The organism is Flavobacterium sp. (genome assembly GCF_043722275.1).
Lineage (GTDB): Bacteria > Bacteroidota > Bacteroidia > Flavobacteriales > Flavobacteriaceae > Flavobacterium.
In genome coordinates this window covers 1-115,343 of the sequence record NZ_JAYSPC010000153.1, presented here as the reverse complement: position 1 = coordinate 115,343, position 115,343 = coordinate 1, and the positions used below count along the sequence as shown (strand labels likewise).

Here is a 115,343-nt window from a genome sequence, read left to right as displayed (position 1 = left end):
AGAGTTACAATTTGTCTGATTACGCATTTACATCCTGATCATATTGATAAAGCCGGCGAAGTTTTTTTAAGACGCAAAAGCATTCCTGTAGTTTGCAGTATAAAAGATGAAAAAGTATTATCAAAAAGAGGTTTAAATATAAGTCAAAGTTTAAATTACTGGGAGCCGCAAGAATTTTTAGGTGGCAAAATAATTGGAATTCCTGCTATTCATGGTTATGGTTTTATTGCCAAATTAATGGGAAATGTGATGGGTTTTCATATTGAATTACCCAATCAAAAATCTGTTTATATAAGTTCTGACACAATTTTTACAGAACATGTACAAAAAGTTTTAATTGAATTTAAACCTGACATTGCAACCGTAGCGTGCGGAACAGCGAGATTAGATATTGGTCAGCCTTTATTAATGAGAATGAATGATATTTTGAAATTTACGGCTTTGGCTCCAGGCAGAGTTTTCGCCAATCATTTAGAAGCTTTAAATCATTGCCCAACTACAAGAGCCGACTTAAGATCAGCACTTTCTGAAAATAATCTTTTGGATAAAGTTGATATTCCAAGTGATGGAACTAATGTGGAATATTGATTTAAGCCTTACTCTAAAATATAAATCTATGTAGAGTTACTTGTGCAGATTCCTCGTTCCTCGGAATGACATACTATATTTTTCAGATTTTAAAATTATGCGCAAAGATTGTCATTCCTGAGGAACGAGGAATCTCCGCAATACTATTCAAATCCGTATTTCAAAAATTCTAAATCAGGATTAATTGTTTTTATGAGGACTATTTTTTTATTTCTATCCCAACCTTTAATTTCCTTTTCACGAGCAATTGCTTCCTGAATCCAAGTAAACTTTTCGTAATATAATAAAAATTGAACATTATATTTTGATGCAAACGTCTTATTTTTTAATATAATATTTTCCGTATGTTGATTTAATCTTTGCATCAAATTATTAGTAACTCCTGTATAAAGAACAGTCTTAGTTTTATTCGTTAAAATATAAATGTAATACGTATGATAACCTTCTTGAAATTGCATAATTAATTAAAATCCTTATTTAAAACAAATATAAGAAAATTCTTTAATTAATTACAAAACCAATAATCCAAATTCGCGTAAAGTATTGATTGGTTTAGAGTACCAAAACAATTCAAAATCATCTAAACCCGTTTCAAAATCGGCTTTTACTTCCTGGAATGTATAGTTTTTGGCATTTGAAATCGTGATTTTGGTTAAAATATCCACCAGCCATTCGCCTTCATTTTTATTGGTCTGAATATTGAAACTTTCTTTTTTATCATGAAAAGTAAAAGTCATCATTTCCCATGAATTTCCTTTTTTAGATTTTGTAAAATGTTCCACAAAAGGCCTTCCTCCTAACCAAACGACTTTTGCATTTGGTTTTGTGTTGAAATCATTTCCTTCTTCAAGAGCATTAAAAATAAAGTCCGGATCAATTTTTGTTTTCGGAATTTTAAAATCGAACCAATCTTGCAATTCATAATCAAAGCAGATTCCGTGCATGAAATTAAAAAGCGATTTTTTTAATCCAAAGCTAAATTTATTGTGATTAATTCCTGTAGAATCCGTATAATCGATATCATTATTGGCAAAAGTTCCAATTGCTTCAGTTTTTTTTGTTACACCAAATTTTTCCGGATATAATCCAACCGGACTATGAGCAGTCATTGCAAATTGATGCCAAAATCCCGATTGTAAAATTCCTGCTTCAAATAACTGACGTACCATTTCAAGACTATCGATCGTTTCCTGAATGGTTTGTGTTGGATATCCGTACATTAAATACGCATGAACCATGATTCCGGCTTCGGTAAAATTTCGGGTCACTTTTGCAACTTGTTCGACTGTTACACCTTTGTCAATTAATTTCAATAATCGATCAGAAGCTACTTCTAAACCACCGGAAACGGCAATACAACCTGAAGCTTTTAACAAAAGACATAAATCTTTAGAAAAACTTTTCTCAAATCGAATGTTTGTCCACCACGTTACGGCTAATTTTCGGCGTAAAATTTCTAAAGCCAAAGCACGCATCAAAGCTGGCGGCGCTGCTTCATCAACAAAGTGAAAACCATTTTGTCCGGTTTGCAGCATCATATCCTCCATTCGATCACAAAGCAAATTTGCCGCAACAGGTTCATAAACCTTTATATAATCTAAAGAAATATCACAAAAAGTACATTTTCCCCAATAACAACCGTGCGCCATTGTGAGTTTATTCCAGCGTCCGTCGCTCCACATTCTGTGCATTGGATTCACAATTTCGATTACCGAAATATATTTATCCAAAGACAAATCAGAATAATCCGGCGTTCCTACGTAAGCTTGTTTGTAATCGTGTTTTAATGAATTATTTTTGTAAACGACTTTTCCGTCTTCTAAAAGAAAAGTTCGTTTGTATTGCTTCTCTTCCCCCGACTCCGTTCGGGATGACAAATTTTCAACAAGTTCCTCTATTGGAACTTCACCATCATCTAAAGTAATAAAATCGAAAAACTCAAAAACACGCGCATCAGAAAGTGAACGCAATTCAGTATTTGGAAAACCACCGCCCATTGAAATTTTGATTTCGGGATGATTCTGCTTGATCCATTGTGCGCATCGAAAAGCGCTATATAAATTCCCCGGAAAGGGAACTGAAATTAAAAAGAAAGTTGGTTGTACGGCTTCAATTTTAGTTTTTAAAATCGAAATTAGAATCGCGTCTATATAAGTCGGTTTTTGTTGTAAAGCGTCGTGCAACTCATCAAAAGAATTAGCGCTCCGACCTAAACGTTCGGCATATCGGCTAAAGCCAAAATTTTCATCGACACATTCTACGATATAATCGGATATATCTTCAAGATATAAAGTAGCTAAATGTTTTGCTTTATCCTGAGTTCCCATGGTTCCAAAAGCCCAATCGAGTTCTTCTAATTGTGCAAAACGAGAAGCTTCCGGCAGAAAATCTTCCTGACAAATTTGTAACGCTAATGTTGGATTTTTTCCCTGCAAAAACTGAATTACCGCGTCAATAGTTTTGATATATTCATCCTGTAAAGCAAAAATACGTTTGGAATTATCTGAAACTTCATCCCTCGACTCCGCTCGGGAAGACACATTTTCAAAAAGTTTTTCAGAATAAAGGAACAAATCTTTTAACCCTTTTTTCGAAAACAACTCCAAAATCACATCAATACCCAAATCAGCCTGAACCGATTCGATATTTTTGGTGTTCAGAAAACCTTTTATATACGCCGTTGCTGGATAAGGAGTATTCAGTTGGGTAAAAGGTGGCGTAACGACAAAAAGTTTGGTTTTCAAAAGAATTATTTTTTTTGCAAAAATACGGGATATTTAGTGACTTTTTATGAAAAGATTCTGGTTACTTTTAAATAAAAAAAACCTTTTGAAAACACGTTCAAAAGGTTTTTTTTATGATAAAAGAATATCGATTAAAACTGATGCACCTTTTTAGAAATCACTAAAAATGAAATTAAAGAAATCAAAGCTGCTGTAGTCAAATAAAAGCCTACATAATTCAAACCGTAAGTGCTTGCCAGCCAAATTGCAATCATTGGAGCAAATGCGGCGCCCAAAATACCTGCCAGATTAAAAGTCAATGAAGCACCGGAATAACGCACTGTGGTAGGAAATAATTCTGATAAAAAAGTTCCTAAGGGTCCATAAGTGAATCCCATTAATGACATTCCGATACAAACAAAAGCCGTTACCATAACCGGATTTCCTGAATTTAGAAAGTACGAAAAGAAAAATCCGAAGACAGCAATAGCGGCACTTGTGATAATTAATATTTTACGGCGACCAATTTTATCCGCGACCACAGCTGAAACAGGAATAAAGATTGCAAAAAACAATACCGAAAACAATTGAATCAATAAAGCATCTCTTTTGGTAAAACCTAAATCTGAAGTTGCCCAACTCAAGGTGAAAACGGTCATTAAATAGAAAACTAAAAAGGTTGTAATGGCAGAAAAAGTTCCAAAAATCAATTGGTTTTTATATGATTTGATCAAAGTAAAGAACGGAACTTTAACTTCTTGTTGCTCTAATTTGGAATTTTCAAAAGCTGGCGTTTCGCTAATTTTCAATCGAATATAAAATCCAACAATTACTAAAAGAGAACTTGCAATAAACGGAATTCTCCAACCATAATCCATAAAAGCCTCACTGCTCATAGAATCGGTTAAAATTAAAAAAGTTCCACCGGAAAGTAATAATCCTATTGGCGCTCCTAATTGCGGAAACATTCCGTACCACGCACGTTTATGCGAAGGTGCATTTTCGATCGCTAATAAAACAGCGCCGCCCCATTCGCCTCCTAAACCAACTCCCTGACCAAATCTGCATAACATTAATAAAATTGGCGCAGCAATCCCGATACTTGCGTAACCTGGTAAAAAACCAATTGCAATTGTCGATAATCCCATTGTTAATAATGCGACTACTAAAGTGACTTTGCGACCTATTTTATCACCATAATGCCCAAAAACTGCTGAACCCAGAGGTCTGGATAGAAAAGCTATCGAAAAAGTCGCCAAAGATTCAAGAGTAGAATTTGTACTGCTTGTTCCAGGAAAAAACAATTGTGGAAAAACCAATACGGCTGCATTGGCATAAATATAAAAATCAAAAAATTCGATTGTAGTACCAATCAAGGAACCAAAGAGAACATGTCGCAAGGAGTTCTCCTTATTAGGATTATTTTTCATATAAATAGATATACTTTTTTTCTTGTAAAAATATAATTTCATTATTAATAATTCACGTTTACAATCATAAGTTTCAGAACAACTTTACTTTTTAACAAATTACACGAACTTTCAATTTTAAAAAACAACAAAAATTAAATTTTTAAAAACCTGATTACAAGATTTTTAATATTAAAAACAAAAATCAAATCATAACCAATCGTTAAAACCGTTTTTAACTGCATATTTTCATTAAATTTACAGCTGTCAAAAATAAATTTAAAATTATGCCAACCGACTGTATCAGCTATCAAACTTCAGGATATTTTTCTAAGTTAATGCAAGATTATTTAGATCAAAAATCAGAATTAAAACCGCTGTACAATCATTTTCCAACTTTGGAAAACTTTGAGAAACAAATCATTGAAAAGCAGGCAAACTTTGATAATGCAAACCGAGTTCCTTTAGTTGAAACCTTAAAAAAGCAATATCATCATATTGAAATTTCAGATGCTACAAAGCAAAACATCGAGCTTTTAGCACTTTCAAACACCTTTACCATTACAACCGGACATCAGTTAAATTTGTTTAGCGGTCCTTTATATTTTTTATATAAAATCATTTCGGCGATTAATCTGACGAAAGAATTAAAGCTAAAATATCCCGCGAATAATTTTGTTCCAATTTACTGGATGGCAACTGAAGATCATGATTTTGAAGAGATTAATTATTTTAATTTCAAAGGAAAAAAATTCAGATGGAATAAAGAAAGTACCGGACCTGTTGGAAGACTTTCAACGGAAGGATTAGCCGAATTTCTTGAAATATATTCATTAGAATTAGGATCTAGTACAAATGCAAATGTCGTTAAAAAACTATTTGACGATGCTTATCTAAAACATGAAAACTTAGCCGATGCGACTCGTTTTTTAGCCAATAGTTTATTTGCTCAATATGGTTTGGTAATTTTAGATGCCGATGATGCAAATTTAAAACGTGCATTTATTCCTTATATCAAGGAAGAATTAGTAGAACAAACTTCATTCAAAGCAGTTCAGGAAACTATAGAACAACTCAAAGATTATTCGGTTCAGGTAAATCCTCGAGAAATCAATTTATTTTATATTGAAGATGATTTACGCGAGCGCATTATTTTTGAAAATGATAAATATGGTGTTAACAACACCAAAATTGTATTTTCTAAAGAAGAAATTCTAAACTTATTAGAACGTAATCCGGAGAAATTCAGTCCAAACGTGATTATGCGTCCGTTATATCAGGAAATTATTTTACCAAATTTATGTTATATTGGCGGAGGCGGAGAAATTGCTTATTGGCTGGAATTAAAATCATTTTTTGAAGCTGTAAATATTACGTTTCCGATGCTTTTGGTTCGTAATTCGGCACTTTTAGCAACTGAAAAACAAGGTCAAAAAGCCGATAAACTAAATTTAAGCTGGGCTGATTTATTTACAAAACCAGCTGATTTAGTAAACGCAATAACACATAAATTATCTGCTTTTCCGATTGATTTTACACCTCAAAAAGAAATATTAGAACAACAATTTGAATATCTTTACGAATTAGCACAGCAAACTGATAAATCATTTACGGGAGCTGTAAAGGCGCAGGAAGTCAAACAAAAGAAAGGTTTAGATAATCTGGAAAAAAGGTTGCTGAAAGCACAGAAACGAAAATTAGACTCTGAATTACAAAGAGTTTCAGATTTACAATTTGAGTTGTTCCCAAATCAAAGTTTACAGGAACGCCAAACTAATTTTTCAGAATTTTATCTGGAAAAAGGCGAACAGTTGATTCCGCTTTTAATTCAAAAATTAAAACCATTAGAAAATAATTTTAACATCATAACAATATAAAAGTTTGCCACGAATTGCACGAATTACCTGAATCTGATTCTCATAAATAAAAATTAGCAGAAATTCGTGCAATTCGTGGCAAAATAACAATCCGTTTTAACGGTAAAATAAAGTAATAATCCTCAGAAACAAATAACCACTCCTTCTGAAATTATTGCCTCTCTAAACCAAATAGTAACTTTTAAAACAAAAATTAACCTATTTACCAAAATTATGACCAGAGAGCGCTTGATTTCGTTGGATGTCTTTAGAGGACTCACTATTTTATTGATGACTATTGTAAACAATCCCGGCGATTGGGGAAATGTTTATCCGCCTTTATTACATGCCGAATGGCATGGATGTACACTAACCGATTTAGTTTTTCCGTTTTTTGTCTTCATTATGGGAGTTGCTGTTCCTTTAGCAATGCCGGATAAAATCTACGACAAAAACACTTTTAATAAAATTTTGGTTCGATCTTTACGAATGTTGTGTTTGGGAATATTCTTTAATTATTTCAGTAAAATACAATTATTTGGACTTGACGGAATTCCGCTTCTTATTGGCAGATTAATTATTACCATTGCCGTTGGTTATGCTTTAATGGGCAGTTTTAGTTCAAAAGTTAAAAATATACTGGCATTTTCAATTTTGATAATCTATTTGTTTTTAGCTTACAGCGGTATTGAAGCTTATCATGACGTACGTTTGCCGGGAGTTTTACAACGAATTGCAATTGTATATTTTGTAGTTTCACTATTATATTTAAAAACTTCTCAAAAAACACAAATTATAACTGGTATAGTTTTACTATTAGGTTATTGGGCAATCATGACTTTGATTCCAGTTCCCGGAATTGGAGAAGCAAATCTTGAAAAAGGAACAAATTTAGCAGCTTGGGTTGACAGTGTTTTTCTTAAAGGACATATGTATCGTGGTACGGTTACGTGGGATCCGGAAGGAATTTTAAGCACTTTCCCGTCAATTGTAAACGGAATTATTGGTCTATTAATTGGACAAATATTGCAACGCGAAATTCCCAAAACGCAAAAAGCAACTAAAATTGCTATTGCTGGCATAGCATTAATAATTGCTGGTTTAGTTTGGAATATTATTTTCCCAATCAACAAATCAATCTGGACAAGCAGTTATGTTTTATACACAACAGGATTAGCCGCAACATTTTTGGCACTATTGTATTATATAATTGACATCGCCGATTATAAAAAAGGATTCAAACCATTTTTAATTTGGGGCGTAAACCCAATGATTGTATTTTTTACTTCGCAGATTATTCCGCAGGCTTTAGTCATGATACAATTTAAAAATCCTCATAATCCTGAAGAACAAATTAACCTTTTAACTTATTTGTATAGTTTTGGAATCGCGGCATTTTTCAGTAATCCCATGACAGCTTCTTTAGCCGGAGCATTGGTTTATGTTGCAATCTGGACATTTATTTTATGGATATTCTACAAAAATAAATTGATTTTCAAAGTTTAGAAATTTTTATCATAGAAGTTATATAAGATATTATAAGTAGAGATGCACAGCAGTGCATCTCTTTTCTTTTTGTAGTAAATAATAATGTTAAATAGCTTTACTAAAAATGAATTTATATAACTTATATGGTGAAATGTTTTTCTTTGCTAAAACATTGCTACAAGTCATTTTAATTACGAATTAATTAAAATCAATTCATAAAAAATGTATACTTTTGCACAAAATTAAAAATAAGCAATAAAATGGCAACAAATAGAACGTTTACAATGATTAAGCCAGATGCAGTTCAAAACGGACACATCGGAAATATCTTAGCAATGATTACTAATGGAGGATTCAAAATCGTTTCATTAAAATTAACTCAATTAACTGTAGCTGATGCAAAAGCATTTTACGCAGTTCACGCAGAAAGACCTTTCTACGGAGAATTAGTTGAATTCATGTCTCGCGGACCAATTGTTGCTGCAATTTTAGAAAAAGACAACGCAGTAGAAGATTTCAGAACTTTAATTGGAGCTACAAATCCAGCTGACGCTGCTGAAGGAACTATTCGTAAAGCATACGCAACTTCTATTGGAGAAAATGCAGTTCACGGTTCTGATAGCGACGAAAATGCTGCTATCGAAGGTGCATTCCATTTTGCTGGAAGAGAGCAATTTTAATAATTTTAGATTTTAGAGTTCAGATTTTAGATTACTGAATTTTTTAAGATTTATTATAAAAAAAATACCGTTTCAAAATTTGAAACGGTATTTTTTTATGCATTTTTTTTAAATCTAAAATCTGAACTCTAAAATCTAAAATTTAGCGCAGCACAACATCAGTAACTACTTCACGTCTTAATTCCTCATTAATCATTTTCACGATTTTAGACTTTCCGTGGCTTAATTCTTCTCTTAAAACTGCCGATGTCAATTCTACATACAACGTACTTCCTTTTAATACAACATTTTTAGTATACGTATTCACACCATTTCCCATCAATTGTCTCCACGCGTCTTTTACATCAATCTGATCCATTCCGGCGCCCAATTTATTCACCTGGATAATCTGTTGCAAAACAGCCCCAATCGTACTTTGATTATTTAGTCTTTTTGCCATCTTGTAATAAATTTATCGGTCCTGCTTTTTTATAATGATATTCTTTTTTCTCCTGATTTTTCACCACCAGCTTTTCATCCGAAATTGAAATCAATTCCTCACTCCATTTGGCATAATCCGTTTTATAATCCAGAAAAACCTGATCGTCTTTAAATCGAACCGAAACATTTTCAAAAGAATCACTTGTCAAAAAAGTTCCATCAAATTGAGGCATAACTTTTTTTCTGATTCCTTTATTATTTTTAATTTCAAAATAATCAAAACTTTCATTCATTCCGTAATCTTTGTCTTCACCTTTATCAAAAACAACTTTTTCAATCTCCCAATAACCGTTTAATTTGGCAATATCTGCCGGTTTAATTTCCTGTTTACAACTCACAAATAAGAGCGATAAAACCAAAATTATAAAAGTATTTTTCATAAGTATATTTATTAAAATTCAATAATTGTGCCACTGAGCATCCTGAAGACTCAGGAGCAGAATTAGGAGCTGTTTCCTGCTGTCCGCTATATCTTTTTCTTGCTAAAAAAGCAATAAAAAGGATGCCGCTCCCATCAGGGCTAGGACTCACGCTTTCAAAAGAAATTTTATATTACAAAGTTAACCTTATATACTTCAAAAGAAATTTTTATCTCTTCTATTTATTTTTATAAGAATCAGAACTATATATTCTGCTTTGAAAATTAACCTTACGTAAAACCTTATTCTTGTAGAATTATGTCTTATAAGGACTATATATATCTTTTATATAAAAGACTTTTACGCGAAAATCCCTTTTTAACATTTCTATTTTTTCAATCTCAATAATCATTTCTAAAATAAGAAAAACAAAAAAAAATGAAAAAAAATTTCCTGTCATTAATGATATTGATTTTAACTTCATGCACCACCAAAAGCACGAAAGATATTTTAAAAAATACTCACAAGAAAGAAAATAGCATTATTGAAGAAAGCACCAAACAAAAAGATGAAAAGGAAATAAAAGATTCTATCAAGGACAATTTTCTCGAAACACGCAAAATTAAAAATTCTCCAGTCAAAATTATATTTTCTAACCTATACAAAAACGAATATTCTGAGCATAAGGATATCAAACTCATTTACAAAAATTTAACCAAAAAAGATATCAAAGCAATTAAATTTGAATGGTATTGCGAAAATGTATTTGAAGAACCTGCAAGTGGTCAATATTTTTTTGTAAAAGGTATAGCAAATGGACACACGGATATTTTATTAAAATCCGGAAAAGTAGATTCTAAAATCTGGGAAGATTTCTCAACAGACGCATATAAAATTATAGCTGCAAGAGCATATCTGGTAGTTTTTACTGACGGAACAAAATGGCTGCTTTAATACAAAAATTATTTTCCAACTATCCTTGTTTGTGATTGCTTTAACCAAGAAAGCTAAACAAATCTACTCATAAATGAATCAGGGATAAGCTTTAATTCTCCACAGGATTCAATTAGATTATATTCAATTAAGATAAAATTAATGTAAATTTTAAAAACAAAATCACGAGACAACTTACATTATCGTTTCGTACGCAATCTTTTTAGGATTCCCATAAAAAAGCAAGCCAATCCCAGAACTAATAAAACGAAGTAAAAAGGCATACTTTGATCTTTTATCACATTTGCCAATACAAAACAAATAACGCTTCCGAAATAAAAAGTAAGAGGCGTTATATTTTTTAAAGAAGAAAAATCCATTAGAAATTATCTTAGAATATTATTTAAAAAAACTGTCTACAAATTCATATTTATTAAAGACTTGCAAATCTTCAATTCCTTCACCAACTCCAATATATTTTACAGGAATTTGAAATTGATCAGAAATACCTATTACAACACCGCCTTTTGCAGTACCGTCTAATTTGGTTACAGCAAGTGAAGTAACTTCAGTTGCAGCAGTAAATTGTTTGGCTTGTTCAAAAGCATTTTGTCCGGTAGAACCATCTAAAACCAAAAGTACATCGTGAGGCGCATCAGTAACAACTTTTTGCATTACACGTTTTACCTTAGTAAGCTCATTCATTAAATTGACTTTGTTGTGCAAACGTCCGGCAGTATCAATAATAACAATATCAGCATTTTGAGCTACAGCTGATTGTAGTGTGTCAAAAGCAACAGAAGCCGGATCACTTCCCATATTTTGTCTTACAATTGGAACTCCCACTCTATCTGCCCAAACTTGCAATTGATCTATAGCAGCAGCACGAAATGTATCTGCAGCACCTAAAACAACATTATAACCCGCTTTTTTAAACTGATAAGCCAGTTTACCTATTGTAGTAGTCTTACCAACTCCGTTAACACCAACAACCATTAAAACATATGGTTTTTTATCTTTTGGGATATCGAATTCGGTTGCTTCTCCAGTATTTGTTTCAGATAATAAGGCGCCAATTTCTTCACGTAAGATTTGGTTCAATTCTTCTGTACCTAAATATTTATCTTCGGCAACTCGTTTCTCGATTCTTGTGATGATTTTCAACGTTGTATTTACACCAACATCTGAAGCAACAAGAATTTCTTCAAGATCATCTAAAACGTCATCATCGACTTTAGATTTTCCAGCAACGGCTTTGCTTAATTTTGAGAAAAAAGTGGTTTTTGATTTTTCAAGACCTTTGTCTAAATTCTCTTTTTTATCAGTAGAGAATAATTTTTTAAAAAAACTCATTTTTTACAGGTTGTTAGTTTTTAGATTATACGATTCTTTGACAATCTAAATAATCCTAATATTTAAAGAAGACCAACTGTTTTTAATCCAGCCCCGATAGAATCGACATCCTTTACTTGCCTTCTTTAGGCAAGTAAAGATATAGAGGATAGCGGGAATTATTGCTTAAAAAAAAGCTAATTGTTTTGCTTCTATAAAATTTTAGACAAATATAAAAAATAAAAAAGCTACTTCCGAATGAAAGTAGCTTTTCTATATGATGTGTTTGTTATTATTTCTTTTTCAAGAAAGTATCAACTTCTTCAGGAGCCATAATAGATTCTACGAATGTATATGCACCAGTTTTAGGAGATTTCACCATTTTGATGGCTTTTGATAATCTCTTAGAAGATGTTTGTAACGATGCTACGGTTTTCTTTGCCATGATTTAAATGTTATTGAAATCCAATAATTCTTCAAATGTTATTAATATTACTTTCGTAAAATTACATTTGAGATTATATTAAATCTCTAAATTATTACTTAATTTCTTTATGAACAGTTACACGTTTCAAGATTGGATTAAATTTTTTAATCTCTAATCTGTCCGGAGTATTTTTTTTGTTCTTAGTTGTTATGTATCTTGAAGTACCTGGAACACCAGAAGTCTTGTGTTCAGTACATTCTAAAATTACCTGGATTCTATTACCTTTCTTTGCCATCTTGCTATATATTTATTTAGGAAAAGATTATTTGATAAATCCTTCTGACTGTGCTTTTTTCAAAACAGCAGTGATTCCATTTTTATTAATTGTTTTTATCGTAGATGCTGCTACTCTAAGAGTAATCCATCTATCTTCTTCTGGAAGATAAAAACGCTTTTTAACTAAGTTTACAGAAAATTTTCTCTTAGTTTTGTTCATAGCGTGAGAAACGTTATTTCCTACCATCGCTCTTTTACCTGTAAGGTCACAAACTCTTGACATTATACTTATCTTTTATCGTTATTCAAAATCAGGGTGCAAAGAAAAGAAAAATAAACGATTGAAACAAAAAATTATAGCACATTTTTTAAAATTTCTTTCTGTAATATTTCTAAACTCTTAATTGTGGCTCTATCTATCACTTTCTCACGTGGTTGGCCAAAATTAAATTCTTCAACAATTATTCCGGCTGGAGTAGCTAAAGCGATAAAAACAGCTCCAATTTCAGCATCTGAGTCACCTTTTGTTGGTCCGGCGTTCCCGGTTGTTGCAATTGCATAGTCTGTTTTGAGTATCTCTTTCACGTTCAAAGCCATAGCCGAAGCAACCTCTGCGCTAACTACCGAAAATTGATCAACTAAATCCTGTGAGATACCGAGAACATTAACCTTCGCCTCTGTTGCATACGAAACTATACTGCCTTTGAAGTAATTAGAAGCTCCGGGAACAGCAGATAAAATTGAAGCAATTTTTCCTCCTGTAAAACTTTCAGCAGTTGAAATGGTTCGATTTTGTTTGGTTAATATTTTACCAACTACGGATTCTATTGTTTCATTTTCCTCATAACCCACTATAATATCATGAATTATAGCATCTAATGATTTTACGTTTTCTTCGATTGCTGCTTCTAAAAGCTCTTTATTTGTTCCTCTGGCAGACAAACGCAAGCGAACTCTTCCGGGATTTGGCAAGTAAGCTAACTTGATAAATTCAGGCAAATTATTCTCCCAATCCTCGATACGTTCTGCCACTAGGCTCTCGCCCTGACCATAGGTTAAAATGGTTTTATGAATGATATACGGGCGTTTATATTCACGAACTATTTTAGGAATTATCTCTTCTTCGACTAAATATTTCATTTCGTACGGAACTCCCGGAAGCGAAATAAATACTGTATCTTCTTTCTTCATCCACATTCCCGGCGCTGTTCCCACTTTATTGTGTAAAACGGTGCATTTTGACGGAACTAAGGCTTGATCTTTATTTAATTGTGATATTGGTCGTTTGTAAAAACCTTCAATCAGTTCTGTTACGTGAGCTAAAACTTCAGGATTGACAATTAGTTCATCATCAAAATAATCGCAGAATGTTTTTTTTGTAATATCGTCTTTTGTCGGGCCTAAACCGCCGGTTATCACAACAACATCGACTTTGTTTTGCAAAAGAGCAAATGTGTCTAAAATATGTTGTTTGTTATCGCTTATCGAAATCATCTCATGAACTTCGACCCCAATTCGGTCGAGGGATTTTGCAATAAAACCTGAGTTTGTATCTACAATCTGACCTATTAAAATTTCGTCTCCAATAGTAATGATAGTTGCTTTCATAGCTGTGGAATATTTTTACTTACTTATTTAAGTTATTATTATAAAGTAGGTTGTTGTCGCAATGAGTTTGCGTGAGGGGTAGAAACGGCATCCTTTTGTGACAAACGAAAAGTGCTCGCTGAACGAATTTTTTATGGAACAAAAGATATAGTGAATAACCCGACTCCATTTTTGCCCTCACTTTTAAAGGGCAAGAATGGAGTCACGCCCATATCTTACAAATCAAAGTCTTTTTTGATTTCTTTTATCGCCTCTTTCACTTGTATCTTAATACTTTTGAAGGTTTCGACAATTTCTTTTTTCTTGCCTTCGGCCTTTGTCCAGGCTTCGACTTGCAGAATCTCTTCAAATGCCACATTTAAACCCATTAAATCTAATGTTGGTTTTATTTTGTGTGCATAAGAATAAGCATATTTATGATCTTTTTTCTTAATTCCTTCTTTGATTTGTTTCAAATCTTCAGGAACTTCGGTAACAAATAATTGAAGAATTTCGTTTACAAATTCCGGATCATTGTCTGAAAGTGCATATACTTTCGAAAGGTTGTATTTTAAAGCCATTATTTTACTTGTATTCTGAATAATTTTTTATCTTCTAAAAAGCCTTCTAAAACGTCATTTGGTTTAACTGCAGCAACACCTTCCGGAGTTCCTGTAAAAATAATATCTCCAATTTTTAAGGTAAAAAATTGTGATACATACGAAACAAGTTCATCAATTTTCCAAAGCATAAAGCTTGTATTCCCTTTTTGAACAGTTTCTGAATTATTTGTCAGCTCAAATGTAAGATTTTCCATCGAAATAAAATCGTTTTTTGGTAAAAACTCTCCAATAACAGCAGAACCATCAAACGCTTTTGCTTTTTCCCAAGGTAATCCTTTTGCCTTTAATTTATCTTGTAAATCTCTGGCAGTAAAATCAATACCTACACTTATCTCGTCGTAATATTTATGTGCAAACTTAGGCTCAATGTACTTTCCTACTTTGCTAATTTTAACAATTATCTCTATTTCGTGATGAATTTCTTCAGAAAATTCAGGAATTACAAACGGATGCTGCTTCAATAAAACTGCCGAATCCGGTTTCATAAAAACGACTGGTTCTGTTGGACGTTCGTTTTTTAATTCTTCAATATGATTGGTATAATTTCTACCGATACAAATAATCTTCATATTTTTATGAGTTGCTAAGCTACTAAGTTGCTGAGACTCTGAAAAACAATGCAAAAAAACTTCGCATTCTCAGAAACTTAGCAACTTAGAACCTTACTTAGTATTTAACTTTCTTAATTTAATTGCCGTTAAAACCTTTTTGGTATATAATGGAAAGTCAGCATTTTGAATCCAGCTGAAATATCCGGGTTCTGTTTCCAGGATTTTATCGACTTTAGCACCTTTATGTTTTCCGAAGGTAAAAATCTCTTCATTGTCTTTATCAAAAGCGATCATTCCGGCAAAATCAGCAATTTTTTTACGGGTTGTAAATTCAGATAATGACTTCATATCATTTTCTAAATCCGGATAACGATCTAATTGCGCTTTTAAAATTTCATAGGTCGCCATTGTATCTGCTTCTGCAGAATGGGCGTTTTCAAGATTTTTTCCGCAATAGAATTTTAATGCAGCACTTAAAGTACGCTCTTCCATTTTATGAAAAATAGTCTGCACATCTACCGAAACTTTATTTTTCATATCAAAATCAACTCCGGCACGAAGTAATTCTTCTGCCAATAACGGAATATCAAAACGATCTGAATTAAAACCTCCCAAATCACTGTCCTTAATCATATTATGAATTTGTGGCGCCAGTTCATTAAAAGTTGGTTCGTTTGCTACTTTTTCATCTGTAATTCCATGAACGGCGGTTGTTTGCGCCGGAATTGGAATCGTAGGATTCACTAACCATGTTTTACTTTCTTTATTTCCGTTTGGAAAAACTTTGAATATCGAAATTTCTACAATTCGATCTTTACCGATATCAATTCCGGTTGTTTCAAGATCAAAAAAGCAAATTGGTTTGTTGAGTTTGAGTTCCATTTTTTAATTTTATAAGATTACAAATGTAATTTTTAAAGCCGAATTTCCTCTTTTATTATTGATTTTTTTAAACAAAAATCACTTCAATTTTATGTTTTCAACTTTAAAATTCATTCGTGAAGAAAGTTCATTTTTGTTTTTCTAACCTTTTCTTACAAACAAAAAACCCGGAAAATCATTAAAATTTTCCGGGTTTTATATATGCTAATCAAGATTTTAGAAATCTCTGTTGATATCAAAAGCTTCTAAATATTCTGCTACTCTTTTTACGAAACTTCCACCTAAAGCTCCATCAACAACTCTATGATCGTAAGAATGCGACAGGAACATTTTTTGACGAATTCCGATAAAATCACCTTCCGGAGTTTCAATAACCGCAGGAACTTTACGAATCGCTCCAAGAGCCAGAATTCCTACTTGTGGCTGATTGATAATTGGCGTCCCGAAAACACTTCCAAAAGTACCCACATTCGTAACCGTATAAGTTCCGCCTTGAGTATCATCCGGTTTAAGTTTTCCTGCTTTAGCGCGATTTCCTAAGTCGTTAACCGCTTTTGCCATTCCCACTAAATTTAACTGATCTGCATTTTTAATTACAGGAACAATTAAATTTCCGTTTGGTAAAGCCGCAGCCATTCCTAAATTTATATTTTTCTTTTTGATGATATAATCCCCATCAATTGATATGTTCATTCCCGGGAAATCTTTTAGCGCTTTTGCAACTGCTTCCATCATAATTGGTGTAAAAGTCAACTTTTCACCTTCTCTTTTCTCGAAAGCAGTTTTAACTTTTTCTCTCCATTTTACAATATTCGTTACATCAACTTCAATAAACGATTGTACGTGTGCCGAAGTTTGTACCGAAGCCACCATATAACCTGAAATCAGTTTTCGCATTCTGTCCATTTCGATGATTTCGTCACCTCCATTTACAGAAACAGGAACTGCTTGCTGGCTTTTTTGAACCGGAGCAACCTGAGCAACTGGCTCTGCTGCTTTTGGAGTTTCAACAACAGCTTTTGGAGTTGCAACGCCTGATTTACGGGTTTCAATATGTTTTAAAATATCTTCTTTTGTTACGCGGCCATCTTTTCCTGAACCTGCAATACTTTCTAATTCGGCTACAGAAATACCTTCTTCTTTCGCAATATTTTTTACTAATGGAGAAAAGAATTTATCAGATCCTGAAAAATCCTGTGGAGATGAAACGGAATCTTTTGCAGTTTCAATAGTTTGTTCGATAGCAGCAACCTCAGCAGGAGCAGCAACTTCTTCAACTACTTTTGCTGTTGGTGCATCACCTTCAGTTTCAATAATTGCAATTGTTTGTCCTACCTGAACTAAATCATCTTTACCAAATAACTGTTCAACTAAAATCCCTGAAACTTCGCTTGGCACTTCACTATCAACCTTATCAGTTGCAATTTCAAGTACAGCTTCATCAGCTTCAATTTTGTCTCCTACTTCTTTCAACCAGTTGGTAATAGTTGCTTCAGCGACACTTTCTCCCATTTTAGGAAGCTTTAATTCAAATCTTGCCATATTGTTAATCTAAAGGATGATTTTGATTTTCTGATTGCGAAATTACTGAATATTTTGAATATAAATTACACTTAATATAATTTTTTACTCAATTTTTACAACTTGCCCTCTGTCATTACGGGAATTGCTTCCAATAATAAAATCTGTGTTTTTGGGGAAAATCTTAAAAGTAACGTCCTTATCTTTAAGAGTTTTTATGATTTTGATACATTTTTTGAATGAAACATACTGATTATCCAAAATAATCTCAACCCTTTTACCCTTAAAAACCAGCGACGAATTTACCATTTTTTCTTTTTTTAAATTCATAAAGCGGACTTTATTTTTTAAAATAGAAGGCAATTTTTCAGACAAAATTTTATTTGAAGAATAAAAAACAACAGTTTCCGGGAACGGTTTTGCTTTCGTTTTTCCCTGAAACATTTTTGCAAACGAGAAAAACCAAATTCCGATTTGGATAAAAAATTCAAAAAACCATGATTTCTTAAAATGTTTCCGATAAAAAAAGGTCATCGCTTCCTGAAAACGTTTCATGTATTTTTCATCTTTTACCGTACTTTCTCCTTTATAATGTAAGACGGTTGTTTCATGAAAGTAATAATTCGATTTATTTTTTTGTAAAACGCGGTACGACAAATCGATATCATCGGCATACATAAAACACTTTTCATCAAAACCTTCTAATTCTACATACAAATCACGTTGCATCAACATAAAAGCGCCTACTAAAATATCGACTTTTCCGGTTTCATCTTTTGCTAAATGCTGGGCATAATATTGATTGAAAAGTTTCCATTTTGGAAAAACTTTATACAATCCAAAAATCTTTGTAAATGCAATCCACGGCGTTGGGATTCCGCGTTTGCTTTCCGGCAGAAATTCTCCTGTTCCATCAATTAATTGACAGCCTACAATTCCTAAATTGATTTGCCTTTCGGCGAAAGCCAAAACTTTAATAAATGTATCTTCAGCAACAACTGTATCGGGATTTAAAATGCAAATGTATTTTCCGGAAGCTTGCTCCACTCCTATATTATTCCCTTTTGGAAAACCAAAATTAGTAGCATTCTGAATTAATTTTACTGTTGGAAATTTATTTTGCATCATCAAACAACTCTCATCTGATGAATTATTATCGATAACAATAATTTCAGCGTCAAGTTCTGAAATCGCTTCCTGAACACTTAACACACATTGTTCCAGAAAGTAACGTACATTATAATTAAGAATGATTACCGATAATTGCATGAAAAATATTGGAATTGATTTTTTCGAAAGTTAGAAATTTTCAGCCAAACCAAGTCGTAAAGACCAATCGTTTTTACTGACTCCAAAATCAAGTATCAAATTGCTATTATTTTGCTTGTTCCATTTTATACGCAAACCGGTTCCTACGGCAGGATTCCATTTTTTAAAATCATAAGTATCGAGTTTAGAAGCTGACGAAATATTGGTAAAAAAAACAGCGCCAATAAAACCGTTTTTAGTAATATCAGTCCTGTATTCTGTCTCAAAATAAATCAAAGCATTACTTCGAAATCTATTTCTGGTAAAACCGCGGCCTGTTTTTCCGTCACGATCCCAACCAATACTTGGCAAATCGAGATAATGTGGTTTTCCGCCAAAAGTGGACCAATAAAAAGCGCGATACGCTAAAACCTGATGTTTGTATTTATTAAACGAATGGTATTTTCGGGCATCAAAATAGAAAGATTTCCATTTTTGATCTTCTACTCCACTTGTATTAATTCGGTAATCAGCTTCGATATATAAACCTTGTTCCGGATTGACATTGTTTTTTCTGGAATCGTATAATCCCTGAATTGCGACTCCAAAAGAATTTTCATCTGAAAAATCGCCATTCATATATTTCACATAATCGGTTTCATCATCGATATCTGATTTTTCTGAAATATTTTGGTAATTATCTAATAACAATCCTAAACCTAAACGAAAATTTCCAATTACTTTGCGGGTTACAAATTGATAAAAACGCCATTGCTGATAATCCAGCGTTGACATTTTTTTATCTGTATTATTTCCGCCTAAACCATAAGTATCCTGCGGATAAATCATAAAACGATAATCGCCAATAAAATTCCAAGTGTTGTCTTTTGTATAAATATAAGTTTGAATGGGAAAAACATATTGATTTGTAAAACTGAAATAAGGCGAAAATATAACTTGGGACATTCGGGTAGTATTGCGATCTCCGAGATAAAATGTAGTCAAAAACGAAACCACTAATCCTGCGTTTTTATTGGCATCTACAGGAACCGGAAGCAGCGAAAAGGCAATTTTTTTATCAGGATTTACTCGGAGTGAATCGTTTTTATGAAAGAGTTTATACAAAACATCTAAAATATCTTTTTTGTTATTTGTAACTGAATCATTTTGTGAATAACAAAACGGGATCAGAAAGAAGAAAAATAAAACAATTAGAGATTTTACACTTTTCATTTCGTAAGATTTTAAAGGACAAGTTCTTACAAATTTAAAACTTTATAAGTACAAACAAGAAATAGTTTAAAATTATTTGAGAGATTTAAATTTTAAAAAATCAGGAAACGATAACTCAATACAAATAAATATTTTATATATAATTTATTACTTTTAAAACTTAGCTTTGCATTCTAAATTATAAGAATTAGTTATCTGTTATTAAACCCTAATTATGAAAGAAAATTCTATTTACATATTTATTATTGCTTTAATTAGTTTTTCTGTGAATGCACAAACTTTAAATCCTACATATGCCATATCTGCTCCAACTCTAGCAGATAGTTTTAAAGGTGGATATACATTCTCATATGCTACTGCAGGAACTCCTTGGAATGGTTCACTTATAAGTTATGGAGGTTTTACAAATCAATATGATTGCCAAATCAGTTCCCAATATTCACCCGGAAATCATATAAGTTTTAGAACTAAAAACGGAGATAGCGACTTATGGAATCCATGGTATGAACTATGGCATTCCGGAAACCTTAATAATGTAAATAGTGATTTTCTTGCTAAAACAATAAAAAGCTCCGCATTAAATGTCTTTGGTAATAATCCTGATGCAACAAACATTATTTTATCTGCAGATTATGCTGATAGTTTCCGATGGAGAATAAAAACAAAAGATAGGGGAAATGCAATTGATCTTGATTTTACTTCCTCTGATAGCAATGATACACAAGAAGATGTTTTGAAATTATCCAGATCCAATTCTGGAAGACCACAATTTCAACTCTACAATAATGCAATTGTTGCAAATAATGGAAATGTAGGTATTGGCACAGCGAATCCAACCTCAAAACTTACCGTTGCGGGAGATATAAATGCACGCGAAGTAAGAGTTACTGTAAATGCTGGAGCTGACTTTGTTTTTGAAAACAATTATGAACTTCCTCCTTTACAAGCATTAGATGAATATATAAAAGCCAATAAGCATTTACCAGAAGTACCTTCTGCCAAAACAATGCAGCAAGACGGTATAAATCTTTCCGAAATGAATATTAAACTATTACAAAAAATTGAGGAATTAAGTCTTTACGCAATAGAACAAGACAAAAAAAACAATCTCCTTCAATTAAAAATTAAAAATTTAGAAAATGAAAACGGTAAATTTAAATCTTTATCAGATAGATTAGAAAAGCTTGAAAATAAGTAAAATTAAAATTTCACCAAACAAACATCTTATTTTATATACACTTGACTTCTTACAAATGCAATTGAATTTTATATTTATTGCATAATTTCATTACAAACAACATTATGGTTGAAAAAACCAGCGCCCAGATAATTCCCGGAACGCCTACACGAAAATATCCAGGAATAATATGAATATTAAGAGCTTTACAGAAATAATAAATTACGCCGGGCAAAATATAAATCAATAACGGATTTGCTGCGGCGGGCATAAAGAAATTACTCCATTTTGTAATTTTTTTAATTTCCATTAACCAATACAAAAAGTAGAATAAAACGGTACAAATTGCTGCCGAAAACATTGTCCATGATGGTGTTGCTTTTATTTTTGAGATTCCGTAATAAGGTCTTAATAAATATCCTGTTATAAAAAATAAAATGACAAAACCTATTACTGCCCAATTGATTTTAGCTGCTACTTTCCGGTCAAAAAACAATAACGAAATTACCACTCCGGCAGCAACTAATGCCGCATGGGTTAAATGTCCGGCAATAAAGTTAAACCATACTAAATGTTGTAATGGCACGCCTTGGGTTAGATTTACTGAATTTGCTACAACACAAATTACCAAAAAAGCTATCATAGCCCATAATCGTCCTGAAACGATCCAATAATAAACTACTGTAAATAGATACGCCCAACCAATTAAACCCAGAATTCCCCACCATTTTGGCGTCATTCCAATTTCACCGGTTTCCTCCTGAACGTATAGAAAATAAAGAACGACGAGAACTAACATTCCGCCATATTGAAGGGTATATTTTAACCAAACAGGAAATTCTTTGACATACTTATTCCAAATAGGAATTGGCATTAAATAAGCTAAAAGTCCCCAAAATACCGGTGTGATTATCATTTTTGTGGCGTCATAACCATATTCGGCATTGACCATAAAAACACCAATGATAATTAACGCAAAAGCTCTTTTTAAAGTATGCGTCCAAATTGTTTTAGTGCTATCTCCTTTGAGTAATCGTGCATTAAACGCAAACGGAATTGACATACCTACAATAAATAAAAAAGCAGGAAAAACAACATCTACAAAAGTCATCGCATCAGCGTCAGCCGGCATATGTCGCATCCATTGTGGAACGTTTTTTATACTTGCCAGCTCATTTACAAAAATCATAATAAAAATAGTAATTCCGCGTAAAGCATCAATCGAAATAATCCTTTGATTGTATAAATTTTTTTTAATTTTCATAAATAATTATGTTTTTAGCAATTTCAAATATAATATAATTATAAAATGCGCAGTTACTATGGTTACGTTAAAATTTAATAATAACAAATCCTTTCTATTTCTATACTTTTGCAACATGCTATCCTTCTTAAAATCCAAGCCGAAATTAAAAGATCTTTTATCTGATAATTATATTGATATCCATTCGCATTTATTACCCGGAATCGATGATGGCGCAAAAACTATTAGTGACACAATAAAACTGGCAAAAGCATTTGAGGAAATGGGAATTTCTCATGCTATTACAACGCCGCATATTAGTCATTATGTCTGGAAAAACTCTCCGGAAATCATAACTGCCAAACATCAGGAAACTACAATTTTATTAGAAAAGGATAATATCAAAATTCCTTTGAATGCTGCCGCAGAATATTTTATGGACGATTGGTTTGAAAGTCATCTTCAAACTGAAAAACTTCTTACGTTAAAGGACAATTATGTTTTGGTAGAAATGTCATATCAAAATGCTCCCATACAGTTGTATAAAATCATATTTGAGTTACAAGTTGCGGGATATATTCCGGTTTTGGCACATCCGGAACGGTATTTATATTACAGGAAAGACTTTAATGAATATGAAAAACTAAAAAAAGCCGGATGTTTTTTTCAGCTGAATTTATTATCCACGGTTGGTTATTATGGAGAAAGAATAACTAAAACTGCCGAAGAACTTCTAAAAAAAGGAATGTATGATTTTACAGGAAGTGACGTTCATCATATGAAACATATCGCCTCTTTTAGAGAAAAAATTAAAATTAATAGTATTTCAAATTTAAAAGAAGTGATTCAGAATAATCAGTTTTTTAAATTCTGATTAGATCATTAATAAGCATTCTCTTCGCCTTTGAATATGTTAATGATTGTTTTTACAATGATTTTCATATCCAGCAAAAAACTCCAGTTTTCGATATACCAAATATCATATTCTACTCTGTTTTCCATATCGCTTAATATTTTTGTTTCACCACGAAAACCGTTAACCTGCGCCCAACCAGTGATTCCGGGTTTGGCATATTGACGCACTACATAATTATTAATCAAATCACTGTATTCTTTTACAACATTCATCATGTGTGGCCTTGGTCCAACAACTGACATGTCTCCCCAGAAAACATTAAAGAATTGTGGCAACTCATCAATACTTGTTTTGCGAATAAAAGCGCCAAATTTAGTAACACGGCTATCGCCTCTTTCAGTTATTTTATTATGAGCAAAATCGTTTAGGTACATACTTCTAAATTTTAAACATTTAAAAGAACGTTTATCACGGCCTTCTCGTATTTGTTTAAAAAAAACAGGACCTGGCGATTCGATTTTAATAATCAACATAATTATAGGAAACAACCACGGAAAAACGAATAGAATCACTAAACTTGAAAAACAAATATCAAATGCTTTTTTCAATAATCTGTTTACAGGAAATTCCAAAGGTTCTGTACGAAACATTAATACAGCAGTATTTTCGTAAAAAGTAACCTCGACTTTACTGGCTTTTGTATACAATTGAAAATCCGGAATAAATTTGATTCGCACCATATTTTGCTCACAAATTCTTGTTAGTTCATTGATTATTTCAATATTATCAATGTGTAATGCAACATACATTTCATCGACTTTTTTATCATTGACAAATTGCCTGATTGCATCAAATCCTCCTAAAACTAATTTAGGATCAACAATTTTATTTTCGATGGATTCATCAAAAAAACCTAAAAACCGATAACCGTAAGTTAAATCTTTTGCTAAAATTTTGCGGATTTTTTCTCCTGATTCATTGGCGCCAACTACAATAAAAGTTTTAAAATTATATCCTTTTGCCCGAATATATTTTAAAAGTTTCATGGATAAATAGCGGGAAATCATTAATAATCCGAAGAAAATAAAATAGAAAGAAAGCAACCTGAGTCTCGAAATATCATTGTAATTTAAATAAACTACAAAAACAGAGATTAGTGCGGCATGAATGACCAGTTTTTTTATCGTTCTTACTAATATAGATTCAATTGGTTCAACTCGTATGCTTCTATTAGAGTCATTTTGAAGTAATAAGGCTATCCAGATTAAAATCGCGAGTAACGAAACTGTTTTTTCTTCTTTGGATAAAAGCATGTCTAAACTGCCAAATCTAGCTAATGCCGAAAGAATCGTAGCTAAATTTAACAATACCACATCTACGCCAACAAATAAAAGTTTAAAATAGCGTGAAAATCGGTAATGGGACAGTTTTTGTAAAATTTTCATATTTGGTGTTTACGCTTTATCAAAAGAACAAAAATCATGTCATAAAAGCATTGCAAAATACTACTTTAATTATATTTTCGATAGTAATTAAATCTATTCTTTTAAAACTTTACTTTTATGACATGCAAATTTAATATTGCAGATCATGATAAAAACTATTTTATTCTTTTGCCTGATTATATCCTCTGCTTACTCGCAAATTCTGGGATGTACAGATCCACTTTCGATAAATTATAATTCTAAAGCAACCATAAATGACGGAAGCTGTCTTTATAAAAATGTAAAATTAAAACCTGAATATTCAAATCAATTAAGTGATTCTATCAAAGAAACTTCGGGATTAATTGCTTTTGATAATTTATTATGGACACATAATGACGATCATGACAAAACGATTTACGGATTAGATTCTTTAGGAAATATTCGAAAAAAAATCATTTTGGAGAAAGTGACAAACCATGACTGGGAAGAAATTTCACAAGACAGCACTCATTTATATATAGGAGATTTTGGAAATAATTTCTCCGTAAACAGAACTGATTTAAATATTCTGAAAATAGAAAAAAAATCTTTTTTAGAAGGAAATCCCATTATTGAAACAATTTCATTTCGTTACGCTGATCAAACTAATTTTTCATCACAAAAAGGTAATACTACAAATTTTGATTGTGAAGCTTTTGTAGTTTCAAAAGACAGTATTTATTTGTTTACCAAACAATGGAGTTCTTATAAAACTATGATTTACGCTTTGCCTAAAACATCCGGCAATCACGTTGCACAGCTAAAACATACGCTGGACACAAAAGGATTGGTAACTGGCGCGACGTATTTAGAGTCAAAAAAATTAATTACGCTTTGTGGATATTCTAAAATGGGAAAACCGTTTTTATATCTTTTATACGATTTTAATGACAATGATTTTCTATCGGGAAACAAACGAAGAATCACTATTAAATTTCCTGTTATTCAAATTGAAGGCATTGCGACAAAAGATGGTTTGCATTATTATGTCACAAATGAAGCATTGGTTCGAAAACCTATTATCAATGTCCCGCAACAAATTCATCGGTTTGATTTAAGTCGTATTTTGAATTCCTATCTCCATAAATAATTCGCAAATGGCAATATAATAGTTTACTTTTGCAAAAAGTTATGTTTTGTAAATCATTCATAACTTATAATTTATAACTCATAATTTACAAAGTGAATTACTTATCTGTAGAAAATTTATCGAAGTCGTTTGGCGAAAAAACGCTGTTTGACAATATCTCGTTTGGAATAAACAAAGATCAAAAAATTGCTTTCATTGCCAAAAATGGTTCGGGAAAAACAACCATTATGAGCATTATTAATGGTTTAGAAGAACCGGATACTGGTCAGGTAGTTTTAAGAAAAGGGATTAAAATGGCTTTTCTTTCTCAGAGCAATAATTTGCAGGAAGAGTTAACGATCGAAGAAAGTATTTTCGCATCTGATAATGAGACTTTAAAAGTTATTGAGAAATACGAAAAAGCGCTTGAAAACCCAGACGATGAAGAGGCTTATCAAAAAGCTTTTGACGGAATGGACCAACATAATGCATGGGATTTTGAAACGCAATACAAGCAAATTCTTTTCAAATTAAAACTGGAAGATTTTAAACTTAAAGTAAAAAACCTTTCGGGAGGACAAAAAAAACGTCTTTCATTGGCGATTATTCTAATCAATCGTCCTGATTTATTGATTCTGGATGAGCCAACCAATCACCTGGATCTTGAAATGATCGAATGGCTGGAAAGTTATTTTGCCAAAGAAAATATTACGTTGTTTATGGTTACGCACGACCGTTTCTTTTTAGAGCGCGTTTGTAACGAAATCATTGAACTTGACAACGGAAAATTATACCAATACAAAGGAAATTATTCTTATTATTTAGAGAAAAAAGAAGAAAGACTTACCTCTGAAAATGCCAGCGTTGATAAAGCAAAAAATCTTTTCACCAAAGAATTAGAATGGATGCGCCGTCAGCCAAAAGCGAGAACGACAAAATCGAAATCGCGTCAGGATGATTTTTATGTAATTAAGGAAAAAGCACAAAGCCGCCGTCGTGAAAACAAAGTTGAACTTGAAATTAATATGGAACGTATGGGAAGCAAGATTATCGAGCTTAACAAAATTTCTAAAAAATTCAAGGATCATGTTATTCTGGACAATTTTAGTTTTGATTTTCAACGTGGAGAACGCATAGGAATCATTGGCAAAAACGGAACCGGGAAATCTACTTTTTTAAATCTTTTAACGGGAACACTTCCTTTAGATAGTGGTCGCGTAGTAAAAGGTGAAACGATAAAAATTGGTTATTACACGCAAACCGGAATCAATCCGAAACCAAATCAGCGTGTAATTGATATTATTAAAGAATACGGAGAATTTATTCCGCTTGCAAAAGGCAGAATGATTTCGGCTTCGCAATTATTGGAGCGTTTTCTTTTTGATGCGAAAAAACAATACGATTTCGTAGAAAAATTAAGTGGTGGAGAATTGAAACGTTTGTATTTATGTACAGTTTTGATTCAGAATCCCAACTTTTTAATTCTGGATGAACCTACGAACGATTTAGATATCGTTACGCTAAATGTTCTTGAAAGTTTCCTCTTAGATTATCCTGGTTGTTTACTTGTTGTATCGCACGACCGTTATTTTATGGATAAAATTGTCGATCACTTATTTGTTTTTAGAGGAAACGGTGAAATCGAAAATTTCCCAGGGAATTATTCTGATTTCAGGGCTTATGAAGACAGTTCTGAGGTTGCTCAAAAAGAAGAAAACAAAGCGGAAAAGAAAGATTGGAAACAAAATAATCCAACAGGAAATTTAACTTTCAACGAGCAAAAAGAATATCAAAAACTGGAAAGAGAAATTAAAGATTTAGAAATAGATAAAACTAAAATCGAACAATTATTCTCTGAAGGAAAAGTTGCAGATGCAGATATTGAGAAAAAAGCAAACGAATTACAAAACATCATCAATAAAATAGATCAGAAAGAAGAACGCTGGTTTGAGCTTTCGGCTAAGATTGAAGGGTAATTTTTTTAGTTTCAGTCTCAGTTTTTTGATTAAACATTCAGTTTGTCATTTCGCCGAAGGAGAAATCACACACGTTACGGCGAGCTGGATGTAAAATACTGGATGTGATTTCTCCTTCGTCGAAATGACAAAACAATAAAACCTCCTAAAATTAATTATATTAGCCTTCGCAAAAAACATATTATATGAAATACCTACTATCTGCATTATTCGCGATGACATTATTCATTTCTTGTTCATCTAATGACAAAGAACCTCAGAAAACAGATTATACTGTTGAAAACGAAAAAGAAATCACAGATTATATTGCTAAAAATAAACTAACTGCCGTAAAAAGCGATACTGGTTTATATTATGTAATCAATGAACCGGGAACCGGAAAACAACCAACAGCAACATCAAATGTAACTGTAGCCTACAAAGGATATTATTCTAACGGAAATGTATTTGACCAAAGTAAGGCTGAAGGAATTTCTTTTGGGTTGAATCAGGTAATTAAAGGCTGGACGGAAGGTATTCCTCATTTTAAAGAAGGCGGAAGCGGAATTTTATTAGTGCCTTCTCATTTGGGTTACGGAAGTTTTGACTACAATGGAATCGCCGGAGGTTCTGTGCTTATTTTTGACGTTAAATTAATTACGGTCAACTAAATAATTACAAAACCATTCATCTTAATAAAAAACCACAACAGAATTAAATTTTGTTGTGGTTTTTTCATTTAAAACTAAAAACAGCATTCAATTTTAAGAATAACAAAAATTCCACATGTAATAATTTGAAAAAATTATGTAAATGATACTTCATTTGTTTTCCGAGATTTGTGTAAGTGAAAATGAATTCACAATTAACACATATATAAAATGGAAAATCTAAATAACCCGGACGGAACTAAACGTCAAATACTTACAGGAATGTTCACAGATCGTGAAAGCACAGAAAGAGCGTATAACACTTTACATGACAGAGGATATACAAAGGATGAAATAAACCTTATCATGTCTGATGAAACAAGAAAAAAACACTATTCAGATAAACACGATCATTCTGAATTAGGAACAAAGGCAGCTGAAACTGCTGGAACAGGATCTGCAATTGGCGGAACAATTGGAGCTATTGTAGGAGTTGTTGCTGCATTGGGAACAAGCCTTGTTATTCCGGGATTAGGATTAATTATCGCTGGTCCGTTAGCAGCAGGTTTAGCAGGTGCAGGTGCAGGTGGAATCACGGGAGGTTTAATTGGTGCTTTAGTAGGATCAGGAATCCCTGAAGAAAGAGCAAAAGTTTATGAATCAGGAATTAAAGACGGGCACGTTGTATTAGGAGTTCACACTCGTAATGACGAAGATGCTGAATATTTTGAAAAAGAATGGAAATCAAATAAAGGAGAAAACATTTACCGTTAATTTCCTTCATTTTTCAAAAGAAAACCACAACAAAATTTATTCTGTTGTGGTTTTTTATTTTTATTAGAATAGAATTTCAGACTGAAAACTGAGATCGAGACTGAAAACTAAAAACCTACCACGGAATCGGATTATAATCTTTCAGGAATTTACCGCACCAGTGTTTTCCTGTATTGATTCCGTCAAATAAAGGATCCATGACACGAGCTGCGCCATCAACAATATCTAATGGCGGTTGAAAATCTTCCAGTTCTTTTTTTTTCTTCGCTAATTCGGCAGGATCTTCGTCAGTTACCCAACCCGTATCAACAGCATTCATAAAAATGCCGTGTTTTGCTAAAGTTCCGGATGAAGTATGCGTTAACATATTCAAGGCAGCTTTTGCCATATTGGTATGCGGATGACGATCTTCTTTAAAAAAGCGATGAAATTTCCCTTCCATTGCCGAAACATTTATAATGTGCTTTTGCCCCGTATTATCTTTTTTCATTACTTCCGAAAGTCGGTTACATAATACAAAAGGCGCAACAGAATTGACCAGCTGTACTTCGATCATTTCTGTAGTTTCGATTTGACCTAAGCGTAAACGCCAACTATTTGTTTTGCGTAAATCAACTTGTTGTAAATCGGCATCAAGTTCTCCTTCCGGAAAAACTTCATTTGCCACTAATGCATTATCAAAAGAATAAGGAATTTGAGATAATTTGGCAGAAGCCCTCAAACCAATTCCAGGTTCAGGTCCGTGCCAGGTTACCGGCATATTCTCGTTTGAAGAAGCTCCGCTTGTCAGCATCTTCAATTCATCCAGACAATTAAGATGATCTAATAATAATTCCTGAGCTTGTTTAGGCAACGCGCTTATTGGCAATTCTTCATTCTCCATTAAATGGGAATAAAAACCAGCCGGACGCCTTACAGTTTGAGCCGCATTATTAATCAGAATATCTAAACGTTCGTATTTTTGTTCAATAAAATTACAGAAAATTTCTACACTCGGAATATGTCTTAAATCTAAACCGTGAATTTTTAAGCGATGTCCCCATTCCATAAAATCATCTTCCTTAGCAAACCGCAAAGCCGAATCTACCGGAAAACGAGTTGTAGCAATTACAGTTGCTCCGCCACGCAAAAGCATCAATGTAATATGATAACCAATTTTTAAACGAGAACCTGTAATAATGGCAACTTGTCCTTTTACATCAGCAGTCTGGAAACGTTTTGCATAATTAAAATCACCACAATCTGTACACATCGTGTCATAAAAGTGGTGCATTTTAGTAAATTCGGTTTTACATACGTAACAATTTCTTGGCGTTTCAAGTTCTAATTGCTCTTTGTGCGCAAGATCATTAAAAGCTAATAATTTTGGCGCAACAAATATACTTGCCTCACGCGCATAACGAATTCCGGTTTCTTTACGAGCGGTTTTGTCTTTCTTTTCTTTTTTACGTTTCGCAGCTTGCAAACCATCTTTAACCCTTCTTGAAAACTCACCTTTATCTGGTCTGGAAAACATTCCTGCTTCCTTGATTAGAGCAATTCGTTGTTCTTTCGGGATATCAAATATCTGATCTGTATTCGTATTCAACTGTGCTAAAATAGCAATGCATCGATTAATTTCCTCAGAAGATATTGTACTTCTATCTTCTATTTCTTCCTTCAACATCATAAAAAACGTATTACTATTAGCTTAAATTTAAAGTCCACAAATATAGTCTTTTAAAAGTCTAAAGTCGTAAAGTCAAAAGCCATAAAGTAATACGAATGTCCTTAAAACTTTCGACTTTTGACTTTACGACTTTGTACTTTCTCCTTTTTTGTATCTTCGCGCTTATATGTAACTTTTACTATGCTATTTCAAATAAAATCTTATTTAAAATTTCTTTGGAAATCGAAAAACGAACATGGCGTTCACTCTCCTTTCGTTTTTAATTTATTGACAAAATCTTTTTACGATAAAAAACCAAAACCGGAATATTTGATTCTACAGAATTACAGAAAATCTCTTTTAGAAAATAAAAATTTTATTGATGTAACCGATTTTGGCGCAGGATCAAAAGTTTTTAAATCGAATAAAAGACAAATTTCTAAAATAGCCAAAACTGCAGGGATTTCGCCAAAGCGTGCCGAATTGCTTTTTAGGGTTACTAATTATTTTCAGCCAAAAAACATTCTTGAAATTGGAACTTCATTGGGTTTGGCTACTTCTGCTTTAGCATTAGGTAATCCGAAAGCAAAAATAATTACATTAGAAGGTTGTCCTGAAACTGGAAATCAATGTCAATTGCAATTACAAAAATTCAATTTCAATAATGTAGATTCGGTAATAACTGAATTTGAAAACTTTTTAATTTCGACAAATCTCCAATCAACAGATTACGACCTTATTTATTTCGACGGTAATCATTCTAAAAAAGCAACTTTAGCTTATTTTGATCTCTTGTTAACCACAATTACAAATGATTCAGTCTGGATTTTTGACGATATTCATTGGTCACCGGAAATGGAAGAAGCTTGGGAAATCATTAAAAACCATTCAAAAGTGACCGTAACGATTGACACTTTTCAATGGGGATTTGTGTTTTTCAGGTACGAGCAGGAAAAAGAACATTTTGTGATTAGGGCATAAAAAAAGACAATCATCGCTGATTGTCTTTTTTAATACTAATTCAATTTTACCAATTATTTTTTGGCTTCTTTATTTTCTTCAGATTTAGCTCCAATTCTGTTAACAGTATACATTGGTGCGAATTTTAATTTTAAACCTGCAATTTTTCTATTATCTTCAGATGTAAGTCCTTCTTTTTCAACTGTATTTTTACGGCTGTCAAGTGCTTCATACATCAATTTCACTTCATCCCAATCTTCACGAGAATATTTATCTTTATTATCCTCTACGGTATGAACAAATTGTTGGTATACACTATGAATATTTTTAGCATTTACCCAGTCAAAATTCATATCATCGCCAATTTTTCCTTCACCAAATAAGGCGTTTCTTAATTGTTGTTTTGGGCTTGGAGCTGGAGGGGCAAAAACGGTGGTCATTTCATTTTTAAATTCTTCATACTTCACTTTGCTCGCATTGATTTTTTCTGTTGCAGCTGAGTTATCTTTAATATCTGCAAGCGCAGTTTGAGCTTCTGCGGCTCTTCTATCATACTCAGCGTCAACATTTTTCCAATCGGCTTTCAAATCGTCAGCTTTCACATTTTTTACTGAATCGACGTAGGCTACATAAGAGTCGATTGTTTTTTGAGCTTTTTCTTGTTTTTTATCTTTACAAGAAGTTAAACTTAGTGCAATTAATGCAATTCCCGATAATAATTGTATGTTCTTCATAATTTTGCTTATTTAATATTACATAACAAATATAGTTAAAAAATTTAATAATATTAAATTATTATCAAAAATTTAATATTAAATGTAAAAATAATTTAATAAAAAATGCAAAATATGATAATTATGTAAAAACAATTTAAAATCATATAACAACTTTTTCATTTCCTATAATATCTTTTTTTAGAGGATTTAAAAAGTTGCTGTAAACACTAGGATCTGTAACAAAAATCAATTTTGAGCTACTTATCGTTTATTGAAAAGTGTTTTGTACTTTTAAATCCAAAATTGTAAATCAAAATGGCAAATCCATTAATTAAAATAACCAACATCAAAAGAGATTTTGTACTGGGTAACGAAATTGTCTATGTTTTAAAAGGTATAGATTTAGAAATCAACAAAGGCGAATACGTGGCTTTAATGGGACCGTCAGGATCTGGAAAATCAACTTTAATGAACTTATTAGGTTGCCTGGATACACCAACTTCCGGGCATTATGTATTGAACGGAAAAGATGTGAGCCAAATGAAAGATGATGAATTGGCGGGAATTCGGAACAAAGAAATTGGATTTGTATTTCAGACTTTTAATCTTTTACCCAGAACAACCGCTTTAGACAATGTCGCTTTACCTATGATTTATGCCGGATATTCAAAATCTGAACGTAATGAACGTGCGATTGAGGTATTAAAACAAGTTAATCTTGCTGACAGAATGGATCACCAACCGAATCAGCTTTCCGGAGGACAACGTCAGCGTGTTGCAATTGCCCGCGCCTTAGTCAATAAACCTTCGATTATATTAGCCGATGAACCAACGGGAAACTTAGACAGTAAAACTTCTGTAGAGATTATGAAGCTTTTTGGTGATATACACGAACAAGGAAATACTGTTATTTTAGTAACACACGAAGAAGATATCGCAGCTTATGCACATCGCGTAATTCGTTTGCGGGATGGTTTGATTGAAAGTGACACAACGAAATAGTTCAATCGTTTATTTGGTTAATCGTTTATTTATTAAACTGAAAAAAACAAAAAACTTAGTCACTTAGCACCTCAGAACCTTAGTACCTTAAAAAAATGAAAGTATACACAAAAACAGGCGATAAAGGAACAACGGCTCTTTTTGGAGGCACGCGCGTTCCTAAAGATCACATACGAATTGACAGTTATGGAACTGTTGACGAATTGAACTCCTATATAGGACTCATTCGTGATCAGGAAATGGATTCACATTATAAAACGATTTTAATCGAAATTCAGGACCGTTTATTTACCGTAGGCGCAATTTTAGCAACTCCCGCAGAAAAAGAAGTCTTGAAAAACGGTGAACTCAGATTAAAAAATCTTGGGATCATAGATACTGATATCGAATTATTAGAAAACGAAATTGACAAAATGGAAGAAAGCCTTCCGCAAATGACTCATTTTGTTTTGCCTGGAGGACATCCAACTGTGTCACATTGTCATATTGCCCGTTGCATTTGTCGTCGCGCAGAGCGGCTGGCAGTACATTTAAGTCACAATGAACATGTTCCGGAAATCGCAATCATGTACTTAAACCGACTTTCTGACTACCTTTTTGTCTTGGCACGGAAGTTGTCGTCAGACTTAAAAGCGGAGGAAGTGAAATGGATTCCCAGAAAATAAATTTTCTGCTAATTCCAATTTTTTGAAATCCCAAATTCCAAAGAAAAAAATAAAATTCTTTGAATTTTAAAACAATTACAAGCTTTCAAGGTATTGAAATTTGGAATTATTTTTTTTGGATTAACACACTCTAATAATAGAGATTTCAGCTTCTTTTTTGGAATTTGGAGTTTAAATATTGGAATTTAACAAGAGACGTTCTTAAATTTTATTAAAATAAATCAAATTTTACTTGTCTTTTTCAGTAAAAAATTTATTTTTGCACAAACTAAACAGATAACAGATGTATTGGACATTAGAATTAGCATCTTATTTAAGTGATGCGCCATGGCCTGCTAACAAAGATGAACTTATAGACTACGCCATTAGAGCTGGTGCTCCATTAGAAGTAGTAGAAAACCTTCAGTCAATTGAAGACGAAGGAGAGATATATGAATCAATGGAAGAAATTTGGCCTGATTATCCAACAGACGAAGATTATCTTTGGAACGAGGATGAATATTAAAAAATAAACCAAAGAAAAAAGTCTCATCACAGAGGCTTTTTTTTTGGTTCAAATACACATTTACATAAAAAATAGAAATACCATAAATCATGAGTTTCATAAACAGTATTATAAAAGTCTTTGTAGGTGATAAGTCACAGAAAGATGTCAAAGCTTTACAGCCCTATTTAACTAAAATTAAAACATTCGAAACCAGCTTAATGAGTTTGTCTCACGACGAATTGAGAGCCAGAACCGCATATTTTAAAGAAAAAATAAAAGAAGCCAGAGCGGATAAAGATGCTAAAATTGCTGCGCTTAAAGCGGAAGTAGAAAACATTGAAGACATCGACAAAAGAGAAGATCTTTATGATGCTATAGATTCTCTTGAAAAAGAGGCTTATGAAATTTCAGAAAACACTTTATTAGAAATTCTTCCTGAAGCTTTTTCTGTTGTTAAAGAAACTGCTCGTCGTTTTAAAGACAATTCTTTTATTGAAGTTACTGCAACTCCAAAAGACAGAGAATTTTCAGCTTCAAAAACGTATATCACTATTGACGGTGATAAAGCAGTTTGGGCAAACAAATGGAATGCTGCCGGTAAAGAAATTACGTGGGACATGATTCATTATGATGTTCAGTTAATTGGTGGTATGGTTTTGCACGAAGGTAAAGTTGCCGAAATGCAAACAGGTGAAGGTAAAACTTTGGTTGCAACACTTCCACTTTACTTAAACGCCTTGACAGGAAACGGAGTTCACTTAGTAACTGTGAATGATTATCTTGCAAAACGTGATAGTACATGGAAAGCACCATTATTCGAATTTCATGGTTTAACTGTTGATTGTATTGATAATCACCAGCCAAGCACAGAGCAAAGAAAAAAAGCATACGACGCTGATATCACTTACGGAACCAATAATGAATTTGGTTTTGACTATTTGAGAGATAACATGGCACATTCTCCAGGAGATTTAGTGCAAAGAAAACACAATTATGCAATCGTCGATGAGGTCGATTCAGTATTAATTGATGATGCAAGAACACCACTTATTATTTCAGGACCAGTTCCGCAAGGAGATCGTCATGAATTTAATGAGTTGAAACCAAAAATCGAAAACTTAGTAGCACAACAACGTCAGTTAGCAAATGGATTTTTATCAGAAGCTAAAAGATTAATCAAAGAAGGAAACACTAAAGAAGGTGGTTTCTTATTATTGAGAGCTTACAGAAGTTTACCTAGAAATAAAGCATTAATTAAATTTTTGAGTGAAGAAGGAATCAAACAATTGCTTCAAAAAACTGAAAATCAATACATGCAGGATAACAATCGCGAAATGCATAAAGTTGATGAAGCTTTGTATTTTGTAATTGAAGAAAAAAATAATCAGGTTGAATTAACTGATAATGGTATTCAATACCTTTCAGGAGATACAGATCCGGACTTTTTTGTACTTCCGGATATTGGAACTGAAATTGCTGCTATCGAAAAACAAAAACTGGATAAAGATGGTGAAGCAGAAGCTAAAGAAAAATTATTTCAGGATTTTGGAGTAAAAAGCGAGCGTATTCACACCCTTACTCAGCTTTTAAAAGCGTATGCTCTTTTTGAAAAAGACGTAGAATACGTGATCATGGACAACAAAATTATGATTGTCGATGAACAAACAGGTCGTATCATGGATGGCCGTCGTTATTCTGACGGATTACACCAGGCGATTGAAGCTAAGGAAAATGTAAAAATCGAAGCTGCTACACAAACTTTTGCAACGGTTACATTACAGAATTATTTCAGAATGTACAGCAAATTAGGTGGTATGACAGGAACAGCAGTTACAGAAGCTGGAGAGTTATGGCAGATCTATAAATTAGACGTAGTTGAAATCCCAACAAACCGTGCTATGTTGAGACAAGACAAAGAAGATTATATCTACAAAACTACACGTGAGAAATTCAACGCTGTAATTGAAGATGTGACTGAATTATCAAATGCAGGAAGACCAGTTTTAATTGGAACAACTTCTGTAGAGATTTCAGAATTATTAAGCCGAATGTTGAAAATGAGAGGCGTTACACATAACGTTTTGAATGCTAAAATGCACAAACAAGAAGCTCAGATTGTAGAAGAAGCAGGTAAAGCCGGAGTTGTAACTATTGCAACAAACATGGCTGGTCGTGGTACGGATATTAAATTATCTCCAGAAGTAAAAGCCGCAGGAGGTTTAGCAATTGTGGGTACAGAACGTCATGATTCACGTCGTGTTGACAGACAGTTACGTGGTCGTGCAGGACGTCAGGGAGATCCGGGAAGTTCTCAGTTTTATGTTTCTCTTGAAGATAACCTAATGCGTTTATTTGGTTCTGAAAGAGTGGCTAAAGTAATGGACAGAATGGGACTTCAGGAAGGTGAAGTTATCCAGCATTCAATGATGACTAAATCTATCGAGCGTGCTCAGAAAAAAGTAGAAGAAAACAACTTTGGTGTTCGTAAACGTTTATTAGAATATGATGACGTTATGAACTCTCAACGTGAAGTAGTTTACAAACGTCGTCGTCATGCATTATTTGGTGAGCGTTTGAAACTGGATATCGCGAATATGTTATATGACACTTGCGAATTAATTGTAAGTCAAACTAAACCGGTTAACGATTTCAAGAATTTCGAATTTGATTTGATTCGTTACTTCTCAATCACTTCTCCAATTTCTGAGGCTGATTTTTCAAAATTATCTGATATTGAAATTACAGGAAGAATTTACAAAGAAACTTTAGCTTTCTATACAGAAAAAACGGAAAGAAGCGCAAGAGAAGCTTTCCCAATCATACAAGGAGTTTACGAAGAACCAAACAATCATTTTGAACGCATTGTAGTTCCATTTACAGATGGAATCAAAACGTTGAATGTTGTTACAGATTTGAAAAAAGCGTATGAGAGCGAAGGTGCTCAATTAATTGCTGATTTTGAAAAAAACATCACATTGTCTATTGTTGATGAAGCCTGGAAAAAACATTTACGTAAAATGGACGAATTGAAACAATCAGTTCAATTAGCCGTTCACGAACAAAAAGATCCATTGCTTATTTACAAATTAGAAGCTTTTAATTTGTTTAGAGGAATGTTAGATAATGTTAATAAAGAAGTTATTTCATTCTTATTCAAAGGTGATTTACCAGCTCAAAACGTTCCTGAAATTCACGAAGCAAAAGAAGTTCGTCAAAAAGAAAACTTCAAATTAAGCAAAGACGAAATCGTAAACAGCGAAGACATCAACCGCGAAGCCGGAGAAACACAACAACGTCAGGTTACAGAAACCATTGTGAGAGATAATCCGAAAATCAATCGTAATGATACCGTAACAGTTCAGGAAGTTGCAACCGGTAAAACAGAAACAATGAAATTCAAAAAAGCAGAAACTCTTTTAGCTTCAGGAGCTTGGGTTATTATTAAAGAATAATTAGATCAAGAATTAGACCCGACAGGTTTTTAAAACCTGTCGGGTTTCTTATCAAAAATCCCAAATTACAAATTGTAGTTTGGGATTTTTTTATGTTAAATGACAAAAATCATAATATTTAAAAATAATAAAATGTATTTTTGCTATTGAAATAACGAAATTTACTTTTGAAGAAGTTTTTTATCATATTACTTTCCTGTATGCTATTAGTGCCATCATTTGGCAACTTCTTTGTTTACACTTCATTCAAATTAAATCAGGACGAAATTTCAAAAACCATTTGTGTACAACGCAAAATGCTTTACAATACTTGTAACGGTCGATGTGAACTTCAAAAAAGTTTAAAAAAATATGCCGATAACGAAAAGAAAATGCAAAACAACCTGAAAGAAAAATCAGAAGTTGTTTACATTCAAAATACAATCACACCAACATTCAAATTAGTAGCTTCAATAACTTCTAAAGCAAAACTTTTTGCCACTTTAGACGACAAACCAATTTCGGTTTCGATTGCGACATTCCGTCCTCCATCCTATTTTATATAATTTTTTAAATCGCATTTCAATTTCTTATTGAAATGAATATTTCATTGTTACTAAACAATGAAATCGTGTTTACGCACATCCAAAATTTAAAATTTCAATTATATAAAATTCATAAAAATGAAAAATACTTTATACAAAGCATTTGCTATTGCAGCAATTTCTATAGCAATAAGTTCATGTTCAAACGACGATAATAAAAATGATGTCTCAGGATCAGGAAGTTTAGTTCTGGAATATGACAACGGTTTTGGCGCAAACGATTTGATTTTAAACACACAGGGAAACACAACTTCTAACAACGAAGTATTAAAAATAAGCCTCGTAAAATATATCATCAGCAATGTAGTTTTAACAAAAGCTGACGGAACAATTTTTACCTACCCAAAAAGCAAAAGCTACTTTATTGCAGACGAAAGTTCAGCAGACGGACACGAATTTAAACTTACAGATATTCCTGCCGGAGATTACGTAAAAGTAAAATACGGAATTGGAGTTGATGAAGAACAATGGAAATTAGGCGCTGCCGGACAAGGTGATTTCCTGGCAAAAGCTAATGATGCAGGAATGTTGTGGACTTGGGCAGCTGGCTACAAATTCTTTGCTTTAGAAGGTACTTTTACATCGCCAACCGTTACTAATCCAACTCCTTTTATGATTCATACCGGTAAAACCGGAACCGATTATAATTATACTGAAGTGACGCTTGATTTACCCACAAAAGCATTGGTTCGTACTACAATTACGCCAACAATTCATTTCAAGATCGATTTATCTAAAGTCATTGATGGAACCAATAAAATCAAACTTTCAGACAATAACGCTGGCGGAATGGGCGCTATGATTATGGGCGGCGCGAACTTACCGCTTATTACTCAAAACATTTCAACAATGTTCAAAGTAGACCACGTACATAACGACTAATTTTATTTTCAGGAGCATAAAGTTTCGGTTTTACAAGAACCAAAGTCCCGCTATCCGCTATATCTTATGTGGCTCCCGAAGCCTCGGGACCGCCACAAAAGGATATCGCTTCTATCGGGGCTATGAAAGAAACTTTTGTACTTCTAAAAACCCAAAGAGCATCACAACAAGAAAATTTTAATCTCATGCAATTTGTGCAAATTCGTGCAATTCGTGGCAAAAAAAATACATTGTCTTGCTTTTTTAATTTAAAAAAATCATGCTGAAAATAAAATATTTTCTATGGCTGATGATTCCGTTGTTATGGAGTTGTTCTGATCAGGACGATGAATATGTAAACATTCCTTTAGAATTTACAGTTCCGGCAAACTTTCCTGATTTAGCATACAATATTGCACAGAATCCGCCAACCGAAAAAGGTTTTGAATTGGGCAAAAAACTTTTCTACGACGGGCGTTTAGCGTCAGACGGAATAGTTTCCTGTGGCTTTTGTCACATTCAAGCCAACGCGTTTACACATCACGGACATACTGTAAGTCATGGCGTAGACAATGCGCAAGGAACAAGAAACACTCCATCGATACAGAATCTGGCGTATCAAACTACATTTATGTACGACGGCGCCGCAGATCATTTAGATTTGCAGCCTATAATTCCGTTGACGAATGTTGTAGAAATGAACGGCAATTTGAATAACATCTTAAAAATGATGAAAGCCGATAAGGATTATCAAAAACTATTTGGACAAGCTTTTGATGACGGCGCAATTACAAGCGAAAATATGCTGAGAGCACTTTCGCAATTTATGGTTATGGTTACTTCGTCTAACTCCAGATTTGACAAATACAGACGTAACGAAACTGGCGGAACTTTGACAAGTGATGAATTGGCAGGTTACGATTTATTCAAATCAAAATGCGCTTCTTGTCATGCAACAGATTTACAAACTGATAATTCCTTTCGCAACAATGGTCTGGCCGTAAACCCAATGGTTAATGATGTTGGACGTTACAGACTAACAGAACTTGCTGCCGATTATTACAAATTTAAAGTGCCAAGTTTAAGAAATGTAGAGGTTTCCGGACCTTATATGCACGACGGAAGATTTGGAAGTTTAGAAGGAGTTCTCGATCATTATGCAAGCGGAATCGAAAACTCGGCAACTCTTGATCCTATCTTAAAACAAAATGGAAAATTAGGAATTGTACTTTCTGAAACGGATAAAAAACAAATCATAGCTTTCCTGAAAACGTTGACAGATAATCAATATTTAACTGATAAACGTTTCTCAGAATTTTGACAGGATAATTTAAAAAAAGGTTACAGGCTTCAATAAAGTGGGTTTAAGCCTTGACAAAGTATATTAGCAAAGTTTGTCATTTCGAGGAACGAGAAATCTTCGTGAGAAGCTCGACAAAGATTGACAATTTTAGAAACGGAGTTACTTGCGAAGATTTCTCGTTCCTCGAAATGACAAGATTGTGTTATCAAGAGTAGCAAAAAATAAAATTATAATAAAAACTGGAGTCCTAGCCCCGATTGAAGTGGAAAGCCTTTTTGAAAAAAGACCTTATTTTTCCTGAGTTTATAGAGCGACCGGAGGAAGCTTTGTAAACTTATAGAAAAATGGGATTTTGAAAAAAGTTTGAAACGGAAAGCGAGATCAGCTCCTAAAAAAAATGAAAATGAAAAAAATAATAGTAATGTTTGCTCTTTTGGTTGGTTCATCAGCCTTTAGTTTTACAGTAAAAGATAGTATTTCTGCCTTTACTTTTCAGCGTTTGGCAATGATGGAAGATTTTGACTGCGATGCTTGCGGATGTTCGGCAAGTGGCGGAAGTATGGGTTTTGGTTCTATGCTGAATAATAATTTTGTTGGCTTGAGGTATCTTAAACAAAGCTACACGAGCCGCGACGGAATCTTTGCCAATTCGCCGTGGATTGACGAAAATTTTAATACTATTCAGGCTTGGGCGCGAATTCCGGTTACGGAGAAAATTCAGATTTCGGCATTGGTTCCGTATCATTTTAACGAAAGAAAATTAACTGCCGGAACCGAAGACATTTCTGGTTTGGGAGATATTACCGTGATGGCTTTGTACACGGTTTTTGAAACAAAAAAAGACAGCACATTTTTAACGCATAAAATAAATCTTGGCGGAGGAGTTAAGATTCCAACAGGAAAATTTACTGAAGCCAATAATTTAGGAAGTGTAAACCAGAGTTTTCAATTAGGAACCGGAAGTTGGGATTTTCCCGTGATTTCTGAATATGTGATCAAACATAAAAATCTGGGTTTAAACACGACTCTAAATTATATTTTTAAAACTGAAAACAGTAAAAATTACCAATACGGAGATCAGTTTAATTATTCAGGAACCTTCTTTTATTTGTTTGATTTAAAATCAGTTCAAATAGTTCCGCAAGCTGGTTTGGCGGGTGAAGTTTATCAAACTAACAAACAATATAATCTGGATTTACCCAATACGGCAGGAGATATTTTGTTTAGCAAATTTGGTATTGAAGCCGGAAAAGACAAGTTTTCGGTTGGGTTAAACGTGATGTTGCCTATCAATCAAAATTTATCAAGCGGCAATATGGAATCTAATTACAGATGGAGCGTGAACCTGAATTATACTTTATAATAAATTATCAGTATTCTAACAATCACGTTGAATAATGTCATCCCTAATTGCAAAAGTGATTAGGGATTTTTTATATTTGACGGATATTAATACGCGAAATATAAATTGAAAAATAACCTTTGGCTTTCCTTACGATTACTTTGGATAATTTGTTTTAGTTACTTTTTCATATTAATGATTAAAATAACCTGGCAATATATTCCGTTCAGGAATGATGTGGCTTTTCTTCAAATAAAACAAACTGAGGTTAATCAGATTCCGTTTTACTATCCTATTTTTTATACGCATGTTTATACGGCAATATTTGTTTTACTTGCCGGATTTTTTCAATTAAGCCCTTCTTTCCTAAAGAAATTTCCTGTCGCACATAGAAATATTGGTAAATTTTATGTTTTTGTAGTTCTCTTTTTAAGCGCGCCTTCGGGTTTGTTTATTGGGCTTTTTGCTAATGGCGGATTGTATGCTAAAATGTCATTTGTTACTTTATCAATTCTATGGTTTTATTTTACGCTCAAAGGTTTTACATCCATAAAAAATAAAAATATTGCCCAACATAAGGCGTTTATGTTACGAAGTTTTGCTTTAACTTTTTCTGCAATTACCTTACGCTTTTGGAAGGTAATTCTTGTATATTTGTTTCATCCTGCGCCAATGGATTTGTATCAAATCATCGCTTGGTTGGGTTGGATTCCTAATTTATTAATCATTGAATATTACCTTTATAACCAATTAAAAAAATGAAGAAACTTTTTTGTTTGTCACTCCTTGTTATCCTTATTTCCTGTAAAAAAGATAAAATCGCAACAGATAAAGCCGAACCACAAGAAAAAGAAATTTTAACTGAACTTTACGGTTCCTGGGTGGGAGATTTTATTGTAAAAGAGCGTGATACGACCAAGGATTTGGGCGAAATGTACAGCAATAAAATTAATATCGTGATTAAAAAAATAACCGAAAACAAAGTTATTGGTCAAAGTATTGTTGCTGGAAACAACCGACCTCTTGAAGGAAAAATGACTAAAACCGGAAATACAATTCACTTTATACTTAACGAACCGGGTGATGATAAAAATGATGGCGTTTTTGATTTTGAGATCAAGGACAATAAAGTAATGACAGGAATTTGGATTGCCAATAATCATAAAAAAGAAGTCACTGAAAGAAGTTTTGAACTTACTAAAAAAGATTTTAAATACGATCCTACTGTAATGCTTTCTGAAGATCAAAACTTTATTGATTATGAAAATCCGAAAGAACAAAAAGTTAAAATTGAAGACGAGGACAATGAGGATAATGGAGAAGAATATAGCGAAACCACTTATAGGGTAGCTTCTGAACTTGTATATACTATAAATTCGTCTACTCAAAAATTGAAAGAATCAGATATAAAAAATCTGAAGAAAATTGATTTAGAAATTCTTAGAAATACAATCTTCGCGAGACACGGACTCACTTTTAAAACAAAAACAGTTCGTCAATTTTTTAATGGAGCTGAATGGTATATCCCAATTTCAAGTAATGTAAATAGTGAATTAACATCTACAGAAAAACAAAACATAGCGATATTGAAACGTTTTGAAAAATATGCTGAGGATAATTATGATTCTTTTGGAAGATAGATTTATAAATCTTATTCTTTTTAGTGACTTGATCCTGCAAGGTTTCCAAAACCTTGTAGGTTTAAATTATAAGTATGATCCAGAATACCTACAAGGTTTTGGAAACCTTGCAGGAATAGTTATTTAGGATTTTCTTCGTAGTATCTTGCTTCGATTCGGTTGATGTCTTTAATCGAATTCTTAGCCCAATCTAAACGTTTTTCCAGAATTTCTTCATCGGATAAGTGCCAGTTGATATCAGAATTTTGTAATCTATTTGTTAAGTTTTGAATTATGATTGCGGCAGAAACTGAGATATTTAAACTCTCTGTAAAACCAACCATTGGAATTTTAAGAAAACCATCCGCTTTTTCGAGAATTTCTTCTGGTAATCCGTCTCTTTCTGTGCCAAAAAATAATGCGCTTGGTTTTGTAATATCGAAATCTTCCAGTAAACAATCATTTTCGTGAGGCGTTGTCGCAATAATTTGATAACCCTGATCTTTTAAAGTAGAAATACAATTAGTAACGGAATCAAACTGATTGATATCTACCCATTTTTGAGCGCCCATTGCAATTTCTTTATCGATTTTTTTTCCGTAACGCTGTTCGATGACATTGAGTTCCTGAATTCCAAAAACCTCGCAACTACGCATTACAGCACTTGTATTATGCATTTGAAAAACATCTTCAACAACAATTGTAAAATGTTTCGTTCGGTTTCCCAATACTTTTAAAAATTTCTCTTTACGGTTATCTGTCAATATATTTTCAAGGAAAGCGAGGTAATCTAAATCAATCATTTTGTATGTATTTGTCGCAAAAATACATTTTAAATAAAATAGAAAGAAACATTAGCCAGCATTTTCAATATTCTAAAATTCGATAAGCGCATTGTTTAATTTTTCATGCAGCGCATTAACTTGTTCAAAATCTATTTGTAGAGATTCCTCTTTAAAAAAATCACCTTTAAAAACGGCGTTTCCATCTTTAGAATGTTTATTCAGACGCTCATACATTTTTTCCAATTCATCATTATGATAATCAACATTAATAAAGGATATGAATTTTTCAATCACATTTTTCATTCCATCATTATAATTGAGTTTTGTCACATTTTGATCGCTTTCATAAAAATCCAGAAAACCCTGAAAATATTTTTCTAAAACCAAAGCTCTGTATTGCTGAAAACTAATTTCGTCAATTTCCTGAGCCGAAATTCCAAAAATATCAGACGGCAAAACATTAGGAACCATGTGCATTCCTGCCATTTTTTGATGTGATTTTAAAACCTCAATTGGGTTTCTGTAAAGTAATGCAAAAGGAATTTCTGGGAAAATTGATCTCAAATAATCGGCCTTAAAAATGTGCCACGCATCAAGTTTTATAATCAGATTCTTTTGTTCAGGAAATCTTTTTTGTCCCATTAATGCAATAACAGCTTTTAAAAGTTCTGCCTTTTTTTCTGAATTAAATTTATCACTTCTTAAAATTTCATCGATAATTGGCGCTTCGGATATCATGATATTTTCTGAAGAAGTTGCTAACGATTGACTTAACATTGTAGAACCACATCGCGAAACATGAAATACTAATGATTTTAATTCTGTCGAAATTAATTCCTGAGACCAATCTATCAAATTTTCAACCGTACTAACTATTTTAAAGGATTGCGAATTATAAGCATGGCTTTTACATTTTGAAATTGTTTCATCAAAAAATGGTTCAGCATATTTTATATCTGCCAAATAAATCCATTCAAAATAAATGTCGTTATCTTTTTCAATTAACTTATAAGGAATCCAATTTGAAAGTGGATGATTTATATTTTCCATTTAATATGTTATTTTGCAAGTAAATCTGCTATAACTTTAGCATTAATCTCTGATGGATTTCTGGAAAGCTCAGCAATAATTTGTTGTTTGACTTCATCTGAATATTGTTCTTTTTTTGAAGAATAATGGATATCAAAACCCATTTCTGCAAATAATTTATCAGACCAATCGTTTCTAATACAATCAATTGTAAGATGAATTCGCGGTTCTGAACTTTTATTTTCAACGCTGTGAACAAGCTGAAAATTAGCATACCAACATTCGCCCGTTTTCATAGGAACACGTTTTTTATCGACATAAAAAAATACTTCATCGTTCGTAATAATAGGAATATGAATCCTGAAAAAACCATCTTCGTATGATGTATCATTATCAACATGTTCTTTTATTTCGCTTTCTGGTCCTAATCGAAGCAATCGTACTGCTTCTTTTTCACATTCAAACCAATCCATAATTTCTCGAAAATATTGGCAACGATCAAGCAGGTTTGTATTTTTATATTCCCTATTTGCAAAAGATGTAATATCGTTTATAAGGCCGGATTGTGATCTTAAGGAAACACTTGTCCAATCTCCTTCATAACGACCTGTATTAAAATGTGGTGTCCATAAATCATTTTCGCATATTGCGAGTTCTTTTTGTAATTTATCTATGGAAAAAGAAATTGGAAGCTTGCTTGAAGATGGATTCATGCTTTTAAAAAAATTAAGTTATTTAAAATCAGATAAATTATTAATGATGAAATTATAGAGTTTATTAGTCGAAAAAATCTCCGTTTCCAGATCCGTTTTTAGAATTAAATCTGCTTTTTCAGGAATTTCAAAAACATCGCTTATTCCAGTAAAGTTATTTATTTTATTAATGTCATTATCCGGAAGCATTGCTTTTTTATATAATCCTTTTGGATCTCTTTTAATTAGATTATTGATAGAACAATCCAAAAATACGGTTCTGACGAATTCATGTTTTCGCAATTCATTTCGCAAACTTTCATAAGGATTTATAACCGACATTAAAACAATCTTTGTATCTGCTTCAATAAAATTTCGCCCCACATTAAAAAGTCTCCTGACATTTTCGCATCTGTCTTCTTTAGAAAATCCTAAATCTTTGCAAATCGTTTTGCGGTAAACATCGCCATCAACTATTTCGGCCGTATGTCCGTTTTCAATTAACAAATGGCGAACATTTTGGGCTAATGTCGTTTTACCGGAACCGGATAAACCTGTAAATTGTACTAAAATCATTGGAATTTCTTTTGTTTTAAATCTCCTTAAAAATAAATAATTTGTAAGAATGAAACAATAAGTATAAATACGCTTTTATTGTTTTCTAAAAACTCAAAAGAAACACAAGTAAATCACTATTTTTATCTTTTAATTAAAGAACCATGAAAAAGAAATTAGTTGTTTTAACCGGAGCCGGAATTAGTGCCGAAAGTGGTATTAAAACTTTTCGCGACAGCGATGGTTTATGGGAAGGTCACGACGTAATGGACGTTGCAACTCCTGAAGGATGGCGAAAAAATCAGGAATTGGTTTTAGACTTTTACAACAAAAGACGACAACAACTTAAAGAGGTAAAACCTAATTTAGGTCACTATATTTTAGCCGACTTAGAAAAGGATTTTGATGTTTATATTATTACGCAAAACGTAGATGATTTACACGAACGTGCCGGAAGCACAAAGGTTTTGCATTTGCACGGCGAATTACTAAAAGTGAGAAGTACCAGAAACCGTGATTTAATCCTGAATTGGCAAGATGATTTATTTACTGGCGATCTGGACGAAAACGGACACCAATTACGTCCTCATATTGTTTGGTTTGGCGAGGATGTTCCGGCTCTCGAAGAAGCGATTGCAATTACTGAAACTGCTGATTATTTTGCGGTAATTGGGACTTCATTGCAAGTTTATCCAGCGGCCGGATTAATTTCTTATACATATAGTATTACGCCGGTTTTTTATATTGATCCAAAGCCAATTGCAATACCAAATATTCAGAATAAAGTTGAAGTTATCGCAAAAATTGCTTCTGAAGGTGTGGCTGAATTGAGAGAAAGGTTAAAATCAATTTAAAACACTAATCTTACGAATTAACACGAATCAATATTGGCTTAAAAATAAAATTACTGCCTGTTTTTTTAATATTTAGTTCCAAAAAATTAAAAGAAACAACCTTCGTGAAAATTTGTGAAATTTGTGTTTATATTTTTTCTTTTTCATCTGACTATTGACTACTTGATAACTTTTAATCCGCAAATTCTGTTTATATTTGTGCCTTTCGAAAAAACAACATAACAATGACTACTTTAAACGAATTGAATGCTATATCACCAATCGACGGACGATATAGAAGTAAGACCCTTTCATTAGCTCCATTTTTCTCTGAAGAAGCTTTAATTAAATACCGTGTATTAGTTGAAATTGAATACTTTATTGCTTTGTGCGAAGTTCCTTTGCCACAACTTGCAGGCGTAAATTCAAGCTTATTTGACAGTTTACGCGATATTTATAAAAATTTCTCTACTGAAGATGCTCTTTGGATAAAAGAAACTGAAAAAGTAACCAATCACGATGTAAAAGCGGTTGAATATTTTATCAAAGATGCTTTTGAAAAACTAGGTTTATCTCAATACAAAGAGTTCATTCACTTTGGTTTAACTTCTCAGGATATTAATAATACTGCGATTCCACTTTCTACAAAAGATGCGTTTGAACAAGTTTATTTACCATCGCTAATTGGTTTAATTTCTAAATTAAAAGAATTAAGCACAGAATGGAAAGACATCCCAATGTTGGCCCGTACGCACGGGCAACCGGCTTCTCCTACTCGTTTGGGTAAAGAAATCCTTGTTTTTGTAGAACGTCTTGAAGAGCAAATGCGTTTGCTATTTAATATTCCCTTTGCCGCTAAATTTGGTGGTGCAACAGGAAATTATAATGCACATCACGTAGCATATCCACAAATTGACTGGAAAAAATTTGGTAATAAATTTGTTGAAACTGATCTTGGTTTACACCATTCTTTTCCAACAACTCAAATAGAACATTATGATCATTTTGCTGCATTTTTTGATGCTTTAAAAAGAATCAACACGATCGTTATCGATTTAGATCGTGATATCTGGACATATGTTTCGATGGATTATTTTAAACAAAGAATCAAAGAGGGAGAAATTGGATCATCGGCAATGCCACATAAAGTGAATCCTATTGATTTTGAAAATTCAGAAGGAAATTTAGGAATCGCAAATGCTATTTTTGAACATTTGGCTGCTAAATTACCTGTTTCAAGATTACAGCGTGATTTAACAGATAGTACTGTTTTACGTAATATTGGTGTGCCAATTGGTCATACAATTATTGCTTTTGAAGCTTCTCTAAAAGGTTTGAACAAATTACTTTTAAACGAACCTAAGTTTGCTGAAGATTTAGAGAAAAACTGGGCTGTTGTGGCCGAAGCGATTCAGACTATTTTACGTCGTGAAGCATATCCAAATCCTTATGAAGCTTTGAAAGGTTTGACGAGAACTAACGAAGCTATTGACAAAAAAGCAATTCATAATTTTATTGCAACGCTAGAAGTTTCTGATGCTGTTAGAGCAGAATTAATGGCTATAACACCTAGTAATTACGTAGGAATCTAAAGAAAACTCAAAATATTTTCTCAAAAAAAGCTATCTTTATCGATAGCTTTTTTTATTTACAAATCTTGTCAGGACTTTAGCCCAGAGTGAAATGAAAAGCCTTTTGCGAAAAAAACCATATTTTTTTGCCGGGACAGAGCGACCGGAGGAAGCTCCTGAAACGGGATTAAAAAATAGGTGTTTTGAGTAAAAGCTTGAAATGGAAAGCTGGATTAGCTCCTGAACAAAAAATACCACTTTATGATTGCCTTAAGCGCCGCTGCAGAAACTACACACCATTTACAACCTCTTATTAGCGACTTGGGATTAATCCTGATGACCGCCGGAATTGCTGTTTTGATATTTAAAAAAATGAAACAGCCTCTTGTTTTAGGCTATTTAATCGCCGGATTTTTAGCCGGAAACCATTTTGACTTTTTTCCATCGATTACAGATATGAAAAGTGTTGAAGTCTGGGCTGAAATTGGGGTGATCTTTTTGCTATTTAGTTTGGGACTTGAATTTAGTTTTAAGAAATTGATGAAAGTTGGAGGAACATCTTCCATCACCGCCATAACGCAAATTTTATTCATGACGATCATTGGTTATTGTGTGGGACAATGGATGGGCTGGGGGAAAATGGATAGTATTTTTCTTGGTGCGACACTTTCGATTTCGTCTACAACTATAATTATTCGGGCGTTTGATGAACTGGGAGTTAAGGGAAAAAAGTTCGCCGGAATTGTTTTTGGCGCCTTAATTGTTGAAGATATTATGGCGATTTTAATGTTGGTCTTATTGTCGACAATTGCGGTTAGCGATCAGGTTTCAGGCGGTGAATTATTACAATCGGTTTTAAAATTAGTGTTCTTTTTAATTATATGGTTCTTAGGCGGAATTTTCATTATTCCAACAGTTTTAAAGAAAGCCAAACATCTTTTAACGGATGAAATGCTGCTGATTATTTCATTAGCGCTTTGTTTAATGATGGTTATGTTTGCGGCAAATGTTGGCTTCTCGCCTGCTCTTGGTGCTTTTATAATGGGATCTATAATTGCAGAAACTACTCAGGCGGAAAAAATCGAGCATTTGATTCAGCCTGTAAAAGATTTATTTGGTGCGGTTTTCTTTGTATCAGTGGGAATGTTAATCAATCCCGAAACTTTGGTTACCTATATGTTGCCGGTTGCGCTTATCACGTTATTGACCATTTTCGGGAAAGCATTTAGTTCGTCTATTGGAGCTTTATTATCGGGACAACCGCTTAAACAATCCGTTCAGACTGGTATGAGTTTGGCGCAAATTGGTGAGTTTTCGTTTATTATTGCCACTTTAGGTATGTCGCTTAAAGTAACCAGTGATTTTTTATATCCAATAATTGTTGCAGTTTCTGCCATTACAACATTTACAACTCCGTTTTTAATTAAATATTCAGATCCTTTTTCCGGATATTTAGAGCGAAAATTGCCAAAAAAATGGGTTAAAAATATTAACCGTTACAGCGTAAATGCGCAAGCGATAAAATCTGTAAGTACGTGGCAAATTGTACTTCGCGCATCGGTTACACAAATTATATTGCATACTATAATTATTACCGCGATTATTTTATTGTCTTCAAAATTTGTTGCGCCGTTAGTGGCTGATACACGTTTTGGGAATACGCTTGCGGCATTAATTACTCTGGTTGTAATTGCTCCGTTTTTATGGGCGCTTTCGTTGCGACGTGTAAAAGTGAGTGAAGTCGAAACCTTATGGGAAGAACGAAAATATCGTGGCGCACTTTTGATGTTGATTTTGATCAGAATGAGTCTTGGTTTGTTTTTCGTTGGATTTTTACTGAATATTTTCTTCTCGCCTTTAGTCGCTTTTGTGGCGTTGATTATTGCTATTGGTGCTTATCAACTATTTCCTAAAAAACTGAACGATCAATATCATAAAATAGAAAATCACTTTTTGAAGAATCTTAACGATCGTGAAAACAAAAAAATTGATAGAAGATATGCCAATTTAATGCCGTGGGACGGTCACATGTCTATTTTTGATATTGGTAAAGAATCTAATCTTGCGGGTAAAACTTTAGAAGAATTGCGTATCAGAGAGAATATGGGAATCAATATTGCTTTTATCAGACGTGGTGAAATCACAATCCCAATTCCAACTAAAAATGAGCGTTTGTTTCCCGGCGATGAAATTTGCGTAATTGGTACCGATGAACAAATTACTCAGTTTACGACTTATTTACAAAATGAAGTTGAAGCGGCTAAAAACGTTCAGGAATCAGATGTTGTGCTTCGTCAAATGGAAATTTTCAATGAGGATTTTATCCAAAAAAGTATTGGTCAATTTAGAGGAAAAACTGGCGGACTTGTCGTGGGAATTGAAAGAAACGGTAACCGAATTTTGAATCCGGAATCGCAAATAATCTTAGAAAAAAATGATATTATCTGGGTCGTTGGTGATAAAAAACGAATGAACGAGTTAATGAAAAAGAGTGTTCCTGTAGAGTTATAGATAAGCTACTAAGGTGCTGAGTTTCTAAGGCACTAAGTTTTTTTTCATATAAAAACTGTTAAATCTTAGAAACTCAGCGCCTCAGCAACTTAGAAACTTTTATTTATTAGGCTGCGGTGTCATTCGCAAATAAGGTTTTATTGGAGTATGCCCTTTTGGGAATTTCGCCGGAATATCACTGTCTAAAACGGCTGGTGTAATTACTACATCTTCGCCATCTTTCCAGTTTGCAGGAGTTGCTACGCTGTAATTCGCCGTTAATTGCAAACTATCAATAACACGAAGTAATTCTTCAAAATTTCTTCCTGTTGAAGCCGGATATGTCAAAGTCAATTTTATCTTTTTATCAGGTCCAATTACAAAAACCGAACGCACTGTAAATTTCTCGCTTGCATTAGGATGCAGCATATCGTACAAAGTCGCTATTATTTTATCTTCATCAGCAATTATAGGAAAATTAACTGTTGTATTTTGAGTTTCGTTAATGTCTTTAATCCACAATTTATGAGATTCCAGACCATCAACACTTAAGGCTATAACTTTTGTATTTCTCTTTTTAAATTCAGGAACATAATTGGCAACTGTTCCTAATTCAGTAGTACAAACCGGGGTAAAATCTGCGGGATGCGAAAATAAAACTCCCCAGGAATCTCCTAACCATTCATGAAAATTAATTGGCCCTTCGGTTGTTTCTGCATGAAAATCTGGAGCAATATCTCCTAATCTTAATGTTGGCATAATTTATATTTTTTTAGTTCATCTAAAATTAGTCAAAAAAAGCACAAGGAAAACAACGAATTTTTAAAAATAAGTTAAAGTTCTACATTTTCTATCTAGTTAGTGTTTTTAACTAAATAAAACTGACTATAAAATACCAAATCGCAAGGGTTATAAAGGAAATCGGGATTCCGAAACCAATCATCATACTGCTTAATTTTGGCTTTAAGCCATAAGTCGAAGCTAAAATTGCGCCGGTAATCATGGGCGCCATTGCCATTTCCATAATGGTAATTTTAATAGCCTCAGAATGTTGGTTGAAAACAAAAACATACAAAACAAAAATTATAGAAGGAGTTACAATAAGCCTGAAGAAAAGTCCAAGTCTAAGAAATTGCCAATGCTGGCTTTTTCGGTCAAAAGTAAGTTGCAATCCTACTGAAAGTAATGCTAATGGCGTAACTAAACTTCCGATTTTCAATAAAATAGCCTGAAGATTTAAATCTAAATCATATTGAAAAATATTCATTGAACACGCTACAACAAAAGTTATAAATGGTGGAAAGAAGATTATCTTTTTGAAAATACTAAAACCGTCAGCATTTCCTTTTGAATAAAAAGCGGCAACAAAAACGCCCAAAGTCGAAACTACGACAAATGTTCCGGGCTGATCCACAAGAATTGCAGTTTCTAAACCTTTTTTACCAAATAAAGCTTCAATTATAGGATATCCAAGAAAGGAAGAATTACTTAATCCGGCAGTGAGAATTAAACAGCCAATAAGTTTATTTGACCAACCCAATCTTTTTCCTAAAAAATGAAAAAACATAAATGCCAGTAAAAAACTGATCCATCCTGATAATATCGGGAACAATAATTCATTACTCCATTTTATTTTTGGAAGGTGATAAAGCGTTATTGCCGGAAGACATATATATATTACAATTTTATTTAAAATCTTATAAATATGTGTTGGGAATTGCCTTATATGCTGCAAAACCAAACCCAGGGCAAGAAAGAAAAATATGAGTATAAAATTGTTCATGTCTTTAAAAAAATCAAAAATAGGGATTTATAAATTGCATCTTAAAATTATTTTTTCGTTAAAAACATTTTTAATTCAATAAAACTACTTACATTTGTAATATATTTTATTACAGTATGATTTCAGGTAAATTTGCCATAACGATTCACATTCTTACTTTGCTTACTAAATATCCTAATGATTATTTATCATCAGAATATATAGCGGGCAGTATTAATTTGAATGCTGTTTTAGTGAGGAAAGAAATTGCGAATTTAAAAGCGCATCATATTGTAGAAAGTAAAGAAGGTAAAAATGGCGGAACAAAACTGTCTGTTGATCCTTCGAATATTTCATTGAAAGAAATATTTGAAATGACTTTTGAATCGATTAATTTAGGTTACGCTAAAAATCAGCCTAACCCCGATTGTCCGGTTGGAAAAAAAATCAATCAGAATTTGAGCGTTTTATATGCTGATATGAATCAAAAAGTTAGTTTACAATTAGAAGGGATTTCATTAGAAGATTTTTCGAATCAATTCTAAAACTATTTTTTTACACAAAACTGTAACATTTTTTATTACTAATTAAATTTATATATTATGAAAATTGCAATTATTGGAGCAACAGGATTTGTTGGCTCAGCCATTTTAAATGAATTAGCAAACAGAAATCACGATATTACTGCTATTGCAAGAACTCCAAAAGACACAACAAATGCTACTTGGAAAAGTGCTGATATTTTTAATATTGATGCTTTAACCGAAGTTTTAAAAGGAAACGATGTTGTTATCAACGCTTATAACCCAGGATGGACGAACCCAAATATTTATGATGATTTTATTGCGGGGTCAAAAGCGATTCAGGAAGCGGTAAAAAAATCTGGCATAAAACGTTTTATCACGATTGGCGGCGGCGGAAGTTTATTTGTTGCTCCTGATTTACAAGCGGTTGATACTCCTGATTTCCCAAAAGAATATTATCCGGGCGCAACCGCTGCTAGAGATTATTTAAATATTATTAAGGAAGAAAAAGATTTAGACTGGGCATTTTTTAGCCCTGCTTTTGAAATGCACGCTGGTATTACAACTGGAAGAACCGGAAAATACCGCTTAGGTTTAGAAAATCCTGTTTTTAATGACGAACAAAGAAGCATTTTATCTGTTGAAGATTTAGCGGTTGTTATTGCCGATGAAACCGAAAATCCAAAACATCATCAGGTTCGATTTACTGCAGGATATTAATTTTTTATAGCCACGAATTACACTAATTTTTACTATTTTTTTTTTAGAATAAAAAGCACATATTGTATGCATCCTGACGAAGGAAGGATCTCCGCGAGAAACTCCACAATCAGAATCTACAATCTTTGTCGAGCTACTTACGGAGATCCTTCCTCCGTCAGGATGACAAAAATGGGGTAATAATTCGTGAATTCGTAGCGAATAAACCCAAGCGGTTTCAAAGAAATCCTTTTTTGAAACTGTTTTTGTTTTCTGTACTTTTACAGTACCAAAAAATATACTTTGTCAAGTCCAAAAAAACAATCAGGAAGTTTACAAGAAAAAGCGGGAATTTCACCTCCAGAAATTACCAATGTTGCTGCTATTCGTCAAATTAAGAAAAACAGAAAACAACAACCTTCTTCTACTGAATTGATTGATGGAATTTTAAACGGAAACAGAACGGCGCTGAGTCGTGCAATTACTTTGGTTGAAAGTACAAATACTGAACATACTGCAAAGGCAAACGAAGTTATTAACGGATGTTTACCTCACGCCAATAAATCTATCAGAATAGGAATTACAGGAGTTCCCGGAGTTGGAAAAAGTACTTTCATCGAAGCTTTTGGAAGTTTCCTGACGCAATTAGGCAAAAAAGTCGCTGTTTTAGCTGTTGATCCAAGCAGTTCACTTTCTCACGGAAGTATTTTAGGGGATAAAACCCGTATGGAAGAATTGGTAAAAGATGAAAATGCTTTTATACGTCCAAGTGCTTCGGGAGATACTTTGGGCGGTGTTGCCCGTAAAACACGCGAATCGATTATTTTATGTGAAGCGGCCGGTTTTGATACTATAATTATAGAAACTGTTGGCGTTGGACAAAGCGAAACTGCGGTTCACAGTATGGTTGACTTTTTTTTATTACTAAAAATTTCCGGTGCGGGCGATGAACTTCAAGGTATTAAACGCGGAATTATGGAAATGGCCGACGCTATTGTCATCAACAAAGCGGATGGCGATAATATTAAAAAAGCAAATCTGGCGAAACTGGAATTCAACAGAGCTTTGCATTTATTTCCCCCAAAAAAATCAAATTGGCAGCCAAAAGTAACCACTTGCAGCGCAATAACAGGTGAAGGAATTTTAGAAATCTGGACTACTATTTTAAGTTATTTCGAACAAACAAATAAATCTGGCTTCTTTCCCGAAAAACGAAAAGAACAGAATCAGTTCTGGATGATGGAAACTATAAATGAACAATTGAAGCTGAACTTTTATAATCAACCCGAAATTATTTCGCAATTAGAACAAAACAAAAAAGCAGTGCAAAATGATGAAATTTCACCTTTTGCAGCTGCTCAAAAGTTATTAAAATTGTATTTTAATAAAGGTACAGAGGCTCAAAGTTACAAAGGGACAAAGTAAAAACCTTAGAACCTTTGCAACTTTGAACCTCTGAACCTATTTTTTCCTCAACTTATACTTATTCTCCTTATATAAATTTCCTGCTGTAATTACATGTGCCAAAGCATCTTTTGCTAATTCTTCATTTAATTTTACGGGAATTAAAGTCGTGTCGTTTTTGATTTCGAATTGTAAAGGTTTCAAATTTGGCTGCATAATAACAACCTGATTTTCGACTCTAAAAGCGTTGATATCATTAAATTGCATGATTGATCTTCCTTTTACGTTTGGATCTAATTTGTTTAGATTTCTTCCTACCATTGGTGTTTCAAACGACTGACCTAAATAACTCAATAATGTTGGCGGAATATCAATTTGACTCGCTAATTTACTGTAAACAGCTCCTTTTTGAACTCCTGGTCCCATAATTAATGCGGGAATATGAAATTTATTTATTGGCACTAAATTCTTTCCGTACGTTCTTGTGTTATGATCTGCGATTACGATGAAAACAGTGTTTTTAAAATAAGGCTCTTTTTTAGCCATTTCGAAGAATTTTCCAATAGAAAAATCAGCATATTTCATGGCATTATTTACCGTTGCAGGTTTTTCATCATAAGGTTTAATTCGTCCTGCAGGATATTCAAAAGGCTCATGATTAGAAGTCGAAAACATTAAAGAAAAGAAAGGTTTATTTCCTTTAGCTTTAAAATAATTGTTGGCTTTTGTTACTAAATCTTCATCAGAATAACCCCAGGTTCCTTTGAAAGCATATTTATTTCCGTCAGATTCAAAATCTTCCTGATCTATAATATCTTCAAAACCATTTCCGTTGAAAAACGAAGCCATATTATCAAAATTTGCCATTCCGCCATAAATGAAACTGGTGTCGTATCCTTTTTGTTTTAAAGCTTCTGCCAATGTAAAAAATCCTTGTTGTGAGTTCCCTAATTTCACTACACTTTCTGATGGTGAAGGCAAAAATCCGGTTACAACAGCTTCAATTCCGCGAACGCTTCTTGTTCCTGTGCAATATAAATTGGTAAACAACAATCCTTCTTTTGATAATTTGTCAAATTCGGGAGTTAATGGTTTTCCTCCTAAAATTCCAACATATTCTGCTCCTAAACTTTCTTGCAGAAAAATCACTAAATTATAAGGTTTCTTCAGGATTGTATCTGGTTTTTGAACATGCAAAAACGGAATTTCAGCATTTGTAAAATCACTTGGTCCGGCAATCATGTATTTTTTTACACGAGCGATTGCTTCAGCTTCATCCATTTTACCGTACATCTTTGTATTTCCTTCATTTTTAATCGAATAAGCGGCATAAGCTACTGTATACAAAGAGTTCAATCCTAAAGTATTCGTTAACTGATCTGTGGAAAAAACTGCATTACTTGGATTTATCGGACGTTTTGAAACCAAACTTGAACGTGCTCCAAAAAACAATAAAAATGCAACTAATGGAAAAAGCATTAATTTGAATTTATATTCAGTACTTGTTGTATGAAAATATTTTTTCCCTTTTTTGAGCGCCAAATAAATTGCAACTCCCAGAATTATAAAAGTTACAATGATAGATGTCAGATAACTTTTTAGAAGCATTCCAATTACTTCTTTTGGATAAATCAAATAATCTAAGAAAATTTTATTGGGACGTGTGTCGTATTGTTTTACGAAATCCGGTGATGCTAATTCTACAAAAAGAATCAGAAACAGAAATAAAAAGCTGTAAATTACCAAAAAATTATTGGTGAATTTCAGTGCTTTATTTGGTAGAAACGTAATTAAAACTGCCGGCAGAAAAGACAAATAACATAATAATATTAAATCCATTCGAAGTCCGATTGGAAAAATATACCAGAAATTTGGTGTTTCTACTACTCGGTCTTTAAATATAAAAAATAAAAAGATTCGGCTTAAAGTAGTAATTAGCAATCCGATTGCTATGAAATTAAAAATGGGTTTTAAAAAACTTAATTTTTTCATCAGAAAGATTTAAATATTTTTTGTTGAGTTATGCTGAAGATCTACTCTTCGTAACGTTTTATTTCTCTATCATAAAACTCATTCGCCTGAACAATCAAACCTTCCATTTCAGCATTTAATTCTGCTTCGTCAAGATCTTCTGCTTCTTCCATAAACTCAACCTCATCATCTTTTAAGTTGATTATAAATCTAGGATAATCAAGGTGAATGATGAAAATATCATCTGCAAAATCAGTATTATCTCCGAGTAAAAATTTAGGTAATTCCATTTTTTTATTAATTTTTATTGTTATGGTTTGCCACAGATTTCACAGATTAAAAGATTTAAAAAAACAATCTGTGTGAATTTGCGAAATCTGCGGCTTCTGTTTATTTTGTACGTTTCAAATTTAACTATTTGAAAATGAATTTTGGATTAATTTTTTGGTTATGTAATGAAAGCGAATGTATAGAAATATTGCCGCTGCGGTTAATCCTGCCAAAAGTCCGATCCAAACTCCTTGCGCTTTTAGATCTGTATATTCGGCTAAATAATACGAAATAGGAAAACCGATGATCCAATATGCCACAAATGTAATGTACATGGGGATTTTCACATCTTGCAATCCGCGTAAAGCGCCAAGAACTACAACCTGAATTCCATCAGAAATTTGAAAAACTGCGGCTATTAAAAGTAATTTTGATGCAATACTTATTACTTCGGCATTATCAAGAACTTGTCCTCCGTTTTCCATATTCAAAAAGATATGAGGCAGGAAATTATGGAAAGCAATAAACAGAATTGCAAAAACAGTTTCTAATATAATGGCTAATAAAAAGATAGAACGAGCAACAACAATTAATTTTTTATAATCATTTAATCCTCTTTGATTGCTTACTCTAATCATCGAAGTAACGCTTAATCCCATTGCAAACATAAAAGTTAACGACGCCAGGCTTAAGGCAATTTGATTTGCTGCCTGACTGGTTTTGCCAATGTTACCACAAAGCCAGATGGAGGCTGTAAACAGTACAATTTCAAAAAGCATTTGCATTGCTGATGGAAATCCTATGCTTATTATTTTATTTATGGTTTCTTTTTTAATTTCATCAAAGCTGAAGTTCTTGAAAAAACGTTTCAGATCATTTCTTCTTGATAACATAATATGCATGAACATCACGAGGAATATTCTCGAAATTACGGTTCCTAAAGCTGCACCAACAATTCCCATTTTTGGAAATATCCAGATGCCATAAATTAATACGTAATTCATTCCTACATGCAGCACATTTGCCATTATCATGGCGTACATTGAATATTTTGTCAATGACAATCCATCAGCAAATTGTTTATAACCCTGATAAATAATTAGAGGAATCAACGAGAAAGCAACCCAGTCAAGATATGGTTTTGCAAGTGCAATTACATCGGCAGGCTGTTGAAGTAATTCCATTATTGGCTTTGCCAAAACAATTACACCAAAAAGCACTAATCCTAAAATGGTACATAAAAACAAACCGTGATGAAATGCAGATCGAATTTTATCGTCATTTTTTTCCGCATCGCCTTCGGCAACGATTGGTGTAATGGCGGTAGAAAAGCCAATTCCTAATGACATTGCGATAAAAATCATGCTATTTCCTAACGAAACCGCAGCAAGCTCTGTACTTCCTAATTTCCCTACCATTATATTATCGACTATACCTATTAATGTATGCCCGACCATTCCTAATATAATAGGATATGCTAATCTTAAATTATATGAAAACTCTTTTGTGTACTGCTTTAAATTCACTGCGATTCTTTTTAGTCGGCAAAGATAATCAGAACCTTTGGATTCTTTGATATTATTAAAAACATAAGCAAACATTAAGTCTATTTTGAACTAACCCTAATATTATATAACAATTTTTAGAAATTATATAACGACCTGCTTCGACCTTGAAACTATTTTTACAGTATTAAAAATCGTAAAAAAATTGTCATGAGAAAATTAAAAATGTTATGCCTATCTGCCGTTGCCTTATTATTTGCCAATACTACTTTCGCTCAGGACAGTGAAGTTAAAAATTATGATCAGGGCTTTAGATTAGGATTTGGTTTAAATGGAGGAATTCCAACAGATAATGCTTACGACTGGTCTTTAGGAGGCGATGTTCGTTTGCAATATGATTTAACAAAGAGAACATCATTAACTCTTACAACAGGTTTTACCAATTTATTTATGGGTAAAGATGAAAATGGAGTTGATGCAAAAGATCTTGGATTTATTCCGGCAAAAGCTGGTTTTAAAGCCTTTGTCTGGGAAGATCAATTTTATGTTTTAGGTGAAGTTGGTGCGGGATTTGCCGTTACAAATGGTTATAATCAAACCACTTTTTTATGGGCGCCAGGAATTGGGTACGCTAACAAATACATTGATATTAGTGTCCGTTATGAGGACTACAACAAATTCAAAACTAATCAGGTGGCTTTACGTTTAGCCTATGGTTTTGACTTATAAAAGTACAGGTTTATTTTATTTTTTTGTTTTTGGTATAAGCCCGAGAGATCGCATAGTCTCTCGGGTTTAGTTGTTTTATAAGCTTTTTCATTCTCTTATTTATCAATTCTCAAATTCCAAATTTTGAAGTTCATTACAAAAACAAAGTCATTTAGCTGAACTTGTTTTGAGCGTATCTAGACAGGCATCAATTATCTTTTTCTGCGAATCTACATACTCCTTTTCATAAATAAGATTAATACTATCCGTCTCTTTTTCTTGTTTAAAAAACTTTATGGAAGTAGTTCTAGTGGTGTAATTCCACATAAGATTCATGTCATTCAAGTAATGATAACGAACATAAATAATTCCGTTTTCTTCAATATAAGGCTGGCGTGAACGAGTTAGAACCCACCTTATATTTTTGAAATAATTTGGAGAAACTTCATTCGGTTCTGCAAATTTGTAAAGATCATTGTCAAAAAATATTAATTGGCGAGTATAGTTTTCTTCTGCCAAAATTACGGGACGAAGTTCAACATATCTGTTTTGCCAATAAAAATAAGAGGCTAACAAAACAATTAGAATTACTAATACTACGTATCCCTTTTTTTTATTTTTTGCTTTGAGAATCTTCATACTGCTTTAGTTTCTTAATAATACTATCTAATTCTTTTTGTTGTTTGATATCTCCATTAAGACTATCCATTTCTCTTTTTAGTTTAAACCAAGTAGGGTCAGTGGTTCTAGTTGTGTAATTCCAAAGAAGTTCCATGTCATGCATATATTTGTATTTAATGTAAATATCTCCATTTCTCATAATATATTCTTGACCGGAACGGTTCAAAACGTACTTTATGTTTTTATAATAAAATTTAGGAACTTCATTTGTTTCAGCAAATTTAAATAGTTGATTATGAAAAGTTTCAGAGAAAAATATAGGTCTCTCTAAAATTTCATTGGGAACGACAGGAAAGAGTTTCACATATCTGTTTTGCCAATAATAGTAGGTTGAAAATAAAAGAACTACAATTACTATTATGTATACATATTTTTTCATTTTTCTATTTTAAATGCATTACTAACAAGTATCTAATTCTCTTTATTTTCGCAATCTCCTATGAAATTTAATAGAGTCTGCCTTTATAGTTTTTAAAATAGATTCTATTATTCTTTTTTGAGAATCTGTACGTTTTTCGATTCTAATAAGATATAAACTATCACTTTCTCTTTCTTGTTCAAAATACTTCGTAGAGGTAGCTCTAGTAGTGTAATTCCAAACCATATTCATGTCATTCAGAAATTTATTTCGAACATAAATAATCCCATTTTCTTCGATATAATCCACTCTAGAATCATTCAAAACCCTTTTTATGTTCTTATAGTAACTTGGAGAAACCTCATTTGGTTTGGCAAATTTGTACAGATCATTGTCAAAAAATGTTATTCGACGGGTATATTCTGTTTCCGCTAAAATTACTGGCTGAAGTTCGACGTATCTATTTTCCCAATAATAGTAAACAGAAAGCAAAAGAACTAGAGCGGTTAAGGTTATGTATATATATTTTTTCATTATTCTATTTAATGCCTTAATAAACACTATTTAATTCTTTTTCAATTTTCCATTTTTGTTAAATATATCTTCTTCCTTCTTCTGCTTGATCCAAGTTAGATCATTAGTTTTAGTGGTATAGTTCCAAATCATTTCCAAATCATTCATATATTTATATTTAATGTAAATCACTCCACCTTTTACAATATAATCTTCTGTCTGATGGTCTAAAACGAATCTAATATTCTTATAAAAATTCGGTGGAGTCTCATCTCGTTCAGCGATTCTGTAGAAGTCATTTTGAAAAATTACTATTTTGCGATTAAACACTTTAACTCTGTGTACATCATCATTCAAGATTACAGGACGAAGTTCTACATATCTATTTTCCCAATAATAGTAAGCAGAAAATAAAACAATTAGAATTGCGAATGCTACGTATATCTTTTTTTTCATTTATTTTATTTTAAATTAATACTCAAGCTACCTAAAAATCCCGATTCAAAGGTTTTATTAAAACTTTGTTGCCATTGGCTTTTCATTTCATATGGTTGTGATCCACAATACTTTTCTACTAACAAAGCATCTGAATCTCCATAATTTCCGAAACCATAAATATAGGCAGACGCTCCTTTGTGCCAATCGTATCGATCCGACCAAAAATGTTTTATTATACCAGTTACTATAAACTTGTTGTTCTTTTTAGTAATCTTAAAATAACAATGTGAACTTAAAGTACTATCTCCACTCGCATAATATAATTCCCCAAAAACACCAGCTTTCACTTGATGCTCAAAATGATCATCATATTTTGCAATATCGCCTTCTTTTTTTAAAGTTTTTCCATATTTTTCAAGCTCTTCACCAAAACGTTCGATATTCAAATCTTCGGCCGCAATAACTTCCCTTTGTTTTCTCAACCAGTTAAAATCAATATTTTTTGTAAAACCCGTACCATCTAACCACCATTGTAAATTATCAGCTGCCATGTTATAATTTCTTTCTCTTGATTTTGCAATCATTTTAATATAATTTGCTTTTAGCATCAATGCTTTTTCCCTTTCATTCAATTGCAAATATATACTTCTTGCGTCTAAACTTCCGGCTTCTCCCCAAAAAGGATCTCCGAATAGTTTAGTATATGCTGAGGACTTTGAAACCTTATTTTCTCCAAATCCAAACTTATCTGTATTCATAATTTAATTATTGTAGCTTTTTTACTATTTTTAATCAAACATAAGAATAATTTTATAATATATTATTTTTAAATAATTTATTTTTAAGAAATTTCCTCAAATTAGAATCTTTCAAAAACAACAAACCCGACAGATTTTAAAAACCTGTCGGGTTTGACTACATTTATCTTAATTATTTAAATGAAGAAATATCTTATTTACATTTAATTTTTTTGCAAAGCTTTTTTATAAACTTCAAAATTGTCCCTGATCTTATCATCCAGTTCAGGTTCTTTAATATCAGTATGTTTTTGCATTTCTTCCCAAATAATCTTCGCCACAATATAGCGTGCCATTTCCTTATCATCAGCTGGAACAATGTACCACGGCGCATATCCAGTCGACGTTTTATTTATAGCTTCCTCATAATATTTTTGATAATCATCCCAATATTCGCGTTCCTTTAAATCTCCGGGCGAAAATTTCCAATTGTGTTTTCCTTCCTCCAAACGACGCAATAATCGCTGGCGTTGCTCCTCTTTACTCAAATGCAAAAAGAACTTCATTACAATCGTTCCGTTTTCAGCAATATGCTTTTCAAAATTATTGATTTGCTCAATTCTTTTTTTCCAGAATTTTGGCGTAATATCCTTAACCGAATTAATCCCCGGCAAATTCTCAGCCAAAATAAATTCAGGATGAACCCTCGTAATTAAAACATTCTCGTAATGCGTACGATTAAAGATCGCAAACTTCCCTTTTTCCGGCAACGCAATATAATGTCTCCACAAATAATCATGTTCGAGTTCAGTCGAATTTGGAGTTTTAAAACTATGCACCACAACTCCGCGCGCATTAAACTCCTTAAAAACTTCCCTGATCAAACTATCTTTTCCCGACGTATCCATTCCCTGAAGACAAATTAAAACCGCATATTTATTGTGCGAATACATGACATCCTGCAAATCGCTTAATTTTTTTTGAACTTTATCCAGTTTTTCTTCCTTTTCATCATCATCCGCTTTTATCTTTAGCAAAGTCGGAATCTTTGATAATTTTATTTTATCTGTAACTTTAAAATTATTTGGATCTATAGATTTCATAAATATCATTTTTTTGTCTTATAAATATACTATTTTTACGAAGCATATTCCTGCTATTCATTGCAATACTTTTTCGATAAATTGTTTTTTCCAAACCGTAACAAGAGTTTATCCCGAAGCGTCGGGAGTCGCTTTGTTCTGTCAGGAAAAAAATCAATTTCTTCTCAATGTATTTTCTCCCGAAGTTTCGGGACTATCAGGGCTAGGCATTTATTTTCAAATATACATTCATGGAAAAATTCACATTAGAAATATTATTTCAAATCATCGGAATCGGTTCGGCATCAGGATTATTTTTAAACAACGATTCACTTTACATCATTGGCGATAACAGCGGATTTTTATACGAATATAATATTCAGAATAAACAATTAGATCATCATCCGTTAATTGACAATCCGTCGCAAAACATTCCTAAAAACATCAAACCAGATTTTGAATCCTTAACACATCATAATGATACTTTATATGTCTTTGGTTCCGGTTCTACCGAAAACCGAAATAAAATGATTGCCTTTGATCTTAAAAACAAAACCATTCTTCAAAAAAATAATCTGGTTGATTTATATGCCGTAATGCAAAGTTTCGGATCTATAAAACCAGAAGATTTTAATCTCGAAGGTGCAATTTTTGATGGCGAAAACTGGTATTTATTCAATCGCGGAAACGGAATCTCCAACAAAAACACCATTTTTACAATTCACGCAAAAAACTTGGGAGAAGAATTTGCTTTGGTTGCAACCAATTACAAACTTCCAAAAATAAAAGGCGTTCGCTCCAGTTTTACCGATGCAATTTTGGTTGAAGATAAAATCTATTTTCTCTCCACCGCCGAAGATACCAAATCAACCTACGACGACGGCGAAATCCTGGGAAGTTTCATTGGCCGAATCGATCTTAAAACCATGAAAATAGATTTTACTCAAAAAATCACCTCAACAAATAAATTTGAAGGTTTGACTTTCTCTAAAAAATCAAATGACAAAATTGAATTTTTGCTGTGTGAAGATAATGACACAGAATTGTTAGAAACAAAGATTTTTAAATTGACATTGCCTGTTAAGTAAATTTCTATGAAAAAAATAATTCTTTCACTTACAGTAGTTTCTTTTCTTTTAATTGGTGGTTATTTATTTAATGATTTTAAAATAAATAAAGCAGAAAAAGAAAACTTAAAATTTTCGTATCCAAAAGACTTAGATCCAAAATCATTTATTAACCTTTTTATAAAAAAATACAACAGAGATTCCAAACTAAATTTTGTAACAATGAGTGGAGATTTTCCTGAAAATTGGGTAAAGCCAAATGATATACAATATTTAATCAGAATTATGAGATCTAAACAAAAATGTTGCGGATATATGAATACATTTTCCTCGTTTATTTCAAGTGAAAATGGTGAAGTTGGAGGTTATGCAATAATTTTTCTAAATTCTTATATTTCTAAAACAAAAATTAATATGGGATTGAATTGTAATCCTAAAACAGATAAAGAATCTGTTAGAAAAATAGAAAGTTGGTATCAAAAACAAAAATAATCGCATTCATGTCTTTCGGAGGAATCTTGTAAGTTGCTCGCCAATTTCAGAAGCACTTTGTGTTAGATTCGTGTGGAGATTCCTCCTCCGTCGGAATGACAAGATTGTGGAAATGCCAGTGCTATTATGCTTTGATGAAATAACAAAAATGGGGAAAATTCCTCGAGTGGTTCTGTAGAGGCGCACAGCAGTGCGTCTCCCGCAAAGAATATGCGTTTGCTTTATAATTTAGAATGCCAAAATTGGTTCATCTAACTGCGAATGATGGATTAAAATCCATCCCTACAATATGATCCATTCCTTCGAAACTCTTTTATAAATTCCCTAGGAATGATTTATGTTGTAGTAAGGCATTTTAATTCTTGAAAGGAATAGAAAAAATTGGCTAATATCTTGCAGAAGACGAACTGCTGTGTGCCTCTACGATAAAACATTTGTAACTCTGAACCTATAAATACGCACAACTATACGCCAACAATAAAACCTCTGAACCTTTGCCCCTTTGCAACTTTGAACCTTTAAAAAAAACTTTTTTTAATCTCATCCCAACCTTTTTATCTTTTTCTCCCTCTTTAGTATAAAGACAACAATTGTGATAAACGAAACTCTAATTTCTAACTGCAAAAAAATGAACCGCGATGCTCAGCGTCAGGTTTATGAGCATATGGCTCCAAAATTGTATCGCCTTTGCAAACGATACCTCAAAAAGGAAGAAGAAATTGAAGAAGCTATGGCTGACGCTTTCTACACCATATTCACAAAACTGGAACAACTGAAAGAAGTTCTGGCTTTTGAGGCTTGGGCGAGAAAAATAACCGTCAATCATTGTTTGGCAACCATCAAGAAAAACACCAATTTCAATATGTATCTTGATGATGTCAAATTGCTTTCGCAACCTTTTACTGATGAGATCAATTCATTAGAAGAAGAGGATTTACTTAATTTACTAAATCATATTCCTGACGGCTGTAAAACTGTTTTTAACCTTTTTGTTATTGAAGGTTTTGCACACAAAGAGATTGCCGCAATGCTTAACATTTCTGAAGGCACATCAAAATCACAATTGAACGCCGCAAAAACCAAGCTAAAGGAATTAGTAAATAAATTGTATTACCAAAAAGCTAAATAGTCATGGACAATCAAGATAAAATATTCGATAAATTTAAAGAAGCCGCACAAAACTCCGAGTCAAAGGATTTTCCGGGAATGGAAAAAGTCTGGTCTCGGGTGGAAGATAAACTGGACAAAAAAGAAGATAAAAAAGCCATTTCGTTATGGAAAAAAATTGCCATTGCAGCTTCTTTTTTATTATTTATTTCGATAGCATCTCAATTCTTCAAAACAGATAAAACACTATTTCAGAATCAAAAAGTCGTTGTAAAAGGAAACACAGAAAAACCCGTTTTACAAAAAAAAGATGGTCTTGTTTTTTCAGATTCTCCTTTAGTTCCAAAATCTGAAGCTATTAAAATTCTGAAAAATCCAATTATTCAACAAAATGAAGTCGCAGTAAACGAATCACCAGTTTATGTTGCTGAAACTGATGGAACTGGTACAGCAGATGCAATGATTATCAAAGAACCTGCGGCTTCTGTAGCATCTACTTATTCTGAAGAAAATGAAAATAGTTATTCCAAAGATAAAGCGGCTGAAAATATAGACTATTCTAAAACAATAGAAAGAGAATCAGCTAAAGTTGCCTTTGCTGACAGACAATCGCAAGCACCTAAAAAAAGCGCACCGCTTTTAGTTATTAACGGAAGTCCAATATCTCATAAAAACGATGAGAAAAGAGATAAAATGATGCAAAATGAACTTCATAATTTACAACCTGAAAATTTAGATTCCTTGGTTATTTTAGATCAGCCTTTATATATTATTGACGGAATATATTATTCTGAAAATGATTTGTTTGGTATGAATCCCACAAGTCCTTACGCGCCTTTAAATAAACAGGAAATTAAAACTATTACGGTACTTCAAGATCTGGAAGCGACCTCAAAATATGGTGAAAAAGGAAAAAAAGGTGTTGTAATTATTACTACTAAAACAGGAAAACCAACTGCTAAAAACTAGATTAAAATCTAAAATTTAATTTCAAGAATCTTTGTCAAAATTTAAAACTTTGACAAAGATAATCTCTAACATTTATTTAAAATTTACTATCATGAAAAACGTAAAACTTATTTCATTAGCCCTTTCTATGCTTATATGTTTCGTAGTATCAGCACAGGAAAAAACAATTACAGGAACGGTTACAGATGATTCCGATATTCCCCTTCCCGGCGTTCAAATAATAATCAAAGGCACTAAAAAGTATGCCCAAACTAACTTTGATGGAAACTACTCTATTCAGGCGCAAAAGGGAGATGCTCTTATTTTTAGCTTCATCGGAATGAAAACCGAAAGTGTTGTGGTTAAAAACTCGAATGTCATCAATCTAAAAATGAAAAGCGAAGGCAACACTTTGCAGGAAGTTGTTATGGTTGGCTACGGAACTAGTTCTGAGTATGAAGACAACAATTATGGTTATAGTGCGTCAAAAAGAAAAGAGCGTAAATCTGCCGGAAAAATGATTCAGGGCAAAGTTGCAGGAGTCGCTATTTCTCCAGGTTATGTTCAGCCTTCTGTAAGTACAGTTGCAAGCTCCGTTATCTCAATTTCATCTAAAAATGAACCTTTGTATATCCTTGACGGAATTCCGGTAAAATCAGAACAATTTGCCAAAATTAACCCGAATGATGTTCAGGATGTAAAAGTGTTGAAAGATAAAGACGCTACTTCTGTATACGGAAATAAAGCTTCAAATGGCGTTGTTGTTATTGACACAAAAAACGGAATCTACAAAAACCTTACAGAGAAGGAACTTGACGCCAAATTGAAAATTACAAATCCTTCTCCGACTATTACATCGGATCAGGAAGATTATGATGCCTTTGTAGAAAATGCATTCGAAAGTCCAAGAACAGCGCCACTTTCTACTTTTTCTATTGATGTCGATAATGCTTCATATACAAATGTAAGACGTTTTATTAATAACGGACAAACGGTTCCTAAAGATGCTGTTCGCGTTGAAGAAATGGTGAATTTCTTTAAATACAATTATCCACAGCCAAAAGATCAAAACCCTTTCTCGATTAATACTGAATTAAGTGATTCGCCGTGGAATGCTAAAAACAAAGTGCTTAAAATTGGGCTTCAAGGAAAAAACATTCCAACAGAAAGTTTGCCAGCTTCAAATCTCGTGTTTTTAATTGATGTGTCGGGTTCAATGAGCGATATCAATAAATTACCATTACTAAAACAATCATTAAAAATATTGGTAAATGAATTGAGAGAAAAGGATAAAGTTGCAATTGTTGTTTATGCCGGAGCAGCAGGATTAGTTTTAGCACCAACTTCCGGAAACGAAAAGCGAACTATTAATGATGCGCTTGAAAAATTGAATGCCGGAGGGAGTACAGCCGGAGGAGCTGGAATTGAACTGGCGTATAAAATTGCAACGGAAAATTTTATCAAAAACGGAAACAACAGAGTTATTCTGGCAACCGATGGAGATTTTAATGTAGGCAGCACTTCTAATACTGATATGGAAAAGCTAATTGAAGAAAAAAGAAAAACCGGAGTTTTCCTGACTTGTCTTGGTTACGGAATGGGAAATTATAAAGACAGTAAAATGGAAACATTAGCGGATAAAGGAAACGGAAATTATGCCTATATCGATAATATTCAGGAAGCAAATCGGTTTTTAGGAAAAGAATTCAAAGGTTCAATGTTTGCAATTGCAAAAGATGTAAAAATTCAAATCGAATTTAATCCAAAACAAATTCAGGCGTATCGATTAATAGGATATGAAAATAGAAAATTGCGTCCCGAAGATTTTAAAAATGATGCGATCGATGCCGGCGAATTAGGAAGTAATCACACCGTTACGGCTTTGTATGAAATTATTCCTGCAGGAGTTTCAAGCGATTATTTGAACACACAACCTGATGATTTAAAATACACAAAAGTAAAAGAAACTGACAATAATTATAAAGATGAACTTGCCACAATAAAATTTCGTTATAAAAAACCTGACGGAGATAAAAGTATCGAAATTGTACAAGTGATCGAAAACAAGGCTGTTGCTTTAGAAAAAGCTTCTGATGATTTTAAATTTAGCACTGCTGTTGCGTGGTTTGGATTGAAATTAAGAGATTCAAAACTGATTTCGAATAAATCTTCTGATGACATTTTGAAATTAGCAAAACAAGGAATTTCAAATGATAATGAAGGTTATAAATCCGAATTTATTCGCCTGACTGAATCGGCAAAATTCAATTAAAAAATTAAAGTTAATTCTAAAAATCTTTGTCAAAGTTTTAAAACTTTGACAAAGATAAATTTCCATTATTATTTAAAACGATGAAAAATATTAAACTTATTTCATTAGCATTTTCTGTCCTTACATGTTTCATATCTCGAGCACAGCAAAAAGAAATTTCAAATGTAAAGCCTGTAAATGAAGTTAGTCGGATAACAATATGTGCACCATCAAAAATATCACTTCTAAATGCACCTTTGATAATTCTTGATGGATACATAATAAATTCCGAACAATTTTCTAAAATAAACCCGAATAATATTAAAGAGATTAAGGTTTTAAAAGAAACTGAAGCGATTTCGCAATACGGAAATAAAGGAATAAACGGTGCTATAATTATTACTTCAAAAGAAAAAGACTAAAATTTAATAATACAGATTTCATTCCTATTTAATATTGATTTATTAACAGAATTATTTTTACATTTGATCTTCTTTAAAGAAAATTCAAACTACAATCTTTAAAAATCATTTACAAATCAATTCAAATAAAATTTAATGAACCCTATCCTAAATCAAAATCTATTTCTTGTTAAAGAGCATATCGGAATGTTTAAAGCCGCTAATAACTATGATATTTATAATCCTGAAAGCAATGAAATTATCATGAATTGCAGAGAAAATAATCTGGGATTTTTCACTAAAATGCTGCGCTTTACAGATTATAAAAGAATGACTCCTTTTGATATTGAAATTACGACGGCTTCAGGTGAAAAAATAATTTCTGTAAAACGCGGAATCGCATGGTTTCGTTCAACTGTTACCGTTTTTGATGAAAAAGATCGTTTACTGGGAACATTTAAACAGAAATTATTTTCGATTGGAGGAAAATTCGAAATTTTGGATAAAAACGAAAAATCTGCTGCAACTCTTCAGGGAAAATGGACAGGTTGGGATTTTAAATTCAGTCATGAAAACAAACAATTAGCGCAGGTAAGCAAAAAATGGGCGGGAATGGGTAAAGAACTTTTTACAAGTGCCGATAATTATGTGTTACAAATTGAAGAAACTGTTGCGCCGGATAGTCCGTTAAGACAATTAATTCTTGCGGCTGTAATGTGTATTGACATGGTTTTGAAAGAATAATAAAGTTGTTAAAATTAGATTAAGAAATTATCTAAAAGCATCATTTTGGGGCGCAAAAACTGTATTTTTGTGTAACTAAAATGATGCTTTTGCATTTCTAAAAAATAAATCATGACAGACTTAAAAAATAAAAATGCGCTGATTACAGGCGCAGGAAAAGGAATTGGAAAAGCAATTGCAATTGCACTTGCAAAAGAAGGTGTAAATGTAATTTTAGTTTCAAGAACTCAGGCTGATGTTGATCAATTAGCAACTGAAACTACTGCTTTAGGCGTAAAATCTTTGGCTCTGTCTGCTGATGTTTCAGATATTAATTCTATAAATAGTGCTGTTGAAAAGGCTTTTGCCGAATTTAAAACAATAGACATTTTAATCAATAATGCCGGCATTGCTGCTTTTGGTAATTTCATGGCGCTTGAACCGGATGCCTGGGAAAAAATTATTCAGGTAAATTTAATGGGAACGTATTATACAACCCGCGCTATTTTACCAAATATGATCGAAAGACAAACGGGCGATATTATCAATATTTCATCGACTGCGGGATTAAACGGAAATGCCTTGACAAGTGCATACAGTGCATCTAAATTTGCCGTTTTAGGATTAACCGATTCTTTAATGCAGGAAGTCCGCAAACATAATATTCGGGTTACAGCTTTAACGCCAAGTACTGTTGCAACTGATTTGGCTTTAGATTTAAAGTTAACGGATGGAAATCCGGATAAAGTAATGCAATCTGAAGATGTAGCCGAATTAATCATTGCGCAATTGAAATTAAGCCGTAGAGTTTTTATCAAAAACAGCAGTATCTGGTCAACGAATCCTTAAAAAAAATAATTTTCAATCTTTTTAAATTACAAATTCCAACCGCTGATCGAATTGGAATTTGGAATTTAAAAAGATTGGAATTTTAAAAAGAAATATGATGGAACAATATTTAAGACAATTAATTGCAATAGAATTTACAGATAAAAAAGAAATTTTTACCGGATTTCTTATTGATTATTCTGATGATTGGATTTTACTGAGAAACAATCCTGAGGATTTTATATTAGACGGTTTTGTAATTCTGAAAAACAAGAATATCGAAGCGGTTCACAGAGATCAGGATTTAGAGTTTACCGAAAAAGTAATTCGCCTGAAAGGTCTAAAAACTAATGCCGAAGATATTATCCCAATTCGGGATTTAAGCTCAATCCTGAATTATGTAAATAACAAATACGGAATTTTTCAGATTTCGAAAAAATCGGCTAAATCAGCTTATTTAGGAAAACTGATAGAATTAAATGACGAAGAATTAACGATTGACTTCTTAGATATAAAAGGTCAGTTTGGTGGTGATTTGAGCTTTAATCCACAAAAAATAAGAGTTATCGAATTTGATACGGATTATATTAATTCCTTGAAATTGGTGATTCCAGAAGGTCAGAAATAGGATTTATTCTAAAAAATAAAAACGCATAGCTTTCACGAGAAAGAACTATGCGTTTTTTTTGTCATCCTGATGAAGGAAGGATCTCCGCAAGAAACTCCATACAGAAAATCGTCAATCTTTGTAGAGTTACTTACGGAGATTCCTCGTTCCTCCTTTAGATTGTGGTCACTTTGTGAAATTCCAAACTTTGTAGAGTTACTTGCGGAGATTCCTCGTTCCTCGGAATGACAAATCATACGAAAATAGCGTTATGAAAATGATTGTCCTAGCCCCGATAGAAGTGGAAATCCTTTTGTGGCGGGGTTCGCCACAAAAGATTGAAACGGATAGCGGGATTAGCTCCTGAAAAATGATTTGGTTTTATCATAGAAATCGGAATGACAAACCATGTCATAAATTGCCTAAATTTAAGATGCTAAACTTCTGCTAATTTGTTTATAAACTCTAAACGAACACTTCCGTCTTCGTCGATTTTAGTCAAATTAATTTCTTGTAATGTATTAACCAATTCAGGATTCCATGGAGTTTTTACTTTTACGTAATTTTCGGTAAAACCGTGAATATATCCTTCTTTATTTTCACTTTCGAACAAAACCGTTCTGTTAGATCCTATTTGGGTTTCGTAAAAAGCACGACGTTTTTTAACTGATAATCCGCGTAACATTTTACTTCGTTTCGCTCTTACGTTTGCAGGAACAATTCCAGGCATATTTGCAGCTTCGGTATTGTCTCTTTCAGAATACGTAAAAACGTGTAAGTATGAAATATCCATTTCATTCAGGAAATGGTACGTTTCTAAAAAGTGCTCATCAGTTTCTCCGGGAAAACCAACAATAACATCAACACCTATACAAGCATGGGGCATTACTTCGCGAATTTTATTTACTCGTTCTGTATAAACTTCACGTAAATAACGGCGTTTCATTAATTTTAAAATATCATTACTTCCGGATTGTAACGGAATATGAAAATGCGGTACAAAAGTTCTGCTTTTTGAAACAAATTCAATTGTTTCATTTTTCAATAAATTAGGTTCGATTGATGAAATTCTCAATCGCTCGATTCCTTCAACTTCATCTAATGCCTTAACTAAATCAAGAAAAGTATGTTCGTGTTTTTTATTTCCGAATTCTCCTTTTCCGTAATCTCCAATATTTACTCCGGTTAAAACAATCTCCTTAATATTTTGAGCTGAAATTTCTTTGGCATTTTGCAGGACATTTTCTAAAGCATCACTTCTTGAAATTCCTCTTGCAAGCGGAATCGTACAATAGGTACATTTATAATCGCAACCGTCCTGAACTTTCAGGAATGCGCGGGTACGATCGCCAATAGAATAACTTCCAACATAAAAATCTGCTTCAGAAATTTCGCATGAGTGAACTTCACCCATATCATTTTTGCTTAAGTCATTAATATAATCAGTGATTTTAAACTTTTCAGTAGCGCCAAGAACCAAATCAACACCGTCAACGGCTGCTAATTCTTCTGGTTTTAATTGAGCATAACAACCCACAGCGGCAACAAATGCCTTGTTATTAAGTTTCATTGCCTTTTTTACAACCTGCTTAAATTGTTTATCGGCATTTTCTGTAACAGAACAGGTATTGATGACATAAATGTCGGCTATTTCCTCAAAATCAACACGATCAAAACCTTCATCATTAAAGTTTCTGGCGATTGTAGAAGTTTCTGAAAAATTCAGTTTGCAGCCAAGCGTATAAAAAGCAACTTTTTTTCTATTTTCCATGGGAATAAACTACGTTTTAAGTAGTAAGATATTATATTTACATCTCTTTTGAAGAGTTTGCAAATTTACGTACAATATTCTTTAAAATAAAATCAATAATACACTATATATCAATATTTTGCGACAAACATATATTTCAAAGCATCTTAAAAAACTATAAATTATACTAATTTGCCATGAATAAATTTCGTCTATAAATAAGGCGATAAACATTTCAATAAGAATAAAATGACAAAATCATCGATTAAATGCAAATAATATCGATTAAATACATTTTTTTAAATGTTTAGATTCAAATTTTCTTACATTTAACTTTGATTAAATTGTTTTTTAGAGGTAATTTCACTTCATCAAAAAGCTGATAAAAAAATTATATTATTTAAATAATAATTCACCCATAACAATTTTGATTTTCCCTCGTTATGTTGTTGTTTTGTTATAATAAAAATGGGAAGGCCGAAAACCAGAAAGAGTAGGCAAAAATTATAAATTAAATTCCATATGAAAGCATTTTTACCCACAATCTGCTTGATGTTCTTAACCATTTTTAGCTCGCAAGCACAAACTGCTGCTCCAGCTGCTAATCCATTTCCATCTATTAGTACATTGACAACTTGGGCGAGCTTAAACTCTCAATCTCAATTTGATATTGCAATTCGTGCGGTTGGATTTAAATTTGAAGTAAAAGAACCTAGTGAAGGCTCAACAGCTTATACTTATATTCGTAAAGTAACAGTAAATGAAGTAAATTATACTGATAGAATTGTTTACAGAATTACTAATAATAACTCGGCAAGTATTATTTCTTTAGTGACGGCTTCTACTGACTTAGTAAGTTTGTACACGCCACAATTGTCTACTTTCAAAAACAACAATTGTAAAACAGAAATGTCTAAAGATAAAAGCACTACTTGTACTTGTTACGAAAGCGCTAATTTTGCTATCGATCTTTGCGACGAACGTGTAAAACTGACAATGGGTGACGGAAATAAATATTTTGTTTCTGTAGCTAAAAAATAATTTCTAATAATTACTATTAGAAAACTACGAGCTGTTTTCCAAATCTTTATAGATCTTAAACAATAAGATTACAAAGATTTGGAACGCATTTCTTAGGATTTATAAGTTTGGATTTTTCAATTCGTACCAAACTTCCAATTCTCCTTCATATTGAAAAGAATTTACATAATGTAAACCAAGCTTTTCTAAAATTTTTCTTGAGTTTTCATTACCTGCATCGGCGTAAGCATAAAGCGCTTCTACCTTCATTACATTAAATGCATAATCTATAAAAGCTTTTCCGGCTTCAGTAGCATATCCTTTTCCCCAATGTTTTTCGATGAAACGATATCCTAATTCGTAAAAGTCTTTATGTTTATTGATTTCATTTTTAATAAGCTTAATTCCGGACCAGCCTAAAAACTCATTTGTTTCTTTTAGAATCACAGCCCAGCGGCCAATTCCTAAATTTTTATATTGTTTCTGGATATTTTTTATTTGATCGAGACTTTCCTCAATATCTTTAACAGGTTTATTTCCAAGAAAAAGATGCACTTTTGGATTCGAATCCAATTCAAACATTCCGTCAACATCTGAAATAAGTAATTCTCTCAAAAGCAAGCGTTCCGTTTCTATCGGTTCTTTCATCTCAATTAATTTAATTTAAAATATAACGCTGTACAACCTCAGCAACTCCATCATTATTGTTTGATGCCACAATTATATTAGCGCGATCACGTAATTCAGGCGTAACATTGTCAACCCAAACTCCAAGTCCTGCATATTCAATCATTGTTAAATCATTTCCTGCGTTTCCTACGGCAATAATTTCACTTTGATGAATATTTAATTTTGATGCCAAAAATTTTATACTTGCGGCTTTATCAATTCCGTTTTGAGCAGCTTCCAGAAAAAAAGGTTTAGACATTGCAATACTCAAATGAGGCATTGCCAGTTTTAAATCTTTTTCTACCTCTTTTAAATAAGAAGGTTCTGCTAATAAAATACATTTCACCGCCGGTTTAGTAACAGCCGCTTTAAAATCAGGCACTTTATTATGTGGCAATCCGGTAATTTCTTTTTCGATCTCAATATATTCTGAATCTGTTTCGCTTACTATTTCGCCTTCAATATAAGTGATAATATGCGTTTTCATTTTTACACTATAATCGTATAAATCATGAATTTGTTCTGGCGTTAAACATTGTTCAAATAATATAAGTTCATCTTTTACAGTACTAATTACAGCGCCATTAAATGAAATAATATAAGAATCATTCAAATCAAGTTCTAAATCTTTAGCATAGGCGGTCATTGCCGATGTTGGCCTGCCAGAAGCCAAAACTACGTACACGCCTTTTGCCTGCGCTTCAAGCAATACTTTTTTATTTAATTCCGAAATTTTATGATCGTCTGTCAACAAAGTATCATCCATGTCGAGCACCAGCATTTTATATTGCATGTTTTTTTAGTTTTCAGTTTTTCGCCGCAGTTTTCCAGTCTCAGTCTCAGTTTTCAGTCTCAATAAGCACTGAAAACTGAGACTGGGACAGATACTTTTTTATCTAAATACTCATTCTGAATTCTTCGATAACCGGATTTGCTTTTGCAAAATCTGTTTCCTGAATAAATACTTCAACAGCTAAATCAGAACCTCCGTAACCGCCTAAACGAGCCGATTGAATATTGTCTTTTTTTGACGTTTCTACTCCTGCTTCTTCTAATCTTTCTTGTAAAGCGATTGCTAAAATTTCACTTCCTGAAAACACCTTCATTAATCCCATAACATTTTATTTTTTGTAATTATTTGTATTCTTTATTCTTTATTGTAGTATTATTTTTAACTGTTTCTGAAAATCATTATTTTCATTCATTCCAGTATGTTCCTGATCTCTTAATGGATAAAAATGCCCGTTATTTTTCAAAAGTTTACTTAATCGAACTGAATTTTCATAAGGAATTAATTGATCGTGCATTCCATGAAAAATATAAATTGGCACTTTTATTTTAGGCAAATATTCGTAAGTTTCTAAAGTAAACTTTTTTAGAAAATCCGGAAAAAACGGCACTTTACTACTTGATAATTCTGTAAAACTATAATAAGGCGATTGCAAAATCAATGCTTTAGGATTATTCTCAGAAGCTAAAATTGTCGCAAGCCCTGAGCCAATTGAATAACCGGTAATAATAATTTTATTTTCAGGATATCGCTTCGTTAATGTTTTATAAACTACCGAAACATCTTTGTTTAACTGTTCTTCATTCTCAATTTCACCTTCGCTTTTACCAAAACTTCTGTAATCTAAAATAAAAATATCATAATCCAGATTCGTATATATTTTAGCAATACTTCCCCAGGTTTCTAATGTTCCTGCATTTCCATGAAGATAAAAAACAAGCCCTTTAGAATGCTCCGCTTTAAACAATAAACCATTTAATTGTACTCCGTCAAAAGATTTAATATTGAGTTCTTCAAATTTATGCTGATAATCAAATTGATGGTCTTTTGAAAGTTTAGCGCTCTGAAAAACCATTCCAACCTGATTGAAATAAACATAGAAAACAATAATTACATAAATAACAACAAAAAATGCCAAAAGCACAATTGTCAAAAACTTAATTGTTTTCAACATCTCCATAAATTAAAATATTTTTTCAGTTTTCAGTTGCAGTTTCAGTCTCAGTTAATACTGAAAACCGGGACTTTATTTACTCTTCCTCTTGAATATCACTTTCTTCTTCATCAAGCTCTTCTTCACCTTCTTCATCCATATCAAATAAATAAGGTTCCAGCATCATTTTATCTGCCAAAATCTCGATACGTTCTGTCAGGTTTTCCGCAAAAATAATACGTTGCGTTTTTGTGATACTGTTCGAAATACGCATAATTTTAGTTTCATGGCGCAATTTCAACATTGGATCTGCATCATCGATAATGAACATTTTCAAGCGGTTTACATTATAACCCGCAGTTGTAAACATATCGCTTAATTTATTTGGCGTTCCAATTAAAACATCAATTCCTGTTGAAATATAATTTTTATCATATTCCATGTCGCCTTTGTCGTGCACGCCGTAAACTTCAAGATTCGAATGTTTTCCGTATTTCTCAAAAAGCACTTCCATCTCTAAAACTTTGGCTTTGTCCTCAACAAAAATCAAAGCGCGCGGAGATTCTTCTGTTTGACCTGTCAATTGCTGAATTACATTCAATACAATCGTTGTTGTTTTTCCGCTTCCTGCCGGAGAAAGAATGATACAATCTGCTCCACTTTTTATTGTCGAAAAGGTTTCCTGCTGCAAAACATTTGCTTCTGTTAAACCGTTTTCAATTAGTGCGTTTTGTAATTTTTCGTTTATTTTTTTTAGTTTCATGTTTATTATGCTTTAAGCTTTAGGCAATACGCCATAAGCAAAAAATTATTTGTAATTTTTTTTAGCCTAAAGCTTAAAGCTTATAGCCTATTGCGCGAAGCATTTACTTGCTTGCAAACATTTTTACGTCATTTTCAGAAATTTCCGTTCCTCCTAAAATGATTAATCTTTCGACAACATTTCTAAGTTCACGAATATTGCCTGTCCAATCATATTCTTGTAATAATTGTACGGCTTGTGCCGAAAATACTTTTACAACATTCCCTTGCTCTGAGGCAATTTTCTCTGCAAAATATCTTACTAGAGCCGGAATATCATCACGTCTTTCGTTCAATGGCGGAACTTTTATCAGGATCACTGCCAAACGATGGTATAAATCCTCACGGAAACGACCTTCGGCAATTTCGACTTTTAAATCTTTATTGGTGGCAGCCACAACACGCACATCGACTTTAATATCTTTTTCAGCACCCACTCTGGTAATCATACTTTCTTGTAAAGCACGTAAAACTTTGGCTTGCGCCGAAAGACTCATATCACCAATTTCATCTAAGAAAATAGTTCCTTTATCAGCCGCTTCAAACTTTCCTGCACGATCTTTCACCGCCGATGTAAAAGCTCCTTTTACATGACCAAACAATTCGCTTTCAATCAATTCACTTGGAATCGCAGCGCAGTTTACTTCAATCATTGGAAAATTAGCACGTTCGCTTTTTTCATGTAATTGATGAGCCACTAATTCTTTTCCTGTTCCGTTAGGTCCTGTAATTAAAACTCTGGCTTCGGTTTGCGCTACTTTATCAATCATCATTTTAATATGATTGATGGCTTCGCTCTCTCCTACCATTTCGTAGTTTTTACTGACTTTTTTCTTTAGGATTTTATTCTCAACTACAAGTTGCTTTTTATCTAAAGCATTACGAACAGTATTCAATAAACGATTTAAATCAGGCGGTTTTGAGATATAATCAAAAGCTCCTAAACGCATGGTATGAATTGCGGTTTCCATATCGCCATGACCGGAAATCATCACCATCGGAATTTCAGGTTTGATTTTTTTTGCTTCTTCCAAAACCTCAACACCGTCCATTTTTGGCATTTTGATATCACACAAAACCAAATCGTAATCGTTATTTTTTATCTTCTCAAGACCAGCAACGCCATCTTCTGCTTCATCTACCTGATACGTATCATTTTCTTCTGATAAAATTTTTACCAAAACTCTCCTGATCGATGCTTCGTCTTCTATAATTAGTATTTTACTCATTCTTTTTCTAGGTTCAAAGTTGCAAAGGTGCAAAGGAACAAAGTTTAAAATCTTTGTCACTTTGTTCCTTTGAACCTTTTATTATTATAATATTTTTAATACTCTTTGTGTAATTCCTTAAAATTCTATGTACGACATATAATTCCAATATTCAAAAACCTTTGCAACTTTGTATCTCTGAACCTTTGCAACTAAAAAACTAATATTTAAGCCATCTATACAATTCTTTCCACGTTGGTTTTTTGCCGTACATTAAAATACCAATGCGGTAAATTTTGGCTGCGAACCAGACAACAAGGAAAAAGGTTGCAAACAATAATGATACCGAAATTGCGATTTGCCACCACGGCACTCCAAACGGAAGTCGCATTAACATTACTATTGGCGAGGTTAGCGGAATCATTGAAAATACAACTGCAATTGTTCCGTGGGGATCGTTTACAACTGTGAAAAATCCGATGTAAACACTTAAAATAAGCGGCATAATAATAGGCAAAAGAAATTGTTGAGAATCGGTTTGATTGTCAACTGCGGCTCCAATTGCGGCATAAAATGAACTGTATAAAAAGTAGCCTCCAATGAAATAAACCACAAAACCAAATAAGATACTTGCGATTGGCAAATTCCATAATTCGCTAATATACATTTGTGCCGTTCCTGACATTTCATGTTGTGCAGATTGCATTAATTCCGGTGAAATTCTCGCTGTTGGTCCTACATTTACTCCAAAAAATGTCGAAGCGGCAAACATTAATCCTAAACCAATTATTGCCCAGATCATAAATTGTAATAATCCTGCTAATGATGTTCCTACGATTTTACCAATCATTAACTGAAATGGTTTTACCGATGAAATAATGATTTCTATAATTCTATTTGTTTTTTCTTCGATGACACTTCGCATTACCATGTTTCCATAAATGATAATAAACATCATGATTAAATATCCAAAAGCTCCGCCAATTCCTATTTTAATTTCATTTAATCCTTTTAAACTTTCTTCGCCGGAAGCTTTTACTAAATGAATATTAACTGCTGATTGCGCTTTTTGAATTGCCAAAGTATCCAGTTTTGCCGACTCAAGATTTATCTTTGTAATCTTTTCGGCTATGACATCCTGCGTTTTTTCGATAAAAGAAATACTTGGACTATTGTTTGAAATAAATTCGATTTTACTTTCTAAATCTCTTAAATTATTTGTCTTTGGAATAATAATTAAACCGTCAAAACTTTCATTCGTAATGCTATCCTTTAATGCCTGTGTATCAATTTTAGATAAATTCAGGTATTTAAATGCTGCGTCTTTTTTATTCTGCCTGACAAAATCGTTTGCAAACAAACCTGTTTCATCATGAATGGCGATTTTTTTGGTTTCTGCTTTCATCGAACTCAAATAACCAATAAATCCAGCAATTGCAACGAACAATAACGGACTTAAAAAAGTCATGACAACAAAAGATTTATTGCGGACTTTTGCAATAAATTCTCTTTTTATAATTAATGATACAATGCCCATAAATATTTTAATTTTCAAATTCCAAATTCCAATTCTGACGTATTTCAAAATTGGAATTTGGGATTTATTTTTTGAATTTTATATTTTATCAGTTACTGTTTGAATAAAAATATCGTTTACACTCGGGATTTTTTCTACAAAATGTGTTACTTGTCCGCGTTGTGTCAGGATATTCAATAACTCATTTGGCGTTGAATTCCCAATCTGAATATCTAGTTTTAAATCATCGTTTAATGATTTGAAATTTGCCGGCGCCACAGTAAATTTTTGTGTAATGTCATACATTAGACCTTCGACATTGCTCGTCAAAATGCCAACTTCAAAACTATTGGTTCTAAACTGACGTTTTACATCGCTTAGTTTTCCTTCTATTAATTTATTCGATTTATGAATTAAAGCAATATGATCGCAAAGTTCTTCAACACTTTCCATTCTGTGTGTCGAAAATATAATTGTTGCGCCTTGTTCTTTTAATGCCAGAATTTCATCTTTGATCACATTAGCATTTACAGGATCAAATCCGGAAAACGGCTCATCAAAAATCAGCAATTTTGGTTTATGCAATACACAAACCACAAACTGAATTTTTTGCGCCATTCCTTTTGAAAGTTCCTGTATTTTCTTGTTCCACCAACCCTGAATTCCCAAACGGTCAAACCAGTATTCCAGTTGCACTTTTGCTTCGGCTTTAGAAAGTCCTTTCATTTGCGCCAGGTACAAACATTGCTCACCTACTTTCATTGATGTATACAAACCTCTTTCCTCAGGAAGATAACCAATTGTCTGCACATGTTTTTGCTGCAATTTTTCTCCGTCCAGAATTATTTCGCCGCTATCAGGCAAAGTAATTTGATTTATAATACGAATAAGGGAAGTTTTTCCAGCTCCATTAGGACCTAATAATCCGTAAATACTACCTTTTGGCACATTTAATGAAACTTCGTTAAGCGCTACATAATCACCGTATTTTTTTACGACTTTATGTACTTCGAGTAAGTTGCTCATGCTATATTTAAGATTTTCTGCGTCAGTTTGATCATTATGACCAACAGCCTGTAAAAGTAAATAATTCAGAGCGAATCTTTGTATAATTACGCAAAAAACCCATTCTAAATTTACATTAGAATGGGTTTTTATATTTATTAAACATTTTAGAAAAAAGTTTACCTTATGAAAACATATCTTTTACTTTCTCAAAAAATGATTTTTCTGATTTTTCAGGATTTGGAACAAAATGTTCGTCGGCTAAAGCATTTTCAAAAAATTGTTTTTGCTCTTTATTCAACGTTTTAGGTGTCCAGACATTTACATGAACCAGTAAATCTCCGCTTCCGTAACCGTTTATACTTGGAATACCTTTTCCTTTTAATCTTAGGATTTTTCCGGATTGAATACCTTCTTCTAATTTAATTCGAACTTTTCCGTTGATTGCTTCGATATCTTTAGAAACTCCTAAAACTGCTTCAGGAAAACTAATGTATAAATCAAAATGAATATTTTCACCTTCACGTTTCAGGAATTCGTGCTCTAACTCTTCGATAGCAACAATTAAATCACCAGGAACGCTATTTCCGGGAGCATCATTTCCTTTATTAGAAACTTTTAATTGCATGCCATCAGTAACTCCAGCAGGAATTTTGATTGAAACAGTTTCATCTTCAACAACCATTCCCTGAGCATCTGCTTCAGAAGGTCTTTTATCTAAAATCTGACCTGAACCACCACAAGTTGGGCAAGTTGATGCAGATTGCATTCTTCCTAAAATTGTATTTGTTACACGCATTACTTGTCCCTGACCGTTACAAGTCGAACATGTTTTGTATGTTACTCCTTTAGCCTGAACTTTACGTTTTACTTTTACTTTTTTCTCAACACCATTTGCAACTTCTTCTAAAGTCAATTTTACTTTAATTCGAAGATTACTTCCTTTAGAACGACGAGGACCTCCGCCACCGCCTCCACCGAAGCCGCCAAATCCACCACCAAAAATATCACCAAACTGGCTGAAAATGTCATCCATATTCATTCCACCGTGGCCACCGCCGCCAAAACCTCCGGAACCATCAAAAGCCTGGTGTCCGTATTGATCGTATTTAGCTTTTTTGTTAGGATCGCTTAGAACTTCATAAGCTTCTGCCGCTAATTTAAAGTTTTCTTCTGCCTCTTTGTCTCCCGGGTTTTTATCCGGATGATATTTTAAAGCGCTTTTTCTGTAAGCTTTTTTAATTTCGGCAGCATCAGCACCTTTTGAAATGCCTAATATTTCGTAAAAATCTTTTTTCATAATTTAGATTAAATTCCAAATCTTAAATTCTAAATTCCAACTATTAAAATTGACTTTCAGAATCTTATTTGCATTTTAGTTTCCGATTACCACTTTAGGAAAACGAATAATTTTGTCTCCCAATTTGTATCCTTTTTCGATAACATCAACAATTTTCCCTTTTAATTTCTCAGACGGAGCTGGAATTTGGGTAATTGCCTCAGCAAAATCAGCATTAAAAGCATCACCTGCCCTTACTTCAACTTGCTCTAAACCTTTAGAAACCAAAGTACTTTTGAATTTTTCGTGAATTAACTCCACTCCTTTTTTCAAATTTTCATCTTCAGATTTGTTGATTTCTACAGTTGCTCTGTCAAAATCATCTAAAACCGGAAGCATTGCTAACAAAACTTCTTGATTTGCTGTTTTAAACAAATCCATACGTTCTTTTGAAGTTCTTTTTTTATAATTTTCAAATTCAGCAAATAATCTCAAGAATTTATCTTTTTCTTTTGCCAAGTCTTGAGCTAATTGCTCTTCAACACTTAATTCTTCAACAATTAATTGCTCGCCATTGGCATTATTTTCTAACGTTGCATCATCTAATTCTTGATCGAACTCTGTATTTTCCGTAGTCATATTACTTTTATTTTTAAAAATATTTTTAAACTTCATTTTGTATTCTTTCTGTTGGATTGCAAAAGTACTGCCAAATCTTTTAAAATGTCAAATTGTCACTTTATTAAAACTGAGCTATTTAAAAAGAAATATTAGAGCTAAGAAATTTAGTATAATTTTAAGACTATTACGTTTTAGTTTATACTATATTTGGGATTCCAAATTGGAAATTAAAGATTACCTATCAAAATTGAATTTAAGGGTTGGCCTCGGCTTCATAAATAATTATTAATTCAAGTTTACCTTATATTAAAAAAAGCTTCGCCTATTACAGACGAAGCTTTTTTTTATGCTTTTTATCTTTAGCGAGATCAATACTAAAAACCTAATAGAACGAAAAAATTTACAGCAAACAACGCAAAGTTTTTTTACGCTTAAGCTTTATAAAAGACAAAGCTCGCAAAGCTTTGTGTACTTAGATTGTATAAACACAACTTAAATCTTAGTGAACTCTGCAATAAAATTTAGCTTTCTCTGCGGTAAAAAACAATTAGGGAGCTAAAATTTGTAATATTCTCCACACCATTTAGCGTTGAACCGCAAAAAAAAATTCGCAAAGCTTTTTATTGATTTAGCTTTGCGAACTTTATATTTTATTAATATATTCTTAGATAAAAATCTTTGCGTTCTTTGCGGTAAAAAACAATTAGATATATTTTTTTTATTGCACGGGCGGAGGGATTCGAACCCCCATCAACGGTTTTGGAGACCGCTATTCTACCCTTGAACTACGCCCGTAATAAGTCGCAAATTAAAAGTATTTTTTCTTTTCCTGCAATTAATTTCACGCAGATTTAAAAAGATTTTAGCAGATAAATGCTAATGATTCATTAACACAATCACCACCAAAGCTTTGTGAATTATGTATTCTTAATCAAATTAAAAACTTTGCAATTTTTTTGTGCTCTTTCTGGTTATTTTGGCCACGAATTAAAAAATTAAAATTCGTGAATTCGTGGCAAAAAACTTTGTAGATTTTTGGTTAAACTCTTACGCCAATAAAGCAGCTTTCAATCCTTCAAAATCAACAGAAACCTGTTCTCCTGAAACTAAATTTTTAAGAGAATATGAATTATTTTCAATTTCCTGATCGCCTGCAATTACAGCAAACGGAATCAAGCGCTTATCAGCATATTGAAACTGTTTCCCCACTTTTACATTATCAGGATACAATTCTACTTTGATATTTTCTTGTCGTAATTTCTGAATCGCTTGCGAAGCGTATAAAGCCTCAGCATCTCCGTAATTGATAAACAATGCTTTTGAAGTTGCTACTACGGTCTCAGGAAACAATTGCAACTCTTCAAGAACTAAATAAATTCGGTCTAAACCAAAAGAAATTCCAACGCCGCTCATATTTTTCAAGCCAAAAATACCTGTCAAATCATCGTATCTTCCACCTCCGCCAATAGAACCCATTGAAACGGTTTTTGGTGCGGCTACTTCAAAAATAGCTCCGGTATAATAATTTAATCCACGTGCAAGAGTTACATCAAGATCTAAAGTTGCTGTTGACAAACCTAAAGTTGCCACATTGTCACAAATAAATTTCAATTCCTCAACACCTTTCATTCCTTCTTCCGATTCTGCTAACAGACTTGAAAGTTGATTTATTTTATCTGAAAAAGTTCCTGTAAAACTAAAAAGTGGCTGAACTTTAACCAAAGCTTCTTCGGCAATACCTTTTTCGATCATTTCTTTTTTAACGCCATCTTCACCAATTTTATCGAGTTTATCAAGAGCAACGGTAAAATCAATCAACTTATCTGATGCGCCAATTACTTCGGCAATTCCGGATAAAATTTTTCTATTATTGATTTTGATCGTAACACCTTCTAAACCTAAAGACGTAAAAACCGTATCATATAATTGAACCAATTCTACTTCCTGCCATAATGATTTTGAACCTACAACATCCGCATCACATTGATAGAATTCTCTGTAACGTCCTCTTTGTGGGCGATCAGCTCTCCAAACCGGTTGGATTTGGTATCTTTTAAAAGGAAATTCAATTTCGTTTTGGTGTTGCACAACATATCTCGCAAACGGAACGGTTAAATCATAACGTAATGCTTTTTCAGAAATTTTTCCCGTAAATTTATTCAGCTCAATTCTTTGATCCAGATTAATTGTTTCAGCTGAATTTACTTGTAAAGATTCTATAGATTCCGGTAATTCGATTTTATTTTTATTAAAGAAAAAGTTTCCTGAATTCAATATTTTAAAAATCAGGCGATCACCTTCTTCTCCATATTTCCCCATTAGAGTATCTGAATTTTCAAACGAAGGTGTTTCGATCGGCTGAAAACCAAATTTCTCAAAATTATTTTTTATGTTCTGAATAATATATTGACGTTTTGACACCTCTGCAGGCGAAAAATCTCTTGTTCCTTGTGGTATGCTTGGTTTTGAAGCCATCTTTTTTATTTTAGATTTCTGATTTTAGATTGTAGATTTTTGGGAATCTTAAATTAAAATTTTTCTTGGATTATTTTATTTTTAGATTTCTCTATTTCTAATGGACTGCAAATATCTTATTTTTTAAAATAAATAATGCCTGTTCGAAAACAAACTTGTAACAAAAAACGTATTTTCGTGACAAATTGGTCATGATGCTAAAATTATTTAAAGAAAATATCCGAATTGCTTTTGGTTCTATCAAAACACAATTGTTGCGTACCATTCTTACCGTATTAATTATTGCGATTGGGATTACTGCTTTGGTGGGAATTTTGACCGTTGTAACAGCACTTGAAAATACTATTTCGACCAATTTTGCTTCTATGGGAGCAAATACTTTCAACATCAATCAGTACGAAAACAGCCTTAAAAACCGCGGAAGCAACGAACGTGAAATCGTAAATCCTATTATTTCATATCCGGAAGCTGTAGCTTTTAAAAACAAATATAAATATCCTTTTACCGAAACTTCTTTATCATTTACAGCCACTAAAACGGCAGAGGTTAAATATTTAGATAAAAAAACAGATCCTGAAATTAAAATTCTTGGTGTCGACGAACATTTTATTGCCAACTCTGGTTTAGAAATTAGTTTAGGCCGTAGTTTTAATCAATTTGATATTGACAATAACACTTATTCCTGCATTGTAGGATCTGATTTTGAGAAAGGATTATTAAAAGATTTGAACCCAATTGATAAAATAATTTCCATTCGCGGTGCTCGTTTTAAAGTCATTGGTGTTTTAAAAGAAAAAGGATCAACATTTGGAAACAGTCAGGATTTACGTGTTTTAATTCCAATTCAGGTCGCGCGTTCCTTATTTACTGCGCCTAATATCAATTATACAATGAGCGTAATGGTTTCTAAAAAAGAACTTTTAGACCAGGCTATTGACAACGCAACAAGTACAATGCGAAGAGTTCGAAAGTTAAGTCCAACCCGTGACAATAATTTCGGAATTGGGCGTAGCGATGATTTAATAAATCGTATTTTGGGAATCACAAAATATTTGGGCTGGGCATCATGGATCATCAGTATTATCACCATTTTAGGATCTTCAATTGCATTAATGAATATCATGATTGTTTCGGTTACAGAACGTACACGCGAAATAGGCGTTAGAAAAGCTTTGGGAGCAAAAAGAATAACGATTGCCGTTCAGTTTTTTATCGAAACTTTATTGATTGGACAAATTGGAGGTTTGATTGGTATTGTAATCGGAATCCTTTTAGGTTTTGCCATTGCAACCGCAATGAGTTTTGTATTTGTAGTGCCTTGGGTTGCGATTTTTGCCGCTTTTGCGACCAGTTTTACTGTTGCAATTGTTTCGGGATTATATCCTGCGATCAAAGCATCAAAACTCGATCCTATTGAGGCTTTGCGTTATGAGTAATTTTCAGTTTTCAGTGGCAGTTTTCAGTGAACTGAGATCAAATTATGTAGAAATATTTGAAGCAGTAATTTATCGTTTCATAACACCTTTTGTCCCGCTATACGTTACAATCTTTTATGGCTCCCGAAGCCTCGGGACCCGCATAAAAGGATTTTCACTTCTATCGGGGCTAGATTAGAAATTTTATTTTTTCAATAACTTCTCTTTAAAAAATTATGCAGTTTTAGAAACCTTGCATGAAATCATTCTGTCATTATCATAAATATCTCTTCGTAATTCTATATTTTTGAAATCCATTTTTTCAAGTAAATCTCTGGTTTCGTCGCCTAAATACTGATTGATTTCAAAATACAATTGTCCGTTATCCAAAAGATTATTTTGTGCCAGATTGGCTATTTTTCTGTAGAAAATCAATGCGTCATTATCTTCGACAAAAAGTGCCAAATGTGGTTCATAATCCAGAACATTCTTTTTAATTTCCTCTTTTTCTAAATTACGAACATAAGGCGGATTTGAAACAATAATATCAAAATTACATTTCAAAGCTTCTGTCTCTAAAATATTCTGAAGCATAAAAGTTACGCCGGTTTTATTGTTGATCGCGTTTCTTTTTGCGGTTTCTATCGCTTTTTTCGAAACATCAATTCCGTAAACTTCAGCATTGGGGATATTTTTTGCCAAAGAAATTGCAATACAACCGCTTCCTGTACCAATATCAAGGATTTTTATTTTTTTAGAAGTATCAATTTTTGAGTTTTCATTGATAATCCATTCGACCAATTCTTCTGTTTCAGGTCTCGGAATCAAGACATTTTCATTGACTTCAAAATCTAATCCATAAAAATGAGTTTTCCCCAGCAAATACTGGATTGGTACTTCTTTTTTTAATTGAGTTAAAAATGAATCCCAAACCACAAAATCGCTTTCTGAAAACGTCAATTCATGATTTAGAGCTAAATCAATTTGTCGTAATTTATGTTTGTCTTCTAATATTAAATAGAAAAAACTCTCCGCTTCATACGCATCGTAAAAAGGGGATAATTCTTTTATAAATTGAGTACGATATTGTTTGATTCTCATTTTGAGTTTATTTTAAACGCCGCAGCTTTTTGTCAATTATTATCATCTTATTTAAACTATTAACTTTATTATATTTCCTAGCAATCAAACTGAACTGATATTTCGGCAGCTTTTTTCATCACATCATCATTTTTAGCTTTTGATGAAAGAAATAAAATTACCCGCTCTTCTTCATAATCTCTACTTGCGCTAAAAATCAAATCCAGTTTTCCGTCTCCGTCAATATCTCCTGCAAAAAGTAATTCTACAAAGGTATCATTAAACGATTCTTCGGCTAAAAGCAATTTTTCAACACCATTTCCTATAGTTAAATAGAGTTTATAATTTGCTACATTCTTAAAAGCTTTGTCACCATCATTGTCTGAATCTGTTTTATCCTCAGACAAAACTTTTCCTTCCGCTCTAAGAACGTAATTAATACCATTAAATGTATAAGTTACTTTTTCTTTTGGCCAAACTTTATGTTTATTGATTTTTAAAGACTTTATTTTTCCAAGTTTTAAACCTGGATTATCCATAAAAACAATCGTTTTATTTTTCGGAATAATTGACATTAAAGAATCTCCTGAACATTGGTCAAATCCTTTTTCTATTTTAAAATCGGCTTTAGCCAAATAATATTCACCATTATCTTCATATAAATCAATCCACTTATCTGTTAAGGATGAAGCCGGATTTACGTCGTAGGTTCGATAACTGCGGGGTAACAAAATGTCAAAATTATTTTTATTTTTTTCATCTGCTGTAGTTTCCTCCTTTTGAACAGAATCCTTAACAACAGTATTATTGGCGACCTTAACTTTTTTGTCTTCCTTTTTTTCTTTAGAATTATTACAAGAAAACAAAACCGAGACTAAAACAATTCCAAACACAATTTTTTTCATATGATTATAAAACTTTTAACATCCACACTGGGCAAGAACTATGCCCAGTATTTCCTAATGGTGCATGTAAATATTCAAAACCTGATTTTTTATATAATTTTTGAGCGGCATGCATAAATGGCATTGTTTCGATATAACATTTTTCAAAACCAAAAATCCTTCCCTGCTCTAAGCATTTTTCCATCATTTTTGCTCCAATTCCTAAACCACGGGTTTCCGGTAAAAAATACATTTTTTGCAATTCACAAATTTTAGAATCGCCATTTTCTAATGGCGCAACTCCTGAACAACCAACTATTTTACCTTCGTTTTCAACGACAAAGTAAGCTGATTTCGGTTTGTTATATTCTTCAAACATTAAATCTAAATACGGATCTGCATATGCTGTTCCTACTTTGGGTATTTCCATTTCGTCAAAAACCGATCGTATTAATTGAGCAACAGCCTGATTGTCTTCTTTTTTAATTGTTCTGATAATCCAATTTTCCATAATTTTTTATTCGTATAACTTCTTACAAAAGTAAAAAATACTTTTTGATAGTTTCTTAACTTATGCCTAAACTCAAAAATAACTACTTTTGCAGTGTGAATATACATGAAAAATACATAAAACGCTGCATTGAACTGGCACAAAATGGCTTCGGAACAACATATCCTAATCCGATGGTGGGAAGTGTAATTGTTTACGAAAACCAAATTATTGGAGAAGGCTGGCATAAAAAAGCCGGACAACCACACGCCGAAGTCAACGCAATACAATCTGTAAAAGATAAATCGCTGCTAAAAAAAGCTACTATATATGTGAGTTTAGAGCCTTGCAGCCATTTTGGAAAAACACCTCCTTGTTGTGATTTAATAATAGAACACAAAATCCCGAATGTGGTTGTAGGAACTGTAGATCCTAATGAAAAAGTGGCCGGAAATGGCATAAAAAAACTAATTGCCGCAGGCGCAAATGTAACGGTTGGTGTTTTAGAAAAAGATTGCAACGAACTCAATAAACGCTTTTTTACTTTTCATCAGGAAAAAAGACCGTATATAATATTGAAATGGGCAGAAAGTCAGGATGGTTTTTTATCACCTGAAAAAGAGATTAATAAGAATCGAAAACCTGTTTGGATTACCAATCAATATTCAAGACAATTGGTGCATAAATGGCGCAGTGAAGAACAGGCAATATTAGTAGGAACTCAAACTGTTATTGATGATAACCCGAAATTAAATACCAGAGACTGGTCAGGAAACAATCCGGTGAGAGTGGTTTTAGATCAAAATAATCGCATTTTAAAAGAGAGTTTTATTTTTGATGATACTGTTAAAACAATTGTTTTTACCAAATCTGAAATTAGCCTTCCAACAGAAAACACTAACTTTGAAGTAATTGATTTTAATCAAAATATAATTCCGCAGATTTTAGCTGTTTTACATCAAAATCAAATTCAGTCTATTATTATCGAAGGCGGATTGCAAACGCTACAATCTTTTATAGATGAAAATATTTGGGATGAAGCCAGAATTTTTATCGGAAAAACTACTTTCGGAAAAGGAACAAAAGCGCCCGTTATTCAAAAGAAAAATTTGACCAAAACTTACATTCAAAGCGATGAATTAATAAACATTAGAAATCATGATTGATACTATAATTTTTGACTTTGGAGATATTTTTATCAATTTAGACAAACAAGCGACTATTTCAGGATTGCAGAATTTAGGCATGACGGAATGGAGCGCCGAGTTAGATCGTTTGAATCTTTTGTTTGAAACGGGAGATATTTCGCATGATGATTTTTTGGCAGGTTTTCAAAAAGAACTTCCTAATGCATCTATTGAAGAAATCCTAAAAGCCTGGAATGCTGTTTTGGCTGATTTCCCTTTATATAGATTAGAGTTTTTACAGTTGCTTTCTCAAAAATACCGATTATTTTTATTGAGCAATACTGATTCGATTCATATTGCAACTTTTGAACACGCAAGTGGAATTTCATTTTACAGTGATTTTTATCAATGTTTTGAAAAGGTTTATTTTTCGTTTGAAATTGGAATGCGAAAACCAAATCCTGAAGTTTTTCAATACTTAATCAATAAACACGAACTATCACCAAAACGTACTTTGTTTATAGATGATAAAAAAGAAAATACAGATTCTGCCGCAGCTTTAGGCTTTCATGTCTGGAATCTACAAGTTGGACAGGAAGATGTTGTTGATTTATTCGATAAAAAAATAATTTAACTGCCAAAAGTTTTCTGCCACAGATTAAAAGATTAAAAATATTTTTTCACGCAGATTCTGCAGATTTAAGCAGAATTAATTATAATCTGCGAAGATCATCTCAAATCTTTTTAAATCTGCGTGAAAAACTTAGTCACACTTAAAAAACAAATGCAAAAGAGAAATCCTTTTAATCTTCTTAATCTGTGGTTAAAAAAATATTAATCATAATTTAAAAATTCATTTTGGAATATAACGATACGTACCAAACCATAGCTTTTGAATCTGAAGAAATACTTTTTAAGGAAAAAGGCAGCAAATTCTTTGGTTACGCTTTTCCCATAGAACACGAAGATGAAGTCAAACCCATCATCGAAAATTTAAAAAAACAACATCCTCACGCCGTTCATTACTGTTATGCGTATCAATTAGGCACAGCCCCAAAAATTTCTTATCGTACAAATGACGACGGCGAACCAAGTAATACTGCCGGAGCACCAATTTATGGTCAAATACAATCTTTTAGCGTAACGAACGTTTTGGTTGTTGTGGTCAGGATTTTTGGCGGAGTAAAACTTGGAGTTGGCGGATTAATTGCTGCTTATAAAACAACGGCGCAAATGACGCTTGAAGTTGCTGATATTATCGAAAAAACTATTGATGTTCATTTTTTAATTTCTTTTGATTATAAAAACATGAATAAAGTTATGCGGGTTATCAAGGAAAAAAAGCTGGAAATCATCTCTCAGGAAATGGAAATTGATGAAGATTCAGGTTTACCAATTGGAAAAATCAAGACAAAAACACGCAAAAAAAATGCCGAATCAGTATTCGACATTTTTGATTTAATGTTTGAAATCGATATTAAAATTATCTAAATTGATATAAAAACCAATCTCATTTTAACAATTATACAAGTGTTTTAAACAATTCTAAAATATAATCCGGAGGAGCAGTTGGGCGACCTGTTTTTAACGAAATAAATACTAAAATAAATGCCGCAGTTGTTAATAACTCATTCGCTTCGTTATAGATTGCGCAATCAAATTCAATCTTGACAGACGACTGACTTTTGAAAGCCGTATGAATGGTAAGAAGTTCATCATAACGTGCTGATTTTTTATAATTTATTTGCATGGAAACAATTGGCAATCCAATTCCGCTTTCTTCCATGCTTTTATAGGAAATCCCTTTATCTCTAAGCCATTCCACGCGGCCTATCTCAAAATAAGGAACATAATTTCCGTGATAAACAACTCCCATTTGGTCGGTTTCAGAGTAACGAACACGCACTTGCGTTTGATGATTTTTCATTCTTTATATATTAAAAATATTTAACTTCAAAAAGTCTACTTACAACATTTTTTTATAAAATTAGACCCCAAATTATTTTTTTTTACAGAAATTTGTTCACATATTTGTTATCCCGAAATACGGAATAAAATTGCTCCTTTTTTATTAGGAGAATCTTTATCAATAATAAAAAATTTATCTGAATTTATGACTAAAACTGCTCAATCGGTATGGGAAAACTGTTTGTCCTTTATAAAAGACAATATTCAAGATCAAGCATATAAAACTTGGTTCGAACCAATCAAATCAGTTGAGCTAACCGACAACGCGTTATATATTCAAGTACCAAGTAAATTTTTCTACGAGTGGCTAGAAGAACACTATGTTAAATTATTGAAAGTTGCGCTTACCAAAGAACTGGGAAAAAACGCAAAGTTACTCTATAAAATTAAAATGGAGAACACTTATGGCAATAAACAACCGTTTACTGAACAGTTGCCAAGTGCTAACAGAGTGCCAATGAAACCGCAAGAGGTTGATGCTCCGTTTAAAAACTTAAATCCTGAACTAAAAAATCCGTTTGTAATTCCAGGAATTAGAAATCTTAAGATTGAATCGCAATTAAATGCCAATTACAGTTTTGATAATTTCCTTGAAGGTGATTCAAACCGTTTGGCTCGTTCTGCAGGTATGGCTGTTGCCAATAAGCCCGGAGGAACATCATTTAATCCGTTATTGATTTTTGGTGGAGTTGGTTTAGGAAAAACACACTTAGCGCATGCTATTGGTGTTGAAGTAAAAGATAAATATCCTGAAAAAACGGTTTTATATATTTCTGCCGAAATTTTCACACAACAATATATTGATTCGGTTAAAAAGAATAATCGTAATGATTTCATTCACTTTTACCAATTAATCGACGTTTTGATTATTGATGATGTTCAGTTTTTATCAGGAAAATCAGGAACTCAGGACGTATTTTTCCATATTTTCAATTATTTGCATCAAAACGGAAAACAGGTAATTTTGACTTCGGACAAAGCTCCTGTTGACATGCAGGATATTGAGCAACGTTTATTATCTCGTTTTAAATGGGGATTATCTGCTGAATTGCATCAGCCGGATTACGAAACCCGTATTTCGATCCTGAAAAATATTTTGTATCGTGATGGTGTTGAAATACCTGAAGATATTATTGAATATGTTGCACGTAATATTAAAAGTAATGTTCGTGAACTTGAAGGCGCTATTATTTCGTTAATCGCACAATCTTCTTTCAATAAAAAAGAAGTTACTCTTGAGTTGGCTAAAAGCGTTGTAGAGAAATTTGTTAAAAACGTAAAGAGAGAAATCTCTATTGATTATATTCAAAAAATTGTGTCTGATTATTTCCAGTTGGATATTGAAACACTTCAATCAAAAACCAGAAAAAGACACGTGGTTCAGGCGAGACAATTAGCAATGTTTTTCGCAAAGAAATTTACAAAAGCTTCTTTGGCAAACATTGGTTCACAAATTGGAGATCGCGATCACGCTACCGTTTTACATGCTTGTAAAACCGTTGACAATTTAGTTTCTACAGACAAACAATTCAAGAAATTTGTCGAAGACATCAACAAAAAATTAACGCTATAAACGCGAATCATGCCAGTAAAAATTTTAATGGTTTGCCTGGGTAATATTTGCAGATCACCTTTAGCAGAAGGAATTTTGGCATCAAAATTACCTGAAAACTTTATAGTTGATTCTGCAGGAACAGGATCATGGCATGTAGGCAATTCACCTGATAAACGCTCAATTGCTGTTGCAACAAAAAATGGCGTAAACATTCAGAATCAAAAAGGAAGACAATTTAAAACTTCAGATTTTGATGAATTCGATTATATATATGTAATGGATAGTTCAAATTACAGTGATATAATTGATCTTGCAAAAACTCCGGAACATAAAAATAAAGTTCAGCTTATCCTGAACGAACTTTTTCCGGATGAAAATGTAGATGTTCCTGATCCTTACTATGGTGTTGCTAACGGATTTGATAATGTTTATCAAATGCTGAATGAAGCAACAGACATAATCGCAAAAAAACTTATCGAAAAACATTCTTAGTTTTTTCTTCAAATAATATAAAACCACGCACATGAAACTTCTAGGAAAATTATATTTAATTCCAACTACAATGGGCGAAAGTGATCCGATGGATGTTTTGCCTCAAACAGTAAAAAGAAGTATAGATTTTATAGATCATTATATTGTAGAAAACGAAAAAACTGCAAGAAAATCAATAAAAGCAGTTTCTCCTGAAAAAAAACAATCAGATCTTATTTTGTTTACGCTTAATAAGCGCACGGAACCAAGCGAACATTTAGATTTCATCAAACCTTTATTAGAAGGGAAAAATGTTGGTTTAATGAGCGAAGCCGGTTGTCCGGGCGTTGCTGATCCTGGCGCTGTAATTGTAAAATTAGCGCATGAAAAAGGGATTCAGGTTGTGCCTTTAGTGGGACCATCTTCTATATTATTAGCAATGATGGCTTCCGGAATGAACGGTCAAAGCTTTACTTTCAACGGTTATTTACCTATTGATAAAGATGAGAAAAAATCTGCGTTGAAATATTTTGAGAAATTATCTCAGGATAAAAATCAGTCGCAGCTTTTTATAGAAACTCCTTATCGAAACAATAAATTAGTCGAGGATATTCTGCAAATTTTAAATCCTTCGACTCATCTTTGTATCGCTACAGATATTACTTTACCAACAGAATTTATTAAAACAATGCGTGTTGCAGATTGGAAAAAATTAAAAGTTGATTTACATAATCGACCTACGATTTTTATTATTCATAAAATATAATCGTAAAAATTATCTTATATTGTACTCACAAGTTTCCCTAACTAAACTTTATAATGAGTAAACTTCCTAATGTAACCACAAGTATTTTTACGGTAATGTCAAAAATGGCAACTGAATATAATGCCATTAATCTTTCGCAGGGATTTCCTAATTTTCCTGTTGATGAAAGATTAACAGATATTCTGGCACGATTATCCAAAGAAAACGTACATCAATATACACCAATGGCAGGTTTTCCGCCCTTGATGAATCAGATTGCAAAATTAGTTCTAGACTCCTACAATAGAACCATTATTCCTGAAACAGAAATTCTGGTTACTGCCGGAGCCACTCAGGGAATTTTTACTTCAATTTTAGCTTTGGTAAAAACGGGTGACGAAGTGATTATTTTAGATCCGAGTTATGATTCTTATGAATCTCCGGTTCTTCTGTGCAATGCAAAACCTGTTCGCGTTGCTTTAAACGATGATTATACTCCTAATTGCGAAACAATAGAAAAAGCGTGTTCGTCAAAAACCAAGATGATTATCATCAATAATCCGCATAATCCAACAGGAAAAATTTTAACAGAAACAGATTTTCTTGAGTTGGAAAAATTACTTTCTAAATTTCCTGACATTCTAGTTTTATCTGATGAAGTTTACGAATACATCACTTTTGAAAAAAAACATATTTCGGCACATACTAAAGATTTTCTCTTGAACCGTTGCATAATGGTTTCTTCTTTCGGAAAATCATTTCATATTACAGGCTGGAAAATTGGTTATACAATTGCTCCGGAATACTTAATGAAAGAAATTAAAAAAGTACATCAGTTTTTAGTTTTTAGCGTCAACAGCATTTCTCAGGCTGCAATTAGTCAATATTTAAATGTTGTAGATGTGAATCTATTGGGAAAATTCTATCAGGAAAAACGTGATTATTTTCAGAAATTACTTCAAAATAGCCGTTTTGAATTAAAACCATGCGAAGGAACTTATTTTCAGGTGGCTTCTTATGCTAACATTTCAGACGACGATGATGTAACTTTTTGCAAAAAGCTAATTACAGATCATGGCGTTGCCGCAATTCCCATTTCTACATTTTATTCAGATCATAAAGATCAAAAGCTTATACGTTTTTGCTTTGCCAAAGATAATTTCACTTTAGAATCAGCAGCAAAAAAATTATGTGATATATAAATTTTATCAAAAAATTATAACATTATTATGCGTGCATCCTATTTATTTAATTAATATTGTAATAAAAAGAAAAAAATATGAGCTATACAGATAAAATGTTAAGAGATGACGCTTTAAAAGGAAAAGTCATTGTAGTTACGGGTGGCGGAAGCGGTTTAGGAAAAGCGATGACTAAATATTTCTTAGAATTAGGAGCTGAAGTAGCAATTACTTCAAGAGATTTAGATAAACTAAAAGCTACTGCAACTGAACTTGAAACTGAAACCGGTGGAAAATGTTTGCCACTTCAATGTGATGTCCGTCATTATGAAGAAGTAGAAAATATGCTTCAGGAAGTCTTAAAAGCTTTCGGAAAAGTTGACGTTCTTTTGAACAACGCTGCCGGAAATTTCATTTCTCCAACCGAACGTTTATCTGCAAATGCATTTGATACTGTTATAGATATCGTACTTAAAGGTTCAAAAAACTGTACGCTCGCCTTTGGAAAACACTGGATTGATACAAAACAAAAATCTTCTACGATTTTAAATATTGTTACAACGTATGCCTGGACAGGATCTGCTTATGTTGTGCCAAGTGCTACGGCAAAAGCCGGAGTTCTTGCCATGACCCGCAGTTTAGCTGTAGAATGGGCAAAATACGGAATTCGTTCTAACGCAATTGCTCCGGGACCATTCCCAACAAAAGGTGCATGGGACAGATTATTGCCTGGAGATCTTGCCGAAAAGTTTGATATGGCTAAAAAAGTGCCTTTGAAACGTGTTGGTGATCATCAGGAATTAGCCAATTTAGCTGCTTATTTAGTTTCTGATTTTTCAGCATATATAAACGGTGATGTAATTACAATCGATGGTGGCGAATGGCTAAAAGGTGCTGGACAATTCAATTTATTAGAAGCAATTCCGGAGGAACTTTGGGATCAGCTTGAAATGATGATAAAAGCAAAAAAGAATAAATAATTTTACGTGCTTACTAAATTCAGAATAATTTTTATAAACTATACTGATTGCACAAATCCCGAAGGTTCTACTTTCGGGATTTTTTTTGTGTATTTCACCATATTAATAGTAATGTTTTAACCATATAAGTAATATAAGTTCAGTTAAGTGCCATTTTGTTTAAATATCTCATTGCTTAGATTTACTTATATCACTTATATGGTTTAAATACATAATATACATATACAATCCAGTTAAATTATTATTTTTGCCAAACAAATATCAAACAAAAAAATATGCTCATTATTGGAATTGCAGGAGGAACAGGAAGTGGAAAAACAACAGTAGTACATCAAATCATGAACGAGTTGCCAGACACTGAAGTTGGCGTAATCTCTCAGGATTCATACTATAAAGAAACCCATAATTTGTCATTCGACGAAAGAGCATTAATCAATTTTGATCACCCACGCGCGATCGATTTTGAGTTATTGGTAAAACATTTAAAAGCTTTAAAAGAAGGCGAAACCATCGATCAGCCAGTATATTCTTTCATACAGCACAACAGAACTGACGATACAGTATCAACGCATCCCAGAAAAGTTATGATTGTTGAAGGGATTTTAATCCTGACAAATCCGGAATTACGTGATCTTTTTGATGTTAAAGTGTATGTTCACGCAGATTCTGATGAAAGATTAATTCGCCGTTTAAAAAGAGATATTTCAGAACGCGGACGTGATATCGACGAGGTTTTAACACGTTACCAAAACACTTTAAAGCCTATGCACGAGCAATTTATCGAACCATCAAAAGCTTTTGCAGACATTATTATTCCCAATGATAAATACAATACTGTAGCCATTGATGTAGTCCGGGCTGTAATTAATCAACGAATTTCATAATTTTTATTGTAAATTTATTCCATAGAAATTAGGAGCTATCCCGATAGCTATCGGGACCCGCTCTCGCCTTTATCTTTTTATGGCAGAAAAAGCCTTAAAAAGGATATCGGCTCGATCGGGCTAAAAAATCCACTCGAAATTATAAGACGTAATCGTTTAAATAAAAATGAAAATGAAAAATCCATATAAAGGCAAACGCTGGTTTAAATTACTGAGCAACAAATATGTTTGGGTTTTACTGTTTTTTATTGTTTGGATGTTCTTTTTAGACAATTACTCTTATTTTGATCATCGATTTTTAGACCACCAGATCAACGAATTACAAGACAATAAAAAATATTATCAGGTTGAAATAAAAAAAGATCATGAACAAATCAAGCAACTTAAAAATCCTGAACAAATAGAAAAATATGCTCGCGAAAAGTATTTCATGAAAAAAGACAGCGAAGATATTTACATCATTCAATTTGAAGGAGATACTATTCAAGATAATAAAGAATAACCAGAAAAACATTCAATGGCAACTACCCTATTCGACAATTTTAATCCGATTTCATCCAAACAATGGAAACAAAAAATTCAGTTTGAATTAGACGGAGCTGAATATAATGAAACCGTAATCTGGAATTCACCCGAAGATATTCAGGTAAAACCATTTTATCATATTGATGAATTTTCTAAAGCAATTCCGGTAAAAACTGAGGCATCAAATTTTAAAATTTGTCAAAACATCTTTGTATATGATATCGAAAAATCTGTTCAAAGAGCCATCAATACTATTGAAAGAGGAGCTGAAAGTTTACGGTTTACTATCGAAAACGAAAAAATTGATATTCAAAAATTACTAGAGCCTCTTCCTTTAGAAAATAGAAGTGTTTACTTTAATTTGTCGTTTATTTCAATCGATTTCGTAAAATTATTAGACACCATTTCGATTCAGAAAAAAGCCTTTTTTTATTGTAATATCGACCCGATTGGTCATTTTGCAAGAGAAGGAAACTGGTTTACAACATCGGACAAAAATAACTTTGAAACGATTGAAAAAATTGCAAAAGCCACAACAAATCTTTCTTTAATAAGTATTGATTTAGGTTTGTATCAAAATGCTGGAGCAAATATCACCCAACAAATTGCATATAGTCTGGCACATGCAAACGAATATTTAAATCGTTTACCTATTATTACAAAGCCAATTGTTTTTCAAATATCGGTAGGAACAAATTATTTTTTTGAAATTGCAAAACTTCGTGCTTTACGAATGCTTTTCAGATTAATTGCCGATGAATATAATCCTGATTTAGAATGTCATTTTTTGGTAACACCAACCAAACGAAATAAAACTATTTACGATTATAATGTCAACATGCTTCGAACTACAACCGAATGTATGTCGGCAATTTTAGGCGGGGCTGATGCTGTTGCAAATTTACCATACGATTCTTTGTACCATAAAGACAATGAATTTGGTGACCGAATTGCAAGAAACCAATTATTGGTTTTAAAATATGAAAGTTATTTTGACAAAGTCAATAATCCGGCTGATGGAAGTTATTATATAGAAAGCCTAACGACACAATTAGCAGAGAAAAGTTTGACTTTATTTAAGGATATCGAAGCTAATGGCGGTTTCCTTAAACTTTTAAACGACGGAACTATCAAAAAGAAGATCCAGGAAAGTGCAGCAAAAGAGCAGGAATTATTCGATTCTAAAAAAGAAGTTTTACTGGGAACGAATAAATATCCAAATAAAGATGACAAGATGAAACATGATTTAGAACTGTTTCCTTTTGTGAAAATAAAACCAAGAAAAACTTTAATTACTCCAATTATAGAAAAAAGACTGGCAGAGAAATTAGAACAGGAAAGATTGGAACTTGAATAATCTTTTTTCTAAGTAATTAATAAACCTACTCAAAAGAGTATTTCCATGATAAGAAAAGACCTTAAACATATTAATTTAAATAGTCAAAAGCCAAAAGTTGAAAGTCAGAAATCAGAAAATTTGATTGGTAACTTTTACACCGCCGAAGGAATTGAACTTAAGAAAAACTATTCTGAAAAAGATATTGAGGATTTAGAATTTCTTGAATTCGGAGCTGGCTTTGCACCTAATCTTCGCGGACCATATGCAACAATGTATGTGCGAAGACCGTGGACGATTAGACAATATGCCGGATTTTCTACCGCAGAAGAAAGTAATGCTTTCTATAGAAGAAATCTAGCAGCCGGACAAAAAGGACTGTCCATTGCATTTGATTTACCAACACATCGCGGTTACGATTCAGATCATGAGAGAGTTGTTGGCGATGTAGGGAAAGCTGGAGTTGCTATAGATTCTGTTGAAGACATGAAAGTTTTGTTCGATCAGATTCCGTTAGACGAAATGTCGGTTTCAATGACAATGAACGGTGCCGTTTTACCTATTATGGCATTTTACATTGTTGCAGCTGAAGAACAAGGTGTTGCAATTGAAAAACTATCCGGAACGATCCAGAATGATATCCTGAAAGAGTTTATGGTTCGTAACACTTATATATATCCGCCAACACCTTCTATGAAGATTATAGCAGATATTTTTGAATTTACGAGCAAGAAAATGCCCAAATTTAATTCTATTTCTATTTCAGGTTATCATATGCAGGAAGCCGGCGCTACTGCCGATATTGAATTAGCTTATACTCTTGCCGATGGTTTAGAATATATTAGAACCGGACTTTCTACGGGAATGACAATAGATGAGTTTGCTCCTCGCCTGTCTTTCTTTTGGGCAATTGGAATGAATCATTTTATGGAAATCGCTAAAATGCGTGCCGGAAGAATGCTTTGGGCAAAGTTAGTTCAGCAATTTAATCCTAAAAGTGATAAATCTCTGGCTTTGAGAACGCATTGCCAAACAAGCGGATGGAGTTTAACGGAACAAGATCCTTTTAATAATGTTGCCAGAACTTGTATTGAAGCAACTGCAGCAGCTTTTGGAGGAACTCAGTCACTTCATACCAATGCTCTTGATGAAGCTATTGCGTTACCTACAGACTTTTCGGCACGAATTGCACGTAATACACAGATTTTTTTACAGGAAGAAACTAAAATTACCAAAACAGTTGATCCTTGGGGAGGAAGTTATTATGTTGAAAACCTGACGAATGAGATTTTAAAAAACACCTGGAAATTAATTGAAGAAGTTGAAGAATTAGGAGGAATGACAAAAGCTATTGAAGCTGGAATTCCTAAACTAAGAATTGAAGAAGCTGCTGCCAGAAAGCAAGCCAGAATAGATAGTAGTCAGGATATTATTGTGGGGGTCAATCAATATAGATTAGAAAAAGAAGATCCGCTGCATATTTTAGATGTAGACAATCAAATGGTTCGTAAACAGCAAGTAGAGCAACTTGCAACAATAAAAGCAAATAGAGATACTGAAAAAGTAAATCAATCACTGGAAAAATTAATACTTTGTGCAAAAACCGGACAAGGAAACTTATTAGAAATTGCGATTGAAACAGCTCGAAACAGAGCAACTTTAGGAGAAATAAGCGATGCTCTTGAAAGTATTTTTGGAAGATATAAAGCACAAATTAAATCCTTTAGCGGTGTGTATAGTGCAGCAATAAAAAATGACGAGAATTTTGAGAAGGCGAAACAGTTAGCTGATACCTTTGCAAAACAAGAAGGAAGACGCCCAAGAATTATGATTGCCAAAATGGGACAAGACGGACATGATCGTGGCGCAAAAGTTGTAGCAACGGGTTATGCAGATGTGGGATTTGATGTAGACATAGGTCCGCTTTTTCAAACTCCTGCAGAAGCAGCGAAACAAGCCGTTGAAAATGACGTTCATATTTTAGGTGTTTCATCATTGGCCGCAGGACATAAAACATTGGTGCCGCAAGTTATAGAAGAACTTAAAAAACACGGACGTGAGGATATTATGGTAATTGTTGGCGGAGTAATTCCGGCGCAAGATTATCAATTTTTATTTGATGCCGGTGCAGTTGCGGTTTTTGGACCCGGAACTAAAATCAGCGAAGCTGCTATAAAAATACTAGAAATTTTAATTGACTAAAAAGCATAAAAAATCCCGAATAATTCGGGATTTTTCATTTTAATTAAATGTTTAATCGTTTATTGTTGCATTGCTATCTGCTTCAATAAAGGAAAGATCATAACCTCCAAACGCTCGCATATAACTTTTTAATGAAGTTCCGTAGGCATCTCTAAAATGTCTGTTTCCCTTGTTTTTGAAAAAGTTTTTTACTGAACCAGCGCCTCCAAGGTGTGCAGCAGCTAAAATTCCAGATTCGGTAATTTCAACGCCACTAATAATTTTCCCTTCGTACTTTTCGATTTCGTTACGTAAAATCCATTTGTTTTTGGACAATAGCGCAATAAATGCTTTTTCTTGTAATGCAGGATCTTTTAAAAATGCTTTGTCATTTTGAACACCAATAGCTCTTAAAGCTTTAGAACCAAACTGGTATTTGCCCATGTAACCAAGTGAATTTACTAAGCGGTATTTTCCTTGAGATTCTTTAAAAGCAACTGCTTCTTTGAACCCAATAAGCCGCTTTCCTGTAAACGGAACATTTAGCTTTTTTAGAATTGGATAATCATCCTCTTCCTGCGATGGAAATATGTATTCAGATCCATCTGTTTTTTCTATTAAAAACCAAGGTTTGGTTTCTAGATTAAAGGGTTTGAAACCCAAACTTAAAAATGTAATAATAACGATTAAACTCGCATAAAAATACCATTTCTTTATCATAAATTGTTTTTCTTCAAAACGCTGTCACCCTCTTGAAATTTCTACGGTGCAAAGATAAGAAATACAAAATAATACTGTAAATCAACATGTTAACTGTTTTTAAAAATTAGATTACTTCTTTTAATCCCTTTATTGGCGGAGTTTTCGAGCGAAAATGGATTTTTTGATTCTAGTCTTAAAAAGAGAAAAAAACAATTAAAAAAATGTCGTTTTTATGCTTTTTTTATCAAATATGTTAAAATTGAAAGGTTATGCCTACAATAAAATATGGTATTTTTTCAATTTTTAAACTTAATTTTCAAAAAATAGAATCTAATTTTGATTCAAAAAAAGTACAATTTTTAAGAATTTTGAACTTTGTATTTTAAACAAAAACTAAATTTAGAAGAAATATAAATATCCATTTTGATTGAAATTCAGAAAATGTATTTATTAAATATCAAGTTCATAATTTCATCGATTTCTTTAAAAATATTTAAGGTTTAAATATTATGTGCCTAATTGCAAAAATTGACGTTTTAAAATAAAAAAACCGAAGTCAGAAACTTCGGTTTTAAAATATGTTATTATATGCTATATTTTTTCTGAATCAAAAAATACAAATCATTTAATTTATATATACGATTTAAATTATCTTGTCACTCCCTGACTTGCAATCCAGTCTGAATATTTTTTTGCATTTATTTGATGCTGCTCATAAGTCGAAGCAAATTCATGATATCCAAAACGTTCTACACTAGCACAGAAATAGACATAATCGTTCTTCTCAGGATCTAAAACTGCATCTAAAGCTGTAATATCGGGCATGGCAATTGGTCCGGGAGGAAGTCCAATATTCACATAAGTGTTATATGGAGACTTCATTACCAAATCATTATAAAAAACTCTTTTTATTACCTGATCAAAATTATTGGCTTTTAATTTTAAGGCATAAATAACTGTTGGATCTGCTTGTAATGGCATTTCTAAACGTAAACGGTTCAAATAAACACCTGCAATACGTGGTCTTTCATCTTTTTTAACGGATTCTTTATGAACTATAGAGGCTAATATTGTAGCCTGAACCGGAGTTAGTCCTTGTTTTTTTGCTTTTTCAATTCTTTCAGCTGTCCAGAAATTGTGATATTCTTTAATCATTTTATCACGGAATTTTTCAGCTGAAGTATTCCAATAGATTTCATATGTGTTTGGGATAAACATCGCAAAAACATTATCTTCATTAAAACCATTTTCTTTTAAAAATGCAGGATCTTTAATCGCTTTCATTAATGACAAACTATCTGCTTCAATCTCAGCTCCTACTCTTCCTGCGAAGTTTTCTAAACGTTCCTGATTATTAAAAGCCAATTTTACAGGAACATTAGAACGCATTGCACGAACCAAATCGATATTATTCATATCTTTTTTTAGTAAAAAACGCCCTGATTTTACATTTTCAGGATAGCTTCTTTTATTGGCAACCATTTCAAAATTGTCAAAATTCTTAATATAAGGTTCTAATATTTTTTTTACGTCGGCGTAGTTTGCTCCTGTTGGAACATGGACATAAAGTTCTTTTTCTTCGAATTTAGTATTTGCACTGAAAATTTTATTAATTAAAATAAATCCATAAATCATTAAAACTGAAATTACGGCAACAGCTGCTATCGTGATGATTTTTTTTATGCTCAAAATATAAAATTTTAAATTTGTTTGTTAATTAATTGAAAAATTGCTTCGTCTTGATAGTGGTTATTCAGCAAAATCCAATCTTTTTTGATTCCTATTTTCTCAAAGCCAAATTTAGTAAAAAGAGCTATACTTGCTACATTTCCTACAGCAATATTTGCATATAATTGGTGTAAATTTAAATTATGAAAAGAATACTTAATTAAAAGTTCTAATGCTTCAGATCCAATGTTTTGCTTTTTGTTCTCATCCTTTTGAATCACAATCCCTACTCCTGCTCTGTTATTTTTAGGATCAAATTCAAATAAATCAATCAATCCAATGGCTGGAAAATCCTGATCCTGACAAATTGCTAATCGCAATTGTTTCGCTTCATAAATATCCTGTTGTGCATTTTCAAGATATTGACGCACTAAAAAGCGACTATAAGGTGTTTGTGTATTACTTACTTCCCAAATGCTTTCATCGTTTTCCATTGCATAAACAAACTCTAAATCATTAGGTTCTAATGCACGCAAATAAATATTTTTGCCTTTGAGTGTTATCATTTTATTGTAGATTGATGATTTTAGATTTGGAAATTCATTTTTGGAATTTAAATCTCTATTGTTCCTTTGAATACAAATTTTGCAGGACCTGTCAGGAATACATTTGTAAAATGATCTTTTAATTTATCAAAAGAAACGACAAGTTTTCCTCCTTCAACATTCAAATTAATCGAAGTTTTATCTGTTTGACCAATCGCATTCATAGCAATTGCAACGGCAGTTGCACCGGTTCCACAAGCCAGGGTTTCATCTTCAACTCCTCTTTCATAAGTACGAAGTGAAAAAGTACTTTCATCAACTTTTTTTACAAAATTGATATTACTTCCTTTTTCTCCATATAATTCACCATACCGAATTGCTGCTCCGTTATCTTTTACATTATAATGTTCTAAGTCATCAACAATTTGAACATGATGCGGAGAACCTGTATTTAAAAAAGTATATGAATCGTTTTTTTGTATTTCATCTACGTCAATCATCTGCAATGAAATAATGGCATCTTCTCCCACCGAAGCATGGTGCAAACCATCTGTTGCAATAAAGGTAGTTTTGTTGTCAATAACCCCTAATTGATTCGCAAAAGCTACTAAACAACGACCGCCATTTCCGCACATCGAACTTTGATTTCCATCTGAATTATAATACACCATTCTAAAATCAGTTTCGGCATCATTTTCCAGTAAAATAAGTCCGTCAGCGCCTATTCCGAAACGTCTGTCGCATAAACGTTCAATTAGTTTAATGTCTTCTTTTGGAAAGAATTCTGAACGATTATCTATCATTACAAAATCGTTCCCGGTACCTTGATATTTATAAAATTCTATTTGCATTTTTTTCTTGTTAATAACACAAAAGTACAAACAAATAATTAATGAAATGTTAATCAATGTTAAAGAGAGTTAAAGCGTTTTGTTGAACAAATTTTTGAATTATTTTTACTTTAAAATAACCTAAAACATAAATTGTAATATGAAAAGATTTTCAGCCTTATTTTTAGTTTCACTTCTTAGTGGCGCTATTACCCTTGGTGCTTACAAGTTATTATTTGAAAGCAACAATTCTTTTTTTGGAAGGGGAAATTCTGTTGTTACGCTTGCCCCCGATTCATTTGGTCGAAATGTAGCTTTATCTGCCGAAACTGTCGATTTTACGGCTGCCGCAGACAAGACAATTCATACCGTTGTTCACGTAAAAAATGTTTCGCGAAGAACTGTTAGTAATCCTATGATGGAATTTTTCTATGGTTACGGCGGTCAACAGCAACAAGAACAGGTTGGAACGGGATCTGGTGTTATTATTTCAGAAGATGGATATATTGTAACCAATAATCACGTTATTAAAGATGCTACCGAAATTGAAATTACCTTAAACAATAAAAAGTCATACAAGGCAAAATTAATTGGCACCGATTCTAAAATGGATATCGCATTATTAAAGATTGATGCTGATGAAAAATTACCTTATACTGCTTTTGCTAATTCTGATGCTGTAAAAATTGGAGAATGGGTTTTGGCGGTTGGAAATCCTTATAATTTGACTTCTACTGTTACTGCCGGGATTGTTTCGGCGAAAGCCAGAAATTTAGACACAAACGGAATCCAGTCTTTTATTCAGACAGATGCTGCGGTAAATCCGGGAAATAGTGGTGGCGCATTAGTAAATACAAGAGGTGAATTGATTGGTATTAATACTATGATTTCTTCAATGACGGGTTCTTATGTTGGATATTCGTTTGCAGTTCCTTCAAATATTGCCCGAAAAATTATCGAGGATATTATGGAATTCGGAAATGTTCAAAGAGGAATTCTTGGTGTCGAAGGTGGTGAATTAAATAGTACTGCTTCAAAAGAATTGGGCGTTACTGAAACACAAGGTTTTTATATTAGCAAAGTCTCTAAAAATTCAGGAGCTGAAAAAGCAGGACTTGGTAAAGGAGATATAATTGTAAAACTTGATGATCAAAACATTTCTACATATGCGGATCTTTCTGGTTATATCAATACAAAACGACCAAACGATGTTGTTAAGGTAACTTATGTAAAAGAAGGTAAAACTAAAACTGTTCCGGTAACTTTAAGTAAAAATGAATTTTATAGTACGGAATTTAAAGGAATTGAATTAGAAAATATTGATGCTGCTGATAAAAAGAAATTCAGAATTGATTATGGTGTAAAAATCAGAAGCATTAATAATGAAAATTTAATGCAATATCAAAACGAGTTACAAGGCAATATTATTTTAAGTATTGATAATGTAAAAGCAACAAATATTGAGACGGTTTCTAAACTGATAAATAAAAAAGATGAAGGTCAAAGCATTCGTCTCGAAATGATAAATAAAAACGGAGAAATCCTGAGAATTATTATTTAATCTCAGTTTACAGTCGCAGTATTCAGTCGCAAAAAACTGCTAACTGAGACTGAGACTGAAAACTAATAAAAGCCATCTTAGAAAATAAGGTGGCTTTTTTATTTTTCAAAAATAAATCATAAAACAGCTTACGAAATCGATTGAAATAGATACTTTTGCGCAAAATTTAAAAATATTTGTGTATTTATTTTTTCAATTTAATCATTATGAGCAAAAAATCTTTGTACCAAAAAGAGGTATCATTACAAGTCGACCGAAGAAGAGCTGGTGTCGAATTAATTAAAATCATAAGTGATTTATGGTATGACAAATCCATAGAAATGGTTTTATTCAAAAATCAATTATTGGATAAAAATGTCAGCGATATTATTAATCTGCATCAATATGCCGGTGAATTTGTGGGCAAGCCAATCACTATTTTTGACTCAGTCGAAATCGCAAAAGTTGTTTTATCATTAGATCTTCCGCCTGCAAAATTAGATCTTGGAAAACTGACTTATGAATATGGTTTAGAAGATGAAAAATATCCGGATGCGCGATATTTTGTAATGGACAAATTGAAAAAAGCCAAATCATCTGAAGAAATTCAGCCAAAAGATGTTGTTTTATATGGTTTTGGAAGAATTGGCAGATTATTAGCCAGAGAATTAATGTCTAAAACCGGAAAAGGAAATCAATTGCGTTTAAGAGCTATTGTAACCCGAGACAAAAATGATGCATCAACTTTAGAGAAGCGAGCCTCTTTATTGCGTTATGATTCTATTCACGGAGATTTTCAGGGATCTGTTATTGCAGACCATAAAAACAATTCTTTAATAATAAATGGAACTACTGTACATATGATTACAGCTAATTCTCCTGAAGAAATTGATTATACACAATATGAAATTAATGACGCATTAGTAATTGATAATACCGGAGTTTTTACAACTGAAGAAGCTTTAAAAAGACATCTGACTTCACAAGGCGTTAGCAAAGTTTTGTTGACTGCTCCCGGAAAAGGTATCCCGAATATTGTTCACGGAGTAAATCATAACGAATACAATCCGGACGAAATCAACATTTTTTCTGCTGCTTCTTGCACGACAAATGCAATAACGCCAGTTTTAAAAGCAATTGAAGATACTATAGGAGTTGTAAAAGGGCATTTAGAGACGATTCACGCCTACACAAATGATCAAAATTTGGTAGACAATATGCATAAAAAATACCGTCGCGGAAGAGCTGCAGCTCTCAATATGGTTATTACAGAAACTGGGGCAGGAAGTGCCGTTGCAAAAACATTACCATCTTTAGAAGGAAAATTAACTTCAAATGCTATTCGTGTTCCGGTTCCAAATGGATCTTTGGTCGTGATGAATTTAGAAGTTAAAAAAGTAACTTCTATTGCTGCTATTAATAAAATCATGAAAAAATATGCTCTTGAAGGTGAATTGGTAGAGCAAATAAAATATTCATTAAATAACGAATTAGTTTCATCTGATATTGTTGGAACATCAGCTCCTTCAATTTATGACAGCAATGCTACAATTGTATCAAAAGATGGAAAAAATATTGTGCTTTATATTTGGTACGACAACGAATTTGGTTACAGCCATCAAGTTATAAGATTAGCAAAATATATTGCCAAAGTAAGACGTTTCACTTACTATTAATATACTACCAAACCAACTATTTCTAAAGCCATCAAGTTTATTTGGTGGCTTTATTTTTAAAATTATATTGGCAAAACTGTTGTACTCTTTACTTCAGAAATAACAAAAACAGTATTTATTAGTGAAACTTCCGGTAAGACGGATAATTTTTTTTGATGGAACTGATGATAACTTTCCATATCCGGAATGATAATTTTTAACATATAATCGAAGTTTCCAGACACATAATTGCATTCCACCACTTCCGGCAAATTCAAAATCGACTGATTAAATCCTTCCGACGTATCATAAGTTTGTTTTGTTAGCGTAACCTGACAATAAACCGTTAAATTATTACCCAGTTTTTTCTTATTCAAAATCGAAACATATTTTTCAATAACACCTTCTTTTTCAAGACGTTTAACACGATCATGAACAGGAGTCAAGGACAAGTTTATTTTGTTTGCAATATCCTTTAAAGTATAGTGCGCATTTTCCTGTAAAAGTCGTAAGATTTTCTTGTCAATTTCATCTAAAGCCATAACGAAAACGTTTTCTATGATTAATAAAATTTAGTCATTTTTTCTTTTTAAGGAAGCCGAACCACGCTTAAAAAGAATATTTTTCTGTAAAAGTATCAAATAAAATAATATTTTCTTATTTATTACTCTTTAATCAATAATATATTCTCTATCAGTAGTTTTGTAAAAGAATTTAAATAAAACAAAAAACGATAACAAAATGATAATAGGTGTTCCAAAAGAAATAAAAAACAACGAAAACCGTGTGGCTTTAACTCCTGCAGGTGTTTCTGAAATGAAAAAACACGGACATGTTGTATATGTTCAGGCAACTGCTGGTTTAGGAAGTGGTTTTAGTGATCAGGAATACGCTGATGCCGGTGCAGTAGTTTTAGCAACTATTGAAGAAGTATATGCGATTGCTGAAATGATTATTAAAGTAAAAGAACCAATAGCTTCTGAATATCCTTTAATTAAAAAAGATCAATTATTATTTACTTACTTTCACTTTGCTTCATCAGAACCATTAACTCATGCTATGCTTGAAAAAGGTGCTGTATGTTTAGCTTATGAAACTGTAGAAAAAACAGATCGCAGTTTGCCATTATTAGTGCCAATGTCTGAAGTTGCTGGTCGTATGGCTATTCAACAAGGAGCAAAATATCTTGAAAAACCATTAAAAGGAAGAGGAATTCTTTTAGGTGGTGTTCCAGGTGTACCACCAGCTAAAGTTTTAGTTTTAGGTGGAGGAATCGTTGGAACTCAGGCTGCAAAAATGGCTGCTGGTTTAGGTGCACAGGTAACTATCATGGATTTAAGTTTACCACGTTTACGTTATTTAGATGATATTATGCCTGCAAATGTAAATACAGAAATGTCTAACCATTATAACATCACAAAAGCAATTGCTACAGCAGATTTAATTGTTGGAGCAGTTTTAATTCCAGGAGCAAAAGCACCTCACTTGATTACTCGTGATATGCTTAAATTAATGCGTCCGGGAACAGTCGTAGTAGATGTTGCGGTAGATCAAGGTGGATGTATTGAGACTTGTACTCCTACAACACACGAAAATCCAACTTTTATTATTGATGATATCGTTCACTACTGTGTAGCAAATATGCCAGGTGCTGTTCCTTATACATCGACATTAGCTTTAACTAATGCGACTTTACCTTATGCTGTACAATTAGCAAATAAAGGTTGGGAAAAAGCTTGTAACGAAAATGAAGAATTGAAAAAAGGTTTAAATATTGCTAACGGAAAAATTCTTTATAAAGGAGTTGCTGAAGCTTGGAATCTTCCTTTCAATGAAGAAATAGTGTTAGCAAACGCATAGGCTAACACTATAATAAGTGCTTACTAAAACACTATTTAAAAGGTTTTTCTTAATTGAAGAGCCTTTTTTTACATAAAAACCTGTCATAATTAGAATTAGTGACAGGTTTTTTGTTTAGCATTTAATAAAACTATTTTTCATCCAAAACCTCTTGCAATACTTTTGCTTCAGTTCCATTTGGAAAACTAACTTTAATTTTTTGTGCTATTGTTGGAGCAATTTCTGTAATAGCTTTTTTATCATACGATTCTCCTTTTTTGATATGCCAGCCATAGAAAATAGCTGGAACATGAGTGTCATAACTGTAAGGCGTTCCGTGTGATGTACCAGTCACCGAGTACTCAATATCACCAGGTTTATTGATGATGACCATATCGCCATCTTGAGTTACATCATAACCTTTTGATACAAAATTTAAATAGTAGTCGTTTCCAGAATTAGCTAAAATTTCTTCTTCAGTATATACTCTCTTAACTTGTGGTTGAGATATTAGGAAATCCTTAAAAGCTTGCTTCACTTTTACTAATTCTAAACCTTTGTCTTTAATAATTTGCTTATTAAAGAAAAGATTGAAATTTGAATAATTTAAAACTAAATCAACTCCAAACGTTTTTGTAGAGAAATCCTGCAAACTTTTTTTAACATCTTTTGAAGGATAATTATCTACATTATATTTTCTATCTTTTAAATAAATTACATTTTCGGCACCAGCATGATCTGCAGTTAAAAAAAGTAAGTAATTATCTTTCCCAACGGTTTTATCAAGATAATTTAAAAAGTCAGCAATTGTTTGATCTAATCTTAAATAAGTGTCCTGAAGTTCCATAGATCTCGGCCCAAGCAAATGACCTACATAATCTGTCGAAGAAAAACTTACAGTTAAAAAATCAGTAATATTATCTTTACCTAATTCTTCCTTTTCTATAGCTTTCATTGCAAATTCAGCTAACAAATCATTACCGTACGGAGTTGCTCTTAAAATTCCGGCATCATTTTTCTCATACATTTTTTTTAAATCATATGGAAAAACCGGCGCTGCACTTCCATATAATTTTCCTTCATATGGATTATTATCAGGTAAACTTTCGTTATAAGTAGAAACTGGTTTATACAAATCCCAACCTTTATTGATGTATGGCAAATAATGCTTCTCGTTATTGAATTGAGAAACCCATTCCGGCAACTTATCCCCATAAAAAGTACTAGAGATAAAAGAACCAGTCTTACTATACCAAAAAGCCCAATTTGCAAAATGACCAGCTGGCAAAATAGCTCCACGATCCTTAAGACTCATTCCTATAACTTTCCCTTGAAAATTAGTAGCCATTCGTACTTCATCAGTAATCGTAGTACTTTGTAGATTTTTTGGAGACATGGCGCCTTCTTCTGGTGTGCCATCACCAACAGTTTTTACAGCCGCATCGTCAGTACAATACATTTCTTTACCCAAAGTTCTACTAAACCACTCATTCCCTACAATTCCATGTGTTGAAGGTGTCGTACCAGTATAAATTGAAGCATGCCCGGGAGCTGTATAAGTTGGCATATAATTATAATGCATATTTTGAAAAACATATCCATTATCCATTAATCTCTTAAATCCATTCGGTGAAAAATCATCTGAAAACCGATATAAATATTCCATTTTCATTTGATCTACTACAATACCTACTACCAACTTAGGACGCTGTTGAGCACTTAAATTTGAGATAACAAACAATGTCAACAATACAATACTTTTTTTCATACTTAGATTATAATATTTACTACAAAAATACATATTCACATTTAGATAGGCTAACTCACTATAATTTAAAACCCAAAATCAACTGTAATTTAACAGAACTTGACATAAATAAATTTAGTTATGAATAATTATTGTGGCGTTTCCCTTCGGGTCGGGTTGTGTGCTAAATCTTTTGCGATATTGGTATTGGGTTGGCTTCGCCAAAGATTTTAGGTATCGCAAAAGGATAGGATCCAGACATATTGTTGTGGGGAAATATTAAAATATAGATATTTGTATTTCCAAATTAGCCCCCAATGCAAGATTCTTTTATTGATATCCTGAAGCTATTACTACCTGAGATAATAGTAGATTATTTTGAACTTACTTCTTATAAAAAGGAGGACCAAACACTTCATCTTTATTTAAAAGAGATTAATTCGATACCAAAAGAACACAGGGAATCGAAATTAATTTCAAAAGGATTCTTTGATGAAATAACGGTTCAGGATTTTCCTATCCGCGGGCATCAGGTATATCTTCATATCACTCGCAGAAGATGGCTTAATGAAGATACGGGAAAAATAGTTTTTAGAGATTGGAATTTAGTGGCAGACGGAACTCGTGTAACTCAGGAGTTTGCGTCTTTTTT

The 115,343-nt window shown here is 32.8% G+C and carries 112 protein-coding genes, 1 tRNA gene and 1 pseudogene (1 of these 114 running past the window's edge); 56 read left to right on the top strand and 58 right to left on the bottom strand.

The window, feature by feature from the left end; translation table 11 throughout:
* Nucleotides 1–588 carry the 3' portion of an MBL fold metallo-hydrolase gene (locus ACHZDT_RS19130; protein WP_394776293.1) on the top strand. The gene continues 177 nt to the left of window position 1, outside the view, so only the last 588 of its 765 coding nucleotides appear in the window; its start codon lies beyond the left edge, outside the window; the stop codon is at nt 586–588.
* Nucleotides 589–731: 143 nt separating this feature from the next.
* Here ACHZDT_RS19130 and ACHZDT_RS19125 read toward each other — a convergent pair whose 3' ends face one another.
* The 3 genes from ACHZDT_RS19125 to ACHZDT_RS19115 all read right to left on the bottom strand — a co-directional run bounded on the left by ACHZDT_RS19125 (nt 732) and on the right by ACHZDT_RS19115 (nt 4,741).
* Nucleotides 732–1,046: a GIY-YIG nuclease family protein gene (locus tag ACHZDT_RS19125; protein ID WP_394776292.1), complete on the bottom strand. Its 315-nt coding sequence runs from the start codon at nt 1,044–1,046 to the stop codon at nt 732–734.
* A 51-nt stretch (nt 1,047–1,097) separates the two neighbouring features.
* Nucleotides 1,098–3,332 (bottom strand): B12-binding domain-containing radical SAM protein, encoded by a 2,235-nt coding sequence (locus ACHZDT_RS19120; RefSeq protein ID WP_394776291.1) that lies wholly within the window; start codon nt 3,330–3,332, stop codon nt 1,098–1,100.
* A gap of 131 nt (nt 3,333–3,463) precedes the next feature.
* Nucleotides 3,464–4,741: an MFS transporter gene (locus tag ACHZDT_RS19115; RefSeq protein WP_394776290.1), complete on the bottom strand. Its 1,278-nt coding sequence runs from the start codon at nt 4,739–4,741 to the stop codon at nt 3,464–3,466.
* 266 nt (nt 4,742–5,007) lie between these two features.
* Here ACHZDT_RS19115 and bshC point away from each other — a divergent pair, with 266 nt between their 5' ends.
* The 3 genes from bshC (at nt 5,008) to ACHZDT_RS19100 (ending at nt 8,744) form a co-directional block, all read left to right on the top strand.
* Entirely contained in the window at nt 5,008–6,597 is a 1,590-nt protein-coding gene (gene bshC / locus ACHZDT_RS19110; protein WP_394776289.1) for a bacillithiol biosynthesis cysteine-adding enzyme BshC, read from the top strand.
* Between the two features lie 213 nt (nt 6,598–6,810).
* The gene (locus ACHZDT_RS19105) at nt 6,811–8,082 is read left to right on the top strand and encodes an acyltransferase family protein (RefSeq protein WP_394776288.1); all 1,272 of its coding nucleotides are present in this window, start codon (nt 6,811–6,813) and stop codon (nt 8,080–8,082) included.
* Nucleotides 8,083–8,324: 242 nt separating this feature from the next.
* Nucleotides 8,325–8,744, top strand: coding sequence for a nucleoside-diphosphate kinase (locus ACHZDT_RS19100; protein WP_394776286.1), 420 nt, complete (start codon nt 8,325–8,327; stop codon nt 8,742–8,744).
* Between the two features lie 142 nt (nt 8,745–8,886).
* Here ACHZDT_RS19100 and ACHZDT_RS19095 read toward each other — a convergent pair whose 3' ends face one another.
* Together ACHZDT_RS19095 and ACHZDT_RS19090 are read right to left on the bottom strand one after the other, a co-directional pair.
* Complete coding sequence (locus ACHZDT_RS19095; protein WP_213305316.1) at nt 8,887–9,183, bottom strand: DUF721 domain-containing protein; 297 nt, start codon at nt 9,181–9,183, stop codon at nt 8,887–8,889.
* Nucleotides 9,164–9,604, bottom strand: coding sequence for a lipocalin family protein (locus tag ACHZDT_RS19090; RefSeq protein ID WP_394776285.1), 441 nt, complete (start codon nt 9,602–9,604; stop codon nt 9,164–9,166). Before ACHZDT_RS19090 ends, ACHZDT_RS19095 begins: the two co-directional genes overlap by 20 nt.
* A gap of 417 nt (nt 9,605–10,021) precedes the next feature.
* Here ACHZDT_RS19090 and ACHZDT_RS19085 point away from each other — a divergent pair, with 417 nt between their 5' ends.
* Nucleotides 10,022–10,537 (top strand): hypothetical protein, encoded by a 516-nt coding sequence (locus ACHZDT_RS19085; RefSeq protein ID WP_394776284.1) that lies wholly within the window; start codon nt 10,022–10,024, stop codon nt 10,535–10,537.
* Between the two features lie 378 nt (nt 10,538–10,915).
* On the opposite strand, the gene ftsY is transcribed toward ACHZDT_RS19085, so the two are convergent.
* The 11 genes from ftsY to ACHZDT_RS19030 form a co-directional block, all read right to left on the bottom strand.
* Nucleotides 10,916–11,869: a signal recognition particle-docking protein FtsY gene (gene ftsY / locus ACHZDT_RS19080; RefSeq protein ID WP_394776283.1), complete on the bottom strand. Its 954-nt coding sequence runs from the start codon at nt 11,867–11,869 to the stop codon at nt 10,916–10,918.
* 271 nt (nt 11,870–12,140) lie between these two features.
* On the bottom strand, nt 12,141–12,293 hold the full coding sequence (locus tag ACHZDT_RS19075) for a DUF4295 domain-containing protein (RefSeq protein ID WP_007805819.1): 153 nt from the start codon (nt 12,291–12,293) through the stop codon (nt 12,141–12,143).
* Between the two features lie 94 nt (nt 12,294–12,387).
* Nucleotides 12,388–12,570: a 50S ribosomal protein L33 gene (gene rpmG, locus ACHZDT_RS19070; protein ID WP_008253902.1), complete on the bottom strand. Its 183-nt coding sequence runs from the start codon at nt 12,568–12,570 to the stop codon at nt 12,388–12,390.
* Between the two features lie 27 nt (nt 12,571–12,597).
* Nucleotides 12,598–12,834, bottom strand: coding sequence for a 50S ribosomal protein L28 (rpmB, locus tag ACHZDT_RS19065; protein ID WP_008468080.1), 237 nt, complete (start codon nt 12,832–12,834; stop codon nt 12,598–12,600).
* Nucleotides 12,835–12,905: 71 nt separating this feature from the next.
* A complete protein-coding gene (locus ACHZDT_RS19060; RefSeq protein WP_394776281.1) occupies nt 12,906–14,159 on the bottom strand; it encodes a CinA family nicotinamide mononucleotide deamidase-related protein in 1,254 nt (417 codons plus the stop codon).
* A 215-nt stretch (nt 14,160–14,374) separates the two neighbouring features.
* Nucleotides 14,375–14,719 (bottom strand): Hpt domain-containing protein, encoded by a 345-nt coding sequence (locus ACHZDT_RS19055; RefSeq protein WP_394776280.1) that lies wholly within the window; start codon nt 14,717–14,719, stop codon nt 14,375–14,377.
* Nucleotides 14,719–15,330 carry a fumarylacetoacetate hydrolase family protein gene (locus ACHZDT_RS19050; RefSeq protein WP_394776279.1) on the bottom strand — a complete coding sequence of 204 codons (612 nt, stop codon included), beginning with the start codon at nt 15,328–15,330 and terminating at the stop codon, nt 14,719–14,721. Before ACHZDT_RS19050 ends, ACHZDT_RS19055 begins: the two co-directional genes overlap by 1 nt.
* 93 nt (nt 15,331–15,423) lie before the next feature.
* Nucleotides 15,424–16,194: an exonuclease domain-containing protein gene (locus ACHZDT_RS19045; protein WP_394776278.1), complete on the bottom strand. Its 771-nt coding sequence runs from the start codon at nt 16,192–16,194 to the stop codon at nt 15,424–15,426.
* A gap of 216 nt (nt 16,195–16,410) precedes the next feature.
* A complete protein-coding gene (locus ACHZDT_RS19040; protein WP_394776277.1) occupies nt 16,411–17,736 on the bottom strand; it encodes a dihydrolipoamide acetyltransferase family protein in 1,326 nt (441 codons plus the stop codon).
* Between the two features lie 84 nt (nt 17,737–17,820).
* Nucleotides 17,821–18,984 carry a glycosyltransferase family 2 protein gene (locus ACHZDT_RS19035; protein ID WP_394776276.1) on the bottom strand — a complete coding sequence of 388 codons (1,164 nt, stop codon included), beginning with the start codon at nt 18,982–18,984 and terminating at the stop codon, nt 17,821–17,823.
* Nucleotides 18,985–19,014: 30 nt separating this feature from the next.
* Nucleotides 19,015–20,196: a hypothetical protein gene (locus ACHZDT_RS19030; RefSeq protein ID WP_394776275.1), complete on the bottom strand. Its 1,182-nt coding sequence runs from the start codon at nt 20,194–20,196 to the stop codon at nt 19,015–19,017.
* A 214-nt stretch (nt 20,197–20,410) separates the two neighbouring features.
* Between ACHZDT_RS19030 and ACHZDT_RS19025 the strand changes: the two genes are divergently transcribed.
* Complete coding sequence (locus tag ACHZDT_RS19025) at nt 20,411–21,394, top strand: hypothetical protein (RefSeq protein WP_394776274.1); 984 nt, start codon at nt 20,411–20,413, stop codon at nt 21,392–21,394.
* 49 nt (nt 21,395–21,443) lie between these two features.
* On the opposite strand, the gene ACHZDT_RS19020 is transcribed toward ACHZDT_RS19025, so the two are convergent.
* The gene (locus ACHZDT_RS19020) at nt 21,444–22,637 is read right to left on the bottom strand and encodes a DUF5009 domain-containing protein (RefSeq protein WP_394776273.1); all 1,194 of its coding nucleotides are present in this window, start codon (nt 22,635–22,637) and stop codon (nt 21,444–21,446) included.
* Between the two features lie 115 nt (nt 22,638–22,752).
* Between ACHZDT_RS19020 and ACHZDT_RS19015 the strand changes: the two genes are divergently transcribed.
* Nucleotides 22,753–23,490: a tyrosine-protein phosphatase gene (locus ACHZDT_RS19015; RefSeq protein ID WP_394776272.1), complete on the top strand. Its 738-nt coding sequence runs from the start codon at nt 22,753–22,755 to the stop codon at nt 23,488–23,490.
* 8 nt (nt 23,491–23,498) lie between these two features.
* Here the strand turns inward: ACHZDT_RS19015 and ACHZDT_RS19010 are convergent, their stop codons facing one another.
* Nucleotides 23,499–24,917 (bottom strand): undecaprenyl-phosphate glucose phosphotransferase, encoded by a 1,419-nt coding sequence (locus ACHZDT_RS19010; RefSeq protein WP_394776271.1) that lies wholly within the window; start codon nt 24,915–24,917, stop codon nt 23,499–23,501.
* 145 nt (nt 24,918–25,062) lie between these two features.
* Here ACHZDT_RS19010 and ACHZDT_RS19005 point away from each other — a divergent pair, with 145 nt between their 5' ends.
* The 4 genes from ACHZDT_RS19005 to ACHZDT_RS18990 all read left to right on the top strand — a co-directional run bounded on the left by ACHZDT_RS19005 (nt 25,063) and on the right by ACHZDT_RS18990 (nt 29,386).
* Nucleotides 25,063–26,028 carry a T9SS C-terminal target domain-containing protein gene (locus ACHZDT_RS19005; RefSeq protein WP_394776270.1) on the top strand — a complete coding sequence of 322 codons (966 nt, stop codon included), beginning with the start codon at nt 25,063–25,065 and terminating at the stop codon, nt 26,026–26,028.
* Between the two features lie 92 nt (nt 26,029–26,120).
* A complete protein-coding gene (locus tag ACHZDT_RS19000) occupies nt 26,121–27,983 on the top strand; it encodes an ABC-F family ATP-binding cassette domain-containing protein (protein WP_394776269.1) in 1,863 nt (620 codons plus the stop codon).
* 185 nt (nt 27,984–28,168) lie between these two features.
* Nucleotides 28,169–28,633, top strand: a complete 465-nt coding sequence (locus ACHZDT_RS18995) for an FKBP-type peptidyl-prolyl cis-trans isomerase (protein ID WP_394776267.1) — start codon at nt 28,169–28,171, stop codon at nt 28,631–28,633.
* A 210-nt stretch (nt 28,634–28,843) separates the two neighbouring features.
* The gene (locus ACHZDT_RS18990) at nt 28,844–29,386 is read left to right on the top strand and encodes a hypothetical protein (RefSeq protein WP_394776266.1); all 543 of its coding nucleotides are present in this window, start codon (nt 28,844–28,846) and stop codon (nt 29,384–29,386) included.
* Between the two features lie 115 nt (nt 29,387–29,501).
* Here the strand turns inward: ACHZDT_RS18990 and ACHZDT_RS18985 are convergent, their stop codons facing one another.
* The gene (locus ACHZDT_RS18985; RefSeq protein ID WP_394776306.1) at nt 29,502–31,052 is read right to left on the bottom strand and encodes an SDR family NAD(P)-dependent oxidoreductase; all 1,551 of its coding nucleotides are present in this window, start codon (nt 31,050–31,052) and stop codon (nt 29,502–29,504) included.
* Nucleotides 31,053–31,235: 183 nt separating this feature from the next.
* Between ACHZDT_RS18985 and ACHZDT_RS18980 the strand changes: the two genes are divergently transcribed.
* Nucleotides 31,236–32,015, top strand: coding sequence for an O-methyltransferase (locus ACHZDT_RS18980; protein ID WP_394776265.1), 780 nt, complete (start codon nt 31,236–31,238; stop codon nt 32,013–32,015).
* A 53-nt stretch (nt 32,016–32,068) separates the two neighbouring features.
* On the opposite strand, the gene ACHZDT_RS18975 is transcribed toward ACHZDT_RS18980, so the two are convergent.
* The gene (locus tag ACHZDT_RS18975; protein ID WP_394776264.1) at nt 32,069–32,728 is read right to left on the bottom strand and encodes a DUF6565 domain-containing protein; all 660 of its coding nucleotides are present in this window, start codon (nt 32,726–32,728) and stop codon (nt 32,069–32,071) included.
* A gap of 297 nt (nt 32,729–33,025) precedes the next feature.
* Between ACHZDT_RS18975 and ACHZDT_RS18970 the strand changes: the two genes are divergently transcribed.
* From ACHZDT_RS18970 to ACHZDT_RS18925, 10 genes are all read left to right on the top strand, one after another.
* Entirely contained in the window at nt 33,026–33,712 is a 687-nt protein-coding gene (locus ACHZDT_RS18970; protein ID WP_213305377.1) for an ABC transporter ATP-binding protein, read from the top strand.
* A 95-nt stretch (nt 33,713–33,807) separates the two neighbouring features.
* The gene (locus ACHZDT_RS18965; RefSeq protein ID WP_394776263.1) at nt 33,808–34,377 is read left to right on the top strand and encodes a cob(I)yrinic acid a,c-diamide adenosyltransferase; all 570 of its coding nucleotides are present in this window, start codon (nt 33,808–33,810) and stop codon (nt 34,375–34,377) included.
* 283 nt (nt 34,378–34,660) lie between these two features.
* Nucleotides 34,661–34,882, top strand: coding sequence for a DUF2795 domain-containing protein (locus tag ACHZDT_RS18960; RefSeq protein WP_007138072.1), 222 nt, complete (start codon nt 34,661–34,663; stop codon nt 34,880–34,882).
* Between the two features lie 89 nt (nt 34,883–34,971).
* Entirely contained in the window at nt 34,972–38,316 is a 3,345-nt protein-coding gene (gene secA / locus ACHZDT_RS18955) for a preprotein translocase subunit SecA (RefSeq protein ID WP_394776262.1), read from the top strand.
* A gap of 167 nt (nt 38,317–38,483) precedes the next feature.
* Nucleotides 38,484–38,861 (top strand): hypothetical protein, encoded by a 378-nt coding sequence (locus ACHZDT_RS18950; RefSeq protein WP_394776261.1) that lies wholly within the window; start codon nt 38,484–38,486, stop codon nt 38,859–38,861.
* A gap of 117 nt (nt 38,862–38,978) precedes the next feature.
* On the top strand, nt 38,979–39,782 hold the full coding sequence (locus ACHZDT_RS18945; RefSeq protein WP_394776260.1) for an MbnP family protein: 804 nt from the start codon (nt 38,979–38,981) through the stop codon (nt 39,780–39,782).
* A gap of 259 nt (nt 39,783–40,041) precedes the next feature.
* The gene (locus ACHZDT_RS18940) at nt 40,042–41,082 is read left to right on the top strand and encodes a cytochrome-c peroxidase (RefSeq protein WP_394776259.1); all 1,041 of its coding nucleotides are present in this window, start codon (nt 40,042–40,044) and stop codon (nt 41,080–41,082) included.
* A gap of 385 nt (nt 41,083–41,467) precedes the next feature.
* A complete protein-coding gene (locus tag ACHZDT_RS18935; protein ID WP_394776258.1) occupies nt 41,468–42,427 on the top strand; it encodes a transporter in 960 nt (319 codons plus the stop codon).
* Between the two features lie 174 nt (nt 42,428–42,601).
* Nucleotides 42,602–43,168, top strand: a complete 567-nt coding sequence (locus ACHZDT_RS18930; protein WP_394776256.1) for a DUF2306 domain-containing protein — start codon at nt 42,602–42,604, stop codon at nt 43,166–43,168.
* Complete coding sequence (locus tag ACHZDT_RS18925) at nt 43,165–44,046, top strand: YARHG domain-containing protein (RefSeq protein ID WP_394776255.1); 882 nt, start codon at nt 43,165–43,167, stop codon at nt 44,044–44,046. Before ACHZDT_RS18930 ends, ACHZDT_RS18925 begins: the two co-directional genes overlap by 4 nt.
* A 119-nt stretch (nt 44,047–44,165) precedes the next feature.
* Here the strand turns inward: ACHZDT_RS18925 and ACHZDT_RS18920 are convergent, their stop codons facing one another.
* The 4 genes from ACHZDT_RS18920 to cysC all read right to left on the bottom strand — a co-directional run bounded on the left by ACHZDT_RS18920 (nt 44,166) and on the right by cysC (nt 47,107).
* Entirely contained in the window at nt 44,166–44,828 is a 663-nt protein-coding gene (locus ACHZDT_RS18920; RefSeq protein WP_394776254.1) for a TrmH family RNA methyltransferase, read from the bottom strand.
* A gap of 72 nt (nt 44,829–44,900) precedes the next feature.
* Entirely contained in the window at nt 44,901–45,860 is a 960-nt protein-coding gene (locus tag ACHZDT_RS18915; protein ID WP_394776252.1) for a sulfotransferase family protein, read from the bottom strand.
* An 8-nt stretch (nt 45,861–45,868) separates the two neighbouring features.
* Entirely contained in the window at nt 45,869–46,552 is a 684-nt protein-coding gene (locus ACHZDT_RS18910) for an aspartyl/asparaginyl beta-hydroxylase domain-containing protein (RefSeq protein WP_394776251.1), read from the bottom strand.
* Nucleotides 46,553–46,570: 18 nt separating this feature from the next.
* Entirely contained in the window at nt 46,571–47,107 is a 537-nt protein-coding gene (gene cysC / locus ACHZDT_RS18905; protein ID WP_394776250.1) for an adenylyl-sulfate kinase, read from the bottom strand.
* 143 nt (nt 47,108–47,250) lie between these two features.
* Here cysC and ACHZDT_RS18900 point away from each other — a divergent pair, with 143 nt between their 5' ends.
* The 3 genes from ACHZDT_RS18900 to ACHZDT_RS18890 all read left to right on the top strand — a co-directional run bounded on the left by ACHZDT_RS18900 (nt 47,251) and on the right by ACHZDT_RS18890 (nt 52,001).
* Nucleotides 47,251–47,940 carry an NAD-dependent deacetylase gene (locus ACHZDT_RS18900; RefSeq protein WP_394776249.1) on the top strand — a complete coding sequence of 230 codons (690 nt, stop codon included), beginning with the start codon at nt 47,251–47,253 and terminating at the stop codon, nt 47,938–47,940.
* Nucleotides 47,941–48,164: 224 nt separating this feature from the next.
* Nucleotides 48,165–49,511, top strand: coding sequence for an adenylosuccinate lyase (gene purB / locus ACHZDT_RS18895; protein WP_394776248.1), 1,347 nt, complete (start codon nt 48,165–48,167; stop codon nt 49,509–49,511).
* Between the two features lie 240 nt (nt 49,512–49,751).
* On the top strand, nt 49,752–52,001 hold the full coding sequence (locus tag ACHZDT_RS18890; RefSeq protein WP_394776247.1) for a cation:proton antiporter: 2,250 nt from the start codon (nt 49,752–49,754) through the stop codon (nt 51,999–52,001).
* Nucleotides 52,002–52,100: 99 nt separating this feature from the next.
* On the opposite strand, the gene ACHZDT_RS18885 is transcribed toward ACHZDT_RS18890, so the two are convergent.
* The gene (locus ACHZDT_RS18885) at nt 52,101–52,739 is read right to left on the bottom strand and encodes a peroxiredoxin (RefSeq protein ID WP_394776245.1); all 639 of its coding nucleotides are present in this window, start codon (nt 52,737–52,739) and stop codon (nt 52,101–52,103) included.
* Between the two features lie 112 nt (nt 52,740–52,851).
* Nucleotides 52,852–53,763, bottom strand: a complete 912-nt coding sequence (locus ACHZDT_RS18880; RefSeq protein WP_394776244.1) for an AEC family transporter — start codon at nt 53,761–53,763, stop codon at nt 52,852–52,854.
* A gap of 116 nt (nt 53,764–53,879) precedes the next feature.
* On the opposite strand from ACHZDT_RS18880, the gene ACHZDT_RS18875 reads away from it, so the two are divergent.
* The 3 genes from ACHZDT_RS18875 (at nt 53,880) to meaB (ending at nt 56,390) form a co-directional block, all read left to right on the top strand.
* Nucleotides 53,880–54,287, top strand: a complete 408-nt coding sequence (locus tag ACHZDT_RS18875; RefSeq protein ID WP_394776242.1) for an Rrf2 family transcriptional regulator — start codon at nt 53,880–53,882, stop codon at nt 54,285–54,287.
* Nucleotides 54,288–54,344: 57 nt separating this feature from the next.
* Nucleotides 54,345–54,986 carry an NAD(P)-dependent oxidoreductase gene (locus tag ACHZDT_RS18870; protein ID WP_394776241.1) on the top strand — a complete coding sequence of 214 codons (642 nt, stop codon included), beginning with the start codon at nt 54,345–54,347 and terminating at the stop codon, nt 54,984–54,986.
* A 282-nt stretch (nt 54,987–55,268) separates the two neighbouring features.
* Nucleotides 55,269–56,390 carry a methylmalonyl Co-A mutase-associated GTPase MeaB gene (gene meaB, locus ACHZDT_RS18865; protein ID WP_394776239.1) on the top strand — a complete coding sequence of 374 codons (1,122 nt, stop codon included), beginning with the start codon at nt 55,269–55,271 and terminating at the stop codon, nt 56,388–56,390.
* A gap of 36 nt (nt 56,391–56,426) precedes the next feature.
* Here the strand turns inward: meaB and ACHZDT_RS18860 are convergent, their stop codons facing one another.
* The 3 genes from ACHZDT_RS18860 to ACHZDT_RS18850 all read right to left on the bottom strand — a co-directional run bounded on the left by ACHZDT_RS18860 (nt 56,427) and on the right by ACHZDT_RS18850 (nt 60,136).
* On the bottom strand, nt 56,427–58,361 hold the full coding sequence (locus ACHZDT_RS18860) for an LTA synthase family protein (RefSeq protein ID WP_394776238.1): 1,935 nt from the start codon (nt 58,359–58,361) through the stop codon (nt 56,427–56,429).
* A gap of 41 nt (nt 58,362–58,402) precedes the next feature.
* Nucleotides 58,403–58,630, bottom strand: coding sequence for a hypothetical protein (locus tag ACHZDT_RS18855; protein WP_072961795.1), 228 nt, complete (start codon nt 58,628–58,630; stop codon nt 58,403–58,405).
* A gap of 120 nt (nt 58,631–58,750) precedes the next feature.
* On the bottom strand, nt 58,751–60,136 hold the full coding sequence (locus tag ACHZDT_RS18850) for an MATE family efflux transporter (RefSeq protein ID WP_394776305.1): 1,386 nt from the start codon (nt 60,134–60,136) through the stop codon (nt 58,751–58,753).
* A 189-nt stretch (nt 60,137–60,325) separates the two neighbouring features.
* On the opposite strand from ACHZDT_RS18850, the gene ACHZDT_RS18845 reads away from it, so the two are divergent.
* A complete protein-coding gene (locus ACHZDT_RS18845) occupies nt 60,326–60,844 on the top strand; it encodes a hypothetical protein (RefSeq protein ID WP_394776236.1) in 519 nt (172 codons plus the stop codon).
* A 147-nt stretch (nt 60,845–60,991) separates the two neighbouring features.
* Here ACHZDT_RS18845 and ACHZDT_RS18840 read toward each other — a convergent pair whose 3' ends face one another.
* From ACHZDT_RS18840 to ACHZDT_RS18815, 6 genes are all read right to left on the bottom strand, one after another.
* On the bottom strand, nt 60,992–61,462 hold the full coding sequence (locus ACHZDT_RS18840) for a hypothetical protein (RefSeq protein ID WP_394776235.1): 471 nt from the start codon (nt 61,460–61,462) through the stop codon (nt 60,992–60,994).
* Nucleotides 61,437–61,883 (bottom strand): hypothetical protein, encoded by a 447-nt coding sequence (locus tag ACHZDT_RS18835; RefSeq protein ID WP_394776234.1) that lies wholly within the window; start codon nt 61,881–61,883, stop codon nt 61,437–61,439. The genes ACHZDT_RS18840 and ACHZDT_RS18835 overlap by 26 nt, the downstream gene beginning before the upstream one ends.
* A gap of 42 nt (nt 61,884–61,925) precedes the next feature.
* Nucleotides 61,926–62,396, bottom strand: a complete 471-nt coding sequence (locus ACHZDT_RS18830) for a hypothetical protein (protein ID WP_394776233.1) — start codon at nt 62,394–62,396, stop codon at nt 61,926–61,928.
* A 30-nt stretch (nt 62,397–62,426) separates the two neighbouring features.
* Complete coding sequence (locus ACHZDT_RS18825; RefSeq protein WP_394776232.1) at nt 62,427–62,831, bottom strand: hypothetical protein; 405 nt, start codon at nt 62,829–62,831, stop codon at nt 62,427–62,429.
* Between the two features lie 5 nt (nt 62,832–62,836).
* Entirely contained in the window at nt 62,837–63,571 is a 735-nt protein-coding gene (locus ACHZDT_RS18820) for a hypothetical protein (protein ID WP_394776231.1), read from the bottom strand.
* 203 nt (nt 63,572–63,774) lie between these two features.
* Nucleotides 63,775–64,653, bottom strand: a complete 879-nt coding sequence (locus tag ACHZDT_RS18815; RefSeq protein ID WP_394776230.1) for a PPK2 family polyphosphate kinase — start codon at nt 64,651–64,653, stop codon at nt 63,775–63,777.
* A gap of 230 nt (nt 64,654–64,883) precedes the next feature.
* Between ACHZDT_RS18815 and ACHZDT_RS18810 the strand changes: the two genes are divergently transcribed.
* The 9 genes from ACHZDT_RS18810 (at nt 64,884) to ACHZDT_RS18770 (ending at nt 73,077) form a co-directional block, all read left to right on the top strand.
* Nucleotides 64,884–65,720, top strand: coding sequence for a DUF6929 family protein (locus tag ACHZDT_RS18810; protein ID WP_394776229.1), 837 nt, complete (start codon nt 64,884–64,886; stop codon nt 65,718–65,720).
* Nucleotides 65,721–65,726: 6 nt separating this feature from the next.
* Nucleotides 65,727–66,191 carry a hypothetical protein gene (locus ACHZDT_RS18805; RefSeq protein WP_394776228.1) on the top strand — a complete coding sequence of 155 codons (465 nt, stop codon included), beginning with the start codon at nt 65,727–65,729 and terminating at the stop codon, nt 66,189–66,191.
* 628 nt (nt 66,192–66,819) lie between these two features.
* The gene (locus tag ACHZDT_RS18800; protein ID WP_394776227.1) at nt 66,820–67,320 is read left to right on the top strand and encodes an RNA polymerase sigma factor; all 501 of its coding nucleotides are present in this window, start codon (nt 66,820–66,822) and stop codon (nt 67,318–67,320) included.
* Nucleotides 67,321–67,322: 2 nt separating this feature from the next.
* Nucleotides 67,323–68,267 (top strand): hypothetical protein, encoded by a 945-nt coding sequence (locus ACHZDT_RS18795; protein ID WP_394776225.1) that lies wholly within the window; start codon nt 67,323–67,325, stop codon nt 68,265–68,267.
* A 91-nt stretch (nt 68,268–68,358) separates the two neighbouring features.
* Nucleotides 68,359–70,518, top strand: coding sequence for a von Willebrand factor type A domain-containing protein (locus ACHZDT_RS18790; RefSeq protein ID WP_394776224.1), 2,160 nt, complete (start codon nt 68,359–68,361; stop codon nt 70,516–70,518).
* Nucleotides 70,519–70,598: 80 nt separating this feature from the next.
* A complete protein-coding gene (locus ACHZDT_RS18785; RefSeq protein ID WP_394776223.1) occupies nt 70,599–70,919 on the top strand; it encodes a TonB-dependent receptor plug domain-containing protein in 321 nt (106 codons plus the stop codon).
* Nucleotides 70,920–71,054: 135 nt separating this feature from the next.
* Complete coding sequence (locus ACHZDT_RS18780) at nt 71,055–71,642, top strand: LURP-one-related/scramblase family protein (protein WP_394776221.1); 588 nt, start codon at nt 71,055–71,057, stop codon at nt 71,640–71,642.
* Between the two features lie 111 nt (nt 71,643–71,753).
* Entirely contained in the window at nt 71,754–72,470 is a 717-nt protein-coding gene (locus ACHZDT_RS18775; protein WP_394776220.1) for a 3-ketoacyl-ACP reductase, read from the top strand.
* Between the two features lie 97 nt (nt 72,471–72,567).
* Nucleotides 72,568–73,077, top strand: coding sequence for a hypothetical protein (locus tag ACHZDT_RS18770; RefSeq protein WP_213305488.1), 510 nt, complete (start codon nt 72,568–72,570; stop codon nt 73,075–73,077).
* A 415-nt stretch (nt 73,078–73,492) separates the two neighbouring features.
* Here the strand turns inward: ACHZDT_RS18770 and mtaB are convergent, their stop codons facing one another.
* Nucleotides 73,493–74,827 carry a tRNA (N(6)-L-threonylcarbamoyladenosine(37)-C(2))-methylthiotransferase MtaB gene (mtaB, locus tag ACHZDT_RS18765; RefSeq protein ID WP_394776218.1) on the bottom strand — a complete coding sequence of 445 codons (1,335 nt, stop codon included), beginning with the start codon at nt 74,825–74,827 and terminating at the stop codon, nt 73,493–73,495.
* A gap of 501 nt (nt 74,828–75,328) precedes the next feature.
* Here mtaB and ACHZDT_RS18760 point away from each other — a divergent pair.
* The gene (locus tag ACHZDT_RS18760) at nt 75,329–75,847 is read left to right on the top strand and encodes a hypothetical protein (protein ID WP_394776217.1); all 519 of its coding nucleotides are present in this window, start codon (nt 75,329–75,331) and stop codon (nt 75,845–75,847) included.
* Between the two features lie 99 nt (nt 75,848–75,946).
* On the opposite strand, the gene ACHZDT_RS18755 is transcribed toward ACHZDT_RS18760, so the two are convergent.
* From ACHZDT_RS18755 to hisS, 12 genes are all read right to left on the bottom strand, one after another.
* Nucleotides 75,947–76,474, bottom strand: coding sequence for a GNAT family N-acetyltransferase (locus tag ACHZDT_RS18755; protein ID WP_394776216.1), 528 nt, complete (start codon nt 76,472–76,474; stop codon nt 75,947–75,949).
* A gap of 10 nt (nt 76,475–76,484) precedes the next feature.
* Entirely contained in the window at nt 76,485–77,288 is an 804-nt protein-coding gene (locus ACHZDT_RS18750; RefSeq protein ID WP_394776214.1) for a Cof-type HAD-IIB family hydrolase, read from the bottom strand.
* Between the two features lie 103 nt (nt 77,289–77,391).
* Nucleotides 77,392–77,610, bottom strand: coding sequence for a putative signal transducing protein (locus tag ACHZDT_RS18745; RefSeq protein ID WP_394776213.1), 219 nt, complete (start codon nt 77,608–77,610; stop codon nt 77,392–77,394).
* Between the two features lie 39 nt (nt 77,611–77,649).
* Nucleotides 77,650–78,459: an alpha/beta hydrolase gene (locus ACHZDT_RS18740; protein ID WP_394776212.1), complete on the bottom strand. Its 810-nt coding sequence runs from the start codon at nt 78,457–78,459 to the stop codon at nt 77,650–77,652.
* A 76-nt stretch (nt 78,460–78,535) separates the two neighbouring features.
* Entirely contained in the window at nt 78,536–79,201 is a 666-nt protein-coding gene (locus ACHZDT_RS18735; protein WP_394776211.1) for a DEAD/DEAH box helicase, read from the bottom strand.
* Nucleotides 79,202–79,304: 103 nt separating this feature from the next.
* Nucleotides 79,305–80,468 carry a sigma-54-dependent transcriptional regulator gene (locus ACHZDT_RS18730; protein ID WP_394776210.1) on the bottom strand — a complete coding sequence of 388 codons (1,164 nt, stop codon included), beginning with the start codon at nt 80,466–80,468 and terminating at the stop codon, nt 79,305–79,307.
* 199 nt (nt 80,469–80,667) lie between these two features.
* The gene (locus ACHZDT_RS18725; protein WP_394776208.1) at nt 80,668–81,984 is read right to left on the bottom strand and encodes an ABC transporter permease; all 1,317 of its coding nucleotides are present in this window, start codon (nt 81,982–81,984) and stop codon (nt 80,668–80,670) included.
* 78 nt (nt 81,985–82,062) lie between these two features.
* On the bottom strand, nt 82,063–82,989 hold the full coding sequence (locus ACHZDT_RS18720; RefSeq protein WP_394776207.1) for an ABC transporter ATP-binding protein: 927 nt from the start codon (nt 82,987–82,989) through the stop codon (nt 82,063–82,065).
* A 163-nt stretch (nt 82,990–83,152) separates the two neighbouring features.
* Nucleotides 83,153–84,268 (bottom strand): molecular chaperone DnaJ, encoded by a 1,116-nt coding sequence (dnaJ, locus tag ACHZDT_RS18715; protein ID WP_394776206.1) that lies wholly within the window; start codon nt 84,266–84,268, stop codon nt 83,153–83,155.
* Nucleotides 84,269–84,343: 75 nt separating this feature from the next.
* Nucleotides 84,344–84,922, bottom strand: a complete 579-nt coding sequence (locus ACHZDT_RS18710) for a nucleotide exchange factor GrpE (protein ID WP_394776205.1) — start codon at nt 84,920–84,922, stop codon at nt 84,344–84,346.
* A 670-nt stretch (nt 84,923–85,592) separates the two neighbouring features.
* Nucleotides 85,593–85,663, bottom strand: a tRNA-Trp gene (locus ACHZDT_RS18705).
* Between the two features lie 252 nt (nt 85,664–85,915).
* Nucleotides 85,916–87,343, bottom strand: a complete 1,428-nt coding sequence (gene hisS, locus ACHZDT_RS18700; RefSeq protein ID WP_394776204.1) for a histidine--tRNA ligase — start codon at nt 87,341–87,343, stop codon at nt 85,916–85,918.
* Between the two features lie 191 nt (nt 87,344–87,534).
* Here hisS and ACHZDT_RS18695 point away from each other — a divergent pair, with 191 nt between their 5' ends.
* Nucleotides 87,535–88,779: an ABC transporter permease gene (locus ACHZDT_RS18695; protein ID WP_394776202.1), complete on the top strand. Its 1,245-nt coding sequence runs from the start codon at nt 87,535–87,537 to the stop codon at nt 88,777–88,779.
* Nucleotides 88,780–88,992: 213 nt separating this feature from the next.
* On the opposite strand, the gene prmC is transcribed toward ACHZDT_RS18695, so the two are convergent.
* From prmC to ACHZDT_RS18680, 3 genes are all read right to left on the bottom strand, one after another.
* Nucleotides 88,993–89,859 carry a peptide chain release factor N(5)-glutamine methyltransferase gene (gene prmC / locus ACHZDT_RS18690; RefSeq protein WP_394776201.1) on the bottom strand — a complete coding sequence of 289 codons (867 nt, stop codon included), beginning with the start codon at nt 89,857–89,859 and terminating at the stop codon, nt 88,993–88,995.
* 77 nt (nt 89,860–89,936) lie between these two features.
* Nucleotides 89,937–90,743: a hypothetical protein gene (locus ACHZDT_RS18685; protein ID WP_394776200.1), complete on the bottom strand. Its 807-nt coding sequence runs from the start codon at nt 90,741–90,743 to the stop codon at nt 89,937–89,939.
* Nucleotides 90,744–90,747: 4 nt separating this feature from the next.
* Nucleotides 90,748–91,233, bottom strand: a complete 486-nt coding sequence (locus ACHZDT_RS18680; protein WP_394776199.1) for a GNAT family N-acetyltransferase — start codon at nt 91,231–91,233, stop codon at nt 90,748–90,750.
* A gap of 95 nt (nt 91,234–91,328) precedes the next feature.
* Between ACHZDT_RS18680 and ribD the strand changes: the two genes are divergently transcribed.
* From ribD to ACHZDT_RS18665, 3 genes are all read left to right on the top strand, one after another.
* The gene (gene ribD, locus ACHZDT_RS18675) at nt 91,329–92,378 is read left to right on the top strand and encodes a bifunctional diaminohydroxyphosphoribosylaminopyrimidine deaminase/5-amino-6-(5-phosphoribosylamino)uracil reductase RibD (RefSeq protein WP_394776303.1); all 1,050 of its coding nucleotides are present in this window, start codon (nt 91,329–91,331) and stop codon (nt 92,376–92,378) included.
* Entirely contained in the window at nt 92,371–92,973 is a 603-nt protein-coding gene (locus ACHZDT_RS18670) for an HAD family hydrolase (protein ID WP_394776197.1), read from the top strand. Before ribD ends, ACHZDT_RS18670 begins: the two co-directional genes overlap by 8 nt.
* 224 nt (nt 92,974–93,197) lie before the next feature.
* A complete protein-coding gene (locus ACHZDT_RS18665; RefSeq protein WP_394776196.1) occupies nt 93,198–93,830 on the top strand; it encodes an IMPACT family protein in 633 nt (210 codons plus the stop codon).
* 31 nt (nt 93,831–93,861) lie between these two features.
* Here ACHZDT_RS18665 and ACHZDT_RS18660 read toward each other — a convergent pair whose 3' ends face one another.
* Nucleotides 93,862–94,266: a thioesterase family protein gene (locus ACHZDT_RS18660; protein ID WP_213305569.1), complete on the bottom strand. Its 405-nt coding sequence runs from the start codon at nt 94,264–94,266 to the stop codon at nt 93,862–93,864.
* Between the two features lie 186 nt (nt 94,267–94,452).
* Between ACHZDT_RS18660 and dnaA the strand changes: the two genes are divergently transcribed.
* From dnaA to scpA, 9 genes are all read left to right on the top strand, one after another.
* The gene (gene dnaA / locus ACHZDT_RS18655; protein ID WP_394776194.1) at nt 94,453–95,880 is read left to right on the top strand and encodes a chromosomal replication initiator protein DnaA; all 1,428 of its coding nucleotides are present in this window, start codon (nt 94,453–94,455) and stop codon (nt 95,878–95,880) included.
* A 9-nt stretch (nt 95,881–95,889) separates the two neighbouring features.
* Nucleotides 95,890–96,354, top strand: coding sequence for a low molecular weight protein-tyrosine-phosphatase (locus ACHZDT_RS18650; RefSeq protein WP_394776192.1), 465 nt, complete (start codon nt 95,890–95,892; stop codon nt 96,352–96,354).
* A 31-nt stretch (nt 96,355–96,385) separates the two neighbouring features.
* Nucleotides 96,386–97,099, top strand: a complete 714-nt coding sequence (locus ACHZDT_RS18645) for an SAM-dependent methyltransferase (RefSeq protein ID WP_394776191.1) — start codon at nt 96,386–96,388, stop codon at nt 97,097–97,099.
* A gap of 53 nt (nt 97,100–97,152) precedes the next feature.
* A complete protein-coding gene (locus tag ACHZDT_RS18640; protein WP_394776190.1) occupies nt 97,153–98,280 on the top strand; it encodes a methionine aminotransferase in 1,128 nt (375 codons plus the stop codon).
* Between the two features lie 77 nt (nt 98,281–98,357).
* Nucleotides 98,358–99,239: an SDR family oxidoreductase gene (locus ACHZDT_RS18635; RefSeq protein ID WP_394776189.1), complete on the top strand. Its 882-nt coding sequence runs from the start codon at nt 98,358–98,360 to the stop codon at nt 99,237–99,239.
* A gap of 275 nt (nt 99,240–99,514) precedes the next feature.
* Nucleotides 99,515–100,123, top strand: coding sequence for a uridine kinase (gene udk / locus ACHZDT_RS18630; protein WP_055095441.1), 609 nt, complete (start codon nt 99,515–99,517; stop codon nt 100,121–100,123).
* Nucleotides 100,124–100,289: 166 nt separating this feature from the next.
* Complete coding sequence (locus tag ACHZDT_RS18625; RefSeq protein ID WP_394776188.1) at nt 100,290–100,625, top strand: septum formation initiator family protein; 336 nt, start codon at nt 100,290–100,292, stop codon at nt 100,623–100,625.
* Nucleotides 100,626–100,640: 15 nt separating this feature from the next.
* Entirely contained in the window at nt 100,641–102,005 is a 1,365-nt protein-coding gene (locus ACHZDT_RS18620; protein ID WP_394776187.1) for a methylmalonyl-CoA mutase subunit beta, read from the top strand.
* A 45-nt stretch (nt 102,006–102,050) separates the two neighbouring features.
* Nucleotides 102,051–104,186 carry a methylmalonyl-CoA mutase gene (scpA, locus tag ACHZDT_RS18615; RefSeq protein WP_394776186.1) on the top strand — a complete coding sequence of 712 codons (2,136 nt, stop codon included), beginning with the start codon at nt 102,051–102,053 and terminating at the stop codon, nt 104,184–104,186.
* A gap of 51 nt (nt 104,187–104,237) precedes the next feature.
* Here scpA and ACHZDT_RS18610 read toward each other — a convergent pair whose 3' ends face one another.
* From ACHZDT_RS18610 to dapF, 4 genes are all read right to left on the bottom strand, one after another.
* Entirely contained in the window at nt 104,238–104,885 is a 648-nt protein-coding gene (locus ACHZDT_RS18610) for a peptidoglycan-binding protein LysM (protein ID WP_394776185.1), read from the bottom strand.
* 630 nt (nt 104,886–105,515) lie between these two features.
* Nucleotides 105,516–106,556 (bottom strand): endolytic transglycosylase MltG, encoded by a 1,041-nt coding sequence (gene mltG / locus ACHZDT_RS18605; protein WP_394776184.1) that lies wholly within the window; start codon nt 106,554–106,556, stop codon nt 105,516–105,518.
* Between the two features lie 11 nt (nt 106,557–106,567).
* A complete protein-coding gene (locus ACHZDT_RS18600; RefSeq protein WP_394776182.1) occupies nt 106,568–107,101 on the bottom strand; it encodes a GNAT family N-acetyltransferase in 534 nt (177 codons plus the stop codon).
* A gap of 47 nt (nt 107,102–107,148) precedes the next feature.
* Nucleotides 107,149–107,931, bottom strand: coding sequence for a diaminopimelate epimerase (gene dapF / locus ACHZDT_RS18595; protein ID WP_394776181.1), 783 nt, complete (start codon nt 107,929–107,931; stop codon nt 107,149–107,151).
* 139 nt (nt 107,932–108,070) lie between these two features.
* Here dapF and ACHZDT_RS18590 point away from each other — a divergent pair, with 139 nt between their 5' ends.
* Nucleotides 108,071–109,471 (top strand): trypsin-like peptidase domain-containing protein, encoded by a 1,401-nt coding sequence (locus tag ACHZDT_RS18590; RefSeq protein WP_394776180.1) that lies wholly within the window; start codon nt 108,071–108,073, stop codon nt 109,469–109,471.
* Between the two features lie 206 nt (nt 109,472–109,677).
* A complete protein-coding gene (locus ACHZDT_RS18585) occupies nt 109,678–111,126 on the top strand; it encodes a glyceraldehyde-3-phosphate dehydrogenase (protein ID WP_394776178.1) in 1,449 nt (482 codons plus the stop codon).
* Between the two features lie 62 nt (nt 111,127–111,188).
* Here ACHZDT_RS18585 and ACHZDT_RS18580 read toward each other — a convergent pair whose 3' ends face one another.
* On the bottom strand, nt 111,189–111,647 hold the full coding sequence (locus ACHZDT_RS18580; protein WP_055095431.1) for an Lrp/AsnC family transcriptional regulator: 459 nt from the start codon (nt 111,645–111,647) through the stop codon (nt 111,189–111,191).
* 199 nt (nt 111,648–111,846) lie between these two features.
* Here ACHZDT_RS18580 and ald point away from each other — a divergent pair, with 199 nt between their 5' ends.
* A complete protein-coding gene (gene ald, locus ACHZDT_RS18575; RefSeq protein ID WP_394776177.1) occupies nt 111,847–112,965 on the top strand; it encodes an alanine dehydrogenase in 1,119 nt (372 codons plus the stop codon).
* Nucleotides 112,966–113,095: 130 nt separating this feature from the next.
* Here ald and pafA read toward each other — a convergent pair whose 3' ends face one another.
* Nucleotides 113,096–114,712: an alkaline phosphatase PafA gene (gene pafA / locus ACHZDT_RS18570; RefSeq protein WP_394776176.1), complete on the bottom strand. Its 1,617-nt coding sequence runs from the start codon at nt 114,710–114,712 to the stop codon at nt 113,096–113,098.
* A gap of 296 nt (nt 114,713–115,008) precedes the next feature.
* Between pafA and ACHZDT_RS18565 the strand changes: the two are divergent.
* Nucleotides 115,009–115,343 (top strand): annotated as a pseudogene (locus ACHZDT_RS18565) (DDE transposase); the annotation flags it as partial.

Bases quoted from the DNA above. Each gene is read 5' to 3' on its own strand.
- ACHZDT_RS19125 (WP_394776292.1), bottom strand. From the start codon at position 1,046: ATGCAATTTCAAGAAGGTTATCATACGTATTACATTTATATTTTAACG.
- ACHZDT_RS19115 (WP_394776290.1), bottom strand. From the start codon at position 4,741: ATGAAAAATAATCCTAATAAGGAGAACTCCTTGCGACATGTTCTCTTT.
- bshC (WP_394776289.1), top strand. From the start codon at position 5,008: ATGCCAACCGACTGTATCAGCTATCAAACTTCAGGATATTTTTCTAAG.
- ACHZDT_RS19105 (WP_394776288.1), top strand. From the start codon at position 6,811: ATGACCAGAGAGCGCTTGATTTCGTTGGATGTCTTTAGAGGACTCACT.
- ACHZDT_RS19100 (WP_394776286.1), top strand. From the start codon at position 8,325: ATGGCAACAAATAGAACGTTTACAATGATTAAGCCAGATGCAGTTCAA.
- ACHZDT_RS19095 (WP_213305316.1), bottom strand. From the start codon at position 9,183: ATGGCAAAAAGACTAAATAATCAAAGTACGATTGGGGCTGTTTTGCAA.
- ACHZDT_RS19090 (WP_394776285.1), bottom strand. From the start codon at position 9,604: ATGAAAAATACTTTTATAATTTTGGTTTTATCGCTCTTATTTGTGAGT.
- ACHZDT_RS19085 (WP_394776284.1), top strand. From the start codon at position 10,022: ATGAAAAAAAATTTCCTGTCATTAATGATATTGATTTTAACTTCATGC.
- ftsY (WP_394776283.1), bottom strand. From the start codon at position 11,869: ATGAGTTTTTTTAAAAAATTATTCTCTACTGATAAAAAAGAGAATTTA.
- ACHZDT_RS19075 (WP_007805819.1), bottom strand. From the start codon at position 12,293: ATGGCAAAGAAAACCGTAGCATCGTTACAAACATCTTCTAAGAGATTA.
- rpmG (WP_008253902.1), bottom strand. From the start codon at position 12,570: ATGGCAAAGAAAGGTAATAGAATCCAGGTAATTTTAGAATGTACTGAA.
- rpmB (WP_008468080.1), bottom strand. From the start codon at position 12,834: ATGTCAAGAGTTTGTGACCTTACAGGTAAAAGAGCGATGGTAGGAAAT.
- ACHZDT_RS19060 (WP_394776281.1), bottom strand. From the start codon at position 14,159: ATGAAAGCAACTATCATTACTATTGGAGACGAAATTTTAATAGGTCAG.
- ACHZDT_RS19055 (WP_394776280.1), bottom strand. From the start codon at position 14,719: ATGGCTTTAAAATACAACCTTTCGAAAGTATATGCACTTTCAGACAAT.
- ACHZDT_RS19050 (WP_394776279.1), bottom strand. From the start codon at position 15,330: ATGAAGATTATTTGTATCGGTAGAAATTATACCAATCATATTGAAGAA.
- ACHZDT_RS19045 (WP_394776278.1), bottom strand. From the start codon at position 16,194: ATGGAACTCAAACTCAACAAACCAATTTGCTTTTTTGATCTTGAAACA.
- ACHZDT_RS19040 (WP_394776277.1), bottom strand. From the start codon at position 17,736: ATGGCAAGATTTGAATTAAAGCTTCCTAAAATGGGAGAAAGTGTCGCT.
- ACHZDT_RS19035 (WP_394776276.1), bottom strand. From the start codon at position 18,984: ATGCAATTATCGGTAATCATTCTTAATTATAATGTACGTTACTTTCTG.
- ACHZDT_RS19030 (WP_394776275.1), bottom strand. From the start codon at position 20,196: ATGAAAAGTGTAAAATCTCTAATTGTTTTATTTTTCTTCTTTCTGATC.
- ACHZDT_RS19025 (WP_394776274.1), top strand. From the start codon at position 20,411: ATGAAAGAAAATTCTATTTACATATTTATTATTGCTTTAATTAGTTTT.
- ACHZDT_RS19020 (WP_394776273.1), bottom strand. From the start codon at position 22,637: ATGAAAATTAAAAAAAATTTATACAATCAAAGGATTATTTCGATTGAT.
- ACHZDT_RS19015 (WP_394776272.1), top strand. From the start codon at position 22,753: ATGCTATCCTTCTTAAAATCCAAGCCGAAATTAAAAGATCTTTTATCT.
- ACHZDT_RS19010 (WP_394776271.1), bottom strand. From the start codon at position 24,917: ATGAAAATTTTACAAAAACTGTCCCATTACCGATTTTCACGCTATTTT.
- ACHZDT_RS19005 (WP_394776270.1), top strand. From the start codon at position 25,063: ATGATAAAAACTATTTTATTCTTTTGCCTGATTATATCCTCTGCTTAC.
- ACHZDT_RS18995 (WP_394776267.1), top strand. From the start codon at position 28,169: ATGAAATACCTACTATCTGCATTATTCGCGATGACATTATTCATTTCT.
- ACHZDT_RS18990 (WP_394776266.1), top strand. From the start codon at position 28,844: ATGGAAAATCTAAATAACCCGGACGGAACTAAACGTCAAATACTTACA.
- ACHZDT_RS18985 (WP_394776306.1), bottom strand. From the start codon at position 31,052: ATGTTGAAGGAAGAAATAGAAGATAGAAGTACAATATCTTCTGAGGAA.
- ACHZDT_RS18980 (WP_394776265.1), top strand. From the start codon at position 31,236: ATGCTATTTCAAATAAAATCTTATTTAAAATTTCTTTGGAAATCGAAA.
- ACHZDT_RS18975 (WP_394776264.1), bottom strand. From the start codon at position 32,728: ATGAAGAACATACAATTATTATCGGGAATTGCATTAATTGCACTAAGT.
- ACHZDT_RS18970 (WP_213305377.1), top strand. From the start codon at position 33,026: ATGGCAAATCCATTAATTAAAATAACCAACATCAAAAGAGATTTTGTA.
- ACHZDT_RS18965 (WP_394776263.1), top strand. From the start codon at position 33,808: ATGAAAGTATACACAAAAACAGGCGATAAAGGAACAACGGCTCTTTTT.
- ACHZDT_RS18960 (WP_007138072.1), top strand. From the start codon at position 34,661: ATGTATTGGACATTAGAATTAGCATCTTATTTAAGTGATGCGCCATGG.
- secA (WP_394776262.1), top strand. From the start codon at position 34,972: ATGAGTTTCATAAACAGTATTATAAAAGTCTTTGTAGGTGATAAGTCA.
- ACHZDT_RS18945 (WP_394776260.1), top strand. From the start codon at position 38,979: ATGAAAAATACTTTATACAAAGCATTTGCTATTGCAGCAATTTCTATA.
- ACHZDT_RS18940 (WP_394776259.1), top strand. From the start codon at position 40,042: ATGCTGAAAATAAAATATTTTCTATGGCTGATGATTCCGTTGTTATGG.
- ACHZDT_RS18935 (WP_394776258.1), top strand. From the start codon at position 41,468: ATGAAAAAAATAATAGTAATGTTTGCTCTTTTGGTTGGTTCATCAGCC.
- ACHZDT_RS18930 (WP_394776256.1), top strand. From the start codon at position 42,602: ATGATTAAAATAACCTGGCAATATATTCCGTTCAGGAATGATGTGGCT.
- ACHZDT_RS18925 (WP_394776255.1), top strand. From the start codon at position 43,165: ATGAAGAAACTTTTTTGTTTGTCACTCCTTGTTATCCTTATTTCCTGT.
- ACHZDT_RS18920 (WP_394776254.1), bottom strand. From the start codon at position 44,828: ATGATTGATTTAGATTACCTCGCTTTCCTTGAAAATATATTGACAGAT.
- ACHZDT_RS18915 (WP_394776252.1), bottom strand. From the start codon at position 45,860: ATGGAAAATATAAATCATCCACTTTCAAATTGGATTCCTTATAAGTTA.
- ACHZDT_RS18910 (WP_394776251.1), bottom strand. From the start codon at position 46,552: ATGAATCCATCTTCAAGCAAGCTTCCAATTTCTTTTTCCATAGATAAA.
- cysC (WP_394776250.1), bottom strand. From the start codon at position 47,107: ATGATTTTAGTACAATTTACAGGTTTATCCGGTTCCGGTAAAACGACA.
- ACHZDT_RS18900 (WP_394776249.1), top strand. From the start codon at position 47,251: ATGAAAAAGAAATTAGTTGTTTTAACCGGAGCCGGAATTAGTGCCGAA.
- purB (WP_394776248.1), top strand. From the start codon at position 48,165: ATGACTACTTTAAACGAATTGAATGCTATATCACCAATCGACGGACGA.
- ACHZDT_RS18890 (WP_394776247.1), top strand. From the start codon at position 49,752: ATGATTGCCTTAAGCGCCGCTGCAGAAACTACACACCATTTACAACCT.
- ACHZDT_RS18885 (WP_394776245.1), bottom strand. From the start codon at position 52,739: ATGCCAACATTAAGATTAGGAGATATTGCTCCAGATTTTCATGCAGAA.
- ACHZDT_RS18880 (WP_394776244.1), bottom strand. From the start codon at position 53,763: ATGAACAATTTTATACTCATATTTTTCTTTCTTGCCCTGGGTTTGGTT.
- ACHZDT_RS18875 (WP_394776242.1), top strand. From the start codon at position 53,880: ATGATTTCAGGTAAATTTGCCATAACGATTCACATTCTTACTTTGCTT.
- ACHZDT_RS18870 (WP_394776241.1), top strand. From the start codon at position 54,345: ATGAAAATTGCAATTATTGGAGCAACAGGATTTGTTGGCTCAGCCATT.
- ACHZDT_RS18860 (WP_394776238.1), bottom strand. From the start codon at position 58,361: ATGAAAAAATTAAGTTTTTTAAAACCCATTTTTAATTTCATAGCAATC.
- ACHZDT_RS18855 (WP_072961795.1), bottom strand. From the start codon at position 58,630: ATGGAATTACCTAAATTTTTACTCGGAGATAATACTGATTTTGCAGAT.
- ACHZDT_RS18845 (WP_394776236.1), top strand. From the start codon at position 60,326: ATGAGAAAATTAAAAATGTTATGCCTATCTGCCGTTGCCTTATTATTT.
- ACHZDT_RS18840 (WP_394776235.1), bottom strand. From the start codon at position 61,462: ATGAAGATTCTCAAAGCAAAAAATAAAAAAAAGGGATACGTAGTATTA.
- ACHZDT_RS18835 (WP_394776234.1), bottom strand. From the start codon at position 61,883: ATGAAAAAATATGTATACATAATAGTAATTGTAGTTCTTTTATTTTCA.
- ACHZDT_RS18830 (WP_394776233.1), bottom strand. From the start codon at position 62,396: ATGAAAAAATATATATACATAACCTTAACCGCTCTAGTTCTTTTGCTT.
- ACHZDT_RS18825 (WP_394776232.1), bottom strand. From the start codon at position 62,831: ATGAAAAAAAAGATATACGTAGCATTCGCAATTCTAATTGTTTTATTT.
- ACHZDT_RS18820 (WP_394776231.1), bottom strand. From the start codon at position 63,571: ATGAATACAGATAAGTTTGGATTTGGAGAAAATAAGGTTTCAAAGTCC.
- ACHZDT_RS18815 (WP_394776230.1), bottom strand. From the start codon at position 64,653: ATGAAATCTATAGATCCAAATAATTTTAAAGTTACAGATAAAATAAAA.
- ACHZDT_RS18810 (WP_394776229.1), top strand. From the start codon at position 64,884: ATGGAAAAATTCACATTAGAAATATTATTTCAAATCATCGGAATCGGT.
- ACHZDT_RS18805 (WP_394776228.1), top strand. From the start codon at position 65,727: ATGAAAAAAATAATTCTTTCACTTACAGTAGTTTCTTTTCTTTTAATT.
- ACHZDT_RS18800 (WP_394776227.1), top strand. From the start codon at position 66,820: ATGAACCGCGATGCTCAGCGTCAGGTTTATGAGCATATGGCTCCAAAA.
- ACHZDT_RS18795 (WP_394776225.1), top strand. From the start codon at position 67,323: ATGGACAATCAAGATAAAATATTCGATAAATTTAAAGAAGCCGCACAA.
- ACHZDT_RS18790 (WP_394776224.1), top strand. From the start codon at position 68,359: ATGAAAAACGTAAAACTTATTTCATTAGCCCTTTCTATGCTTATATGT.
- ACHZDT_RS18785 (WP_394776223.1), top strand. From the start codon at position 70,599: ATGAAAAATATTAAACTTATTTCATTAGCATTTTCTGTCCTTACATGT.
- ACHZDT_RS18780 (WP_394776221.1), top strand. From the start codon at position 71,055: ATGAACCCTATCCTAAATCAAAATCTATTTCTTGTTAAAGAGCATATC.
- ACHZDT_RS18775 (WP_394776220.1), top strand. From the start codon at position 71,754: ATGACAGACTTAAAAAATAAAAATGCGCTGATTACAGGCGCAGGAAAA.
- ACHZDT_RS18770 (WP_213305488.1), top strand. From the start codon at position 72,568: ATGGAACAATATTTAAGACAATTAATTGCAATAGAATTTACAGATAAA.
- mtaB (WP_394776218.1), bottom strand. From the start codon at position 74,827: ATGGAAAATAGAAAAAAAGTTGCTTTTTATACGCTTGGCTGCAAACTG.
- ACHZDT_RS18760 (WP_394776217.1), top strand. From the start codon at position 75,329: ATGAAAGCATTTTTACCCACAATCTGCTTGATGTTCTTAACCATTTTT.
- ACHZDT_RS18755 (WP_394776216.1), bottom strand. From the start codon at position 76,474: ATGAAAGAACCGATAGAAACGGAACGCTTGCTTTTGAGAGAATTACTT.
- ACHZDT_RS18750 (WP_394776214.1), bottom strand. From the start codon at position 77,288: ATGCAATATAAAATGCTGGTGCTCGACATGGATGATACTTTGTTGACA.
- ACHZDT_RS18745 (WP_394776213.1), bottom strand. From the start codon at position 77,610: ATGGGATTAATGAAGGTGTTTTCAGGAAGTGAAATTTTAGCAATCGCT.
- ACHZDT_RS18740 (WP_394776212.1), bottom strand. From the start codon at position 78,459: ATGTTGAAAACAATTAAGTTTTTGACAATTGTGCTTTTGGCATTTTTT.
- ACHZDT_RS18735 (WP_394776211.1), bottom strand. From the start codon at position 79,201: ATGAAACTAAAAAAAATAAACGAAAAATTACAAAACGCACTAATTGAA.
- ACHZDT_RS18730 (WP_394776210.1), bottom strand. From the start codon at position 80,468: ATGAGTAAAATACTAATTATAGAAGACGAAGCATCGATCAGGAGAGTT.
- ACHZDT_RS18725 (WP_394776208.1), bottom strand. From the start codon at position 81,984: ATGGGCATTGTATCATTAATTATAAAAAGAGAATTTATTGCAAAAGTC.
- ACHZDT_RS18720 (WP_394776207.1), bottom strand. From the start codon at position 82,989: ATGAGCAACTTACTCGAAGTACATAAAGTCGTAAAAAAATACGGTGAT.
- dnaJ (WP_394776206.1), bottom strand. From the start codon at position 84,268: ATGAAAAAAGATTTTTACGAAATATTAGGCATTTCAAAAGGTGCTGAT.
- ACHZDT_RS18710 (WP_394776205.1), bottom strand. From the start codon at position 84,922: ATGAAGTTTAAAAATATTTTTAAAAATAAAAGTAATATGACTACGGAA.
- hisS (WP_394776204.1), bottom strand. From the start codon at position 87,343: ATGGCTTCAAAACCAAGCATACCACAAGGAACAAGAGATTTTTCGCCT.
- ACHZDT_RS18695 (WP_394776202.1), top strand. From the start codon at position 87,535: ATGATGCTAAAATTATTTAAAGAAAATATCCGAATTGCTTTTGGTTCT.
- prmC (WP_394776201.1), bottom strand. From the start codon at position 89,859: ATGAGAATCAAACAATATCGTACTCAATTTATAAAAGAATTATCCCCT.
- ACHZDT_RS18685 (WP_394776200.1), bottom strand. From the start codon at position 90,743: ATGAAAAAAATTGTGTTTGGAATTGTTTTAGTCTCGGTTTTGTTTTCT.
- ACHZDT_RS18680 (WP_394776199.1), bottom strand. From the start codon at position 91,233: ATGGAAAATTGGATTATCAGAACAATTAAAAAAGAAGACAATCAGGCT.
- ACHZDT_RS18670 (WP_394776197.1), top strand. From the start codon at position 92,371: ATGATTGATACTATAATTTTTGACTTTGGAGATATTTTTATCAATTTA.
- ACHZDT_RS18660 (WP_213305569.1), bottom strand. From the start codon at position 94,266: ATGAAAAATCATCAAACGCAAGTGCGTGTTCGTTACTCTGAAACCGAC.
- dnaA (WP_394776194.1), top strand. From the start codon at position 94,453: ATGACTAAAACTGCTCAATCGGTATGGGAAAACTGTTTGTCCTTTATA.
- ACHZDT_RS18650 (WP_394776192.1), top strand. From the start codon at position 95,890: ATGCCAGTAAAAATTTTAATGGTTTGCCTGGGTAATATTTGCAGATCA.
- ACHZDT_RS18645 (WP_394776191.1), top strand. From the start codon at position 96,386: ATGAAACTTCTAGGAAAATTATATTTAATTCCAACTACAATGGGCGAA.
- ACHZDT_RS18640 (WP_394776190.1), top strand. From the start codon at position 97,153: ATGAGTAAACTTCCTAATGTAACCACAAGTATTTTTACGGTAATGTCA.
- ACHZDT_RS18635 (WP_394776189.1), top strand. From the start codon at position 98,358: ATGAGCTATACAGATAAAATGTTAAGAGATGACGCTTTAAAAGGAAAA.
- udk (WP_055095441.1), top strand. From the start codon at position 99,515: ATGCTCATTATTGGAATTGCAGGAGGAACAGGAAGTGGAAAAACAACA.
- ACHZDT_RS18625 (WP_394776188.1), top strand. From the start codon at position 100,290: ATGAAAATGAAAAATCCATATAAAGGCAAACGCTGGTTTAAATTACTG.
- ACHZDT_RS18620 (WP_394776187.1), top strand. From the start codon at position 100,641: ATGGCAACTACCCTATTCGACAATTTTAATCCGATTTCATCCAAACAA.
- scpA (WP_394776186.1), top strand. From the start codon at position 102,051: ATGATAAGAAAAGACCTTAAACATATTAATTTAAATAGTCAAAAGCCA.
- ACHZDT_RS18610 (WP_394776185.1), bottom strand. From the start codon at position 104,885: ATGATAAAGAAATGGTATTTTTATGCGAGTTTAATCGTTATTATTACA.
- ACHZDT_RS18600 (WP_394776182.1), bottom strand. From the start codon at position 107,101: ATGATAACACTCAAAGGCAAAAATATTTATTTGCGTGCATTAGAACCT.
- dapF (WP_394776181.1), bottom strand. From the start codon at position 107,931: ATGCAAATAGAATTTTATAAATATCAAGGTACCGGGAACGATTTTGTA.
- ACHZDT_RS18590 (WP_394776180.1), top strand. From the start codon at position 108,071: ATGAAAAGATTTTCAGCCTTATTTTTAGTTTCACTTCTTAGTGGCGCT.
- ACHZDT_RS18585 (WP_394776178.1), top strand. From the start codon at position 109,678: ATGAGCAAAAAATCTTTGTACCAAAAAGAGGTATCATTACAAGTCGAC.
- ACHZDT_RS18580 (WP_055095431.1), bottom strand. From the start codon at position 111,647: ATGGCTTTAGATGAAATTGACAAGAAAATCTTACGACTTTTACAGGAA.
- ald (WP_394776177.1), top strand. From the start codon at position 111,847: ATGATAATAGGTGTTCCAAAAGAAATAAAAAACAACGAAAACCGTGTG.
- pafA (WP_394776176.1), bottom strand. From the start codon at position 114,712: ATGAAAAAAAGTATTGTATTGTTGACATTGTTTGTTATCTCAAATTTA.